A 112,428-nucleotide genomic window follows, 5' to 3' on the forward strand; every position below is an offset into this window, starting at 1 on the left:
CGCGACGGCTTCAGGCATCGCCTAAAACGGCACGTTCAGATCGAGGAGTTGAAGGAGATGGCGGACGTCTCGGGTGAGTCGATCTGTCCCGCGAGGTCCGAGAGAGGAACATTGTCGTTGTCAACCACAACGGTGGGCAGAGTGTAGTCGTTCATGCTCGCCAGCCCTAGCTAGTATCCGGATATGGAGATGGGCGCTGCCCAGGAAGCATAACGTCGAACTCCCAGGCTAACGCCAATTCTTTGCCATCCGGGCCGGTACTTTTACCAAGGTCAGGCCAGCGGCGCTCTCTTGGGTCGCCTTGGGCGCGGACAACGATCGCAACCTACCGAAGCAGGTCCCCCGGCGACAATACAGTCGGTGATGGTGACAAAAGACTGCACTAAAGTCCGTTTCTAGGCTTTTGTGATGGATGAGACCTGAACGCGAAGCACGCGAATCTCACCCTCACGCCACATCCGCGCTCTCCCGCTCCGGCGCCGCCGCCCCGGCCGTACGGCGTGAGCGCAGGCGCTGGCGGACGAAGACGTACACGTAGAGCAGCCAGCCCGCGGCGATCACCGCGATGGTGGCCAGGGGCGTGAGCGAGCCCGGGCTCGCCTGGTACTCCTCCCAGGCCCGGGCGCAGGCGGCGACGGTGATCGGGACCATGTAGCCCGCGAAGAAGGCCAGGCCGAGGACGCGGCCGACGACCAGGAACCGCGCGTAGGCGCGGACGCCCCGGGCGACGGGGGGACGGGGCCGGCGCGCCAGGACCGCGCGCAGGTACGCCTGGGCGTCGTCCATGAGGTTCTTCTCGCCCGTGAGGTTGGCGTACGCGTAGTAGACGTCCGTGCGCATGAAGAACAGGAACTGCCAGGCGATCTGCGACCAGCAGATGAGCACCGCCAGCCGCACGAGCCCGTCGGCGGGGGAGGGCCCCGCGAACGCCAGGTAACAGGTGCCCGCCGACGCGATCGCCAGATCCGTGCGCATCCCCGCGAGGTGCACCCGGTACCTCGCCCGCCGCGGCAGCCGCCACACGCCGGTGACGCGGGTCTGGGCGACGAGGAACTGGAGCCGGGTGCCCAGCGACAGCTCCGCGCGCACCCCGAGGGAGCGCGCCGCGGCGATGTGGCTCAGCTCGTGCACGAAGACGAGCAGCCACGACGCGGCCGCGAACGTCAGCGTGAACGCCAGGCTGTTGGTCCAGACGAGCCCGGTGTACGTCGGGGACACCTCCGGCCGGACGGCCATGGCGGCGACGGCGCCCGCGAACAGGACCGCCACCAGGAGATGGGCCGGGCGGGAGAACAGCCAGCGCACGTGGCCCGGCCTGACGCGGTCCCACAGGTTCGGCCTCACCTCCGGAGGGCGGAGCAGCCCGGCGCCTCCGAGGCCGGTGAGGAAGTCCTCCACGTCCACGTCCACGCCGTGCTCGCGCAGGACGCGCGAGCGCACCTCGGCCGGGGTGCGCGTGCCGTCCAGCAGGCGGACGACCTCCGCGCCGATCGCGGGCACGTTGATGAACGTCTCGCCGTTGCCCACCACGTAGTCGTCGGGCCCGTCCTCGACGACGCTCAGGAACGACAGGTCGGTCATGAGCACACCCGGCAGCCGTCCACCCGGCCGGCCCGCCGCGTGGTCACGCTCAGCTCGACCAGGTCCAGGTACACCGTGGCGTCCTCGATCGCGCACGGGCCGGTCCCGGTGAGGTACCTGACGACCTCCGAGGCGAGCAGCCCCGAGACCGCCGCGCACAGCGGGGCGAAGGCCGGCATCGTGCGGCCGAGGTTCTCCGGCAGGGGCAGCTCGGCCCGGTCGTAGCGGGCGGCGAACCTCGTCTCCTGGCAGGCCAGGCAGGCCGTCTCGCGCGGGACGACCAGCGGCCCGACCATCCCGACGTGCTGGGTGAAGCCGCCGCTCGCGAACGGCACGCCCGCGTCCACGCACGCCTGGTTGACCCAGCGGCGGATGTGCGGCTGCGGGGTGTCCACGGTGTTCACGACGAAGTCGGCGTCGCCCACCACCCCGGCCACGTCGTCCGCGCCCGCGAGACGGCGTTCCGCGGTCTCGACCGCGGCGTCCGGCCGGTGCTCCAGCAGGCGCCGCGCCGCGGCCTTCACCTTGGGGGTCCCGACGTCGGCGGGCGTGTAGAGGTGCTGGCGGTGCAGGTTCGACACCTCCACCCGGTCGTCGTCCACGAGCCGCAGGTTCCGGACGCCCGCGGTCACGAGCTGCAGGGCCACCGCCCCGCCGATCGCGCCCGCGCCCAGCACGGTGATCCGCGCCTCGCCCAGCTCCCGCAGCGCCGTCTCGACGCGGTCCGCCGGATGGAACATGGACAGGAACAGCGCCTGCCGCGACAGCCGCTCGTCGGCCGTCAGCCTGGCCACGTCCGCCTCGTCCACGAGCACGCGGGCGCCGAGCAGGGTCTCCACCGCCGCGTCGATCTCCCCGGGCGGCACCTCGGCGATCAGCCCGTGCAGCTCGGCCCGGGTCCGCGGGGTGTTCGCGCACAGCCGCAGCAGCCGCCGCAGCGGCTCCTCCGCGGGCTCCAGCACCCGCCCCGTCAGCGGGAAGTCCCCCAGTCTGGCCCGTTCCCGGTCGTCGTCCACGAAAAGCGGAAAGGCCGGATTCACCAGCACCCGCGACATCCACCACCACCGTTCGGAGAGGAAAAGGCGCGGGGCCCCCGGACGGGGACCCCGCGTGAACTCAGCAGCCGTTGCTGTTGCTGGTGGTCTCGACTTCCTCGACCTTCTTGATCTCGATCTTCATGCCGTCCTCCTCTCGCCACTGCGGACAGCGGTGAGAATAAAGTGACGGGAGTGAGAAAGTGAAGACCCAGTGACCTTTGGTGCGCGTCTCGACTCGCATTGTGACCAGAGTCAATAACGCCGGTTTCCGCAGCTCCGCGATACTCCCGTCATGCCATGCCATGCCATGCCATGCCGTGCCGTGTCATGCCGTGCCGTGCCGCGCTGTACGGCGGGGTGGGCGGGGCGCGGGCCGTGCGAGGGCGCGGGCCGTGCGGTCGTCAGAGCTCGCGCAGGAAGGTCAGGACCCGGTCCCACATCGCGCCGGCCTCCTCCGGCCGGTGGTCGGGCAGGTCGGGGTCGGCGAACAGGTGGGCGTCGCCGGGGTAGACGTGACGCTCGAACCGGGCGCCCGCCCCGGTCACGGCGCGCTCCAGGACGTCCACCTCGCGCGGGTCGACCCACGGGTCCCGCTCGGTGTAGTGCACCTGGACCGGCACCCCGCCGGGCCAGCCCGCCGCGGGTTCCTCGCCGAGCCCGCCCCCGTGCAGCAGGACCGCGCCCACCGCCTTCGGGTGCCACGCGGCCAGTCTCTGGGCGGCGTAGGCCCCCAGCGAGAACCCCGCGAAGACGACGGGCCCGCCGACGTCCGCCACGGCCCGCCGTACGCGCCGGTCTATCTCCGCGAGCCCCAGCGAATCCCGCTTCCGCAATCCCCCGTCCACATCATCGAACACCTCCCCGTCGTAGTAGTCGGGCGTCCGCACCGAATGCCCCGCACCCCGCAGAATCTCCGCCGCGACCCCCACCCCCCGCCGAAGCCCCTGCGCCGAGTGAAACAACACGATCTCAGCCATGCGCCCGTTTCTAACATTCGGGAGCCGGGTCGGCCAGGCCCGAAACACCGCCGGAATCGGGCCGGAACCGGAACCGGCGACCGGGTCCGACGCGCCGCCGGAAGTGGGAATCGCCGCGGCCGGGGAAACCGGAATCCGGTCGGCCCCGCCCGCCGGATTTCCGGGAGTCCCGCGATCGGCCGGGAAATCGCCGGAAACGCCCTCGCGCGCCGTACCGAATCGCACTCGGGAATGGTGGCGGCGGACAATCCGGGGGCTCCCCGCGCCGAGGGGGCGTGGTCCGGCAGCGAGGTCTGTCCGGAGGGCCATAGACAACAAGCAAGTTTCTTTACAATTATGTGTTCGCGCCACTCCCCGGCCCCGTGCCGTGCCCGTTCCCGACCGTCCCCGCCTGCTCCCGCTGGTCCCCGCCCGTTCCCGTTCGTCTCCGCACTGTCTCCGCCCGTTCCCGCTCGTCTCCGCTCGTGCATGCCGGTCCATGCCCGTCCGTGCCCGTCCCCCGCAAGGGGCGCAGAAGGGTTGTGCTCATGACGCGACGAAAGCCTCGGCTGCTCGTGCTGGCCGCAGCGTTCCTCCTGGCGATCGTGGGAGGCGTCTTCGCCGTCCACGCCTCGGCCCGCGCGGCCGAACTCCTCACCAATCCGGGGTTCGAGAGCGGGAGCCTCGATCCCTGGACCTGTTCCGGCGGGCTGGGCTCGGTCGTGGACACACCGGTCAGGTCCGGGACCAAGGCGCTGGCCGGGGCCGCGAGCGGGTCCGACACCGCGCGGTGCCAGCAGTCGGTGCCGGTCAGGGGATCGACCACCTACACGCTCAGCGCCTGGGTCCGGGGGAGCTACGTGCACCTCGGCGTGACCGGGGGCAACGCCACCTGGACCTCCTCGCCCTCGGCGTACCGGCAGCTCACGCTGTCGTTCACCACCTCGGCCGGGCAGACCTCGGCCGTGGTCTACCTGCACGGGTGGTACGGCCAGGGCGCCTACCACGCCGACGACGTCAGCCTGGACGGCCCCGGCGGCCCCTCGCCCTCGCCGACCCCCACCGTGACGCCGACCGTCTCGCCCACCCCCACGCCCACGCCCACGCCGACCGTCTCGCCCACCCCGTCGCCGTCGCCCACCGAGACCACGTGCCCGGTGAAGTCGCGGCCCGCCGGCAAGGTGCTCCAGGGGTACTGGGAGAACTGGGACGGCGCCGCGAACGGCGTGCACCCGCCGTTCGGGTGGACGCCGATCACCGACCCGCGCATCCGCCAGCACGGGTACAACGTGATCAACGCGGCCTTCCCGGTGATCCGGTCGGACGGCACGGTGCTGTGGGAGGACGGAATGGACGCCACGGTCAAGGTGGCGACCCCGGCTGAGATGTGCCAGGCCAAGGCCGCCGGGCTGACGATCCTGATGTCGATCGGCGGCGCCACCGCGGGCATCGACCTCAGTTCCAGCGCGGTCGCCGACCGGTTCGTCCAGACCATCGTGCCGATCCTGAAGCGGTACAACTTCGACGGGATCGACATCGACATCGAGACCGGCCTCACCGGCAGCGGCAACATCAACCAGCTCTCCACGTCGCAGGCCAACCTCATCCGGATCATCGACGGCGTGCTCGCCCAGATGCCCGCGAACTTCGGGCTGACCATGGCGCCCGAGACGGCCTACGTCACCGGCGGCAGCGTGACCTACGGCTCGATCTGGGGGGCCTACCTGCCGATCATCAAGAAGTACGCCGACAACGGCCGCCTGTGGTGGCTGAACATGCAGTACTACAACGGCAGCATGTACGGCTGCTCCGGCGACTCCTACTCCGCCGGGACCGTGCAGGGCTTCGTCGCCCAGACCACCTGCCTGAACAACGGGCTGGTCATCCAGGGCACCACCATCAGGCTCCCGTACGACAAGCAGGTGCCCGGCCTGCCCGCCCAGCCCGGCGCGGGCGGCGGGTACATGTCGCCCGCCCTGGTCTCCCAGAGCTGGAACAGCTTCAACGGCGCCCTCAAGGGCCTGATGACCTGGTCCCTCAACTGGGACGGCTCGAAGAACTGGACGTTCGGCGACAACGTCAAGTCCCTCCAGGGCCGCTAGCGCCCTCCGCCGCGGCGGGCCACCACCCGCCGCGGCGCTCCCGCCGTACGGCCACGCCGTCCCCGGGCTCCCGCCGTACGGCCACGCCGCCCCCGGGCTCCCGCCGTACGGCCACGCCGCCCCCGGGCTCCCGCCGTACGGCCGCGCGAACCCCCGCGCTCACGCCGTACGGCCGGGCGAACCCCGCGTCACGCCGTACGGCGCGGACCCCGGGCTCACGCCGTACGGGCACCAGGGGGAGGGCGGTGAAACCGGTGCGCAGCGGGTGAAACCCGGTGCGACGCGGTGAAACCGGGGTGAGGGCGGTGTGAAACCGGGGCGGGTCACAGTGGCGGCATGAGTATCACTGAACTCGCCCGTGCCGGGGGCGCGCGGGGACTCTCCTCCGGGGACGACCTCGCGGTCCGGGCCGACGGGCTGGTCAAGACGTTCGGCGACCACCGGGCCGTGGACGGGGTCGATCTGGCCGTGCGGCCGGGGGAGATCTTCGGCGTCCTCGGGCCCAACGGCGCCGGGAAGACGACGACGTTGCGGATGCTGGCCACGCTGCTCCGGATCGACGCGGGCCGCGCCGAGATCTTCGGGGTGGACGTGGCGGAGAACCCGCACGTCATCCGGCAGCTCGTGGGCGTCACCGGGCAGTACGCCTCGGTCGACGAGAACCTGACCGCCCGCGAGAACCTCTGGCTCTTCGGGCGGCTCCAGGGGATCGCCTCCCCGCGCGCCCGCCGGGTCGCCGCCGACCTGCTGGAGCGGTTCGGCCTGGAGGACGCCGCCAACAAGCCCATCTCGCAGTTCTCCGGCGGCATGCGGCGCCGTCTCGACCTGGCCGCGAGCCTGATCACCAAGCCGCCGCTGATCTTCCTGGACGAGCCGACGACCGGCCTCGACCCGCGCACCCGCGGGCAGATGTGGGACACGACCCGCGACCTGGTCGCCGACGGGTGCACCGTGCTGCTGACCACGCAGTACCTCGACGAGGCCGACCAGCTCGCCGACCGGATCGCCGTCATCGACCACGGCCGCAAGGTGGCCGAGGGGACCCCCGACGAGCTCAAGACCGCCGTCGGGAACTCCACCCTCCAGCTCCTGCTCGCCGACCCGGCCCAGGTGCCGGCCGCCGCCGAGATCGTACGGCGGGCCGTGGGCGCCGAGCCGGTGCTCAGCCCGGAGCGGGGCCGGCTCAACGTCGCCCTCGACCAGGCCGACCTGGCCGCCGACGTGCTGATCGCGCTGCGGAACGCCGGGCTGTCGATCGCGTCGGTGAGCGTGGCCAAGCCCAGCCTGGACGAAGTGTTCCTCGCGCTCACCGGTCACGGGACCGGCGAGGACGACGAGACCGTGACGGAGGAGAACCGATGAGCACCATGACCGCGTCCGCACGGGAGAACGCCCCGGAGAACGCGCGCGAGAGCACGCGGGAGACCGTGCGGGCGGCCGAGCGGGTGGCGAACGCCCGGCGGCACGTGTCCGTGGGCGAGACCGTCGGCCAGACGATGGCGATGGCCTGGCGCGCCGTCAAGAAGATGCGGCGCCAGCCGGAGCAGTTCTTCGACGTGACGTTCCAGCCCATCCTGTTCACCGCGATGTTCGCCTTCATCTTCGGCGGCGCGATCGCCGGCGACGTGCAGAGCTATCTGCCGCAGATGATCCCGGGCATCCTCGCGCAGACCGTCCTGACCACCTGCATGGCGACCGGGACGCAGCTCCGCGAGGACATGGAGAAGGGGGTGTTCGACCGCTTCAAGTCCCTGCCGATCGCGCGGATCGCGCCGCTCGCCGGGCCGATGGTGGCCGACCTGCTGCGCTACTCGATCGCGGCGGTCCTGACCTTCGGGATGGGCCTGCTGATCGGGTACCGCCCCGGCGGAGGCGCGGGCGGCGTGCTCGCCGCGATCCTCCTGGCGGTGTTCACCGGCTGGTCGCTGGCCTGGGCCTTCACCTGGATCGGCACGATCGCCCGGAGCGCCCAGGCGGTGATGGGCATGTCGATGCTGATCCTGTTCCCGCTGACGTTCCTGTCCAACGCGTTCGTCCCGGTCACGACGCTGCCGGACCCGCTCGCCGCGTTCGTGCGGATCAACCCGGTCTCGCACCTGGTCACCGCCACCCGCGACCTGGCCAACCACGCGGTCGTCAGCACCGAGGTGGCCTGGACGGTCCTGGCCTGCCTGGTCGTCATCGCGATCTTCGCGCCCCTGTCGGTGCGCGGCTACAAGCGCCACATGTGAGGGCCGCGCCGGCGGGCTCGCCCGCCCCGACCGTTCAGTCCCGTCCGCCCTGTCGTCCGCCGTGCTCCCGTTCCTCCCGGTGTTCCCGCCGCTCCGCGGGTTCCCGGTACTCGCGGGAAAGCCTCTCGGCGAGGTCGCGCGCCTCGCCGAGCAGGTCGGGGGGCCGGCGGTCGCCGTACTCGGCCCGCACGGCGGCGATCACCCCGGGCGCGGCCGCCTCGGCGTACGGCTCGATCCGCTCGAAGGCCATGACCGGCGTGCTGCGGTTGTAGGCGAACCTCTCCGCCAGCACCAGCAGCCGTACGGCGTCGCGCGGGTCCCACGCCCCCCGCAGCAGACTCCAGGATCCGACCGCGAAGAGCGCGGTGCCGCACACCGGGTAGTCGAGGTAGGGGTTCTCGACGGACAGCAGCGCCTTGAGGCGCGCGGTCACGGCCAGCCGGAACAGCTCCTCACCGGGCGCGAGGTCCCGCGGGCCCCCGTGGTGGGCGTGCGCCGTCAGCGCCACCGCCTCCGCCATGACCACCCACGGGTTGTAGTCCGTCGCCGGCACGCCGGGCAGCCGCAACTCCCGCGCCCGCCGCACGCCCTGGCGGAACTCCGCGAGCGCGGCGGCCGTGTCGCCGCGGGCGAGGGCGAGCTCGGCCGCGCACAGCGGGAGGATCGTCAGGCCGCTGAGCAGGGGGCTGTCGCTGAGCTTGATGATCTCGGCGAGCTCGGCCTCCGCGGCCTCCTGGTCCCCGGCGGCGAGCGCGGCGAACAGCAGCACCGAGCGGATCTGGGTCTCGTCGTCCGTGGCCCCGATCCGGCTCAGGGTCGGCAGGGCGGCGCGCGCGTGCCGGACCGCCCGCGCGTGGTCCCCGAGCCGTATGGCGAGCTGGGAGAGGATGGTGTGCAGCGTCGCGGACATCCACGGCCCGTCGTCCTCGCGGACGATCTCCAGGCCGCGTTCGGCCGCCGCGACGGCGGCGGCCATGTCCCCCGCGTTCTCCAGGACGCTGGCGCTGCTCAGCGTCGCCATCAGCGCCACGTCGCGGTCGGCGCTCCCGGCCAGCTCCTCCAGCCGCTCGTGCCCGCCGCCGCGCCCGGACGGGTCGATCGTGAGCACCACCTGGGCGAGGCCGGCGAGGCGGGGGTCGGTCGTCTCACGGATGGGCAGGTCACGGAGCAGGCCGCGCAGGAGATCATCGCTGTTGTCGCCGATCGTCACGTTGTTCATGATCACGATCAGCAGGGCGACCCGGGCCGCCTCCTCCAGCTCCGGCGGCGGACGCCACCCGGCGACCACCCGGGCGAACCCCTCCCGCAGCGCGAGGATCCGCGCGTGGTCCCCGCGGACCGACCACAGCCCGCCGAGGCCCGCCATGAGCCGCACCGCCGTCTCCGGGTCGGCCCCGGCGAGCGCCTGGCGGAGCAGGTCGGCCAGGTTGCCGTCCTCGGCCCGCAGCGCGTCGACCGCCGCGAACTGATCGGGCCCGAACAGGACGGCGGCGTTCTCCGCGGCGTACTCCGTCGCCCAGGCCCGCACCGCGGCCCGCGCCGCGTCCTCCTCCCCGGCCTCCCGCAGCCGCAGCCGGCCGAACTCCCGGACGGTCTCCAGCATCCGATAGCGCAGGCCGTACGGCGTCTCGCGGACGCTCAGCAGGGACTGCTCGGCCAGGGCGTGCACGGCGGGCAGGGCGTCGGGCCCGAGCACCCGCTCGGCGGCCTCCAGCGTGAAGCCGTCGCCGAACAGGGACAGCCACCGCAGGGCCCGCCGGGCGGGCTCCTCCAGCAGGTTCCAGGACCAGTCGATCACGGCGAGCAGCGTCCGGTGCCGGTCGGGGGCGGTGCGGTTGCCGCCGCGCAGCAGCGTGAACCGGTCGGCCAGGCGCCGGTTGATCTCCTCGGCCGACATCACCCGGACCTTGGCCGCGGCCAGCTCGATCGCGAGCGGCAGCCCGTCGAGCCGCGAGACGATCTCGGCGGCCACGCCCTCGTCGATCCGGGCGCCGGGGCGGGCGGCGGTGGCCCGCTGGCGGAACAGCTCCACCGCGTCGGCCGGGCTCAGCTCCCCGAGGGGGTACACCCGCTCGGCGGGGATCGACAGGGGAGCCCGCGAGGTGGTGAGCACCCGGGCGTCCCTGGTCGTCGCGGTCACGAAGGCGACCAGGTCGGCGACCGCGCCGATCACGTGCTCGCAGTTGTCCAGGATCAGCAGCGCCGGGACCTGGTCGAGCTGCCGCGCGATCCGGGACCGGATGTCGGCGCGCTGCTCGGGGGTGAGGGTACGGCGGGCGCTGACGGAGTCCCGCACGCCGAGCGCCGACCCCACCTCGCCGATCACCCCCTCGGGCGAGGAGACGCCGACGAGCTCGACGAAGTGGACGACGGGCTGCGGCGCGCGCCTGCCCACGACATGGGCCAGCCGCGTCTTCCCCAGCCCACCGGGCCCGACGATGGAGACCACCCGGGCGGACTGCATCAGGGCCCTCACCGCGCGGACGTCCTCGTCCCGGCCGAGCAGCGACGACCCGTCGTACAGGACGCCCTCCCGCACCGGCCGGTCGGCGACCAGCAACTCGGCGTGCACGCGCGCGAGTTCGGGGCCGGGATCGGCCCCGAGGTCCTCGGCCAGGCCGGCACGGTAGCGTTCGTACCGCTCCAGCGCGGCGGCGGCGCCCCGCACCGCGGCCTCGCTCCGCAGCAGGCGGACGACCGTCTCCTCGTCGCGCGGCCGCGCGGCCACGGCCTCCTCCAGCAGCGGCAGCGCCGCCTCGTGCTCGCCCTCGCTCCCGAGCGCGAGCCCCAGCACCCGCCGCGCCGCCGCGGCGTGCCCGGCGGCGTGCTCGGCGGCCACGGCGTGCGGCCCGTCCGGCGCTTCCGGGGCGTCCTCCGCCCCGGCGGGCACGAGCCGCAGCGCCTCCTCGGCCCGGCGGCGCGCCAGGCCGGAATCGCCCTCGCCCAGCGCGTCGCGCGCCTGCCGTACCAGCGCGCCGAGCAGCCACAGATCGACCTGGTCCTCGGCCAGTCCCAGCCGGTATCCCCGGGCCGTCCGCACCACGGCGTCGGCGCCGGTGGCCGCCCGGGTGCGCGAGACCACGACCTGGAGCGCCTTCGTGGGGTTGGCCGGCGGCTCGTCGTGCCACAGTTCCTCGACCAGCCGCTCGTCGCTCGCCCCGGCGGGCCCGTGCAGCGCGAGCACCGCCAGCAGGGTCCGCGCCCGCTCCCCGACCACGCGCCCACCCCGCCAGCGCACGCCATCGAGCAGAGTGAGCGCCAGATCCACCCGCCTAGCTTACGGACGATCCCGGACCGCCGGGGTCTCGCGCGGCCGTGGCGGCCCGGGTCAGGGCTCGACGATCCGGTGGGACGCGGTCCAGTCCCGGTAGACGGTGGTGAAGTCGGACCTGAAGATCCCCGCCTCGCCCGGCACCGGGACGTACCACGACACGCGGAACCTGGCCGGCCGGTCGCGGGAGTCGAGGGTCAGGCTGAACGTGAGGTACGACCGGTCGTCGGGCCCGCCGAGCTCGCCGGCCCAGGAGACGAGCAGCCGCCGCATGTTCCCGGCCGTGTCCTTGGGCGCGAGGGTCCCCGTGTAGGTGCGGCCCTCGCGCTTCACCCGGGTGGCCTTCGCCACGACGTCGCGGATCGTCGAGGGCCCGGCCATGCCGGCGACCATCAGCGCGAACCAGTCCTTGCTCGCGGGCTTCAGGGCGGTGATGTCGGCCGCCTTCGCGCCCGGCGTCTTCCGGTAGACGGAGTACCCCTTGAGGACCACGTACCGTTCCCGCTCGCCCTCGACGCTCGCGATCTGCATGTCGAGGTCGTCCTGGGTGTCGTGGTTCATGAGGCGGCCGGTCGCCTTGGCCCCGGCCGAGCTCTGCGTGAACCCGCCCTCGAAGCCGAACGTCGCCGCCGGCGCGGCCTCCAGCGCCAGGTCGATCGCGGCGGAGAGCTCGGTCGCCGTGACCGGGGGCCCGGGCTGGGCGGGCGACGGGCCGGTCGTAGCGGGCGACGGGCCGGTCGAGGCGGGCTCGGGCGGACGGGCCGCGGCGCCGTCGGAGGGCGATCCCGCCGAGGGGACCGGAGCGCCGGTCGCGAGGGACGACCGCCGGTCCGGGCCGTCGCGGAGGGCCACGGCGGCGACGACCCCGGCGAGGGCGAGCGCCGCGGCGGCCGCGGTGAGGAGCCCGCGGCGGAGACGGGGCGGCGGGGTCGCGGTGAGGAGCCCCCCGCGGAGACGGGACGGCGGGCTCGCGGGCCAGGGCGCGGGCTCCGCCGGGGCGGCCCAGGTGCGCTCGATACGGGTGGTCACGTCCTGGCCCGCCGTCGCGCCCCCGGCCGGGTCGCCGTGGGAGCGGCGCCACGCGTCGGCGACGGTCTCCAGGACCTCCCGTGAGGAGGGCCGGGCGAGAGGGTCCTTCGACAGCGCCCGGCCGACCAGGTCGCGGAGGGCATCCGGCACCGCCGAGGTGTCCACCGGCATGTTCATGACCCGGAGCGCCAGGACCTCCGGGCGCGCGACGCCGTACGGCGCGGCGCCCGCGGCGGCGTAGACCACGAGCAGGGCCCAGCCGTACACGTCGGCGGGCGGTCCCGCCGGGGCGTCGCCGTACTCCTCGGGACTGATCCACCCCGGCGAGCCCACGACCGCCCCGGTGCGGGTCATCACGCTCGCGTCCACCGCCCTGGCGATGCCGAAGTCCACGAGTCTGGGGCCGCCGGGGGAGAGGATCACGTTGGACGGCTTGACGTCCCGGTGCACCACCCCGGCGGCGTGCACGGCCACGAGCGCCTCGGCGAGCCCGCCCGCGAGCCCGAACAGCTCGTCCCCGCGAAGCGGGCCCTCCTCACGGACCCGCTCGTCCAGGGTCGGCCCGGGCACGTACTCGGTGGCGAGCCAGGGCCGTTCCGCGCCGGCGTCGGACCCGAGGACCCGCGCCGTGCAGTGCCCCTCGACCCGCGTGAGCACGGATATCTCCCGCGCGAACCGCGCCCGGAACTCCGGGTCGGCCGCGAAGTGCGCGTGCACCACCTTGACCGCCGCCCGCACTCCGCGATCGTCGACCCCGGCGAGCACCACCCCCATCCCGCCCGCCCCGAGCCGCCCCACCACCCGGTAGGGCCCGATCCGCCGCGGATCCTCCCCCGTCAGCGGCAGCAGCCCCCCGGCCCGCTGCGTCGAAGCGGCCACGACCCTCCGTCCCGGACGCCCAGCGCCCGCCACCCAGGCAACCCGATCGTGGCTTTCTATCCCACTTAGATCAACAATGTCGACCCACAAAATCCCCGGACGACAAGGTCAAGCCCCAGGAGACGAGGAGCCGATCACCGGGTCGGGAGGGAGAGAGTGATGAGACCCCGGACCGAGCCGCCGGGATGATCACAGGCGGTACGCCCGACGACGGCGGCTTCCTGACACGGCGGGGCCGGGCCCACGCGCCGGAAACCACCCGCAAACGCGACCAGCGCGCTCCCGAAGGGAACGCGCTGGTCGGTGTGCTGTGCGCCGCCAGGGACTCGAACCCCGGACCCGCTGATTAAGAGTCAGCTGCTCTAACCAACTGAGCTAGCGGCGCTTGCGACTCGTGAACTGTAGCAGGAGGTCCGGGGCGGAGGCGAATCGAGCGGCGGGTGGGCCACTTCGCGATGCAAGGTGCCGTTGGCGGGGGGTTTGCACGGTGGACGGCGAGCCGGGGCGGGGTCAGGTTTTGCAGCGTTTGGTTTTTTCGCCGAACTTGATGGCGGTCAGGGTGATCTGTTTGTCCTTGGCGGGGGTGGTGCCGGGTTTGGGGGATTGGGCGGTGACTATCCAGTTGCGGTCTATGACCTGCTGGCGGTCCTTGCCGGTGCCGTCCTTGGAGACGAGGTTGGTGTAGCCGGCCTCCTGGAGGCGGTTCTGGGCGGTTTGCAGGTCCAGGCAGGTGACCTTGGGGATCACACCCTTGACCACGGGGCGGTTCGTCGCGCCGTCGCTGGGCTTGCGGACGCGGAGCGTGATGGGCAGGTCGATCTTGCGGCGGGTGCCCGCGGCCGGTTCCTGCTCCGTGACGACCCAGTTGGTCTGGTTGACGATGATGCGGCTCTCACCGGCGGCGTCGCGGGGCTTGATGTCGCGGAAGCCGGCCGCCGTGAGGATCTCCATGGCCTCGGCCAGGCGCTTGCCGGTGACCTTGGGGACCCGCTTGGCGGGGGCCGTGGAGGTGGCCTCGGGGTCGCTGGAGCCGCAGGCCACGGCCAGGACGACGATGAGGGCCAGGACGCCCAGCGCCGCGAGGAAGGAGACCAGGCAGCCCTTCGCGCGCCTGGCGACCCGGGGCAGCCCGTCCGCCGCTCCGGCGGGGCCGGCCACCCTGTCTCCGGGGTGGATCGCCGTGCCGTACGGCCCCCGGCCGGGCCGCGCGGACGCCGTGGCGTGCGGCAGGCGGCGGGTGAGGCGGCGGAGGCGGTTCTCCAGGTCGGACATGCGGGGCACCCTCATGCCCCGTCAACGAACGGGACGGGCTCGGGACTCCCGGTGAGATGGGCGTGGAGCAAGGTCCGGTACGTCCTGTCGAAGTCGTCGTAGCGGGCGCGCAGGGCTTCGCCGGGCCAGCCGGGCGGGGCCAGCTCAGGGGGCAGGAGGGGGTCGGCCAGCAGGTGGCGGAGCACGGCGGCCGAGACCATGAAGCCCTCGGCCAGCCCGGACGCCCGGTCCAGGGCGGTGACCAGGGCGCGGGCGCGGCCGGCCCAGCCGCCGAGGTCCCACAGGTCCGCCGCCAGCCGCGCCGGGTCGCCCGAGGGGCGGGCGCCGAGCAGCAGGCATCGCGAGGTGATCGCCGCGGGGAGGGGGCGGTCGAGGTTGGCGGGGCGGAGCCAGACGCCCTCGCGCAGCTCGGCGAGGCGGTGGGCGGTCATGGCCTGGCGGAGCGCGGCGCGCTCGGGGGCGGGCCGGCGCTCGGCGGTGATCACGCACGTCTCCCAGGAGCCGTCCCAGGGGCGGGTGCGCGGGGCGCGGCTCTCGTCCTGGCGGGCCTGGCGGTCCAGGAGGCGCGCGGTGAGCTGGTAGCGGCCGCCGTCCTGGGCCAGGTCGCCGGCCGCGACCATGCGCGACAGCGCGACGCGGATCGTGCCCTCGGCCACGCCGAACAGCTCGCCCGCGCGGATCAGGGCGCGCACGGGCAGCCGCGCCGGGTGGGTGCCGAGCAGGGTGCTGAGCACGATCGACCGGGCGGTCAGCGGGCGCAACCCCAGGGTGTTACGGTCTTCCATCACGTGTAGATGAAGCGTAACATCCGGGCCATGGCGGGATATCTCATCGAGCCCACGGACAGGCTTCCCTTCTCGGACGCGGACAAGGCACGCCGCTACGCTACCGAGCGTTACCAGGGGGCGGTGGGCCTCAACTGGTATCGCTGCGACCCCTCCCTCCGGTTCATCCTCCGCAGCCGCCTCTCGCCGGAGGCGCTGAGCTGGGCGGAGCCGTACCTCGACCGGGCCGGGGCGCTCATGGGCGGGCCGATCGCCGAGCGCGCCGAGGAGACCGACCGCAACCCGCCGCGGCTGGAGAAGTACGACCGGTGGGGGCGCGACATCAGCCGCGTGGTCATGCCGGAGACGTTCGAGGCGTCCCGCCGGGACCTGATCCGGCACAGCCTGCTCGGGCCGGAGTTCGTCAAGGCGGCCCAGGACGCCGGGGCGGACCCGGCCGTGCTCGGAGGTACCTGGTTCTACCTGCTCAACCAGGCCGAGATCGGGATGACCTGCGCGCTCGGCACGGGCGGGGACATGGTCGTCGCCATGGTGGAGATGTTCGCGCCCGAGGACGTCAAGGAGCGGGTCCGGGAGATCTTCGCGAACGGCTTCTTCTCCGGCGAGGCCGCCCAGATGTTCACCGAGCGCACCGGCGGCTCGGACCTGGCGGCGATGGAGGCGACCGCGACGCCCGACGGGGACGCCTGGCGGCTGAACGGCTTCAAGTGGTTCGCCTCCAACGCCAACGGCTCGGCGTTCGTCGTGCTGGCCAAGGCCGAGGGCGCCCCGGACGGCGTGCGCGGCGTGGCGCCGTACCTCGTGCTCTGGGAGAAGCGCGACGGATCCCGCAACGGCGTGCGTATCCGCAGGCTCAAGGACAAGCTGGGCACCAAGGCGGTCGCGTCCGCGGAGATCGAGTTCACCGACGCGGAGGCGTTCCTGCTGGCCCCGCCGCCCCGGGACGGGGAGCGGCACGACGGCAGGGGCCTCGGCCGGATGATGGAGCTGACCAACGGGGCGCGGCTGGCGATCGCCTCGATGGGCCTCGGCTGCGCCCGGCGCGGGCTGGTCGAGTCGCTGCTGTACGCCGGGGCGCGCGAGGCGTTCGGCGCTCCGCTGATCGAGCAGCCGCTGATGCGCCGCAAGCTCGCCGAGATGATCGTCGAGGTCGAGGCGGCGCAGGCCATGGTCTTCGACGGGTACGGCGGGCCGAGGCTGCGGCTGAACGCGCCGCTGGCCAAGCTGCGGGCGGCGCGCCTGGGCGTGACCGCGGCGAGCGACGCGATCGAGGTGCACGGCGGCAACGGCTACATCGAGCAGTGGCCGGTCGCGCGGCTGCTGCGGGACGCGCAGGTCAACCCCATCTGGGAGGGCGGCGACAACATCCTCTGCCTGGACGTGCGCCGCGCCATGCTCAGGGAGGAGGCCCACGAGCCGTTCCTCGCCCGGCTCCGGGCCGCCGTGGACCAGGCCCCGCCCGGCGACGACGCCACGGCCGAGCTGGTCGCGGCGCGGATCGGGGACCTGGAGACGGCGATCGGGCGCTGGCGCGGGCTCGACCCGGTGACCGCCGAGGCGCGGCTGTTCCCGCTCGCGCAGGCGATGGCCGACGTGTACGGCGGGGCGCTGCTGCTGGAGCAGGCCGGCTGGGAGCGCCGCGAGCTGGGCGGCGACCGCAAGGCCCTGGTCGCGCGCCTGTACGCCGGGTCCCGCCTCGCCGCGCGCGACCCGCTCCAGGCGATCGGCGCCCCGGCCGAGGACCTGGAGAGGTTCAAGGACCTGTACGACGGCGCCCTGACCACGGAGTGACCGTACGACCCGCGGGCGGCCCCCTGCACGGCGCGCGGCCCCCTGTACGGCTCGCGCGGCGGCCCGCCGTACGGCTCATGGGAGGCCCGGCCGTACGGCGGGCCGCCCGCGAGCCGATCTTCTTCGGCCGCGCCCGTGACGGGGTGCGATGGAGAGTGCATGATCGGCGCGAGGGCGGGCGAGTGATGGGAGGAGACGCGTGAGCGTTCGCGTGGAGCGGGACGGGGCCGTGACGACGGTCGTGCTGGCGCGGCCGGAGGTGCGGAACGCGGTGGACGGCCCGGCGGCCGAGGCGCTGGCGGAGGCGTTCCGGGAGTTCGACGCGGACCCCGGGGCCTCGGTGGCGGTGCTGTGGGGCGAGGGCGGGACGTTCTGCTCGGGCGCCGACCTCAAGGCCATCGCGGACGGGCGCGGCAACCGGGTGGCGCCCGGCGGTGACGGGCCGATGGGGCCGACCCGGCTGCGGCTGGGCAAGCCGGTGATCGCGGCGGTCAGCGGGTACGCCGTGGCGGGCGGGCTGGAACTGGCGCTCTGGTGCGACCTGCGGGTGGCCGAGGAGGACGCGGTGTTCGGCGTCTTCTGCCGGCGCTGGGGCGTGCCGCTGGTCGACGGCGGGACGGTACGGCTGCCGCGCCTGGTCGGGACGGGCCGGGCGATGGACATGATCCTCACCGGGCGCCCGGTGGGCGCGCGCGAGGCGTATGAGATCGGGCTGGCGAACCGGGTCGTGCCGCCGGGGAAGGCGCGGGAGGAGGCGGAGCTGCTGGCGGCGGAGATCGCGCGGTTCCCGCAGGCGTGCCTGCGGGCCGACCGGCTGTCCGCGCTGGAGCAGGAGGGCCTGCCCGAGGAGGGGGCGATGGCGCGGGAACTGGAGCGCGCCCTCCCGGTGCTCGGCGAGGCGGTCGAGGGCGCCACCCGGTTCGCGGGCGGAGCGGGCCGCCACGGTTCCTTCTGAGCGCGCGGAACGCGGCTTCCCCCCGCGACGCCTGGATCGGGGGCGTCGCGGTCCCTAGGATCGGGGCTTCGACGATCTTGGAGTGCGTATGCCCCGAATCCGCCCCCTCACGCCCGAGGATCCGCCCTCGATCGGCGGCCACCGCCTGGTCGGGCGGATCGGCAGCGGCGGGCAGGGCGTGGTCTACCTGGGGGAGGACGCGCGGGGCGGCCGGGTGGCGATCAAGGTGCTGCACGAGGCGGCGGCGGCCGACCCGGGCCTGCGGGCGCGGTTCGCCAAGGAGGTGACGGCGGCCGCCAAGGTCCTGCCGTACTGCGCCGCCCGGGTCCTGCGCGCCGAGGTGGACGCCCGCAGGCCGTACATCGTCAGCGAGTACGTCGACGGGCCCAGCCTGCGGGAGGCCGTGGAGACCTCGGGGCCGTTCGGCGAGGACGCGCTGCTGCGGCTGGCCACCGGGACGGCCACGGCGCTGACGGCGATCCACGGGGCGGGCATCGTGCACCGCGACTTCAAGCCCGACAACGTGCTGCTGGGCCCCGACGGGCCGCGCCTGATCGACTTCGGGATCGCGCGGTCGGACGAGATGACGCTGACGCCGAGCGGGATGATGATCGGCACGCCGCAGTACATCGCGCCCGAGGTCTACGCGGGCGAGCGGGCGGGGCCGCCCGCGGACGTGTTCGCCTGGGGCGCGGTCATGGTGTTCGCCGCCACGGGCGGGCACGCGTTCGACGGGCAGGCGCTCCCGGCGGTCATGAACCGGGTGCTGACCGCCGAGCCCGACCTCGGCGGCCTGCCCGCGAGCCTGCGCCCGCTCGTCGCCGCCGCGCTCTCCAAGGACCCCGCCGCCCGGCCCCCGGCGCTCGGCCTGCTGCTCGGGCTCGTCGGCGGCGGCCTGGACGCGGTCGGGGCGATGCGGGCGGGCAGCCGCGCGGCCGGGGCCCCGCACGCCCCGCCGACCGGGCCGATCCCGGGGACGGGAGCCCCCGCCGCACCCGCGCCGCCGCCCCGCCGTACGGCCACGCCCGCGCCGCCCCGCCGTACGGCCGCGGCCTCGCGGCGGCGCGCGGTGCTGGGGGCGGTCGCGGCGGCGGCGGTGGTCGCCGGGGGAGCGGCGGCGGGGATCTGGTGGCCGGGCGGCGGGCGGCCCGGGGCCAGCGCGGCCGGCGTCACGAGCACCGCGCGCGCGGAGGTGACGACGCCGGGGGCCGGGCCGGGGACCCCCCACAGCGAGCCGGCGACGCCCGATCCCGGGCCCGCCGAGCGGGAGCCGGCGGGGAACGGCGTGCCCGCCGGGGCGATCGCGCCGGACCTCCGGATCGGGCCGGTGGAGGCGTACCACCTGGTGGACCGCGCGACCCACGCCGAGCGGGCGGAGCGCCTGCGGGCCCGGGGGATGCGGCCGATCTCGCTCAGTGTCTCCGCGGGCGAGCACTACACCGCGGTGTGGCACCGGAACGACACGGACACCGACTTCGTCATGTTCGAGGGGCTGGACTTCGCCGAGTTCGACGCCTTCCTCAAGCGGAAGTGGGACGAGGGGTACGGCCTGACGCTCATCTCCGCGACGGGACCGGCGGAGTCGGCGGTCTTCGCGGGAGTCATGGAGAAGGGGGGCGCCTCCAACTACGTGTACTCCGGCATGACGCGCGCCCAGTTCGAGCGCCGCAACGCCGAGCTGGGCGCGGACGGGCACATCCTCGTCCACGCCACGGCGTACGGCACGGCCGACGACCCCAGGTTCGCGGGGACGTGGCTCACGAACGAGCGCGGGCTGGACTGGACGTCGCGGATCCACCGCACCCAGGAGGAGCACGGCGAGGACTTCGCCCGGCTGACGAAGGAGGGCTTCCGGCCGCGCCAGGTCACGCGGTCGGCGTCGTCGCACTACACCTCGATCTGGTGGAAGGTCCCGCCGTCGGGCTGGTACGAGTACACGGGCATGGACGCCGGCGCCTACGAGGAGCGGGTCGAGGAGCTGAGGGCGAAGGACTTCTTCCCGGTGAGCGTGGAGGTCGGCGGGCCCGAGGAGGCCCCCCGCTACAACGCGATCTGGCTGAGGAGGCTGGACTGACCTCACCCGGCGAGGGGGAGGCGCGCGGCGACCTCGAAGCCGCCGTCCTCGCGCGGCCCGGTGCGCAGCGAGCCGCCCAGGGCCGAGACGCGCTCGCGCATGCCCGCCAGCCCGAAGCCCGCCCCGCCGGGCGCCTCCCCGGGCGCGCCGACCAGCGCGGGCGCGTCGTTGACGACCTCCACGGCCAGCTCGGCGGCGGTACGGCGGAGCCGCACGCGGGTCGTGGCCCCGGCGGCATGCCGTACGACGTTCGTGAGCGCTTCCTGCACGATCCGGAACGCGGCGCGGTCCACGTCGGGGGGAAGGCCGCCGAGATCCCCCTCGCGGGTGAGCGAGACCGGGACCCCGCCGCTCTCCAGCTCGGCGACCAGGGCGTCGAGCCGGGCGAGGCCGGGGCTGACCTCCCGCCAGCCCTTCAGCGTGGCCCGCAGGTCGCCGAGGGCGTCCTTGCTCGCCGCGCGGATCGCGCCCAGCGCCGCCCCGACCTCGTCGTTCCGGCCACCGGTCTCGTCGTCCCGGCCGCCGGCCTCGTCGTTCCGGCCGCCGGCCGCGCGCTCCAGGGCGTGCAGGGCGGCGCCCGCCTGGACGCTGATCATGGAGAGGCTGTGGGCGACCACGTCATGGACCTCACGGGCCATCATGAGGCGTTCCTCGGCCATGCGGCGCTGGGCCTCCTCGCGCCGGGCGCGCTCCTCCTGGACGGCCCGGTCGCGCGCCTCCGCGACGTACGCCACGCGCAGCCGCACGGTCCCGCCCGCCCAGACGGGCAGCAGCAGCGACGCGAGCAGGGTGAGGCCGTAGAACACGGAGTCGCGGGGATCGCCGAACCGCTCGATCAGCTCACGGCCCGCCATGAGCGCGGCCCACGCGGCCAGGGCCGCCCCCACCGCGTGCCGGGCCGGGCGCTCCACCGCGATGGTGTACAGCGGGATCACCGAGGCCAGCATGAACGGCCCGTAGGCGTACCCCAGCACGGTGTACGCCAGGGCGGCCGCGACCGTGAGGCCGAGCGCGGTGAACGGGCGGCGCTGCCGCAGCGGCATCCCGCCGAGGGCGACCAGCAGCAGGAGGCACGCCGGGGCGTCGAAGGGGCGCGCCGAAGGCTGCTGGGACTGCGCGCCGTGCGTGCCGAGGACGATCAGCGCGCCCATCGCGGCGATCAGCACGCCCTCGCGGATGACCCTCACACGGGGACGCTATTCCCGCCCGCCGGGCTTGTCATCGGCCGCCGGGAGTAATCCCGCGAGAGTAGGCGAGAGCCGGGCGACGACGCGGCTCATCGCGTCCGCGAGCACGTCCAGCTCCTCGGGCGTGAGCAGGTCGATGAAGTTCTCGCGCACGGCCTCGCGGTGGCCGGGCCGCACGCGCGCCAGCAGGGCGGCGCCGGCGTCGGTGAGCTGGGCCCACACGGCGCGGCCGTCGGTGGGGCAGGACGTGCGGACGACGAGCCCGGCGCGTTCGAGCTGGGTGACCTGGTAGGTCAGGCGGCTCTTGGAGATGGCGACGCGGGACGCCAGCTCGGCCATGCGCAGGCGGTGGTCCTGGGCCCAGTCGAGGTGGACCAGCACCTCGTACTCGGCGTGGGAGATGTCGCCGTCGCGTTTGATCTGCCGCTCCAGCTCGTGGTCGAGGAGGTGGCCGGCGCGCACGAAGCCGAGCCAGGCGCGCAGCTCCCGCGTGGTGAGCGGACGTGAGGACGACGACATGGGACCATGGTAGAGGTTGTTCAACTTTGAACTTTCACCGTATTGTGTGCCAGAGGTCGTTGAAATCTGAACAACAGGAGGAATCCCCCATGAACCGGCGTTTCCCCTACCTGCTAGACCTCGCTCTCCTCGTCACCCGGATCGCGGTCGGCGTCGTCTTCCTCGCCCACGGCTGGTCGAAGGTCAGCGGCGGCGGCACGGCGGCGGGCTTCGAGAAGATGGGCGTCCCGCTCCCGGCGGTCTCCGCCTTCTACGCCACCTGGGTCGAGGTCCTCGGCGGCATCGCGCTCATCGTCGGCCTCGCCGTCCCGATCGCGGGCGTCCTGCTCTTCCTGGACATGCTCGGCGCGTTCGTCCTCGTCCACGCGGGCAACGGGATCTTCGTCTCGGACGGCGGCTTCGAGCTGGTGCTCGTGCTCGGCGTCTCCGCGCTCCTGCTCGCGGCGGCCGGCAGCGGCAAGTTCGGCGTGGACGAGCTCTGGCGCTCCCGCCGCGCCGACCGCCAGTCCGTCTCCGCCTGACGCGCCCCGGCCCGGCCCGGCCTGACGCGCCTGCCCGGCCGCCCGGCCGGGCCCGCCGCGCCCGCCACCCCGCCCCGGTCACGCGGTCCCGCGACCTCATGGGATCGCGGCCGCGTGACCGGCGGCGCGCGGGTCAGGCGCCGGCCGCGACGGCCCTGGCCCAGGCGTAGTCGGGCTTGCCGTTCGGATGCCGGGCGACCCGGTCCACGCGCACGAACGCCTTGGGCAGCTTGTACCGCGCGAGGCGTCCCGCGCAGGCCGCCCGGAGGTCGTCGTCGCCGACGTACGGCTCCGCGAGCGCGACGACCGCGACCACCTCCGAGCCCCAGCGCTCACTGGCCCGGCCCACGACCAGGGCGTCCAGGACGCCGGGGATCTCCCGGAGCACGGTCTCGACCTCCTCGGCGAACACCTTCTCGCCGCCGGTGTTGATCACGGTGGCGTCGCGCCCGTGCAGCTCCACCGTGCCGTCGGCGAGCAGCCGGGCGCGGTCCCCGGGCACGGCGAACCGCTCGCCGCCCACCGTGACGAACGTGCGGGCGGTCTTCTCCGGGTCGCCCAGGTACCCCAGCGGGACCGCGCCCCCCTTGCCCAGCCAGCCCAGTTCCTCCTCCCCGGGGGACAGGCGGCGGGTGAGGTCGGCGCTGAGCACCGCCGTGCCGGGGGAGGGGGTGAACGGCGCGTCCCCGGCGCCCAGCCGTACCGCCTGCTGTCCGGTCTCGGACGAGCCGAGGGTGTCCACGATGCGCACGCCGGGGACCAGCTCGGCCAGGCGGTTCTTCAGGCCCGCGCCGAGCATCGTGCCGGAGCTGGTGATCGCGCGAAGGCGCAGGTCGCGGGGGTGCCGCGCCAGTTCCTCGACGAGGGGGCGGGCGAACGCGTCGCCCACGATGGCCAGGCCGGTGACGCGCTCGCGCTCCAGGTCGTCGAGCAGGCCCGGCACGTCCAGGCGGTCCACCGTGCCGGCGATCACCACGGTCGCACCCGCGCACCAGCCGCTCAGGGCGTACCACGTGCCGGTGCCGTGCATCAGCGGCGGGGCCGGCAGCAGCCGGTGCGGCGACGTGACGGCGCGGGCGACCGCCTCCTCCAGCGAGCCGTACCCGGACCCGTCGCGGCGGCGCAGCCCCAGCGGCCCGTCGATCAGGTCGCCGATGCGCCACAGCACGCCCTTGGGCATGCCGGTCGTGCCGCCGGTGTAGAGGATCTGCAGGTCGTCCGGGCCCGGCTCGGCCTGGACCGGGCCCGGGTCGGACGCCGCCAGCGCCTCCTCGTAGTCGAGCGCGCCCGGCGCCAGGGGGTTCCCAGACTCGTCGGCGACCTGGAGCAGCAGCGTCCCCTCGGGCGCGACCGGGGCGAGGACCGGCGCGAACCGCGCGTGGTAGACGATCACGCGCGGCCGGGCGTCGCGGAAGAGGTAGTCCAGTTCCTCGCCGGTGTACCGGTAGTTCACGTTGAACGGGGCGAGCCGGGCCTTGTGCGCCCCGAGCATCGCCTCCAGGTACTCCGGCCCGTTGTGCAGGTACAGCCCGAGGTGGTCGTGCCCGGACTCCCACGGCTCGCCCGCGTCCCCGCGGAACCCGAGTCCCCGGGCGCGCAGCAGGTTCCCCAGCCGCCGGGACCGTTCGGTCACCTCCCCCCAGGTGTACCGCCGCTCACGCCACACCAGGCATTCCCGCTCGGGCGCCGCGGCCGCGATCGCCTCGTGCAGGGTCGCCAGATCGAACCGGGGGGCTCCCATGATCCGCAGTATCCACCGCCCCTCCCCGCCGCCCGCGACCGGGCCCCCGGATCCCGTGTCGCCCCAGCTCACCGGCATGACATCCCGCCACGCGCCCTCGCCCCGCGGTCCTCGGCGAGGGGTACGGCGCCGCGCGCCGGCGGCTGATGCCGTACGCCGGGGGGAGGCGAGGCCCGTTCCGTACGGCCGGCGGACGGGGCTCACGCCGTACGGGAGCGGGGGCGGCCCAGGATGAGTAGGCCCCTACTCATGACAGGGCGGGCGCGGGCGCGGACCCTTTCGGCATGGGGATTCGGATTCTGCGCGGGGACGACGCGCGCAAGGTGGCGGAGGAAGCGGCGGAGAACCTGGAGGAGCCGGCCGAGGCCCCGCCCGAGGTGCTGGCCCTGCGGCGGGAGCGCCGTCTGAGCGGGCCGTACGAGCCCGGCGACATCGCGCCCCTGGACTTCGGCGGCGAGGCCCCGAGCCCGGGGGACCTGCACCTGAGGGAACCGGCGACGCAGATCATCGTGCCGCCGTACGGGCCCGAGTGGACGCGGGGACAGGCGAACCACTGGTTCACCGAGGCGGGGACCGGGCGGGTCTTCATCCGGTGCGTGGCCGGGCACATGGTCGGCAGCCCCGGCAACGACCAGGGCGGCGCGAACGGGCTCTCGCTGGTGATGACGACGGACCGGCCGGCGGTCGTCGAGGCGCGGCCGCTGGTGTCGTACCGGTACCTGTACCAGATCGGCAAGCTGGGCGGCATCGGCGGAGGCGGGAAGGCCGCGGGCGGGCTGGAGATCCAGGCGTACGCCACCGTGAGCTGGGGCGGCGGCGGGATCGGCGGGGGAGGCACGCACCACACGGGCGAGCCGTACCGCTCGACCTGGTTCGACCGCGGCCACGGCGACAGCCCGATCCAGGTGCAGGACGACGGCCAGGAGGTCGGGGCGCACGTCAAGACCCGCTTCCACGTCTCGCCCGGCGTGAAGTACACCGTCAAGGTCGGCCCCTGGCTCGCCGCCCACGCCTGGCACAGCCTCGGCGGCGCCACCGGCGTCGGCGCGGCGGGCGCCTGGATAGACCTGCGGATCCGCTGGATCGTGGTGGCCCACTGACCGGCCCCGGCCTGCGGCCTGGTCACGACCTCTCGCGCGTCTTGTGACCGGGCCCCGCGGGACGGACGCGAGGGGCGGGGGTCCTCCGGCGTCGCGGGGGTAGGGGGGTGGGGTCAGGGACGTGAGACTCGGGGAGGAACCGTGGGGAAGAAGCGGCGTGCGGATCGGCGGGGGAGCGCGGCCGGCGTTGGCGGGGTGGCGGCGAGCGCGCCCGGCGAGGTGACCGGGGCGGAGCGGTCGCCGCGCGAGGGGCGCGAGGACACGCCGCCGCTCGACGAGGGCACGCCCTGGGGGCGCGGGCGGCGGATCAGCCCCGACCAGCCCGACCTCGGGGGCTGCAGGGACATCCCCGAGCTGAAGCGGCAGGCCCGGCGGGCGGCCGAGATGGAGCTGCCCGACGACTCGTGACCCCGGACGCCGCCCTCTAGACTCCTGCCATAAAGCGATATAGGGGGATATAGAGGGCATGCGGGAGCGGGCCGAGGAGACCGACATCGCGCCCCGCACCGCGCGTGCCGTCACGATCGCGGTGCTGGCCGCGCTCTGCGCCGTCTACGCGCTGGCCGCCCTGCCCGAGGCGGGCCCGGTCGCGCTCGTCGCCGGGGTGTTCGCCGCGCAGCTCGTGTACGTCCTGCCCCGGCTGTCGCGCCTCCGGGGGCCCGCCCTGCTCGCCGTCCAGGCCGCGCTGGGCTACGCCCTCGTGCTCGGAACCGGCGCCTCGGTGTCCGTGCTCGGCTTCACCGCCGGGTCCCTGCTGCTGACCGGGGCCTGGCCGCTCGCGGCGCCCGTGCTCGTGAGCGCGGCCGCCCTCCAGGCCCTGCGCACGCACGACGCGCTGCTCACCCTGGACGTCACGATCACCGCGATCCTGGGCACGCTGGTCGTCTACGGCCTGACCCGGCTGACCGAGCGCGTGGACGACGTGCACGCCACCCGCATGGCCCTGGCCGTGGCCGCGGTCACCGAGGAACGCCTGCGCATCGCGGCCGAGCTCAACGACCGCGTGGGCCGGAGCCTGGACGCCGTCCACCGCGAGCTGGCCCCGGCGCGCGAGGGCGCGGGCGCGAGCCGTACCGGGGAGGAGCCCGACCCGGGCAGGACCGCCGAGGTGGTGCGGGAGGCGCTGGCCGGGGTGCGGGCGGCGGCGGCCGACTACCGGTCGCTGTCGCTCGCGCCGGACGCGGCCACGGCGCGGGCCCTGCTGGCGGCGGCCGGGATCGAGGCCGAGGTGCGCATCGGGCACGACGAACCGCTCGGAGCGGCCGGCGGCCTGCTCGCCCTGGTGCTCCGCGACGCCGTGGGGGCGATCGTCTCCGCGGGCGGGGCGCGGCACTGCCTCATCGAGACGTCCGAGCGGGCGGGCCTGGTACGGCTGCGCGTGGTCAGCGACGGGGTGCGCGCGGCCGGGGACGGGGCGGCGGGGCTCGACGACCTGCCCGGGCGGCTGGCCCGGGTGGGCGGGGAGTTCCGCGCCGGGCTCCGGCCGGACGGGCGGTTCGAGGTCGAGGCCGCCGTGCCCGCCCGCCCCGCGCCGCCGGAACCCGACCGCGACTCGGCCTACGCGCTCTCGCTGGGGCTGCTCGCGGCGGTCGTGGCGGGGTTCAGCGCCAAGGGCCTGATCTTCACCCCCGTCCCGCTGCTCCCGCTCGCCGCCGTCTGCCTGCTCGCGGTGGGCGCGCTGCAGATGGCGCAGGCCCGGGGCCGGCACCGGGGCGCGCTCGCCGTCCAGGCCGCGCTCACCTACCTGCCGCTGCCCGCGCTCGGGGCCGCCTGGGTGAGCGCGCCGAGCTTCCTGGCCGGGTCGCTGCTGCTGGCGCTCCCCGCCGTCCTGTCGTGGCCGCTGGTCGCCGCCGCCATGGCGGGCACCGGCGCGCTCTCCGTGGCGTACGGCCTGCCGCCCGACGTGGTGGCCAACCGCACCCTGAGCACGCTCGTGACCGGCCTGGTGATCTACGGCCTGGTACGGCTCGCGCAGCTCGTCAGGGAGCTGCGCGCCGCGCGGGACCGGCTGGCGCGCGCCGCCGTCGTCCAGGAGCGGCTGCGGACCGCCCGCGACCTGCACGACCTGCTCGGGCACAGCCTCGCCGCGATCCTGCTGAAGTGCGAGCTGGCCCGCCGCCTCGCCGGGCGGGACCCGGCCCGGGCGCGCGCGGAGCTGGCCGAGGTCGCCGAGATGGCCGAGCGCGCCCGCGCCGACATGCGCAGCGTCTACGGGGACCAGCGGGCGATGACGCTGGCCGGCGAGGCGGAGTCGGTGCGCTCGGTGCTGGCCGCCGCCGGCTGCCGGGCCGAGATCACGCTCGCCCACGGCCCGCTCCCCGAGCGTGCCGAGACCGTGCTGGCCACCGTCCTGCGCGAGGCCGTCACCAACATCCTGCGGCACAGCTCGGCGACCCGCTGCGCCGTCACCACCGCGTCCGGGGCGGGACGCGTCGTCCTGACCGTCGAGAACGACGGCGTCCGCGCCCCCGCGGCCCCTCCCGGCTCCGGCCTGGGCAACCTCACGACCCGGCTGGCCGCCCTCGACGGCCGCCTGGAGACGCGCGTGGCCGCGGGCGTGTTCCACCTCACCGCCGCCGTCCCCGTGCCGGTCACCGAGTCCGCCGTCCCCGCCGCCTCCTGACCCGCCGGGGCACCCGTCACCGGGGCGGCCCGCTCCGCCGTACGCCGGCGGGGTCAGATCCAGCCGGCCTCGTGGGCGATGCGGACCGCGTCGGTGCGGTTGCGGGCGTTGAGCTTGGCGACGATCGCCGTCAGGTAGTTGCGGACGGTGCCCGGGGACAGGTGGAGGCGGGCGGCGATCTCGTCGGCGTCGGCGCCCTCGGCGGCCAGGCGCAGCACGTCGGCGTCGCGCGGCGTCAGCGGGTTGCCGGCCAGGTCCCAGGCGGCGACGGCCAGGGACGGGTCGAGCACCCGGCCCCCGGCCGCGACCGTGCGGATGGCGCCGGTGAGGTCGTCGGGCGGAGCGGTCTTGAGCAGGAACCCGCCCACGTCGGCCGACAGCGCCCGGCGCAGGTGGCCGGGCTTGCCGTGGCCGGTGAGGATGAGCACCCGGCACCGCGGGAGACGTTCGCGCAGCTCGGCGGCGGCCGAGAGGCCGTCGAGGCCGGGCATGTCCACGTCGAGGACGGCGACGTCGGGCGTGTGCGCCAGCGCGGCCGGGACCACCTCGTCCCCGGACCCGACCTGCGCCACCACGGTCAGGTCGTCCTCCAGCTCCAGCAGCGCGGCGAGGGCGCTCCGCACCACGTGCTGGTCCTCGGCGAGCAGCAGCTTGATCACGGGTTATGTCTACCAGTGTCCGATATGTGATTTCATCACACGGCCGCCCCTGACCACGTCCCGCCCGGCGGCCTGACCGCGTCCCGGAACGCCCCGTGACGCATTCCCGGCGAACCGGTGATCACGTCTCTGGTCCGCGTCCGCCCTGGTCAGCAGACTTGCGGGCATGGATGACGCAGTTCGTTTGCAGGCCGTGAGCAAGGTGTACGGCAGGGGCCAGGGCGCCGTGGCCGCCCTGCGCGAGGTGACCGTGGGAATCCCGCGCGGCAGCTTCACCGCGGTGATGGGGCCTTCGGGGTCGGGCAAGAGCACGTTCCTGCACTGCGCCGCCGGGCTCGACAGCCCCAGCTCGGGTTCGGTGCGGCTCGGCGACACCGAGCTGACCGGGATGGACGAGACGCGGCTGACCGAACTGCGGCGCAAGCGCGTCGGCTTCGTGTTCCAGGCGTTCAACCTGGTCTCCTCGCTGACCGTGACGCAGAACATCACGCTGCCGCTGCGCCTCGGCGGCGTGCGCGCGGACCGGGCGTGGCTGGACGAGGTGGTCCACCGGGTGGGGCTGGCCGGCCGTACGGGACACCGGCCCGCGGAGCTGTCCGGCGGGCAGCAGCAGCGGGTGGCGATCGCGCGGGCGCTGATCACGCGGCCGGAGGTGGTGTTCGGCGACGAGCCCACCGGGGCGCTGGACACGATGACGGCGCGGGACGTCCTCACGCTGCTGCGCGAGGTCGTGGACACGATGGGCCAGACCGTGGTGATGGTCACCCACGACCCGGTCGCCGCCTCCTACGCCGACACCGTCCTCTACCTGGCCGACGGCCGCATCGTGGACGAGATGCGCGCGCCGACCGCCGACGCCGTCGCCGAGCGCATGACCCGGTTGGGGGCGTACGTCTGATGCTGGGATTCGCCCTGAACACGCTGCGTCACCGTAAGGCCGGGTTCGCCGGGGCCTTCCTGGCGCTGCTCTTCGCCGCCGCCCTCGTCTGCGCTTGCGGGGTGCTGCTCGACACCGGCCTGCGCGGCGCCGTCCAGCCGGAGCGGTACGCCGGGACGCCGCTGATCGTGGCCGGGGACCAGAACGTGCACCGTGTCGAGCGCGAGGTGGACGACGGCGAGGTCGAGGTCAAGGACAAGGCCAAGCCCGTCGCCGGGCGGGTGTGGATCCCCGCCTCGCTCGCCGCCCGGATCGGGACCGTGCCCGGGGTCCGCGAGGTCGTGCCCGAGGTGAGCTTCCCCGCCCACGTCGCGGGCGGGCCCTCCGCCGTCGGGCACGGGTGGGAGTCCGCGCGGCTGACCCCGTTCACGCTGCGCGCCGGCCGGGCGCCGACCACTGCCGGCGAGGTCGTCGTGGACGCCTCCGTGCGCGGCTCCCGCATCACCGTGCTCACCGCCGCCGGGCCCAAGGCGTACACCGTCGTGGGGGTGACCAGGGAGACGCTGCCGAACCAGGTCAGCCTGTTCTTCTCCACCGCCGAGGCGCGGCGGCTGGCGGGACGGCCGGGGCAGGTCACGGCGATCGGGGTGTTCCCCGCCGTGGACGTGTCGGCGGCGCTCGCGGGCTCGGGCGCGCTGCCGTACACCGGGGAGGACCGCGGCAAGGTGGAGTTCCTGGGCGCGGAGAACGCCCGGATCCGCCTGATCAGCCTGGGCGGCGCGCTCGGCGGGACGTCCCTGCTGGTCGCGGTGCTGGTGGTCGTGGGCACGTTCGCGCTGTCGATCCAGCAGCGGCAGCGGGAGATCGCGATGCTGCGCGCGATCGCGGCCACGCCCCGGCAGATCCGCCGGATGATCGGCGGGGAGGCGCTGCTGATCAGCCTGGTCGCCGGTGCGGCGGGCGCGGGGCTCGGGCTCGCGCTGGCGTCCCTGCTGCGGTCGATGTTCGTGTCGCTGGGCGCGATGCCCGGGAACCTGCCGCTGGTGGTCGGCCCCTTCCCGCCCGCCGCGGCCGTGCTCGCCGCCGTCGCCGGGTCGTTCGCGGCGGCGCGGGTGTCGGCCCGCCGCACCTCCCGGATCCGGCCCGTCGAGGCGCTCGGGGACGCGGCCCTGCCGTCCGCGCGGCTGGGGGTCGCGCGGCTGCTCGCGGGGCTCGCCGTGCTCGCCGGGGCGGTCACGCTGACGCTGGTGCTGTCGGGGCTGAGCACCGAGGCGGCCTCCAGCCCGGTCGTGATGCTGACCGCGATCGTGTGGACCATCGGGCTGACCCTGCTGGCCCCGGTCGTCGCCCGGGTCATGACGGCGCTGCTGGGCGCGCCGCTGCGGCTCTCCCGGGCCGGCGGGTACCTGGCGGCGGCCAACCTGCGGGCCGCGATCCGCCGTACCGCCTCGGTGATCGCGCCGCTGACCCTCATGGTGGCGATGAGCTGCACGATCTTCTTCGTCCAGGACACGATGGGCGACGCCGTCGGCGCCGAGTCCCGGGACGGGACGCGGGCCGGGCTGGTGCTCGGCCCCCGCGTCTCGCCGGCGGCCGCCGACGCCGTACGGCGGGTGCCGGGCGTGGAGGCGGTGACCGAGGTGCTGCGCACGACGGTCCGGATCGACCTGGAGAAGTACTCCGCGCAGGCGGTGACCCCGGGCGGGCTCGCCTCGACGATGGATCTGGGCGTGGTGTCGGGGTCGCTGGACCGGCTCGGGGAGTCCGGGGTCGCGGTCAGCGAGGTCGCGGCCGGGCGGCTCGGAGTGAAGGTGGGCTCGCCGCTCACGGTGGCCCTGGCCGACGCGACGCCCGTGTCGCTCACGGTGGTCGCGGTGTACTCCCGGGGCCTCGGGTTCGGCGACCTGACACTGCCGCACGCGCTCGCCGCGCCGCACGCGGACGACCGGCTCGCCCAGACCGCGCTGGTCAGCGCCCCCGGCGTGGCCGCGTCCGCGATCACGGCGGCCCTGCGCGCCCACCCCGGGACCGAGGTGGCCCCCGCGGTCGGCGGGGACGGCGGGAGCGGCGGGGACGGCGGATCGGTGAACACGGCGGTCAACTACGTGGCGATGGGGCTGGTCATCGCGTTCACCGCGATCTCGGTGGTGAACACGCTGGCCATGGCCACGGCGGACCGCGCGAGGGAGCTGACGCTGCTGCGCCGCGTCGGCGCCACCCGCCGCCAGCTCCTGTCCATGCTGCGCCTGGAGACCCTGACGGCCGTGCTCGTCGCGGTGATCCTCGGCACTGCGGTCTCCCTGGTCACCCTGACGGCCTTCGCCAACGGGATGACCGGCGTGCCCCGGCCGTACGTGTCGCCCTGGACGTATCTCGGGGTGGTCGCGGCCGCCGCCGTCCTGGCGCTCGCCGCCACCGGCGTCGCCGGCCGCCTCGCCCTCCGCGCCCGCGCCTGAGCCCTTCCTCCCGAGCCGATCACGCCGTTCCCGCCACCGTGGGGGCGGCGTGATCGGCGCGAGGCGGCGGGGACGGGTAGAAAGGGGAGAGCGCTCCCGACGGGTCCCCGGAGGCCGGTATGAGCAAGGCCAGACCGCTTTTCGCGCGCTACTACGCCCGGTTCAGCCCCTCGATGGACGAGGTGGGGTTCGCCGCGCACCGCCGCAGGCTGGTGGACGGGCTCGCCGGGCGCGTGATCGAGATCGGCGCGGGGAACGGGCTGAACTTCGCCCACTATCCGCCGGAGGTGACCGAGGTGCTGGCCGCCGAGCCCGAGCCGTATCTCCGCGAGGTGGCGGAGCGGAACGCCTCCCGCGCCCCGGTGCCGGTCAAGGTCGTGGACGGCACGGCCGACCGGCTGCCCGCGGGGGACGGGTCGTTCGACGCCGCGGTCGTCTCCCTCGTGCTCTGCTCGGTGCCCGACCAGGGCCGCGCCCTCCGCGAGGCGCACCGCGTCCTGCGGCCCGGCGGCGAGCTCCGGTTCGTCGAGCACGTCCGGGCCGCGACCCCGGGCCTGCGCCGGGTCCAGCGGGTCCTGGACGCCACCGTCTGGCCCCTCGTCAACGGCGGCTGCCACACCTCCCGCGACACCCTCGCCGCCATCACCGCCGCGGGCTTCCGGATCACCGATCTCAACCGCTACCGGTTCCCGGATACCCGCGTCCCCCTCCCGGCCTCCCCCTGCGTCGAGGGCGTCGCCATCCGGCCATGACGACCGGGGAGCACGTGACCGGGCCGCTGGGGTGCGCGCCGGCGCACGCGCCGTTGTCCTATCCGGGGCGGTGGCCGGAGGAGGCGGGGCTGCTGCGGGGCGAGGCGTTCACCCGGCTCGGGGTGCGCGCGGCGCGGCTGGGGGAGTGGACGGTGGGGGACTCCGGGCGGGCGCTGGACCGGGCGCTGGCCGGATGGGGGCTGGCGCGGACCGGGGAGCGGTATCCGCTGCTGGCGATCGGGTCCAACGGATGCCCGGCGCAGATGGCGTACAAGCTGGGGAAGGTGTCGCGGCCGGCGACGCTGCCGATGGTGCCGGTCGTGGTGCGCGGGATCGCCGTCGGGGTGTCCGCGCACGTCAGCCTCGCCGGATGCGTGTCGGCGTCGCCGTACCGGGATCCGGGGGCGGAGACCACGCTGATCGTGTCGTGGCCGGACGAGGCGCAGATGCGGGCGGTGGACGCGACCGAGCCGAACTACCACCGCGTGTTCCTGCCGGGCGGCGAGTTCCCGATGCGCATGCCGAGCGGCGAACGGCTCGGCGGCTGCCACGCGTACGTGAACCGGCACGGCGTCCTGACCGGCGGGGACGGCGTCCCGCTGCGCGCGATGCCGCAGCCCGGCCTCCTGGCGCGGCTGCTCGCCGACGTCCCCGGGCTGAGCGCGCTGTTCGGCGAGGGACCCGGCTCCTTCGTCGAACGCGCCCGCGCCGACGAGGCCCTGCGGCTGCGGGCCCGCGCCCTCTTCCGCGAGACGGGCCGCGTGCTCCAGGACGCCGGTTTCGCCTCCCTCGTCCGGGACACCCCGCCGAGGCCGTACGCCGGGATCCCGCCCCTGTCCTGGGACTGATCCCGCCTCCGCGGGTCAGCGGGTCAGCGGGAGGAGCCGAGGTGGCGGGAGACGCGGAGGGCGGACTGGGCCACCCGGGGGCCCAGGTCGCGGACCCGGGCCGCGGTGATGCGGGAGGTCAGGCCGGAGACGGACAGGGCCGCGGTGACCGTGTCGTCGTGGTTGAAGATGGGGGCGGCCACGCAGCGGACCTCGGGCTCGTTCTCCCGGTCGTCCACGGCGTAGCCGCGCTGGCGGGTCCGCAGGAGGTCGGCGCGGAGCCGGTCGCCGTCGGTGATCGTGAACTTGGTGATCGGGGGGAGCCCGGCGGCGACCACCTCGGCGACCGCCTCCTCCGGCTGCCAGGCGAGGATGGCCTTGCCCACCGCCGTGCAGTACACCGGGGCGCGGCTGCCGATGCGGGAGGCCATGCGCACCGTGGCCTGGTTCTCGACCTTGTCGATGTAGACGACGTGCGGGGGCTCGTAGATGACGAGGTGGACGGTCTCCCCGGCCTCGCGGGCCAGCCGGGCGGACTCCTCGGCGGCGACCGTGCGCAGGTCGAGCGTGCCCAGGTAGGCCTGGCTGAGCCGCAGGACGCCGACGCCCAGGCGGTACGCCCCGGTGCGGCGGTCGCGGGCGAGCAGGCCGGCGTCCACCAGGGGGGCCGTCAGGCGCAGGATCGTGCTCTTCGGCATGGCCAGGGACTCGGCGAGGCGGGACAGCGTGAGCCCCTGGCCGGGTCCGGCGTGGTCGCGGACCTCGGCGAGCACGGCGAGGGCCCGGCGCAGCGAGGAGGACTGGTTGCGCTCCGCGGCACGGGGGGCGGGGTCGGGCACGTGGTCACCGTAGAGCGGCGGCGGCCTTCCTGTCACCGTTATTCGGCACGGTGTTCTGCATTGCAGAACAAACAGATAGGTCTCTTGTCGGTTGTCGGGGATGCTCGTACGGTCGGCGGCCAAGTGAGGAGGTGGCTTTTGTGAAGATCGTCAATTGGGCCGCCGCAGGTGTCGCGCTCCTTGCGCTGGCCGCCTGCGCACCGTCCACGGCGCCGTCGTCCGCCGGCGGGGACGAGAAGACCGGGACGCTGCGGGTCTGGCTGTTCGACGAGCCGAACCGCGCCCCGAAGGAGAAGGTCGTCGGCGAGGCGATCGGTGAGTTCACCGCCGCGAACAAGGGCGTCAAGGTCGAGGTGACCTACATCCCGACCACGCCCGCCCGGCACGAGAAGTTCAAGGGCGCGTTCAACGACCCCGCGAGCGCCCCCGACGTGGCCGAGTACGGCAACACCGACCTGGCCGAGTACGCCGCCGCGGGCGGGTTCGCCGACCTGAGCGCGGACCTGCGGAACTGGTCCGAGGGCAAGGACGTCAACGCCGACCTGCTCAAGTCCGCCACGGTGGACGGCAAGGTGTACGGCATGCCGTGGTTCATCGGCATCCGCGCGCTCTACTACCGCACCGACGTGTTCGACGAGCTGAAGCTGAAGCCGCCGACCTCGATCGAGGAGCTGTCGAAGACCGCGCGCGAGATCCGGGCCAAGAAGAAGGACCTGTACGGCCTGGCCGTGGGCGGCGAGTACACCTTCGGCGCGCTGCCGTTCGTGTGGGCGACCGGCGGCGAGATCGAGAAGCTGAACTCGCCGGAGGCGCGCAAGGGCGTGAAGGCCTACACGGACCTGCTCAGCGACGACAACTGCCCGCCGCAGGCGTGCGCGGGCCTGACCGGCGGCAAGACGGTCGAGCTGTTCGCCAGCGGCAAGGCCGCGATGGGCATCCTCGGCAACTTCAGCCGCTCGGCGGTGGACGCGGGCGCGGCGGCCGGGAAGTACAAGGTCGTCCCGCTGCCCGGCGACAAGCCCGGCACGATCGCCCCGGCGTTCGCCGGCGGCAACAACCTCGGCGTCATGAAGAACAGCAAGCACCGCTCGCTGGCGGTGCAGTTCCTCCAGCTCCTGGGCGGCAAGAAGTACCAGCTCAAGATGTACGAGGCGATGGGCAACCTGCCCACGCTCACGTCCGCCCGCGAGGAGCTGGCGGCCAAGGACGAGTTCCTCAAGCCCTTCCTCGACACGGTCAGCGCGGGCACCAGGTTCGTGCCGATCCACCCGGGCTGGGTGAAGATCGACAACCAGAAGGTCATCCCGACCATGCTCCAGAAGATCTCCGGCAAGCAGGCCACGCTGGAGCAGGCCACCGACGAGGCCGCGTCGGCGGTGACCACGGCGCTGTCCGGCTCATGACCGCGATGACCACGGCGGACCCGGGCGCGGCCCGGGTCCGCCGCCGGCCGTCGCGCGCGGGCGCGCGGAGGGGCCGCGGGACACCGTGGCTCTACCTGCTGCCCGCGGCGGCGGTGCTCGTGCCGCTGTTCGGCTACCCGATCTACATGCTCGGCCTGCTGTCGTTCTTCGACTACCGGCAGGCGCAGGTCAGCGGCGGGGAGCCGACGCGGTTCATCGGATTCGGCAACTACGCCGCGCTCGTGGCCGACGAGCGCTTCTGGGCCGTCCTGGCGCAGACCGTGGTGTTCGCGGCGGCGCTCGTGGTGGCGACGCTCGCGGTCGGGGCGTTCCTCGCGGTCGTGCTCACGCGGGCCGGGCGGGTGCCGCGCCTGCTGCTGTCGCTGGCGGCGATGGCGGCCTGGGCGGCCCCGGCGATGACCGGGTCCACGGTGTGGATGTTCCTGTTCGACACCGACCTCGGGCTGGTCAACCAGGTGCTCGGCATCGAGGGCTTCAACTGGTTCTACGGCAAGTGGACGGCGTTCGCGCTGGTCGGGGCGACCGTCGTGTGGCACTCGTTCCCGTTCGTCATGGTCACCCTCTACGCCGGGATGCAGGCGATCCCCGCGTCCGTGCTGGAGGCGGCGGCGCTGGACGGCGCCTCGGCGTACCAGTCCTTCCGGCGGGTGGTCGTGCCGATCCTGCGGCCGCTGATCACGATCGTGGTCATCCAGTCGATCATCTGGGACTTCAAGATCTTCACGCAGATCTACGTCATGACCAACGGCGGCGGCATCGCCGGGCAGAACAGCGTGCTCAACGTGTACGCCTACCAGACCGCGTTCGGCTCCTCGGAGTACGGCCTGGGCTCGGCGATCGGCGTCGTCATGACGCTCATCCTGCTCGCGGTCACCCTGTTCTACATCCGCGCGCTCCGCCGTACGGGAGAAGAGCTGTGAAGAGGGCACGCCTGGCGGCGAACACGATCGCGATCCTGGCCGCGGTGGTCACGATCTTCCCGATCTACTGGATGGTCCTGTCGGCGCTCAAGCCGGCCGGGGAGATCACGTCCCTGTCGGTGCGGCCCTGGACGCTCTCCCCGACGCTGGAGCACTTCCGCCGCGTCCTGACCGGCGAGAACTTCGCGCGCTACTTCCTCAACTCGCTGGGCGTGGCGCTCACGGTGGTCGTGCTGTCGGCCCTGGTGGCGTTCCTGGCGGCGGTGGCGGTCACGCGGTTCCGGTTCCGTTTCCGCACCACCGTCCTGATCATGTTCCTGATCGCCCAGATGGTCCCGGTCGAGGCGCTGACGATCCCGCTCTTCTTCCTGGTCCGCGACCTGGGGACGGCGGTGCCCGCGGTCGGCCTCAACACCCTCGGCTCGCTGGTGCTGGTGCATCTGGCGTTCACGCTGCCGTTCGCGATCTGGATGATGCGCGGATTCGTCGCCGCGGTGCCCGACGCGCTGGAGGAGGCGGCGATGCTCGACGGCGCGACGAGGCCGGTGATCCTGTGGCGGATCATCTTCCCCCTGGTCGCCCCCGGCCTGGTCGCCACCAGCGTCTTCTCGTTCATCACGGCCTGGAACGACTTCGTCTTCGCCCGCACCTTCATCATCTCGGCCAAGGACAACCAGACCCTCCCGGCCGCCCTCCTGGTCTTCTTCAAACCGGACGAGAACGACTGGGGCGGGATCATGGCCGCCTCGACGCTGATGACCATCCCCGTCCTGATCTTCTTCCTCGTGGTCCAGCGCCGCCTGGTCGCCGGCCTCGCCGGAGCCGTGAAGGACTGACCCACCGGGTACGGCGCGCGCCGCCTCCCCGCCGCACGGCCCAGGCCCCCGCCGCCGGGCCGTACGGGCGGGGAGCCGGGGTCAGGACAGGTCCCGGGCGCGGCGGAGCGGGGAGAACGCGATCGGGGCCCAGGAGACCGCCAGGCACAGGGCGCCCGCCCACAGGGCCGCGCGGGGACCGGACACCTCGCCGAGCAGGCCGCCGAGGGCCGCGCCCAGCGCGACCGCCCCGGTGAACACGAACCGGAAGACGCCGTTCATCCGCCCGAGCATCTCGTCGGGCGTGACGCGCTGGCGGAGGCTGACCAGGGCGACGTTGTTCGCCCCGACCCGGAACGCCACGGCGGTCCAGCCGAGGGCGGCCGCCCACAGGCCGGGCCCGGCGCCGACCAGGGGGATCAGGAGCGCGAGGGGCGCCGACGCCACCGCCGGGTACAGCGCCGACCGGCCGTGGCCCAGGCGGCGCGACAGGGCGGGGGCGCAGCGGGCCCCGAGCAGCGCGCCCACCCCGCCGGCGGCGAGGAACAGCCCCAGCACCGTCTCGGGCAGGCGCAGCCCGCGCACGAAGAGCACCGGGAGCATGACGAGGCAGAGCTGCACCCCGGCGCTGGTCAGCGCGCCCTGGAGCGCGATCGCGCGGAGCGCGGCGTCCCCGCCCACGAAGCGCGCCGCCTCCCGCACGCCGGGCCACAGCCGGGTACGGCGGGCCGGGCGCGGCGGCTCCGGAGCGCGGATGGCGCGGAGACGGGCCGCCGACCAGAGGTAGGTGAGCGCGTCGGCCAGGATCGCGACCGGCGCGGTGAGGACCTGGACGAGCAGGCCCGCGGCCGACCTGCCCGAGATGTCGGTGACCGCCTGCAGGGAGACCAGGGCGGAGTTCGCCGCGAGGAGACGGGCCCGGCCGACGAGGTGCGGGACGTAGCTCTGCGAGGCGAGGTCGAAGAAGAGGGTGGCGGTGCCGCTGAGCAGGGCGACGGCGTGAAGCTGGGCCATCGTGAGCACGCCGGCCCACCAGGCGGCCGGGACCGAGGCGACCAGGACCACCCGGGCCAGGTCGGCGGCGATCATCACGGGCCTGCGGGGCAGGCGGTCCACCCAGACGCCCGCCGGGAGCCCGATCAGCAGGAAGGCGGCGGCGCCGAGGGCGGCGAGCAGGCCGACCTGGCCGGGCGTGGCGTTCAGGCCGGTGACGGCGAGCAGCGGCAGCGCCAGGTGGCCGAGCTGGCCGCCGAACTGGCTCAGCGCGGCCGCCCCGAACAGGCGGCGGAAGTCGGGGTCGGCGGACAGCCGGGGCGGGGCGGGACGGTCCTCGGTGGCGGTCATGGCGGCAGCCTGCGGCGCGGGCCGTACCGGGCTCAACGAATTTAGACTGGGCCGAATCCATCGGGAGGCGGCGGAATGCTGGAGCTGACGTTCACGGCGGCGGACCTGGCGCGCACGCGGTTCGCGGTGTCGCCGCTGTGGGAGGTCGTCGCCGGCGTCCGCGTGGTGAAGGACCCGGCGGCGCACCCGGTGCACCGGCGGTGGGCCGAGGAGGTGCGGCCCCGGCTCGCGCGGCTGGACTGGGCGCCGCTCGCCGACCTGGTGCCCGTGCCGACACGGGTCATCCCGGGGTTCGTGTGCCCGCCGCCCGCCACGTCGGTGCCCGACCTGTCGGTGGAGCTCGCGGCCGTGCGCGCGACCCCCGCCGAGCGGGTGCGGCGGGGCCTTTCGGTCGTGCCCCGCACGCCGGCCACCGACGCGCTGGCGGCCGATCCCGCGCGGGGGCTGGCCCGCCTGGCCGAGGCGATCGAGGCGTACTGGGAGGTGGCCCTGGCGCCGTACTGGCCGCGCGTCCTGCGGCTGCTGGAGGAGGACGTGCTGCGCCGGGCCCGCCGGTTCGCCGAGGGCGGGGTGCGGGAACTGCTGGGCGGGCTGGACCCCGCGGTCCGCTGGGACGACGAGACGCTGGTCGTGGCCCACCGGCACGTGCGGCGGTCGTCCCGGCTGCGGGGGCGCGGGCTGCTGCTGGTCCCCTCGGCGTTCGTCTGGCCGCGGGTCTTCTCGGTCGTGGACCCGCCGTACCAGCCGGCCCTGCGCTACCCGCCGGACGGCGTCGCGACGCTGTGGGAGGCCGCCGCCCCGGTCCCGGACGCGCTGGCCGCCGTGGTGGGCCGCAGCCGGGCGCGGCTGCTCGCCGAGCTGACCTCGCCCGCCTCCACCCAGGAGCTGACCCGCCGCACCGGCCTGTCCGCCGGGGCGGTCTCCCAGCACCTCACCACGCTGCGCGCCGCCGGGCTGGTCGCCTCGTTCCGCGCCGGCCGTTTCGTCCTCTACCGCCGCACGTCCGCCGCCGAGGCCCTGCTCACCGCCTCCGCGACGGCCTGACCGCCGCCCCCGGCCCCCCGCCGTACGGCTTCCGCCCGGCGCTCGCGCGGCCGTACGGCATGGGGCCCGGGGGAGCGGGGGATCAGGCGAACCAGTCGCCGGCGATCTCGTGGACGGCCTTGCCGCCCTTCCGGGTGGCCACGCCGACGGTGAGGACGTTCACGATGCCCTCGGGCTTGTTGAGCAGGCTGAAGAGGTAGAACGAGCCACCGTCGGCGGTGCGGAAGCCGTGCGGCGGCGAGTGGGACCTGTACGCGGCGTACAGCCCCTTGGTGACGGCCGGGTAGGAGCGGCGGCTGTAGTTGTCCTTGGCGAGGCGGTACCCCCCGGCGCCGCCCTCCCGGCTGGGGTACTCCCAGAAGTTCATGTAGGCCCGGGCGATCTGCAGGCCGTCCAGCGGGGGCGCGGCGGTGACGTACCCCTCCGCGTCCCGCACGGGCTCGGGCACCTTCTGCCCGTAGTGCAGCGGGGTCTTGGCGGCGAGCTTGAACGGCCGGCCGGGCTCGCGCCAGAACGCGAGCACGTGCGCCCGGTCCTGGCCCTTGTACGTGGCCCGGAGGATGAACCACTCGCCGTCGGGCGGCTGGTCCCTGGGCACGTAGTAGGTCCGCTCGCCGGTCAGCGTGATGGGCTTGCGCGGCTTGCCCCTGCCGTCCTCGAAGCTCCCCCGTTCGAGGACGATCTCGTGCCTCGTCCCGAAGGCGAAGAGCCGGTCCCTGGTGGCGTCGTCGTCCCACCAGTGGCGGTCCTTCACCGTCCTGTTGTGGTCGGCCAGCCAGGACTCCGCGGCCTTCCGCGCGTCGTCGAGCGTGAGCCTGGGGGCGGCCGGAGAGGGCGCGGCCCCTGAGGCCGGCGGCGCCGGGGGAGAGACGGCCTGCGGCGACGTCCCCGGCTGCGCGGCGAGCCGGCCGACGGCCTCCTGCCCGCATCCGGCGACCGCGGCCGTCAGCATCGCGGCCGCCAGCGTGGCGCGCACGCCGGGGCGCTTCACGAAATACGAAAAAGACATCAAAACCACCGTAGTGCACGCGAATCGCCCACCTGCTCCCGCCCGTCCGGCGGCGGCGGGGGCGGGCTCCCGCCGTACGGGCCGGGTGGGCTCAGGGGGTGGCGTCGCGCCTGCGGAGCAGGTCCGTCATCAGGGTGATCTCGCCCTGCTGGGTGTTGACCATGCCCTGGGCGAGGGCGCGGACCTCGGGGCGGTCGGTCAGGCGCAGGACGGCCTGCGCCATCTCCACGCCCCCCTTGTGGTGGCGGATCATGAGCTGGAGGTAGAAGACCTCGGCCTCGGCGCCCTTGAGGGACCGCAGCCGCCTCAGCTCCTCGGCCGTGGCCATGCCGGGCATCAGGCCCGTGCCGGGCCCGGGCTTGGCGGCTCCGTGGCCGTGGCCGCTCATCCAGGTCATCGGCGGCCGGCCGCTGCCCTGGGTCAGCCCCCACTGCTGGAGCCAGCCCATCATCATCCCGCGCTGGGCCGTCTGCGTGACGATGATGTCGTACGACAGCGTGCGGATGTCCTGGGCGGTGCTCGCGTCGCGCACCGCGAACGACATCTCCACGGCCTGCGCGTGGTGCACCGCCATGTCCCGGGAGAAGCCGGCCTCGGCGGAGGCGTCCGCGGGGAAGGACGGCCGCAGCAGGAACACCGCGAAGGCGGCGGCGGCCACGATCAGGACGACCAGCCCCGCGAGGGGGACGCGCCGCCGGGGCGCGGGCGCCTGGGAGTCCGCCGCCTCGGACTCCGGCGGCCCGGACTCGGGCAGCCCGGGCTCCGGCGGGGCGGACTCCGGCCGCCCGGGATCGGGCCGCTCGGGCTCCGTCCGCCCGGGCTCCGGGCGCCGGGGCGCGGCCTGCTGGGGCGAGGTCTCGTCGGGGGCTTCCACGTCTCGAAGGCTACCCAGCGGGGAAGGGCGTCCGGGAACCCGAGCATCTTGCGAAAGGCTTATTCTCGCTTTACGAATCGAGGCACTAATGTGATCGAACCCCCCTTCTAACGCCAGGTAGGCAGGATGTCGAAGAACAAGGCGCAGGCCCGGCGCGAGCACATCGAGCGGATGCGGGCCGACGCGAAGCGCAAGGAACGGCGCACCGCGCTCCTCACCTGGGGCGCCGGGGCGTTCGTCGTCGTGCTCCTGATCGGCCTGGTCGCGGGCTACATCATCTACGACCGCAAGGCCAGCGCCCTGACCGGCGTGCAGACGTTCAAGTACTCGGGGGGCGAGCACGTCCAGCCCGGCCAGAACGTGCAGTACAAGGAGACCCCTCCGGCGGGCGGCCCGCACGACCAGGAGTGGCAGAACTGCGGCATCTACGACAAGCCGATCCGCAACGAGCACGCCGTCCACAGCCTGGAGCACGGCGCCGTGTGGATCACCTACAAGCCGGACCTGCCCAAGGACCAGGTGGAGACGCTCCGCGAGACCGTCGGCAACGACGGCTACCTCCTGCTGAGCCCGTACGAGGGGCTGCCCGCCCCGGTCGTGGCCAGCTCGTGGGGCCGCCAGATCAAGCTGGACGGCGCGGACGACCCGCGCCTGAAGGAGTTCATCAAGAAGTACAAGCAGGCCCCGGACACCCCCGAGCTGGGCGCGTCCTGCTCCGGCACCACCCAGGGCACCCCGATCCAGCCCTGACCCCCGCGCCGCCCCGGCGGTCCCGGCCGCACAGGCCCCGGTTCCACCGGCCCGGTCTCTCGGGCCCCGCTCTCTCGGGCCCACGCGCTCCCAGGCTCCGCGTTTTCGGGCCCCGCGCTCTCGGGCCACGTCCGGTACGGCTCGCGCCAGGCGCGAGCCGTACCGGATCGGCGCGGCGGGCCGCGGCGGTCAGCCGAGCGCGTCGGAGATGCGGATCGAGTCCATGCCGTGGGCCTGGGCGACGGGTTCGTTGGTGAGGCGGCCCGCGTGCGTGTTGAGGCCGAGGGCGAGCGCCGGGTCCGCGGAGAGCGCGGCCCGCCAACCCTTGTTCGCGATCGCGAGCGCGTAGGGGAGGGTGACGTTGGTCAGCGCGTACGTCGAGGTGTGCGGCACCGCGCCGGGCATGTTCGCCACGCAGTAGAAGACCGACTCGTGCACCGTGTAGGTCGGGTTCGCGTGCGTCGTCGGGCGGGAGTCCTCGAAGCAGCCGCCCTGATCGATGGAGATGTCCACCAGCACCGAGCCGGGGCGCATCCGGCTCACCTGCTCGTTCGTGACCAGCTTGGGCGCCTTCGCCCCGGGCACCAGCACCGCCCCGATCACCAGGTCGGCATCCATGATCGCCCGTTCGATCTCGTAGGTGTTCGACGCCACGGTCTGGCAGTGCCCCTGGTAGATGCGGTCGGCCGCCCGCAGCGCGTCGATGTTGCGGTCCAGCAGCAGCACCTCGGCCTGCATGCCCAGCGCGATCGCCGCCGCGTTCATGCCGGACACCCCGGCCCCGATGACGACGACCTTGGCCGCGTACACGCCGGAGACGCCGCCCATCAGGATCCCGCGCCCGCCGCCCTGCCGCATCAGGTGGTACGCCCCGACCTGCGGCGCGAGCCGCCCGGCGACCTCTGACATGGGCGCGAGCAGCGGCAGCGCCCCGTTCGCGGTCTGCACGGTCTCGTACGCGATCCCGGTGATGCCCGAGTCGAGCATGGCCTCGGTGCACTCGCGGGAGGCGGCCAGGTGCAGGTACGTGAACAGCACCTGCTCCTTGCGCATCCGGTGGTACTCCTCGGCCACCGGCTCCTTGACCTTCAGCACGAGGTCGCTGTGGCCCCACACCTCGTCGGCGTCGGCCGCGATGAACGCTCCGGCCGCCTCGAAGTCCGCGTCGGGGATGGACGATCCGATCCCCGCGCCGCGTTCGATGACGACCCGGTGGCCGTGGCGTACCAGCTCGTGGACGCCGGCGGGGGTGATGGCCACCCGGTACTCGTGGTTCTTGACCTCTTTGGGCACTCCGACCTGCACAGCCGCCTCCTTGAAGCTGCGTGGTGCGAACCCTTCCTCTCCACTGTCGCTGCCCGCCCGGCCGTGTGCCATGCGCACGGCGCGAAGGAACGGCCGATGATCGCGACGAGGTGTAAACCCCGCGGCTACACGCGCGTGACTCACGATCAGTAGGCTCGCCGCGTGCGGAGGGACGAGGCGCCGGGCGGCGCCGACAGAGGGGTCACCGTCGCGCTCCTGCTCGGAGCGGTGGCCGCCCTCACGGTGGCGGTCGTGGTCGCCGTCGTCGCGTTCGTCCTGGCCCGCGACCCCTCCGTGCCCCTGGGAGCCGCGCGGAACACCACGCACGCGCTCCAGACCCCGCTGACGGTCGCCCCGGTCACCGGGTCGTACCCCGGCGCCTGCTCGGGCGGGGGAGCCCCGGACCTGACCGGCGCGACCTGCTACCAGCTCGGCCAGGGCATCACCATCAACGCGGTGGAGAAGATCGCGGTGGAGCCCGCCCAGGGCGGCCACCACAACGTGGTCATCCTCCTCCCGCCGGACGGCCGCGACCAGCTCGCCCGGCTCACCGGCCAGAACGTCAAGCGCAAGATCGCCATCGCCGCCGGGGGCCGCGTGGTCACCGCCGCCACCGTGGACGAGCAAATCGTGACCGGCAACCTCACGATCTCCGGCTCCTTCACCAGGCCCGAGGCCCAGGCCCTGCTCGCCCAGCTCCTCTCCGGCACCGCCTCCTGACCGCACGGCGCGCGCCCGCGGCCTCAGGCCGTACGGCTGCCGCGGGCTCAGGCCGTACGACGGGCGCGCGGCCCGGGGCGTACGGCCGGGGCGTCCCGGCGCCGGGTCAGGTGAAGAGGGCCTCGATGCCGGCGATGGCGAAGAAGGCGACGAAGACCGCGCTGATGGCCCAGAGGAGGACCGGGATCTCGTGGAAGCGGCCCCGGGCGGCCTTGATGAGGGTGTAGGTGAGGACGCCGGCGCCGACGCCGTTGGTGATCGAGTAGGTGTAGGGCATGATCACGATGGTCAGGAAGGCGGGGATCGCCAGGTCCAGCTCGGCCCAGGGGATGTTGCGGGCCTGGGCCATCATGAGGGCGCCCACCAGGACCAGGGCGGGGGCGGCCGCGGCGGCGGGGACTACGGCGGCCAGCGGGGTGAACAGGAGCGTGGCGGCCAGGAGGAGGCCGGTCACGACGCCGGCCAGGCCGGTCCTGGCGCCTTCGCCGACGCCCGCGGCGGACTCGACGAAGACGGTGCTCGCCGAGGCGCTGACCCCGCCCCCGATGACCCCGCCGAGGCCGTCGGCGACCAGGACCCGGCCCATGCGGGGGACCTGGCCGCGCTGGTCCACGAGGCCCGCCTCGTCGCTCACGCCGATGATCGTGCCCATCGCGTCGAAGAAGCCGGACAGCACCAGCGTGAACAGGACGACCACGGCGGTGATCACGCCCGCGCGGGCGAAGCCGCCGAACAGGTCCACCGCGCCCACCAGCCCGAAGTCCGGCGGCGACCAGAGGCTCTCGGGGAGCCGGGGGCGGACCGTGCCCCAGGACTCGTCGGGGACGGGGGCCGCGGCCTCCACGACGATCGCGAGGACCGTGGTGACGATGATGCTGATCAGGATCGCGCCCGGCACCCTCCGGGCGTAGAGGCAGATCATCAGGAGCAGGCCCAGGGCGAACACCACGACCGGCCACCCGGCGATGCGCCCGCCCGAGCCCAGGGCGAGCGGCGTGCCCGTGCCCTTGGTCACGAAGTTCGCGTCCACGAAGCCGATGAGCGCGATGAAGAGCCCGATGCCGACGCTGATGGCGTGCTTGAGGGCCAGCGGGATCGAGTTCATGATCACCGCGCGCAGGCCGCTCACCGCCAGCAGGACGATCACCACGCCCTCCAGCACGACCAGGCCCATCGCCTGCGGCCACGTCATCACCGGGGCGGCCTGGTAGGCCACGACCGCGTTCATGCCGAGCCCCGCCGCCATCGCCAGCGGCAGGTTGCCCGCCAGCGCCATGATCAGCGTGGAGACCGCGGCGGCCAGGGCGGTGACGGTGGTGAGCTGGCTGAGGTCGAGCTTGGCCCCGGTGACGTCGGTCGCTCCGGCCAGGATGATCGGGTTCAGCAGGATGATGTACGCCATCGCGACGAACGTGGTGATCCCGCCGCGCACCTCCCGGGCCACGGTCGTGCCGCGCGCGGACAGCGAGAAGTACCGGTCGAGCACGGGAAACCCCCCACGACGGACGCCGGGGGGCAGCTCCTGCGATTACTGACGGCCAGCCTACTGGAGGTAGTTCTCCACCTCGCCGACCGAACGCGCCGTGGCGTCGTCGGGGTCCTCTCCGGCGTTCTGCCGCGCGCGCCGCCGCCGCAGCAGGTCCCAGGCCTGGTCGAGGGCCATCTCAAGCTGTGTGACGCGGGCCTTCTCCTCCGGGCCGGACAGCTCGCCCCTGGCCCGCCGCTCGCGCAGCGCGTGCTCCTCGTCGACCAGCTCGCGGATCTGCGCGAGGATTTCCTCGTCCTTCATGACGCCCCCGGAACGCGATCGGTTCTCGTCCGCTTCCTATGCCCCCGGCCGCGCCCGCCATGCCTCCCGCCCCTCCGCCGATCCCTCCGCCCGCCGCGTTCCCGCCGTTCGCGCCGCGTTCCCGCCGTGCGCGCCCGCTCCCGCCCGCGACCGCCCGGACCCGGCCGCGCTCGCCGTACGCCCAGGTGGGGCGGCTCCGGTCCGGCCCGAGCGCGGTCAGGAGTTCGCCGGGAAAGCCCAAAGTCCGGTGCATCCCTTTTAAGGGGAGACGAGGTGGTTAGAGGGAGGGCAGGCCAGATCTCGGGAGGCATGACAATGGCACAGACCGTCGCCGACTTCATCCTGCACCGGCTCCGTCAGTGGGGTGTGGAGCACGTCTTCTGCTACCCCGGCGACGGCATCAACGCCCTGGTCTCCTCGCTCGGCGGATCGAAGGGCCCCGCGGTGATCCAGCCGCGGCACGAGGAGATGGGCGCGTTCGAGGCCGTGGGTTACGCCAAGTTCGGCGGCCGGGTCGGCGTCTGCATGGCCACCAGCGGCCCCGGCGCGATCCACCTGCTCAACGGGCTCTACGACGCCAAGCTCGACCGGGTCCCGGTCGTCGCGATCGTGGGCCAGGCCGCCCGCTCCACCATCGGCGGCAGCTACCAGCAGGAGGTGGACCTGCACGCGCTCTTCAAGGACGTGTGCTCGGAGTTCGTGCAGACCGCGATGGTCCCCGAGCAGTTCCCGAACCTGCTCGACCGCGCCATCCGCACGGCGCTGTCCAACCGCTGCCCGACCGCCGTCATCGTCCCCTCCGACCTGCAGGAGGAGGCGTACTCCCCGCCGCCCCACACCCAGAAGAGCGTGCCGTCGAGCGTGCCCGGCTACGTCCGCCCGATCACCACCGCGCCCAGCGCGGAGATCGCCCGCGCCGCCGCCCTGATCAACGCGGGGGACCGGGTCGCGATCCTCATCGGGCAGGGCGCCCGGGACGCCGCGCCCGAGGTGACCACGCTGGCCGAGGTCACCGCCGGCGGCGTCGCCAAGGCGCTGCTCGGCAAGGACGTGCTGCCCGACGACCTGCCGTACGTCACCGGCTCGATCGGCCTGCTGGGCACGCGCCCGTCCTGGGAGATGATGCGGGACTGCGACACCCTGGTCATCGTCGGCTCCAGCTTCCCCTACGCCGACCACTACCCCGAGTTCGGCAAGGCGCGGGCCGTGCAGATCGACGTGGACGCGCGCAACATCGGCATGCGCTACCCCACCGAGGTCAACCTGGTCGGGGACGCGGCGGCCACGCTCCAGGAGCTGATCCCGCAGCTCAAGCGCAAGAAGCACGGCAAGTGGCGCAAGACCATCGAGGCGGGCGTCGCCCGCTGGTGGGAGACGATGGAGATGCAGGCCAAGGTCAAGGCCGACCCCGTCAACCCGCTGCTGGTCTTCCACGAGCTGTCCAGGCGGCTGCCGCACAACGCGATCGTCACCGCCGACTCCGGGTCCGTCGCCGACTGGTACGCCCGCCAGCTCAGGTTCCGCCTGGGCATGCGCGGCTCGCTGTCCGGCACGCTGGCCAGCATGGGCGCGGGCGTGCCGTACGCCATCGGGGCCAAGATCGCCAACCCGGACCGCCCGGTCTTCTCGATGATGGGCGACGGCGCGATGCAGATGAACGGCCTGGCCGAGATGCTCACGGTCAAGCGGTACTGGAAGGACTGGGCCGACCCCCGGCTCATCGTGATGGTGCTGCACAACAACGACCTGAACCAGGTCACCTGGGAGTTGCGCGCCCTGGGCGGCTCGCCCCGCGTCCCGGCCACCCAGGACCTGCCGGAGGTGTCGTACGCGGCCTTCGCCGAGTCGATCGGGCTGGAGGGCATCGCCGTGGACCGGCCGGAGGACGTCGGCCCCGCCTGGGACCGCGCCCTCGCGGCCGGCCGCCCGGTCGTCCTGGACGTCCGCACGAACGCCGACGTCCCGCCGATCCCGCCGCACGCGGACTACAGCCAGATGAAGGACACCGCCGAGGCGCTGCTCAAGGGCGACCAGGACCTGTGGGGCGTCATCAAGGAGGGCGTCAGGACGAAGAGCCGGGAGTTCGTCCCGCACCGCCGCTGAGCCGCGCGGCCCCCAGGTGGTTGAACAGCAGGTTCAGCAGCACCACGGTGATCGACCCGGCCGAGATGCCGCTGTGCATGATGATCTGGAACCACGTGGGGAACCCGTCGTAGATCTCCGGCACGCCGACCGGGATCAGGCCGACGCCCAGGGACAGCGCCACGATCAGCAGGTTCTGGTTGTGGGTGAAGTCCACCTTGGACAGCGTCCTGATCCCGCTGGCGGCGACCGTGCCGAACATGGCCAGCCCGGCCCCGCCCAGCACCGGCTGGGGGACCGCCGCGACGACCGCGCCGAGCACGGGGAACAGGCCGAGCAGCACCAGGATCCCGCCCGCCGCCGCGACCACCCAGCGGCTGCGCACCCCGGTCAGCCCGACCAGGCCCACGTTCTGCGCGAAGGCCGTGTAGGGGAAGGTGTTGAAGACGCCGCCCAGCGCGGTGGACAGCCCGTCGGCGCGCAGCCCGTCGGCCAGCCTGCGGGGACTCACCTCCGACTCGGTGATCTCGGCGACGGCGACGATGTCCCCGGTGGTCTCGGTCATCGACACCAGCATCACGATGATCATCGAGATGATCGCGGCCACCTCGAACGTCGGCGTCCCGAAGTGGAACGGCGTGCTGATCCCGAACACCCCGGCCCCGGCCACCGCCGAGAAGTCGGTGAACCCGAACGGGATCGACACCAGCGTGCCGGCGACGATGCCGATCAGCACGGCGATCCGCGACAGGAACCCCGGCGCGAACCGGTACACGCAGATCACCAGCAGCAGCACGCCGCCCGCCAGCGCGAGGTTGCGCGGCTCCCCGAACGAGGGGGACCCCGCGCCGCCCCCGGCCCACCGCGCCGCGACCGGCATCAGCGACACCCCGATGATCGTGATGATCGTGCCGGTGACGAGGGGCGGGAAGAAGCGCAGCAGCCGGCTGAAGTACGGCGCGACCGCCACGACGAACAGGCCCGAGACGATGACGGCGCCGTAGATCGCGGGCAGCCCGCCGCCGGTCGTCGCGATGAGGGTCATCGGGGCGACGGCGGCGAACGTGCACCCCTGCATCAGCGGCAGCCGCACCCCGAACCTCCAGACCCCCACGCACTGGATCAGCGTGGCGACACCGGAGATCAGCAGGTCGGCGTTGATCAGGTACGCCATGTCGGCGGGCGGCAGCCGCATGGCCCCGCCCACGATCAGGGGCACGGCGACCGCCCCGGCGTACATCGCGAGCACGTGCTGGAGGCCGAGCGCGCCGAGCTGGGGCGCGGGCAGCCGCTGGTCGACGGGATGGACTGCGGGACGGATCTCGGTCATGCGTGTCTCCCGGTGCGCAGGACCCCCGAATCGTGGGACAAGTAGAGCAACGCCCCTGTGCTCTTCATACGGGACGATCTTCCGAACATCCTCCGGATCAGGTGAGCGAAATTTGTAGGTTCATCCAATTACGCTGGTCCCGTGCTGCTGCGTGATCTCATCGACGCCCCCGGGCTGGGCCTGCGCCTGCTGACCGGGGAGGAGCACCTCGACCGCCCGGTCGTCGGCGTGCTGACCACCGACCTGCCCGACCCCAGCCGCTACCTGACGCGGGACGAGCTCGTGCTCTCCGGGCTCATGTGGCGGCAGGACCCCGAGGACGCCGGCCGCTTCGTCGGACTGCTGGTGCGGGCGGGCGTGACGGCGCTGGGCGCGGGCCAGGCCTGGTTCGGCGGCGTCCCCGACGACGTGGTCGAGGCGTGCCGCGACCAGGGGCTGCCGCTGTTCGCGGTGCCCGTCGAGGTCTCGTTCGGCTCGGTCGCGAGCTGGGTCGGCGCCCGGCTGACCGGCGCCCTCGCCCTCGGCCGCCACCGCCGCCTGGTCTCCGCCGTCGCCGGGGGCGCCGGCCTCGCCGAACTGCTCACGCTCGTCTCCACCGAGCTGGGCGTCTCCGCCGCGGTCGTCGCCTCCGCCACCGGCGCCGTCGTCGCCGGCTCCCTGGACGAGGCCGAGGCCGTACGGCTGGCGCGCGAGTTCCGCGCGGCCGGGCGGATGCCGCACCTCTCGCGGGGGCCGTACACCCTCTTCGAGGTGGGGGCGCGCGGCGTGCACCGGGACCTGGGCTGGTTCGTGGCCTGCGCCGGCGACCTGACCCGGGAGCCCGCCGTGAGCACCGGATACGAGCTGGCCGACTGCGCCGCGCTCGAACGGGCCCGGCGCGAGGAGGGCCGCCGGGTCGAACGCCGCCTCGTCGAGCAGCTCCTGGTCGCGGCGGTCCGGGCGGAGCCCGGCGAGCTGGCCGCCCGGCTCCAGGCCTGCGGGCTCGACCCGGCGGAGCCGTACGTCGCGGTCTCGGCGGCGGTGGCCGGCGGGGAGGCCAGGCTGGCCGGGCAGGCGCTGGAGGAACTCCTCGACGTGCCCGCGGCGGTGGGGGCCGACGAGGCGGTGGCCGTGCTCGGCGGGCCGGGCGTCGCCGAACGCCTGCGCGAGGGGGCCGAGCGGCTGGCCCTGGCCGGGCTCTGCGTGGGCGTGAGCACCCGGGCGACCGGCGGCGCGGGGCTGCGCGGCTGCGTCGAGGAGGCCGGGCACGCCCGCCGGCTGGCCGAGTCGCGCGGCGGCGGGGTGGTCACCGGCGACGAGATCTACACGCACGCGCTGCTGCTGGCCACGGTGCCGCAGGACGTGCGCAGGTCGTTCGCCGCCCGGCTGCTGGAGCCGGTGATCCGGTACGACCGCGAACACCAGTCGGATCTCGTGCGCACCCTGGAGGCGTTCCTCGACTGCTCCGGTTCCTGGAACGTCTGCGCCGCGCGGCTGCATATTCACGTGAACACGCTGAGATACCGCGTGCACCGGATCGAGGAGCTGACAGGAAGGGACCTGGGCACGTTAGCGGATCGTGTCGACCTTTTTCTAGCTCTGCGCGCGATGTAGCGAAAAAACGTTATTTCCGCGTCATTCGAAACGGACCGCTCCGTCCCGTGGGGCCGGCCATTCCCTGGTCCCGGATCGGGGTCCCTCGTCACCGCCCCCGGGCGGCGCCGCCGGGGCGGGGCGGGCGCGCGTCCCGCCCGGTCGCGCGGCGGCCGCCGTGGTCCGGCTGGATCGCGGCCCGGATCGCGCCCCGGTTCGCGGACCCCGGCTCGCGGACCCCGGGGAACGGGGGCCGGGAGACCGGACGGAGCCCGCGGGGACCGGTCGCCGCGGGCGGCAGGGGGCTCGGAAGGGTGGACGTGCGAGCCGGATTCCGGAGTCCCTCGCCTTACTCCAGGTCGTGCTCGCGTTTCCCGGATGGTGTTCGCCCGCTCACCCGCTGGGGCCGATCGCCTGACGGGCCCCGTCAGGGCCGCGTGATTCTAGCAGCAGTCCTCGTAGCTGGTCACCGGGGCTCCACTGGCGGACACGGAAGCGCCCATGGCCGTAACATTGAGCCCGACGGCCAGAACAGCCGACACGAACACGGTCAGGGCGGCGAGCCTAAAGCGACGGCGCATCTTTACTCCTTTGCTGGTCGCTGGGTCAGCTCAATCATCAAGAGGCGAGAGTGTCCGGTCAAGATCTCGTAGGTCAGCGAATCAAAACGATGCGTCGCCAGCGTGGATTGTCGCAGGCAGGGCTGGCGCACCCCGAGCTTTCGGACAGCTATGTATCACTGATCGAAAGCGGTAAACGCACACCGACCCCGGCGGTTCTCGAACTGTTAGCCGAAAAACTGGATTGCTCTGTCAGTTATTTGGTGAACGGTGTCACGTCCGAACAGCTTTCCGATCTCCAGCTCGCTCTGCGTTACGCCTCGCTCACGCTGGAGAACGGCGAGGTCGAAGAGGCGCGGCGCCGTTTCGCCGAACTGCTGGACGACGACATGCTGGGCGGCCTGCCCGATCTCCTGGAGCAGGCCGAGTACGGCTACGCGCTCGCCCTGGAGGCGTGCGGCGACCTGCGCGGCGCGATCGAGCGGCTGCAGCGGCAGTTCGACGCCTACTACGGCCGGGCCGCGGCCGGGGACGAGCCCGCGCAGCCGCCGCAGCGCGTGGACGGCGCCGAGGCGGAGCGCCGCATGCGCATCGCGGTGGCGCTGTGCCGGTGCCGCCGCGAGGCCGGCGACCTGACCGAGGGCGTGCGCGCCGGCGAGCACGCCATGGCGGTCGAACTGGCCGGCGGCTGGAGCGACCCGCTCGTCGAGCTGGGCGCCACGCTGGCCAGCGTCTACCACAAGCGGGGCGACCAGCTCCGCACGATGCAGCTCGTCGGGCAGCTCCTGGAGGCCGCCGAGGAGCTGGGCACGCACCGGGCCCGCGTCGCCGCCTGCTGGAACGCCGCCACGCTGGACGAGGACCCGGCCGGCGGCGAGAGGATCATCGCGCTGGCCGAGCGCGCGCTGGCGCTCCAGGCCGAGACCGGCGAGGTGCGCAACCTGGCCCGGCTCCGGCAGGCGTACGGCAAGCTGCTGCTGCGGGTGCGTCCCGACGAGCCCGAGCGGGCCCGCGACGTGCTGGCGGGGGTGGAGCGCGAGCTCGCGGAGACCTCGGCGAGCGCCGCCACCCGGGCCCGCTGCTCCGTCGAACTGGCCAAGGCGGAGCTGGCCGTGGGCGAGCCCGAGCACGCGCTGCGGTCGGCGCAGAAGGCGGTCGAGCGCGCCGACGCGATCGCGCCGGTGATCCGGGCCGACGCCTACATCGTCATGGCCCGCGCGCTGCTGATGCTGGGCAAGGGCGAGCTGGCGGCCGAGGCCGCGGCCAACGCGGGCGGCGTGCTCCGGGACGTCCCGCCCTCCCGGCCGTGCGCCCAGGCCTGGCTGGACCTGGCCGAGACGCTCGACCTCATGCGCGACCACACCGCGAGCACCGAGTCGTACCAGCGGGCACTGGCCTGCGTCGGGCTGTGACCGCCCGCTGATCGCTGATCGTCTCCGCCCCTTGATGGCCAAGCGGTTGCTTGGTTTGCTGGGGGCATGGGGACGATCTCGGAGTTGCTGCTCGCCCGCGACGGCGACGACCGCACGGGGTTGTTGTTCGAGGACGAGCGGTACACCTGGGCCGAGGTGGTCGCCCAATGCCGCCGCCGGGCGCGTCTCGCGCGCGAGCTGCGCCCGGCCGGGCGGCCGTTCCACATCGGCGTGCTGCTCGACAACACACCGGAGTACCTGTTCTGGCTGGGCGCCGCCGCGCTGTCCGGGGCCGTCCTCGTCGGCGTCAACCCCACCCGGCGCGGGGAGGAGCTGGCCCGCGACATCCGCCACACCGACTGCGGCCTGATCGTCACCGACGTCGTCGGCGCGCGCCTGCTCGACGGCCTCGACATCGGCGTCCCCGCCTCGCGCGTCGTGACCGTCCCCGGCCTGGCGTCCCCGCCGCCGGACTCGCCCGGGGCGTACGGCCCGGCCGTGCGGGACCGGCCCGTCGCGGGGGACCCGGGCGGGCTCACGCCGTACGGCGCGGACGGGGAGGCGCCGGGGCCCGGGGACACGCTGATGCTGACCTTCACCTCGGGGTCCACGGGCGCGCCGAAGGCGGTGATCTGCACCCACGGGCGGCTGGCGGCGATCGCGGAGACCGCCGGGAACCTGTTCGGGATCACCCGGGACGACGTGGTCTACGTGTCGATGCCGCTGTTCCACGGCAACTCGGTGATGGTGTGCGTGGCCCCTGCGCTGCGGGCCGGGGCGGCGATCGCGCTGCGCCGCCGGTTCTCGGCCTCGGGGTTCCTGCCGGACGTGCGCCGCCACGGGGCCACGTTCTTCAGCTACGTGGGCCGGGCGCTGGCCTACGTGCTCGCGACGCCCGAGCTGCCCGACGACCGGGACAACCCGCTGGTCCGGGGGTTCGGCACCGAGGCGAGCGCGCGCGACATGGCCGAGTTCGAGCGGCGCTTCGGCTGCCGGATCATCGAGGGGTACGGCTCCAGCGAGGGGACCATCGCCATGAACAAGGCCCCCGGGACGCCGCCGCAGGCCCTCGGGCTGCCCCGCGCCGGGCAGGACGTGGCGATCATCGACCCCGAGACCGGCAAGGAGTGCCCGCGCGCCGTGTTCGACGCGAACGGCGCGCTGCTCAACCCGGGGGAGGCCATCGGCGAGATCGTCGGGCGCAACGTCGCCTCGGCGTTCGAGGGTTACTACAAGAACCCCGAGGCGGAGGCCGTACGGCTGCGCGACGGGTGGTACTGGAGCGGGGACCTGGGCTACCGGGACGAGGCCGGGTACTTCTACTTCGCCGGGCGCGACGCGGACCGGCTGCGGGTGGACGGCGAGAACTTCGCGGCCGCGCCGGTCGAGCGCATCCTGGCGCGGCACGCCCCGGTGGTGATGGCGGCGGTGTACGCGGTGCCGGACCCGCGCACCGGGGACCAGGTCATGGCCGCCCTGGAGCTGCGCGGAGGGGCGTTCGACCCGGCGGCGTTCGCCGCCTTCCTGGCCGAGCAGCCGGACCTGGGCACCAAGTGGGCGCCGAGGTTCGTGCGGATCGTGGACGCGATGCCGCTGACCGCGAGCAACAAGGTGGACAAGAGGCCCCTGCGCGAGGCGGGGCTCGCCGGCGCGATCTGGTGGCGGCCGGGCCGCGGCGAGGGTTACCGGCCGTTCACGGCGGAGGACCGGGCGGCCCTGTCCGCCGAGTTCGAGGCACACGACAGGGGCGCCCTCTGGCGTGGGTAGCCTTGGGGGTGCCCCGAATCCGCCGACTCCCATTGGACCCATGAGATCTCTGCGCGCCGGCGTCGTCGCCGTGTTCATCCTGCTCACCACCTTCGTCCTCGGCACCGGGACCGCTCTGGCGCACGACCGCCTCAAGAGCAGCAACCCCGCGAAGGACGCCTCCGTCGAGAAGGTCGAGAAGGTCGAGCTGGTCTTCAGCAACACCGTCCGGCTGCCGACTGTGATCGTCAGCGACGCCGACGGCAAGCGCTTCGAGAGCGGTCCGGCGGAGACGGACAAGGAGACGGTCACCCAGGCGCTCAACGGCGCGCTCCCGCCGGGCAAGTACAAGATCGCCTACCGGGTGGTCTCGTCGGACGGCCACCCCATCGAGGGCGTGATCCCGTTCACCGTGATGGGCATCGCCGGCGGGCCGCTGCCGGGGTCCTCGGACTCCGCGAGCCCGGCCGCCTCGCCCACCCCCGAGGACTCCCAGGCCCCCAGCGCCGCCCCCTCCGCCCCCGCCTCCACCCCCGCTCCCGCCCCGACGGCGACGGCGACGCCCGCCGCCGGGAAGTCCTCCGCGGGCAGCGGCCTGACCTGGTGGTGGGTCGGCGCGGGCCTGGTGGCCGGAGTCGGCCTCGGCCTGCTCTTCAGCTTCCGCAAGAAGAAGGATCCCCGTGCCTGACATGAAGGTCCCGAAGCTGGTCGCCGGCGGCGTGCTCGCCGCCACGGCCGGCTTCGTGATCGCCTTCTACGCCGGCGGTGAGGCCACCCCGACGCTGATCCCCGGGCTGCCCGACCCCGGGCCGCTCACCCACTGGGGCCTGCCCGTGACCCGGCTGGCCATGAACGCGCTGGCCGTGCTCACCGTGGGCCTGCTCCTCACGGCCGCGGCGCTCCTGCCGTCCGACAAGGGCCTGCTCGGCCGCTCCGCCCAGGCGTACACCATGGCGGCCTCCTGGAGCGCCGCCGCCTGGGCCGGGGCCGCGGCCCTCACCCTGGTCTTCACCACGTCCGAGATCCTCGGCGAGCCCGTCACGCAGTTGTCCGCCGAAGAGCTGCGCAACACGGCGACCACGGCCTCGCAGGGCGTCGGGCTCACCCTCGTCGTGCTGTTCGCGCTGGCCGTGGCCATGTTCGCGCGCGGCGCGATCACCGCGGGCATGGCCGGGGGGCTGCTCGTCGCCTCGCTCGTCACGCTGCTGCCCCCGCCCCTGACCGGGCACTCCTCCTCCTCGCCCAACCACGGCCTGGCCACGACCGGCGTCGCGCTGCACATGGTCACGCTGGCGCTGTGGGTCGGCGGCCTGCTGGTCGCCTGCTACCACGCCTGGCGGTCCGCGCCGCAGCTCGACGTCGTCGGCGAGCGGTTCTCGCGGATGGCGTTCTGGTGCTTCATCGGCGTCGGCGTCAGCGGCCTGTTCTCGATCATCGCCCGGCTCGAGTCGCCCGACGCGCTCGTGACCACCGACTACGGCCGGCTCGCGCTGGCCAAGATCGTGCTGTTCGGCGTGCTGGGCCTGGTCGGCCACTTCCACCGCGAGCGCACCCTGCCGCGCCTCGCGCAGGGCCGCCCCCGCGCCTTCGCCAGGCTGGCCGCGGGCGAGACGCTGCTGATGGCCGCCACGGTCGGCGTCGCCGTCGCCCTCGCGCGGACCGAGCCGCCGGACATCCCGCTGTCCCCGAGCGCCGCCTTCGAACTGCTCGGCTACGAGCTGCCGCCGGAGCTGACCGTCGGGCGGCTGATCACGCTGTGGTGGTTCGACCTGTTCTTCGCCACCGTCGCCGTCGTGCTCGGCGCGCTGTACGCCGTGGGCGTGGCCCGGCTGAGGCGCCGCGGCGACCGCTGGCCCTGGGGCCGTACGATCTCCTGGTTCATCGGGCTGCTGATCCTGGTCATCGCCACCCAGAGCGGCGTGGGGCGCTACGCCAAGGTGCTGTTCAGCGTGCACATGGCCGAGCACATGGTGCTGTCCATGCTCGTGCCGATCTTCCTGGTGCTCGGCGCGCCGGTCACCCTGGCCCTGCGCGCGATCAGGCCCGCCGCCCGGCGCGGCGACCGCGGCCCGCGCGAGTGGATCACCGCGATCCTGCACAGCCGGGCCGTGAAGGTGATCGCCCACCCGATCGTCGCCACCTCCGTGTTCGTCGTGAGCACCTACGCCCTCTACTTCACGCCCCTGTTCGAGGGGGCGATGGAGGAGCACGTGGGTCATCTGGTGATGTCGACGCACTTCCTGCTGAGCGGGTCGCTGTTCTTCTGGGTGCTGATCGGGGTGGACCCGAGCCCGCACCGGATCCCGTTCATCGCCAAGCTGCTCACGCTGTTCGTCACGATGCCGTTCCACGCCTTCTTCGGCATCGCCGTGATGAGCATGGGCGGGGTCATCGCCTCCCGGTGGTACGACCAGCTCGGCCGCGCCTGGGGCGCCTCCGGCCTGGACGACCAGAAGACGGGCGGGGCGATCGCCTGGGGGTTCGGCGAGATCCCGACCCTGCTGGTGATCGTCGCCCTGGTCTACCAGTGGGCCCGCGACGACCAGCGCCAGGCCCGCAACCGCGACCGGCGCGCCGAGAAGGCGCTGGCCGTCGCCGCGCCCGACGACGTCACCACCGGCGACTCCGAGCTCGACGACTACAACGAGTACCTCGCCAAGCTCAACAAGGAGGGCCGCCGCCCGGCCGAGCAGTAGCGCCGCGCGGCGGTCCCGCCGCGATCGCCTGAGGCGGGCCCGCGGTGATCGCCCGCGGCGGGCCGCCGTGCCGTACGGCGCCCGCCGGGACCGCTCACCGGCCTTTGGGATTCGGGTGGCGCTTCCGGGCGCAAACGCCGGGTGATCTCGTATAACGCCTGCTCACAGGGGTCGTGGCATGGTGTGATGACCGCATGAGGGATTTCCGGTTCGGGGTCGTCCTGGGCTCGCTGGAGTCGTCGGGGCAAGAGCTGGTACGGCGGGCGCGGGAGGCGGAGGAGGCCGGCTTCGACGTCGTCCTCGTCCCGGATCAGGTGGGGGAGCCCGCCCCGTTCTCCACGCTCGCCGCCATCGCGGGCGCGACCCGCCGCCTGCGCGTCGGCACGTACACGCTCAACGTGTCCTTCTGGAAGCCGGCGCTGCTGGCCCGCGAGGTGGCGACGCTGGACCGGCTCAGCGGCGGCCGGTTCGAACTGGGGCTGGGCATCGGGCGGGCCGAGCACGAGTTCGACGCGGCGGAGGTCGCCTGGGAGCCGGCGGCCGGCCGCGCGGCCCGGCTCGCCACCACCGTCGAACGCCTCGACCAGCACTTCGCGGACCGGCGCTTCTCACCGTCGCCCGCGCAGGAGCCCCGCCCGCCGCTGCTCATCCCCGGGGACGAGGACGAGCTGCTGCCCGTCGCGGCGGGGCACGCCGACGTGGTCGCCTTCACCGGCACCCGCCAGATCCCCGGCCGCGAGCCGGGCGTCGTCCGGCTGACCACCGCCGAGGAGGCCGACGAGCGGGTGCGCGCCGCCCGCGCCGCGGCGGGCGGGCGCGACTTCGAGACGAGCTGCCTGGTCCAGGCCGTCTTCCCCATCGACGACCGCCGCCTGGGCGCGACCACCCTGATGCGCGAGATGGGCCTGGAGTTCAGCGTCCCCGAGGTCCTGGAGACGCCGTACCTCCTCATCGGCACGATCAAGGAGATGGCCACCCAGCTCGTGGAGCGCCGCGAACGCTACGGCTTCTCCTACATCTGCGTGCACGAGCCCAACCTCGACTTCCTGGCCCAGGTCATCGCCGCCCTCCGCTGACCGCGCGGCCTCCGGGGGGTGCGGCCCCGCCGCGCCGTACGGCCCCGCCGCGGCGTACGGCCCCGCCGCGGCGTACGGGCGGCGGCCGGGTCAGGGGCGGGAGTCCTCGCCGGTGGCGATGAGGTAGCGCGGCTCGTCGCGCCAGGCGGTGCTGATCTGGCTCATCAGCCAGACCAGGGTGACCCCCGTGACGATCACGCGGGAGGCGAACAGCAGCCCGGTGTAGATGTGGGCCTGCGCGGCGGTGGCCGAGGGGAGCTGGCCCAGCCGGTGCATCGCCGGGGTGTACTGCAGGTCGGTGAGGACCAGCGCGAGCACGATCGCGACCGTGCGGGCGGCGTCCCACATGAAGTGCAGGGCCACCACGCCGAGGTAGGTCAGCACGACGCGGCCGTTGATCCGGATCCGGCCGCCCCGGCTCACCGCGAACAGCGCGCCGCCCAGGATCGCGGTCCACAGCCCCGGCCCGAGTGGGGTGAACAGGGCCCGCAGCAGCTCGGTCTCGGTCAGCTTGGCCACCGGCATGTCCCGGACGGTCAGCGCGGCGACCAGACTCCAGCCGACGGCCTTGGGGATCGCGAAGCCGAAGCCGACGGCCGCCCCCAGCAGCAGCCCCGACCGCACGTTCTTCTCGGTGAGGCGGCGCGCGGCGTAGACGAGCACGGCCGCCAGCACCAGCTCCTCGGCCAGCGCCATGGCCAGGAACAGGTAGCGGTTGGGCTCGCGGAAGTACAGCGGCAGCGCCAGCGTGTCCACGACGCCGACGAGCCCGCCCGCGAGCATGGCCCGGGGCACCAGCGAGGGCGGCACGTCCCCGGTCACGCCGGGCTCGCTCATCCAGATCAGGAACGTGACGGGGATCAGGAGCGCCCCGATCAGCACCACGGGCGGGGCGAACGCCGCGGACCCGCTCACGAAGGCCCCCGCCGCCGCCGCGACCCAGGCGACGAGCCCGGCGGCGAGGAACACCGCCCACGGCCGCCCGATCACCTTCATTCGCCCAGCGTAATCAGTCGATCGCGGTCCGCATCGCAACCCCCCGCCCCGTGTCGCCCCTTTCACCCGGTACGGCACGGCCGCCGGTTCGCTCCCGCCGTACCCCGGCCCGGCGAGGGGCGGGCCGGGCGCGCGAGCCGTACGGCACGGCGGCGGCGCGCGGGGGTCACTCCGGGAGGGTGAGGATCTCCCGGCCGGTGTCGGTGACGAGGACCGTGTGCTCGAACTGCGCGGTGCGCTTGCGGTCCTTGGTGACCACGGTCCAGCCGTCGGCCCAGATCTCGTAGTCGATCGTGCCCAGGGTCAGCATGGGCTCGATCGTGAACGTCATGCCCGGCTCCATGGTCACCGAGACCGACGGGTCGTCGTAGTGCGGCACGATCAGGCCGGAGTGGAACGTGGTGCCGATGCCGTGCCCGGTGAAGTCCCGCACGACGCCGTATCCGAAGCGCTTGGCGTACGACTCGATCACCCGGCCGATCACGTTGAGCCGCCGGCCCGGAGCCACGGCGCGGATGGCCCGCATGGTGGCCTCGTGGGTGCGCTCGACCAGCAGCCGCGACTCCTCGTCCACCTCGCCGACCAGGAACGTCGCGTCGGTGTCGCCGTGCACCCCGCCGATGTAGGCGGTGATGTCCACGTTGACGATGTCGCCGTCGCGCAGGACCGTGTCGTCGGGGATGCCGTGGCAGATCACCTCGTTGATCGAGGTGCACAGCGACTTGGGGAAGCCGCGGTAGCCGAGCGTCGAGGGGTAGGCGCCGTGGTCGAGCAGGAACTCGTGGCCGATGCGGTCCAGCTCGTCGGTCGTGATGCCGGGCCGGACGTGCCTGCCGACCTCCTGGAGGGCCTGACCGGCGATGCGCCCGGCGATCCGCATGCGCTCGATGATCTCCGGCGTCTTGACGTCGGGCTCCCCGGTGCGCGGCTGCTTCTTGCCGACGTACTCCGGTCGTTCTATGTCGGAGGGGACCTTGCGCATGGGCGAGATCCGCCCGGGCTGGAGCAACGTCGTCATGGTTCAGGAGTCTAACCAGGCCCGCGAGCGGGGAGGATGGGGATCATGGGTGATGTCGTCGGCGACTGGTGGTACTGCCTCAGGCACATGCGGGTCGAGCACGGCCCCGGGTGCCCGAACAAGGACCGCCTCGGCCCCTACGAGACCGAGGCGGAGGCCGCGAACGCGATGCGGACGGCGGCCGAGCGTAACGAGGCGTGGCGGGAGCAGGACAAAGAGTGGAATGAGGACTAACCTCGTGTAGCACCGGCTCCCGGAGCCGGTCCCAGCACGGGCCCGAGCGGGGAGGTTACGGTGAGCCGCACGGCGCAGCGCCGCGGTGAGATCGACGAGCGTCCGCGCGCCTTCTCGGCCGGCGAGCGCCGCATCGCCGAGCTTCTCGCCGCGGAGGGCCGCACCGTCGTCGCCGTGGCCGCCGACCCCGGCGCGCCCTCCCGCGCCGACGCCCTGGTGGACGGCGTCCCCACGGCCTTCGAGTCGCTGGTGCCCGGCGCGACCGCCGCCGTGGTGCGCACCGCCCTGAGCCGGGCCGCCCGCCACGCCGCGCACGCCGTCCTCGACGCCCGCCGCACCGGGCTCTCGGGCGCCGCGGCCCGGTCCGCGATCACCCGCTTCCGGGCCGCCCCGCACAGCGAGCGGCTGGTCTCGGCGCGCGTGGTCGGCGACAACTTCGACCTCGCCGGCTGATCGCCGCGCCGGGTCACACGGGCCGGTCGCGGGCCGCGCGGAGCCGGGCGAGCATGGCCAGGCCGATGACGACCCAGATCGCGTTCACGGCGGCGGACGGCCAGGCGGCCTGACGCGCGGCGTTCACGCCCAGCGCCAGGCTGCCCAGCAGGTTGAGGAGCTGGAACCCCGCCCCGTCGCCGTCCATGCGCCGCATCGACACCAGCGCGTACGCCAGCAGCAGCGCCCCGGCCCCCGCCCAGGCCAGGACGTCGATCACGCCGGGACCTCCGCGTACGCCCGCACCGGGAACGTGCCCAGGCCCTCGATCCGCGGCGGGGCGGCGTGGAACCGGTACCCCTCGTCGGGCAGGCCGCCCAGGCCCGTCATGTGCTCCACGATCACGACGCCCGCGCCGAGCAGCGTGGTGTGGACCGGCCGCTCCCCGGTGTCGGTGGCGTCGATGTTGAGCGTGTCCACGCCCACGAGCGCGACGCCGCGCTCCACGAGCCACCGCGCCGCCTCCCCGGTGACGTACGGGTGCCCGGACAGGTACTCCGGCGTGCCCCAGTGCCGGTCCCACCCCGTGTGGATCAGTACGGCGGCGCCCGAGAGGTCGGCGTCCTCCAGCGCCTTGAACCGCTCGACCCCGACGTGCGGCAGGCCCTCGGCGCGCACGGTGTGACCGGGCAGGCCGGCGAGCCGGTCCAGGGAGACGGCGGCGAGGTCGGCGCCGCCCTCGTACCGGTGGAACGGCGTGTCCAGGTACGTCCCGGTGTTCCCCACCAGGCTGATCCGGCCCAGGTGGAACTCGGTCCCGGCGGCGTACACCCCGCGGGAGTCCTCGCGGCTCAGGTGATCGGTGATCTCGGGGCCGGGGATGCCGGGATAGGTGGTCATGCCGTCGGTGATCGGGTGGCTCAGCTCGATGAACATGCGTCCAGAGTGGTGTGCAGCCGAGCTTCAACGCAATCTCGCTTTACTTCATCACGCCGTAAGCTCTGCTGAACATGGACATCGACCCCCGCCGTCTGCGCGTGCTGCACGAGGTCGCCCGCCGTGGCGGCGTGGTCCGGGCCGCCGCCGCGCTGCACCTCACGCCGTCCGCGGTCTCCCAGCAGCTCGCCCGGCTGGAACGCGAGGTGGGCCTGCGGCTGCTCGACCGCTCCGGCGGCCGGGCCGGGCTGACCCCGGCCGGTCGCGTGCTGGCCGCCCGCGCCGCCCGGGTCGAGGAGGAACTGGCCGAGGCCCGCCGCGAGCTGCAGCGCTTCACCGGCGTGCTGGAGGGGCCGGTCGTGGTCGGCGCGTTCATGACCGCGATTCGCCACCTGCTGGTGCCCGCGTTCCGCGCGCTGGCCGTACGGCATGAGCGCATCGCGCCCACGGTGCGCGAGGTGGAGGGGGAGGCCGCGCTGCGCGAGCTGCGGCTCGGCGGCCTCGACCTGCTGATCACCGAGCGGGACGCGAGCCCGCTGCCGCCCGCCGACCTGCTGGCGGTGCGCGTCCACGACGATGAGTACCGCGTCGTGGCCCCGCCCGGCCGTCCCGTCCCGCGCACGGTGGCCGAGCTGGCGGACCTGCCCTGGGTGGCGGGCTCGCCGGGGGAGGCGTCCGGGCAGGCCCTCGACCGGCTGGCCCGCGCCCACGGCTTCACCCCGCGCCGCGTGCACTACTGCACGGAGTTCCCGGCGGTGTTCGCGCTGGTGGCGGCGGGGCACGGGGTGGCCATCGCCCCTTCGCTCGCGCTGCTCGACGTCGCGGAGGGGGAGGTCGCCGTCTCCCCGATCCGGGGCATCGGGACCCGCAGGATCGAGGCCCTCACCCGGCCCTCGCGGACCCGGGGGTCCACGCCCGACCCCATCCCCGCCGCCGTGATCGCCGCGCTCCGCGACGCCGCCGGGGCCCTGCCCGCCGCCTGACTCCCGGCCCGCCCCGGCGACCCCTCGCGGGGCCGGGGGAGGAGGGTCAGTCGGTGAGGCGGGGGCCGCTGAGCGTGTCCAGGAGGCGGGCCAGGCGGTCGCGGAGGGTGGGGCGGCGGGCCTCCTCGCCGGCGGCGCGGCTGACCAGGTGCTGGGCGCCGTCGAAGGTGAGCAGGGACTCCCCGGGGGCGACGCGGAGGGCGTCGTGGGCGAGGTCCTCCAGCTCGGGGTCGCCGCCGTCGAGGGCGAGGATCGTGGCGCCGGTGCGGCGGGCGTCGTGGACGCGTTCGAGCAGCGGGTCGGGGGACTTGGTCTCGGCGACGACGAACAGGGTCTCGCCGCGGCGGGCCTCCTCCAGGCGGTCGAGGCCGACGCGCAGGTGCGGCGGGGCGCCCGGGGGCGGCGACCAGCGCACGAGGGTGGGCCGGAGCTGCGCCAGCCCGCTGAACCGGCTCTCGTCGTCGAGGTGGGCGGCCAGGTGCCAGGGCTCGTCGTCGGGCGTGCCGACGACGAGCAGGCCGCCGGGGGACCGGGTGGCCCGGATGGCCCGGCCCAGGTCACGGGTGCGCTCCACCCACTCGGTCGAGGCGAGCGCCTCCCTCAGGAAACTGACTGCGGCCGCGTCCATGCCTCCATCGTGCCCGTCATCGCCGCCGGGCGCGGGCAGGTCGGCGCAATCCGCGGGGCCTGCCGGCGGAGCGCGGGGAATGGGTCCCGAATTCGCTGAGAGCGTATATGCCCAAGGCGAAATCGGTTGCGGAACAAATCCGCCCGGACCTGAGTTCGTGCTTTCCGAATAACGTCTCCATGAATGCGCCGTCAGCGAAAGCGCGTCGCACTCCGCACGTCAGGGGGCTAACGTCACGAATACACGGAGGGCCGCTTTTCGCCGTAGGGCCCTCCGGACGAATGGCACATAAGAGAGTCAGGTGAGTGTTCATGCGTTCCCCGCACGGCTTCGACGTGTCCGCCTCGGCCCCCGCCGAGGTGTTCCCCGGGCAGCTCGCCGATTCGCTGAGCCAGCGGCTGCTGCGCGAGCACATCGTCTTCCTGGGCCAGGAGGTGGACGACAAGATCGCCAACCGGATCAGCTCCGAGCTGCTGCTGCTCGCCGCGGAGGACTCCAAGCGCGACATCTTCCTCTACATCAACTCGCCGGGCGGCTCGGTGTACTCCGGGATGGCGATCTACGACGTCATGCAGTACATCCCCAACGACGTGGCCACGGTCGCGATGGGATTCGCCGGATCCATGGCGCAGGTGCTGCTCACCGCCGGGGCCCCGGGCAAGCGCTACGCCCTGCCGCACTCGCGGATCATGATGCACCAGCCGTCTGGCGGACTCGGGGGCACCGCCTCCGACATCGCCATCCAGGCCGAGCAGATGTTGTACGCCAAGCAGATGCTCTCCGAGCGCATCGCCCACCACTCGGGCCAGGCGGTGGAGCAGATCAAGGCCGACTGGGACCGCGACCGCTGGTTCACCGCCGAGGAGGCGAGGGACTACGGTCTGATCGACCACGTCGTGCAGAGCGCGCGCTCCGTCCAGTCCGCGGGCCCGGTCTCCTGACGCCCCGCGAAACCGTCCGCAGCAGCCCCCCGACATCGAAGGCATGACCATGATGAACGAGATGAACCCGGCCCCCACCGGCCGTTACGTCGTCCCCTCCTTCGTCGAGCGCACGTCCTACGGCGTCAAGGAGATGAGCCCCTACAACAAGCTGTTCGAGGAGCGCATCATCTTCCTCGGCGCGCCGATCGACGACACGTCGGCCAATGACGTCATGGCCCAGCTCCTGACGCTGGAGTCGATCGACCCCGACCGCGACGTGCAGCTCTACATCAACTCGCCGGGCGGCTCGTTCACGGCGATGACCGCGATCTACGACACGATGAAGTTCATCCGGCCCGAGATCCAGACCGTGGTGCTCGGCCAGGCCGCCTCGGCCGCCGCGATCCTGCTCGCCGCCGGCACCCCCGGCAAGCGGTTCGCGCTCCCGCACTCGCGCGTGCTGATCCACCAGCCCGCGATGGAGAGCGCGTACGGCCAGTCCAGCGACATGGAGATCCAGGCCGCCGAGGTCCTGCGCATGCGCGACCTGCTGGAGGCCATGATCTCCGAGCACTCCGGCCAGTCCCGCGAGCAGGTCCGCCGCGACATCGAGCGCGACAAGATCCTCACCGCCGACGAGGCCAAGGCGTACGGCATCATCGACGAGGTCTTCGCCTCCCGCAAGCGCCACCCGGCCATCGCCGCCGCCTGAGACCCCGTCACGGCGCCGCCCGCGCGGGGGGCGGCGCCGTACGGCCGCCCGGGGGACTTGACCCTCCCCGGGGCGGGGGAGCGGAGGGGGGCCTGGCATGATCTGGGGCATGGCTGACCAGAGGGCTCCCCACGATCTCCCGGACGTCTCCGGGCTCACCATCGGCATCCTCGGCGGGACCGGCGACCAGGGCAAGGGCCTGGCGCGGCGTCTCGCGATGGCCGGGCACACCGTGCTGATCGGCTCCCGCGACGCCGCTCGCGCGGCGGCCGCCGCCGAGAGCCTGGGCGGGGACCTCCCCGTCAGCGGCGCCGACAACGCCGCCGTGGCCACGCGGGCCGACGTGGTGATCGTCGCGGTGCCGTGGGACGGCCACCGGGCGACGCTGGAGTCGCTGCGCGCCGAGCTCGCCGGCAAGATCGTCGTGGACTGCGTGAACCCGCTGGGCTTCGACAAGCAGGGGGCCTACGCCCTGCCCGTCGAGGAGGGCAGCGCCGCCCAGCAGGCCGCGGCCGTGCTCCCCGACAGCCGCGTGGTGGCCGCGTTCCACCACGTGTCCGCGGTGCTCCTGCTCGACCCCGACGTGGCCGAGATGGACCTGGACGTCCTCGTGCTGGGCGACGACCGCGAGGCCACCGACACCGTGCAGGCCCTCGCGTCCCGCATCCCGGGCATGCGCGGCGTGTACGGCGGGCGCCTGCGCAACGCCCACCAGATCGAGGCCCTCACCGCCAACCTGATCTCCGTGAACCGCCGCTACAAGGCGCACGCGGGCCTGCGGATCACCGACGTCTGAGCCGCGGGGCGTCTCGGCGCCCTCCTTCGCGCGCCCCGGCCGCGCGCGGGCCGTCGTGCCCGGGGCGCGGCGCCTGCCGTACCCCGGGACGGAAGGTCAGGGGCGGAAGCGGTCGGTGGCCTCGATGACCTTGGACAGGATGCCGGGCTCGGCGCCGCTGTGCCCCGCGTCCTCCACGATGTGGAAGTCGGCTTCCGGCCAGGCGCGGTGCAGTTCGAAGGCGGCGTCGATCGGGGTCTTCATGTCGTACCGCCCGTTGACGATGACCGCCGGGATGTGCCGGATCCGGTCCACGTCCCGCACGAGCTGGTCCTCTTCGAGGAAGCACCCCTGCGAGACGTAGTGCTGCTCGATGCGCGCGAACGCCAGCAGGTCGCGGTCGGTGAGCGGCGGCGGCTCGGCGGGCAGCAGCGTGTTCGCCGCCAGCTCCCACCCGGCCCACGCGCGCGCGGCCGGGACGTGCACGGCCGGGTCCGGGTCGGACAGGCGCCGGCCGTACGCCGCGAGCAGGTCGCCGCGCTCGTCCTCCGGGATGTGGTCGCGGAAGCGCGCCCACTCGGCGGGGAACAGCATCGCCGCGCCGCTCGCCGTGAACCCCCACGTGTCGTCGGCGGGCCGGGCCAGGTAGACCCCGCGCAGCACCAGCTCGGTCACCCGCTCCGGGTGCCGTTCGGCGTACGCCAGGGCCAGCGTGACGCCCCACGAGCCGCCGAACACCTGCCAGCGGTCCACGCCGAGGTGCTCGCGGAGCCGTTCGACGTCCGCCACCAGGTGCCAGGTGGTGTTGGCCGCGAGGGAGACCCCGGGATCGCCCGCGTTCGGCGTGCTGCGGCCGCAGTTGCGCTGGTCGAACAGGATGATCCGGTACGCCCGCGGATCGAACAGGCGGCGGTGGACGGGGAGCAGGCCGCCGCCGGGACCGCCGTGCAGGAACACCACGGGTTTGCCCGCCGGGTTCCCGCAGACCTCCCAATAGATCAGGTTTCCGCCCCCGACATCCAGCATTCCCGAGTCATAGGGGTCGATCGGAGGGTAGAACGTCTTGTGGTCCATACCTAACAGTCCTACGGGATGACCTCATCGCCCGCGCGCCCGATGCCCCGCCTCATATGGGGATGCAGAGCCAGGCATCGGACTCCCCGGGAATGTACGGCGAGTCGCGGCGCTTGGCGATGACCGCGGGCAGGCCGCGTTCGCGGGCGGCGGCGCGGACGGCCGCGCCCTCGCCGGGGAAGCTCGGCGCGGTCTGCCAGCGGGCGCCGCCGATCCCGAGCTCTTCCAGCAGGGATCGGCGGCGATCGAACGGCTCGGCCAGCAGCGCCCGCCCCTCGGCGTACAGCAGGTCGAAGACGACGTACACCTCGACGCCCTCCACCTCGGCGATCACGCCGTCCAGCAGCGCGGACCGGCTGCCCAGCTCCCCGCCGAGGGGGCGCAGCCACCGCTCGGTGATGTCCTCCCCGGCCGGGTCGCGCAGCGTCAGCCGCCCGCCCTCGACGGCCGCGAGTCCCCGCCGCCCCTCCCAGGCGAACTCGAAGGCGTACCTGCCGGGGTTCCGGGGCAGCCGCGCCCGCCGCACCGGCGTCATGGGGGACACCCCGGCCGGCATGGGCTCCCAGCCGGGCGCGGGGCCGTCCATCCGGTGGATCATCCAGTTCTTCCCGCGGGTCCGGAACAGCACGTAGCGTCCCTCGGAGCGCTCCCCGTGCAGCACGAACTTGACCTCGCGGTCGCTCCACTTCTCGGTCTCGTACGTCCCCCGGTCCCAGATGCGGACCTGGCCCCCGCCGTACTCCCCGGCCGGGATCTCCCCCTCGAACGAGGCGTACTCCATCGGGTGGTCCTCGGTGTGCACCGCCAGGTGGTTGACCTTGGGGTCCGGCGGCAACCCCTTGGGCACGGCCCACGACACGAGCACCCCGTCCCGTTCGAGCCGCAGGTCCCAGTGCAGCGCACGCGCGTGGTGCTCCTGGATCACGAAGGTGTCCCCGCGCCCCGGCCTACCCCGCTGCCGGGGGACCGGCTCGGGCGTCTTCTCCGGATCCCGCTTCCGCCGATAATCCACCAGTCTGTCCGCCACCCCCATCCCATACCCCCAAACCCCCCGCCTCTGCCCGGGCCCCGGCGGCCCCGGTCACGCGGGGACCCGTTCGTCCTCGGGGGCGGGGCGCGGAGACTCGTCGCGGAGGGGGACCTCCTTGATCAGGACGGCCGTGACGAGGCCCAGGGCGGCGGCGGGGAGCGACCAGAGGAAGACGTCGGACAGGGCGTCGGCGAAGGCGGGGACGTAGGCGCGGGAGCCGGGGGCGGCGCCGTCCAGGCCGGCGGCGAGGATGGCGCCGGAGATCGCCACGCCGAAGGAGCCGCCCATCGCCTGGGCGAAGCGGACGAGGCCGGTCGCCGCGCCGATCTCGCGGGCCTCGACGCTGTTCTGGCCGATCAGGGTGGGCAACTGCCAGACGAAGCCGAGGCCGACGCCGAAGACCAGCATGGCCGCGGTCGAGTAGACCTGGCCGGTGTCCGCGTCCAGCAGGGAGAACGCGGCCAGCCCGGCGCCGGTCAGCAGGGTCCCGGCGAGCGGGTACGCCTTGTAGCGCCCGGTGCGGGTGATCATCTTGCCGGAGACGATCGAGGTCGCCAGCATGCCGAGCATCATCGGCAGCAGCAGGAGGCCGCTGGAGGTCGCCGAGGCCCCCTGCACGACCTGCTGGTACATCGGCAGGAAGTTGACCGCCCCGAACATCCCGAACCCGGTCACCGCCGCGAGCGCGGCGCTGAGCATGAGCTCCCGGTTGGCGAACATGGCCGGCGGCAGCACGGGCTCGGCCGCCCGGCGCTCGACCGGGACGAGCAGCGCCGTGCCGATCGCGGCGACCGCGAACAGGCCCAGGATCTGCGGAGATCCCCAGGCGTACCGCTGCCCGCCCCACGACGCCGCCAGCACGAGCGCGGAGGCGACCGCCGCGACCAGCGCGGTGCCGAGGTAGTCGACGCGGTGCGGCCGGCGTTCGTACGGCAGGCGCACGGCCACGGCGAGCACGACCAGGGTGACGACCCCGATCGGCAGGTTGACGTAGAAGGCCCACCGCCAGGACAGCGAGTCGGTGATCACGCCGCCGACGAGCGGCCCGGCGATCATCGTCAGGGCCATCAGGCCGCCGCTGAGACCCTGGTACTTGCCGCGCTGGCGGGGCGGGACGAGCAGGCCGATCAGCGAGATGCCGCCCACGATCAGGCCGCCCGCGCCCAGGCCCTGCACGGCCCGGAAGGCGATGAGCTGCCCCATGTCCGCGGCCGCGCCGCACAGGGCCGACCCGGCCAGGAAGAGCGCCACGGCCGACAGGAAGACCCGTTTGTGGCCGTACATGTCGCCCAGCTTGCCGTACACCGGCGTGGCGACCGTGGAGGTCAGCAGGTAGGCGGTGACCACCCAGGACAGGTGGTCCACGCCGCCGAGCTCGGTCACGATGCGGGGCATCGCCGTGCCGACGACCATGCCGTCGAGCATCGCCAGCAGCATCGCGGACAGGATCCCGATGAAGGGTAAGAGCATCCGTCACTCCTCGGAGAAGGTTACTTACTTGCCGACCGGCAAGTAGACTTACCTGCCGCACGGTAAGCTGCGTGCTAGCCGGTCGTCAAGTAGGTTGGGGTCATGGACACCCGGGCGAAGATCCAGGCCGTCGCGCGGCGGCTGCTGGCCGAGAAGGGGTACGACGCGACGTCCCTGCGGGAGATCGCCGAGGAGGTCGGCGTGACCAAGGCGGCGCTCTACTACCACTTCAAGACGAAGGAGGAGATCGTCGCCAGCGTGTTCGAGGGGTTCCTCGCCCGTCTCGACGAGCTCCTGGACTGGGGCGAGAGCCGGCCGCCCGGCCGCGAGACCCGCCGGGAGATGCTCACGCGCTACTCACGGCTCGTGCGCGAGGAGGTGGACAGCTTCCGCTTCGTCCAGCAGGTCCCCGCCGCCCTCCAGCGCCTCGACACGACCGCGATCTTCGAGGAGCGCATGAGGCGCTTCAACGCGCTGCTCCGCGAGCCGGGCGACACCCTGGAGGACTCCCTCCGCAAGGGCCTGGCCGTCCACAGCATCCACTTCGCCTGGTCGATCGTCCACCCCATGGCCGCCGGCGGCACCCTCTCCGAGGACGAGTACGCCAAGGCCCTGCTCAACGTCACCCTCGGCATGGTCGACCCGTCCTGACCCCGGGTGCCCCTCCCGTCCGCACGGCCTGAGTCCCGCCGGGCGTCTCGCCGTACGGCGCGGGGCGTCTCGCCGTACGGCGCGGGGCGTCTCGCCGTACGGCGCGGGGCATCTCGCCGTACGGCGCGGGGCGCGGTGCCGTACGGCGTGAGCCCGGCGGAGATCCGCGGGCGGGGTCAGACGACGATGGCGTGGAGCGAGTCGCGTTCGCCGCGTCCGCCGGAGTAGGAGGACCAGGCGCGGGCGAGGCGGCGGACCGCGTCGCTGAGGTCGGCCTTCGGGTAGACGAAGGGGACGCGGAGCGCGTCCTGGCTGCCGCCGTTCGGGTCGAAGTGCACGCCCGGCAGGACGGCCACGCCGTGGCGCAGCGCGACCTGGGCGTAGGAGGTGGCGTCGCCGGACGGGAGGCGGACCCAGAGGGTCTGGCCCCCGCGCGCGGGCTCGAAGCGCCACGACGGCAGGTGCTCGCGCAGCTCGGCGCAGAGGTGGTCGTGCTGCTCGCGCAGGCGGGCCACGCGCTCGGCGCGGATCTCGTCCAGGTTCGGCAGCAGCTCCACGGCGGCGAGCTGGGCGATCGTGTCGCTGCCGAGGTCGTGGATGGCCTTGAGCCGGGCGAGCCGGTTGACCAGGGCGGGCGCGGCGCGGACCCAGCCGATGCGGAAGCCGCCCCAGACGACCTTGCTCAGCGACCCGACCTGGATGACGTTCTCCCCGCCGCCCGCGGCCAGCGGCGGCGGCTCGTCGTCGTGGAAGGACAGCTCGGCGGGCACGTCGTCCTCGATCACCACGAGGTCGAGCTCCTTGGCCGTGCGCACGATCGCGTTCCGCTCGAACCGCCCGAGCACGCTCCCCGTGGGATTGTGGAAGGTCGGGACGAGGTAGGTGATGGCGGGCCGGTACTCGTCCATCGCCTCGGTGTACGCCCCGACGTCGCCCGCGGGCACCGGCCGGAGGGCCGCGGCCCCGTCGCGGAACACGTCCAGCGCGCCGGAGTAGGTCGGCGCCTCCACCACCACCGAGTCGCCGGGCGCGACCAGGAGCCGCGCCAGCAGCGACAGCGCCTGCTGCGCCCCGGTGACCACGAGGATCTCCTCGGGCCGCGTGGGCAGGCCGCGCCGGGTGTACCGCTCGGCCACGGCCCGCCGTACGGACCAGATCCCCGCCGGGTGGTAGCCGATGTCGTCGGACAGCGCGGCCAGCCGGGGCAGGGCGTTCGCGTGCGCCTCGATGAGCTGCGGCGGCGGGGCCAGCGGCGCGGCGCAGGTGAGCAGGCGCACGTCGTCCGGCGGCTCCAGCAGGTGCAGGAACAGCGGGTTGCGCCCGCCGCCGTCCGGCGCCCGGCGCGTGCTCGACAGCGCGGCCGGGGCGACGCGCGTGCCGCTGCCCTGGCGGCGCACGATCCGGCCCTCCTGGCGCAGCACCTCGTAGGCCGCCACGACGGTCGTGCGGCCGATGGCCAGCTTCTTCGCCAGCACGCGGTCGGGCGGGATGGGCGCGCCCGGCGGCAGCAGGCCGTCGTCGATCAACTGGCGCAGCCGGGTGGCCAGCAGCAGGTGCAGCGGCCCGCGCCCGGAGGACCAGCGGCCGAGCAGGGTCTCCAATGGTCTCATCAGCAAACCAATTTGCCATTCATTGGCGCTTTTGTCACGGACCATTGCTGAGATGCTTGGAGGCATGAAGCACAGCACCGACACCCGGGCCGTCCGCATCGCCGCGCCTGCGCTGGAGGGGAGCCGCCCGGTCAGCGTCCCGATCTACCAGTCCTCGACGTACGTCTTCGACGACCCGGAGGTGCTCGCCGACTCGATGGCCGTGCCCGACCGGTCCTTCGTGTACGGACGGCTGTCCAACCCGACCGTCCGGGCGCTGGAGAACGCGGTGGCGGACCTGGAGGGCGGGGTCGGGGCGGTCGCGACGTCCTCCGGGATGGGCGCCATCAACATGGCGCTGCTCGGGCTGCTCGAGTCCGGCGACCACGTCATCGCCCAGCGCGCGCTGTACGGCGGGACGCATGCCTCGATCATGGACTTCCAGCGGCGCTTCGGCATCGAGGTGACGTTCGTCAGCGGTCACGACGCGGACGAGGTGCGCGCCGCCGTACGGCCGCGGACGCGCGTGCTCTACCTGGAGACGATCGCGAACCCGATGTGCCACGTCTCCGACCTGCCGGCGATGTTCGCCGTGGCGCGGGAGAAGGGTCTCGTCAGCGTGGTGGACAACACCTTCGCCTCGCCGATCCTGTGCCGGCCGATCGAGCTGGGGGCCGACATCGTGGTGCACTCCGCCACGAAGTACCTCGGCGGCCACTCCGACGTGCTCGGCGGCGTCGCGGTGTTCGCGGACCGGGACCTGTACCACAAGGTCTGGCACTTCGGCGTGGAACTCGGGTCCACGCCGGACCCGTTCGCCGCCTGGCTGACCATCAGGGGCATACGGACCCTGCCCCTGCGGATGCGCAGGCACTGCGAGAACACCGAGTACCTGGCCCGCCGCGTGGACGCCCACCCCGCCGTGACCCGCGCCCACTGGCCGGGCCTTCCCTCGCACGAGTCCTACGAGGTGGCCAAGGGCTTCCTCCCCGCCTTCGGCGGGCTGTTCGCCTTCGACCTCGCGGGCGGGCGCGCGGCGGGCACGGCGTTCCTCAAGGCCGTGCGGCTGGCCAACCTCTCGGTCTCCCTCGGCGGCGTGGAGACCCTCGTGATGCACCCCGCCACGTCGTCCCACCGGTCGCTGAGCGACGAGGAACTGGCGGCCACGGGCATCGGCCCGGGCACGATCCGCGTCGCCGTGGGCATCGAGGACCCGGAGGATTTGTGGGCTGATTTCTCCCAAGCCCTCGATTCTCTGTGAGTAATCCCGATAATTAGGGCTTATGCCTAATTTGGAGGGGTTCCGCCGGTTCGCGGAGGAGCACCAGAAGGTGTTCCTCCGTACGGCCTATCTCCTGACCGGCGACCCCGCCCGGGCGCGTGCCCTGGTCGAAGGGGCCCTCGAGGACGCGGGGGAGACGTGGGCGAAGGTGTCCGCCGATCCCGTCAATGGCCTTGAATTCCGTATTTATCGGGCATTCCTTGCGGCCCCGGGGACATATGGGATGCCCGGTGGCGGGCTCGCCCGGGGACTCGGCGCGCTGCCGCCGCTCCGCCGCGCGATCACGGTCGCCCATTTCGGCGACGGCCGGGCCCTGCCGCGGGCGGCGGCTCTCTGCGGCGTCCCCGTCCCCACCGCCGCCGCCGAGGCCGGCGCCGCGCTCGCCGCGCTCCTGCCCCTCCTCCCCGCCAAGCCCGGGGCGCGAGCCGTACCACCGGCCGGGGGAGCGCCACCCGGGAGTGAGAGCGAGACCGGGGGCGGGGCCGGCGAGGACGCCGCCGAGGCGGCCGGCGCCGCGAAGAGCGAGGCGGCCGGCAGCGAGGCGGCCGGCAGCGAGGCGGCCACGAGCGCGGGTGCCAAGGGTGAGGGTGCCAAGGGCGAGGCGGGCGGGGCGCGGCCCGGGGACACGCGGCCGGGGGCGGGCGCCGGGGTGCCGCTCTTCGACATCCACGCCCACTCGCCGGCGGCCCGGCCCGACCTCGGGGCGACGCGGCCGGATGACGGGACGGCCGCGGGAGAACCCGGGACCCCGGCCGGGCGGACCGGGACGGGCGGCCCCGCCGTACCCGCCGGCGACCCCGGCGACCCCGGCGACCCCGGCGACCCTGGCGACCCTGGCGATCCTGGCGACCCCGGCGACGCGGTACGGCGAGAGCCCGTCCCCCCGGACGGGCGGGAGAGCCCGGCCTCGGGCGTCGCGGACGCGGCGGCCGGCGCGGTGGTGGATCCGGGGCGACCGGGAGCGGCGGGACGGCCGGGGGCGCCCGGGGAGGCGGAGGCCGCGCGGTTGCGGGCGGCGCTGGCGGAGCTGGGGCGGCAGGCGCCCGAGGGCGGGGTCGTCGCGGGGGTCGTGCGGACGCTGCGGCGGCGGCGGGCGGTATTCGCGGGCGGCGTGGCCGCCATAGCCGTGGCCGCGGTCGCCGCGATGTCGCTCGGCGTGATCATGGACGCGGCGAGCCGCGCGCCGGAGGTTCCGGAGGAGCATCCGGCGACGGCCGGGGTGCCGCACGGGGAAGAGGAGGAGCCCCGGCCGGAGCCGTCTCCCGGCGGGAGGCCGGCGCCCGTCGGCGAGCCGGTGGTGTTCGCCTACCAGGAAGCCTGCGAGGGCGGCGCGGGCTGCGGCGGGTGGGCCCTGATGACCGAGTCGGGGGAGGAGGTGGAGGTCGCCGAGGCGGCCGGGGAGAACGGGTCCGAGGAGACGCTGCCCGCCTTCGTCACGGCTGACGGGCGGCGCTTCGTGTACTTCCACGCGGAACAGTCCCGGTTCGTGGTCCGGGACCTGCCCTCGGGGAAGGAGCTGCCGGCGTCCGCGAAGATCGCCGAGGAGCTCGCCTCCGAGGCGGTGCTCGACGCCTCGCCCGACGGCCGGTACATCGCGGTGTCCGACGTCGGGGACGCGTCCGCCGAGACCTCGCTGCTGGACTTCGAGACGGGCAGGCGGCGTGAGTACGGCGGCGCCGTGTGCCTCGGGCTGAGCGGTGGCGGGAAGGCGGTCGCGGCCCTGGTGACCCAGCGGAACCGCGACGACGTGCCCGGGTTCGGCACCACCGCCGAACTACGGCTGACCAGGCCCGGCGGGCGGGCGGGAAAGGGCGTCCCGCTGGACGGGCGGCTGGCCTACGGGGGCGGGCACCTCTCGCCGGACGGGCGGAGGCTCGCCTTCCTGACCAGTTCGACGCAGGAGTGGCCGCGGGGCGCGGACGCGCGCGAGGACGACCTGCTGCTCGTCCTGGACGCGGTCACGGGCAAGGTCGTGAGCCGGGCTCCGGTGGCGGACGCGGGCGAGGACACGCGGCGCTTCGAGCGCTGGCTCGGCGCCCGCGAGGTGCTGCTCCGGACCGAGCCCGAGGACGGGAGCGAGGACGACGTGTTCCACGTCCTGGACGTGCGCACCGGCAAGCTGCGGGAGTTCCCCTTCGAGGTGCCCGAGAGCGCCTGGGCGATCGCCGTGGGCAAGACCGGCTGACCCGCGTACGGCGACGCCGGGCGGCTGACCCCGGCGGCCAGGGCACGGGTACGGCGGGCACCGGGTCGTGGCACGGGTGCGGCGGCGCCGGGCGGCGCCGCCGTACGTCCGCACATCCGTCACGCGGCGTGCGCCGCCGCGGGCCGGGTCAGTGGTAGCTGTGCTCGGGGGCCGGGAAGACGCCCGTGGTGACCTCGTCGGCGAAGCGGCGCACGGCGCGGTCGAGCTCGCCGGCGACGTCGCCGTACTTCTTGACGAACTTGGCGGTGTGCGGGGTGAGGCCGGCGAGGTCCTGCCAGACGAGGACCTGGGCGTCGGTGGACGGGCCCGCGCCGATGCCGATCGTGGGGATCGACAGGGCGGCCGTCACCCGCTGGGCGAGTTCCTCGGGGACGCATTCGAGGACGATCGCGAACGCGCCGGCGGCCTCCAGGGCCTTCGCGTCGGCCATGAGCTCCTCGCCGGACTCGCCGCGGCCCTGGACGCGGTAGCCGCCGAAGACGTTGACCGACTGCGGGGTGAGGCCGAGGTGGCCCATCACCGGCACGCCCGAGGCGACGAGCGTCTCGGCCTGGGCGAGCACGCGGCGGCCGCCTTCGAGCTTGACGGCGTGCGCCCCGGCCTCCTTGAGGAATCGGGCCGCGGTCTCCAGCGCCTGCTGGGGCGAGCCCTGGTACGACGCGAACGGCAGGTCGGCGACGACCATCGCGCGGGACGAGCCGCGTACGACCGCCGCGGTGAGCGGGATCAGGTCGTCCACGGTCACCGGCAGCGTGGAGTCGTAGCCGTAGACGACCATCGCGGCCGAGTCGCCGACGAGCAGCACCGGGATCCCGGCCTCGTCGAAGATGCGCGCCGTCATGGCGTCGTAGGCGGTGACCATGGGCCACTTCTCGCCGCGCGACTTGGCCGCGGCGATGTCTCGGACGGTGATCCGGCGTCCCGTCCGGCCGCCGTACAGGGCGGTCGACCGGTCGGAAGGAGCGGATGCGGCGGCAGAGGACATGTGAATACCTCCAGGTCTCGTGGCGCCCCTGTGGCGTCCCCGGACTTACTCGATGATTTCACGCGACCGCCACGTATAACACCCCTCGTCCGGGTTCCCATCCATCGGCTCGATCGGCCGGTCCCGCGCCAGTATCGAAACGATCCGGTTGCGTATCGGAAGGAGGAGGCGTAGTGTCGATACGCAACCGTCTCGTATCGAATTTTGGTGGACCCCTGTGACCTCAGTACCTCCCGAAACCGGTCATCCACGGCGCTGGTACGTGCTGGGCGTGCTCGTGCTCAGCCTTCTGGCCGTGGTCCTCGACAACACCATCCTCAACGTCGCGCTGAAGACGATCGCCGATCCGCGCGCCGGCCTGGGGGCGACCCAGGCCGAGCTGGAGTGGTCGATCAACTCCTACACCCTGGTGTTCGCCGGGCTGCTGTTCACGTTCGGCGTGATCGGCGACCGGCTCGGCCGCCGGCGGCTGCTCATGGCGGGCATGGCGGTGTTCGGCCTGGCGTCGCTGCTGTCGGCGTACGCCCAGAGCCCCGACCAGCTCATCTGGGCCCGCGCCCTGATGGGCCTGGGCGGCGCGGCCGTCATGCCGCAGACCTTGTCGATCATCAGCAACGTGTTCGAGCCGCACGAGCGGGGCAAGGCCATCGGCATCTGGGCGGGCGCGGTGGGCCTGGCCATCGCCATCGGGCCGATCACCGGCGGCCTGCTGCTGGAGCACTTCTGGTGGGGCTCGGTGTTCCTCGTCAACGTGCCCGTCGTGCTGATCGGCCTGGTGCTGATCAGGACGATCGTGCCCGAGTCCCGCAGCCCCCTGCGCGGCGGCCTCGACCCGTTCGGCGTGCTCCTGTCGATCGTCGGGCTGGTCGCCCTGACGTACGGGATCATCGAGGGCGGCGACACCGGCGACTGGGCCTCGCCCCTGGTGCTCGGGCCGATCGTGCTCGGCCTCGCGGTGCTGGGACTGTTCGCCTGGTGGGAGTCGCGGATCACGCATCCGGCGTTCGACGTGCGGCTCTTCCGCGACCCGCGCCTGTCGGTGGCGGTGGCCGCGATCGCGCTGGTGTTCTTCGCGATGGCCGGGGTGGTCTTCTTCATCTCGTTCTACCTGCAGAGCGTGCGCGGGTTCAGCCCGCTGGAGTCGGGCGCGCTGGTGCTCCCGGTGGCGATCGCGCAGCTCCTGGTCTCGCCGCGCAGCGCCGGGCTGGTCAAGCGGTTCGGGCCGCGGGCGGTCGGCGTGACCGGCCTGCTGCTCCTCACCGCCGCGCTCTACAGCTACCGGACCATCGGCGTGGACAGCCCGATCTGGCTGCTGGAGGTCACGATGTTCTTCCAGGGCGCGGGGATGGCGCTGGTCATGCCGCCCGCCACCGAGTCGATCATGTCGGCGCTGCCGCGCGAGCGGGCCGGCGCGGGCTCGGCGGTCCAGAACGTCGCGCGCCAGGTCGCCGTCGCGCTCGGCGTCGCGGTGCTCGGCTCCGTCGTCGCGGCGACGTACCGCGATCGCATGGAGCCGCTGCTCGGCGGGCTCCCGGCGGCGCTGCGGGACGCGGCGGCCGGGTCGATCGAGGGCACCCACGCCGTCGCCTCGCGGCTCGGGCCCGGCGCCGGCCGTATCCTGGCCGAGGCGAACGCCGCGTTCGTGGACGGAGTGCACATCACCGCGCTCGTGTCCGGCACGATCGCTCTCCTCGGGATGCTGGTCGTGTGGCGGTGGATGCCCGGGCGGCCTACGGTTGACCGGACGACGCCCGGGCCGGTCCGGCGCGAAGAAGTGTCTGTTGGGGCATGAGTTAGGACGATGAACGACGTGAAGGGCGCGACGGTCCGGTCGCCGGGCCGCCCACGCAGCGAACGGGCCGAGCGGGCCATCATCGAGGCCACGCTCGACCTCTTCGCCGAGGTGGCGAGCGTGAGCCGGCTGTCGATCGAGGCCGTCGCGGCCCGGGCGGGCGTCGGCAAGACGACCATCTACCGGCGCTGGCCCAACAAGGAGGCCCTCCTCATCGACGCCCTGGCCACCATCAAGCCTCCGCCCCCCGAGGTGGCCGGCGAGTCCGTCCGCGAGGACCTGCTCACCCTCATGCGGGTCGTCGGAGTGCACCGCGGCGACGACCGCCTGGGCTGCATCATGCGCATCGTCCAGGCCGAGGCGGAGAAGCACCCCGAGTTCATGCGGGACTACCGCCACACCGTGATGGCCCCCCACCGCCAGGCCCTCATGAACGTCCTCCGGCGCGGCGTGGAGTCGGGCGAGCTCCGTGCCGACCTCGACCTGGACCTGGCCCACGCGGCGATCGTCGGCGCCCTCCTCTACCGCAACCGGGCCGCCTGGCACGACGCCCCCGCCCCGCCCGACTACCCCGAGGTCCTCCTCGACGCCCTTCTCCGCGGCTTCGCCCCGCCCGCCTGACCCCGCTTCGGGCCGTACGGCCTGATCGTGCGGGCCGTACGGCCTGAGCCGCGCGCCGGGCCGTACGGCCGGGGCGCGCGGCCGTACGGCCCGCGGGGCGTCCCCGCCGGAACGGCACGCGGGATCGCCGGAGGCGAGCCGCCGGCGGGGGCGGGCGGCGGGTGGTCAGCGGGACGCGGCGGCGGCGCGGACGGCGTCGGCGAAGGCCGCGGCGAGCGGGCGCCAGGTGTCGGTCACCTGCTTGACCTGGGCGAGGACCCGCTGGGGGTCGAGCCCGGCGGCGGTGACCTTGTGGGCGCCGCCCGCCATCCAGGACTCGTAGATGTCGTAGGTGGCCTCGGGGTGGAACTGGACGGCCCAGGCGCAGGAGCCGAGGCGGTAGGCCTGGGCGGGGTAGACGTCCCCGGTCGCCAGGGGGACGGCGCCCTCGGGGAGCCGGGTCATGGCGTCCTTGTGCCACTGGACGGCGAGGGCGGTGGCGGGGACGCCCCGCATGAGGGGGTCGGCGTCCGCCGCCGGGAGCCTCCGCACGGGGAGGAGCCCGGTCTCCAGCCCGTGCGAGCCCGGCCGCACCTCCCCGCCGCACGCCAGGGTGAGGAGCTGCGCCCCGAGGCAGATCCCGAGCGTCGGGACCTCCGCCTCCACGGCCCGCCTGAGCAACGCGCGCGTAGGCCGTAACCAGGGATAACGGTCGTCCTCGTCGGCCGAGGGCTCGCCCCCGAGCACGATCAGCCCGGCGCCCTCCGGCGCCGGCGGCACGGGATCGCCCAGATAGGGCCGCACGATGTCACAGGGGAGCCCGAGCCACTCCGCGAAGTACCCCAGATGGGCGTCCGCTTCGTGCTCGATGACCAGAATGCGGGGTTCCATGCGCAGAGCTTAGGAGTCCCCGGGGAACGGCGAACCCTTCGGGACGGCCGCGCGTCACAGGGGCATGGACCTGGCTCCCCTCACGGCGGCGGACCCCGAACGGCTGGGCGCGTACTGGCTCGCGGGCCGGCTCGGATCCGGCGGGCAGGGCGTGGTCTACGAGGCCTACGACGACGCCGGGGACCGTTTCGCGGTCAAGGTGCTGCACGGGGACTTCGCCGGAGACGCCGGGGCGCGGGACAGGTTCGCCAGGGAGGTCCTCGCCACCCGTCGCGTGGCCGCGTTCTGCACCGCCTCCGTGGTCGCGGTCGAGCTGGACGGCCCCCGGCCGTACGTCGTCAGCGAGTACGTCAGCGGGCCCACCCTGCGCGACGCGGTCGCCCGGGACGGGCCGTACTCCGGGGGCGACCTCGTCCGTCTGGCGACGGCGATCGCCACGGCCCTGGCGGCGATCCACCGCGCGGACGTCATCCACCGCGACCTCAAGCCCGACAACGTGCTCCTCGGCCCCGACGGGCCCCGCGTGATCGACTTCGGCGTGGCTCGCACCGGGGACATGTCGCTCACGACCACCGGCCGGGTGGCCGGGACCCCCGCCTACATGGCCCCGGAGGTCTTCGTCGGCCATCGCGCCACCCCCGCCGCCGACGTCTTCGCCTGGGGCGGCGTCGTCCTCTACGCCGCCACCGGCCGAGACCCCTTCGAGGGCGACACCCTCGGCGCGGTCATGTACCGGGTCCTCACCGACGTCCCCGCCCTGGACGCCCTCCCGGACCCGCTCCGCCCCCTGGTCGCCGCCGCCCTCGCCAAGGCCCCCGAATCCCGCCCGTCCGCCCGCGACCTCCTCCTCACCATCCTCGACCACACCGCCCACGTCCCCTCGCCGCCGGCGCCGCCCCCATCGCCCCCGGGCTCAGGCCGTACGGCCGCCGCCCCGGCGCGCGGCGCGGAGGACGCCGGGGAGGGGCGGGCCGCCCCGGCGATGAGCGGGGAGGACGCCCTGGCCGCGCCCGGGGAGGAGCCGGTGGCCGTGGCCCCGCCGCGCGCCCCGGCGGACGGCGCGACGGGCGGCAGGGGACCCGCGGCCCGCCCGAGCGGGGACGCGGACGGGGACGAGGCCGACGAGGCGCTGCTGGAACGGGGGGCGAGGGCGGCCGGGGGGACGTTCGCGGACGCGGGGGCGGATCCGGGCGTGGGGGACGTCGCGGAGCGGGTCTTCGCCGGCCTGGCCCCCGGCGAGCGGGAGGCCGCCCCGGAGGTGTTCCTGCGGCTGGTGAGCTCGACGGCGGACGGCGAGGACGCCCGGCGGGCGGCGAGCCCGGAGGAGCTGGCGGGCACCCGCCCGGAGGTGTGGGCGGTGGTGGAGCGGTACCGCGACGCCGGGCTGATCACCGACGTGGGGGACCGCGTGTCGCTGGCCCAGCCCGCGCTGCTGCGGGCGTGGCCGCGCATGCGCGAGTGGATCGAGGCCGAGCGGCCCGGCCTGCCGGTGTACCGGCGGCTCGCCGAGGACGCGCGGGGGTGGCGAGCGGGCGGGCGGCGGCCCGGCGACCTCTACCAGGGCGGGGCCCTGGAGGCCGCTCTCCGCTGGGCCGCGACCGGCCGGCGCCACCTCACCCTGACGCCGCTGGAACGCGAGTTCCTGGACGCCGGCACGGCGTACGCCCGCCGCCGCCAGCGCACGCGCCGCGCGGTCACGGCGACGCTGGCCGTGCTGCTGGTGGTGGCCCTCGCGGCCGTCACGTTCGCCGAGACCCAGCGCCGCGAGGCCGACGCCCAGCGTCGCGACGCCGCGGGCCAGCGTGACCGCGCCCTGGCCCGGCAGATCGCCGCCGAGGCCGACGCCCTACGCGCCACCCGGCCGGAGACGGCGATGCTGCTCAGCGTCGCGGCCTACCGGCTGGCCGCCATCCGCGATAGCCGGGGCGCGGTGCTCAGCTCCCTGGTCCAGCGTGAGAGCGCGTCCTTCCAGGAGCCGGGCGCGACCGAGGGGACCGCGTACGGCCTGGGCGCGAAGGGACGGCTCCTCGCCGCCGTGAGCGGGGGCGAGGCGCGCGTGTGGGACGTCGGGACGCACAAGCTGGTCCGGCGCTTCCCGGGGGTCGATCCGGCGCCCGCGTACACCGGTCTGTCCCCGGACGGCACGACGCTCGTGGCCGTGAACGAGCGGGGCGCCGCGCGGTTCTGGAGTGTCGCGACCGGGAAGCCCCTCGGCCCCCCGTTCGGGAAGGACCTCGGGGCCGCGCTGTTCGGCCGCGGCGGGCGCCGGGTCGTCTTCTTCGACGACGACGTCGGCTTCGACGTGCGCGAGGCACCCTCCGGAAGGCGGGTCATGATGATCAGGGACCCGGCCGTCAGCGGTGACACGAGCACACTGAGCCCGGACGAGCGGTACCTCGCGGCCGGCGCGGTCGACGAGCGGATCAGGGTGTGGGACCTGGAGCGGGGCGGCGAGCCGGTGCGCATCCCCGGGCACACGGCCGCCTTCACTCCCGGCGGCCTGCTGGCCGTGGGCGAGACGGACGGCGAGGTCCGCCTGTGGGACCACCGGACCCGCGAGCCCGGAGAGAAGCTGCTGAGCGCGAGCGTCGGGGCCTCCCTCCGGTTCAGTGAAGACGGCCGGTTCCTGGTGGAGACCACCACCGAGCAGGTCCGGCTGTGGGCGGTCTCCGGCGACGGCGCGGAACTGCTGCGGCACCGCCCTCGCGAGACCGTCTGGGAGGCGGCCGCGCTGTCTCCGGACAACGGGACGTTGCGGCTTCTGGGCGACCTGGGCCGGGTGATCACGCTGGACGTAGCCTCGATCACCAGGGCGTCCGCCTTCCCCACGTCCGCGTTCAACACGGTCTTCGACCCCCGGGGGCGGGTTCTCGTCCGGCAGGAGGGTGGCACGCAGGGCGAGCGGGCGCGGTTCTGGGACGTGCGCGCCAGGCGCCCGCTGGGCCCCTCCTTCGCCTTCGAGCCCGTCCAGCCCGCGACGGACATGATCCACCTGCCCCGGTTCGCGTTCTCGCCCGACGGGCGGGTGCTCGCTGTGGGCTCGTCGGAGTCGGCCCGCGTGACGTTCTGGGAGGTGCCCTCCGGGCGGCGGGTCGCCGAGGCCCGCGTGAGCGGGGCCGCCGAGGGCCAGGGCGTCAACGGTCTCGCCTACAGCCGTGACGGACGGAGGCTGGCCGTGTCCCTCCACGACGAGCCCGCGGCGGACGACAGCGTCCCGCCCCCGAGGACGACCCCCCTGGTCCGGCTGTGGGACACGGGGGAGCGCCGCTGGATCGACGGGCTCATCCCCCCGGCGTTCGACGGGCTCATGCAGATGGCGTTCAGCCCTGACGGCCGATACCTCCTCGCAGACGGCAAGGAGGGCGGCGGCGTGGTGGACCTGACGACGGGCCGGGCGCCGCCCAGGTCGCCGGGCCCGAGCCAGGCGTCGGGGGCGGCGCGCGTGTTCAGCCCCGACGGGCAGCTCCTCGTGACCGCCGCGGGCGACGTCGCCTTCTGGGACGCGCGCACCCTGCGGCCCGTGGGCCTCCCGGTGCGTTCCGACGCCACCGACGTGGTCTTCGCCCCGGACGGCGCGACGTTCGCCACGTCCGGAGGCAGGTCGATCCGCCTGTGGGACACCGCGTCCCGCAGGCAACTCGGCCTCACCATCACCCTCCCCGACGAGGTGAAGGCCATCGCGTTCGACGAGGACGGCACCCGCCTCTACTCGACGGGGACGGACGACGTCCTCCGCGAACACGTCGCCGACCCGGACGCGGCGCTCCCCCTGGTCTGCGCGCGGGCCGGGCGGGACCTCACGCGGGAGGAATGGCGCGCCCACGTCCCCGACCTGCCCTACCGCCCGGCCTGCCCCCGCTGAGCCGTACGGCTGAAGCGGGGCCGGGGCGAGGGGTCAGAGGATGGGGAGGTAGCGGCCGCGTTCGTAGGCGGTCACCTGGCGGCGGTACTCCTGCCACTCGGCGCGCTTGTTGCGCAGGAAGAAGTCGAAGACGTGCTCGCCCAGGGTCTCGGCGGCCAGTTCGCTGCGCTCCATGGCGTGGACGGCCTCGTCGAGGCTCTGGGGGAGGGGGTCGATGCCCATGGCGCGGCGCTCGGCGCTGGTGAGGGCCCACACGTCGTCCTCGGCGCCGGGCGGGAGCTCGTAGCCCTCCTCGATGCCTTTCAGTCCCGCCGACAGGATCATCGCGAACGCGAGGTAGGGGTTGCAGGCCGAGTCGAGGGAGCGGAACTCGATGCGCGAGGAGTTGCCCTTGGACGGCTTGTACATCGGCACCCGGACCAGGGCGGACCGGTTGTTGTGGCCCCAGCAGATGTAGGACGGCGCCTCGCCGCCCATGCCCGCGATGGCCTCGACGCCGCCCCACAGCCGCTTGTAGGAGTTGACCCACTGGTTGCAGACGGCGGTGATCTCGGCGGCGTGGCGCAGCAGGCCGCCGATGAAGGAGCGGCCCACCTTGGAGAGCTGGTACTCGGCGCCGGGCTCGTAGAAGGCGTTCCGGTCGCCCTCGAACAGCGACATGTGGGTGTGCATGCCGGAGCCGGGGTGCTGGGTGAACGGCTTGGGCATGAAGGACGCCCAGATGCCCTGCTCCAGCGCGACCTCCTTCATGACCAGGCGGAACGTCATGATGTTGTCGGCCGTGGTCAGCGCGTCGGCGTAGCGCAGGTCGATCTCCTGCTGGCCGGGGGCGCCCTCGTGGTGGCTGAACTCCACCGAGATGCCCATCGACTCCAGCATCATGATCGCGTTGCGCCGGAAGTCGTGCCCGGCGCTGTGCGGCGTGTGGTCGAAGTAGCCGCCCGCGTCCACCGGGGTCGGCTCGCCGCCGTCCTCGTCCGGGCGCTCCTTGAACAGGAAGAACTCCACCTCGGGGTGGGTGTAGAAGGTGAAGCCCATGTCGGCGGCCCGGGCCAGCGTGCGCTTGAGCACCCAGCGCGGGTCGGCGTGGCTCGGGGAGCCGTCCGGCATGAGGATGTCGCAGAACATGCGGGCCGCGCCCGGGTTCTCGCTGCGCCACGGCAGGATCTGGAACGTCGAGGGGTCCGGCTTGGCCAGCATGTCCGACTCGTAGACGCGCGCGAAGCCCTCGATGGCCGAGCCGTCGAAGCCGATGCCCTCGGAGAAGGCGCCTTCGAGCTCGGCGGGCGCGATCGCCACCGACTTGAGGAAACCGAGCACGTCGGTGAACCACAGCCGGATGAAGCGGATGTCGCGTTCCTCAAGCGTGCGGAGCACGAACTCCTGCTGGCGGTCCAAGGCAATCCCCATCCAGTGGTGAGACGGACATCGAGCCGGATCCCAGTGTGTCCTGCCCGTGTTTCCAGCAGGTTACCCGGATGATCCGCCCGGCCACGGCCCCGCGCCCCCGCCCCCCGCCCTCGGAAGGCGCGGCATGGAAGGGGCGACGTCTACGGGTCACCCCCTTCCGCCTGGGCGTCCCCTCCGGCCTTCACCTTCGCCTCGCGGATGTCGGCACGCCCGCTCTCGACGGCCTGTTCGAGCGCGTCCAGCGCCCGCGCGCCGCGCGTGTAAGCCCGCTCGACCCGGCTGATGAGGATCAGGAGATCGGGCACCGAACGATCCTTGATCCACACCTCGCCCAGGTGGCGGAACTTGAACCCGTGGACGACGAAGTTCGCCCCGTCCAGGCCGGTCCAGCCCTTGCAGTGAGAAGAGAGCAGGCCGTAGAAGTCGCCGAAGCCCTTCCCCTCCGCGGCCTCGATGATCCAGTCAGGCACCTCTTCCAGATAGCGGACCCACGAGGTGTCAGGCATCGGCGAGCACCTCCCCGGCCTCCCCCGCGACGGCTCCGGCCGGCTCCACTACCGCGGCCACGCCGGCCACGTCCCCGGCCGGCGTCCGCGCCCGGAGAGCCTCCTCGCCCGCCGGGCGCACCACGAAGGAGACCTCCGGGCCGTCCAGCACCTCCACACGTGCGACCTGCCGGCCGCGAACCTTCGCCGCGTACACGATCAGCTCGGGGCGGCCGTGACGCACCCAGCGCCACCCGGTCTCCTGTCCCATGCTCAGCCGTACCTTGCGGACCAGCAGCGTCCGCAGCCCGCACCCGCGAAGAACCTCCCCGAGCGCCTCCAGACGCCCGACGTGCTCCTGGACGGCTTCCTCGGCCATCTCCAGGAAATCATCACCCTCGCCGCCCGCCCCGCGGGCGTCCCGCGTCGTCTCCCTGACCATGCCGCGACGGTAGGAGCCCGGATGCAGCCGGGGCTAGAAGATTTCACGAGATTGCAGCAGCCGCCGAGCGGCGTCTATCTCCGCCCGCGCGGAGTCGCCGTAGACGGCCAGCGACTGCAACAGCTTGAAGATCCTCAGGTACGTCTCTATCTCGCTGGGGCGCTTGGTGCGATAGCCCCCGGTCCAGTGCTCGCTGCGAACAAGCGACTGGTCGTAGATGTAAAACCCTTCGCCCGGCCAGATCGTCCGGAGCCGGCCAAGGGGAATGATGCCAAGCGCCACATTTGCGAAGTCGGCCGCGCGTTCGATGTAGTCGAATTGATCCAGCATCACGGCGAGGCCGCCCCGTTGGGCGTAGAGCGCCCCGGCCTCGATGACGAAGGAGAACATGCAGGTGCCGGACTCAAGGACGCGCAAGCGGTTCAACCGCCCCTCGACGGCTTCGTCGATGTCGGTGGCGAGGCCGTGGAATCGAGTCACGTCCTCGATGACGGCGCGCGTGTACCCCGGCCTCTGGAGGAAGCCGGGAACGGTCTGCGGCTCATAGGCGCGTATCAGCCTGGTCTGCTCATAGAGCGGCTTGACCCGCTCGCTCTGCTGCGCGAGCCCGGCGCGCAGCGCTTGCCGGTGGTCCTCCCACATCTCGTCGATCTGCCGGTGCGCGGCGATCAGTTCGGGGATCTGGTCCTCGGCCCGGCACGCGCGGCACCAGACCCTGATGTCCTCTTCCGTGGGATTCTGCCGTCCCAGCTCGATCCGGGAGATCTTGGAGGTGTGCATCCCGGATCGTGCGGAGAGCTGACGGCCGTTGAGGCGGGCGTCCAGGCGCAGGCCGCGTAGCCTCTGCCCGAACGCCTTGCGGACGGCTTCTACCTGGTCTCGTTGCGACAAGGCGGGGGCTGTCAGAGGGGCCGGTAATCGCGGTGCGGAACGGCCAGCTCCCACAGGGCCGAGAACGCGTCCGCGCAATACTTCACGATAGCGGGGTCTCGGCAAAGCTGAATCTCGGCGCGCTTGTCCTCGCCGTCGAAGACGTTGAACACAACCGTTTCGCCGTCCAGTAACCAGAAGTCGTTCCCCGGCAGCCTCAACGTCGAGGTGAGTCGTCGCGGCACCCAGCGCAGGTCTTCCCCCGCCTCGACCTTGAGCCCGTTCGTCGCTTCGAAGCACCATCGCTGATAGGCGGACAAAGGCTCCGACACCACACAGATGCGACGGTAGGTCTTCCCGGCTGAAACTCCGGCCCGGACCCGGTCGCACCACGGCTTGAGGACGCGTGGCACCTCCTCCCGGTCGCCCGCCTGCCAGTTGGCGAACAGCTCGGCGTCTATGCCGTAGTTGTCCCGCATCTCGACGTGGAGGGCCTCACGGCTGACGCCGTTGACCAGATCAGCCCGTTCCTTCGGGGAGATCAACTCCATACCGCTCCCTCACGTACTTCCGGACGAATGCGTTCACGGTGCGCTCTGACAGTTCCCCGAACGTCTCATCCTCCCCGAGACCGACGAGCTGCGCTTGCACCCTGGGACCGCGCTTCTTCACCTGTACGAGCCAGGAGCCCCGGTCCGTCCGGTAGAAGGTCTCGCACTCGTTGTCCTGGTTGGAGCCAGGATCTTTGCAGTAGAAGCTCAGAGAGAGATCGTCTCCGTCGCCGTGAGATTGCATGAGATTGCGACCTCCTGCCTACTCCGTGAGCCCAAGGCTCACGCGATGGACAGGCAGAGTCAAGGGCTGGAGGCCGGTCACGCCCCCGGCGTGGACCTCCGGCCGCCGGAAACCACCGTCACCCAGGGTTCGGGCCCCACTCCGGGACTGCGGGAGCAGGGGCCTGAGCGAGCCCTTGGGGCATGCGGCGGGGCGGGTCAGGTGGTCTCGCGCCAGCGGTTGGTTATGGGGAGGCGGCGGTCGCGGCCGAAGTTCTTGGGGGTGATCTTGGGGCCCGGGGGGTACTGGCGGCGTTTGTACTCGGCCTGGTCGACCAGGCGGATCACGCGTTCCACCAGGGCGGGGTCGTGGCCCGCGGCGATGAGGGAGTCGCGGCCCAGGTCCTTCTCCACGTAGTCGTCCAGGAGGCGGTCCAGGACCTCGTAGGGCGGGAGGGAGTCCACGTCGCGCTGGCCGGGGCGGAGCTCGGCGCTGGGCTCCTTGGTGATCGAGTTCTCGGGGATGGGCGGGGCGGGGAAGGGGTGCAGGAAGCCCTCCGGCAGGCCCGACGGCTTCCCGGCCTGGGCGTTGCGCCAGCGGGCCAGCTCCCACACCATCGTCTTCGGCACGTCCTTGATCGGCGCGAAACCGCCCGCGGAGTCGCCGTACAGGGTGGAGTAGCCGGTGGCCAGCTCGCTCTTGTTGCCGGTGGTGAGCACCAGGTGGCCGTGCTCGTTGGACAGGCCCATGAGGATCATGCCGCGCACGCGCGCCTGGAGGTTCTCCGCCGCCAGCCCGGTCAGCTCGATCTCGCGCTCGAACGCGTCCACGATCCCGCCGATAGGCACGGTCCGCGAGTGCACGCCCTGCCGCTTGACCAGCTCCTCCGCGTCGGACACCGAGTGCTCGGAGGAGTAGCGCGACGGCATCAGCGCCACGTGCACCCGGTCGGGCCCGACCGCGTCGGAGGCGATGGTCGCCGTGAGCGCCGAGTCGATCCCGCCGGACAGCCCCAGGACCACCGACCGGAACCCGTTCTTGCGCACGTAGTCGCGCACGCCCAGCACCAGCGCGGCGTACACCTCGCCGAGCGGGTCCAGCCGGGCGGCGATCCCCGGATCGGCCGGAGGGTACGGCTCCGCGGGCTCCCCGGGCAGCGCGAACCGCTCCACCACGATCGACGTGCCGTCCTGCGCGTCCACGCCGAACTCGCCGTAGGGCGCCTCGGGGTCGGCGGCGGGCACGTCCACGTCCACCACGAGCAGCTCCTCGGCGAACTGCGGCGCCCGCGCCAGCAGCTCCCCGGTCCCCGACACGACCAGCGAGTCCCCGTCGAAGACCAGCTCGTCCTGCCCGCCCACGGCGTTCACGTAGGCCAGCGCGCAGCCCGCCTCCCGCGCCCGCCGCCGGCACAGCGCCAGCCGTACGTCGTCCTTGTCCCGTTCGTACGGCGAGGCGTTCGGCACCACGAGCAGCCCGGCCCCGGCCTCGGCGACGACGGACACCGGCCCGCCGTTCTGCCACAGGTCCTCGCAGATGGCGACCGCGACGTCGGCCCCGCGCAGCCGGAAGATCGGCAGCCGGTCGCCGCGCACGAAGTAGCGGTACTCGTCGAAGACGCCGTAGTTGGGCAGGTGGTGCTTGGCGGTGCTGGCCACGACCTCGCCGCGGTGGATGATCGCGGCGGCGTTGAGCGGGGCGCCCGCGGGCTGCCCGAGGCGCGGCTCCAGGTCCGCGCGGTTGAGGTAGCCCAGCACGATCGGGACCTCGCCCAGCCCCTCGTCGGCGAGGCGGCGGGCGAGCTGCGCGGTCATCTCGATCGAGGCGTCCACGAACGACGTGCGGAGCGCGAGGTCCTCCACCGGGTACCCGGTGAGGAACAGCTCCGGGAAGACGACCAGGTGGGCGCCGCGCTCGGCGGCGGCGCGGGTCGCCTCCAGGACACGGGAGGAGTTGCCCGCCAGATCCCCCACGGTGGAGTCGATCTGGGCAAGGGCGATGCGCAGTCGGACCACACGACCACCCTACTCGGCTCCCCACCCAAGATCCGGGGCGGTTCGCACGGGCGGTCCCTGTCCTCGTCTTCCCAGTTCAGGACGGGTGGGACGACATCAGTCCCGACTCGTAGGCGAGGACCACGGCCTGGGTGCGGTCGCGCAGCCGGAGGGCGCCGAGGATGCCCTCCACCCGGGCGGCGACCTCGTCCTCGGTCACGTGCAGGATCCCGGCGATCTCGGCGTTGGACAGCCCGCGCGCGAGCAGCCGCAGCAGGTCCAGCTCCCGCTCGGCCAGGCCCGCCAGCCGGCCCGGCACGCCCGAGGCGGGCCGTTCGGCGAAGGACGCGATGAGGCGGGTCGTGACGGCGGGGTCGATCAGCGCGTTCCCGGCCGCCGCCACCCTGATCGCCTCCAGCAGTTGCTCGGGGGCCGAGGTCTTGAGCAGGAAGCCGCTCACCCCGGCGCGCAGCGCGGCGTACAGGTTCTCGTCGCTGCCGAACGTGGTCAGCATGATCACCCGGGGCGGCGCGGCCTCCGCGAGCAGCCGCCGGGCCGCCGCCAGCCCGTCCAGCCGCGGCATGCCGATGTCCATGAGCACGACGTCCGGACGGGCGCGCATGGCGACGGCGATGGCCTGCTCGCCGTCCTCGGCCTCCCCGACCACCTCAAGGCCCGGCTCCGACTCGATCACCAGCCGCAGCCCCTTGCGCACGAGCGCCTGGTCGTCGGCGATGACCAGCCGCGTCACCGGGCCGAGATCCACCGGCCTGGACCGTTCCTCCCCGGACTCCCTGGACTCCCGGAAGTCCCGGGGATCCCGCGGGCTCAGGTGCTCGGCCTGGCCGAGGATGTCGGCCTCCAGCCGCTGGAGCGTCGGGTTCAGGTCCAGGCCCAGTTCGTCCCGGAGCACGGCTCGCGCCCGCCGCAGCGCCGCGAGCGCGTCGGCCTGCCGCCCGCTGCGGTACAGCGCGAGGGCGAGCAGCCGCCACGCCTCCTCCCTGTGGGGGTGGCCGGCGGCGTGCGCCTCCAGGTCCGGCACGGTCTGCGCGGCCCGCCCCAGGCGCAGCGCCGCGTCCGCCCGGCGCTCGAAGGCGGCCAGCCGGAGCTGGTCCAGCCGCTCGGCCTCGCTCGCCGCCCACGGGAGGTCGGCGAACTCCGCGAGCGCCTGCCCGCGCCACAGGTCCAGCGCCCGGCCGAGCAGTTCCCACTCCTCGCCGGGGTCGCCCGTGGCGGAGTTCTTCACGATCGTCTCGAACAGCCAGGAGTCCACCTGGTCGGTCGCCGCCCGCAGGGCGTATCCCGGGGGCGCGGTCACCAGCACCCGCGCGGGGGCCCGCGGCGCCCGGCCCGGCTCGATCGCGCCGCGCAGCCGGGAGATGTACCCCTGGACGGTCGCGAGCGCCTGCGCCGGCGGCTCCCCGGGCCACAGGTCCTCGATGAGCCGGTCCGCGGTGACGGCCCGCCCCTGCGCCGTGAGCAGCCGCGCGATGACGCTGCGCTGCCGCCGCCCGCCGAGGTCGAGCACGCGGTCGCCGTCAAGCGCCTCGAACGGCCCCAGGACCCGAAATTTCAACATCGCGCAGAGTGTATGGCGCGGGACCCCCGCACCGTGAGAGCCGGTTCCCGATGGGCCTGACGACCTTCCGGAACCGGCTCTCCCCGCGGCCACTCCCCGGCCGCCTCCCGCCGCCCTCCCGCGCGGCCGGGCCGTCCACGACAGCCGTACGGCTCAGCCGGTGCCGTACGGCTCGGGCGTCGCCGTACGGCTCGGGCGTTGCCGTACGGCTCAGGCGGCCGCCTCGGCGGTCACGAGGGCGCGGCGGCGGACGGCGGGGGCGATGAGGAGCTGGCCCGCGCCGCCGAGCGCCGCCAGGACGCCGCAGGTGACCCAGAGGGTGGGGACGTTCGCGTGCTGCAGGATCTGGGTTCCGAGCAGCGGCGCCAGGAGCCCGCCGAGCGACCAGGTGAGGCCGAACAGGCCCATGTACCGTCCGCGCAGGTGGGCGGGGGCGAGACCGGCGACGATCGCCGCCGCGATGCCCGCGGTCAGGACCTCGCCGAGGGTCCAGACGGCGACCGCCACGCCGTACCCGACGACGGTGGTCATCAGGGCCTTGACCGCGAAGCCGACGCCGACCAGGGCCATGCCGAGCGCGAGCACCCGGCTCTGGTCGAACCGGCCGAGCCACTTGGCCACGAGCGGCTGGAGGACGACGATCACGATGCCGTTGACCGCCATGACCAGGCCGTACCCTTCCACGGGCAGGCCCTGCCGGGTCATCGCGATCGACATGGTGGTGAAGGACTGGAGGTAGACGAAGGTGTAGGCCAGCAGGATCAGGCAGAACCCGAGCATGACCCGGTCGCGGAGCACGTCCAGGTAGCTCCCGCTCGCCTTCTCGGCCTCGCCGCGCGTCTCCGGCACCGCGAACCACACCATCAGGCCGAAGGCGGAGCAGGCGATGGCGTCCACCCAGAACATCCAGGCGAAGTCCTTCTGCGCGGCGAGCCACCCGCCGATCAGCATGGCGGCGGTGAAGCCCATGTTGACCGCCCAGAACAGGAAGGCGTACGCCTTGGGCCGGTCCTGCGGCGAGACCAGGTCGGCGACCAGCGCGGAGGAGGCGGGCCGGTAGGCGTCCAGGACCAGGCCGAGCACCAGCATGAGGACGCCGATGCCGACGATGGAGTCCATCATCGACAGCGCGACCAGGCACGCGCCGGTGGCGAGCATGCCGCCCGTCAGGACCGCCTTGCGGCCGATGCGGTCGGCGAGGAAGCCCGCGATCGGCTGGGAGAGCAGCGAGCCGGCCCCGAACAGCGTCATGACGAACCCGGCGGTCACCAGGGAGAAGCCGCGCATGCTGACCAGGTAGACGCCGATGAACGGCTCGACCATCGTGCCGACGCGGTTGATCAGGGTGCCGCCCCAGAGGACCCAGAAGGGGCGAGGGAGCTTTGAACGTACTTGCGAGGCTTCGGGGGAAATGGTGGCTGCTGTCACGTTCCCAAGTGTTCCGACCGCCGGGAGAATCTGCGATTCTTTTAGCGGAGACTAAAACAAAGGTGCCGGCGGGCTGAGGGGGCGTTCACTGTGGCGGTGTTCAAGTTCGGCCCGGAGGACGTGGCGCGCGTGCGCTTCGCCTTCTCCCCGCTGTGGGAACTGGTCATCAGCCTCCGCACGCTGCGCGCCCCCGGCGCCCACGCCCTGCACCTGCCGTGGGTGCGCGCCGTGCGTCCCCGGCTGACCGCGCTCGACCTGTCGGAGCTGCTCGCGCTGGTGCCCCAGCACGGCTACATCCCCGACTTCCTCACGCCGCCGCCGACCACGCCGCTGCCCGACTTCGCCTCCGAGCTGGCCGCCGTACGGCTGACGCCGCCCGCGCTCGCCGCCCAGGAGGTGCGCGAGGTCGGGGAGGACGGGGCCGATCCCGAGGTGGTCGCGCGGTTCCTCGCGGACCCGGCGGCGGGTGTGCGGCGGCTCGCGGACACGCTGGAGCGGTTCTGGGAGCTGGCGCTGGCGGAGTACTGGCCGCGCATCCAGGGGCTGCTGGAGACCGACGTGCTCCGCCGCACGCGCAAGCTGGCGATGGGCGGGGCCGCGGAGCTGTTCGCCGACCTCCACCCGCAGGTGCGCTGGCACGGCGACCGGCTGGAGATGGTGGCCAAGCACTGCGACGTCGACGACATGGGCGGCAGCGGCCTGCTGCTGGTGCCCAGCGTGTTCGCGTGGCCGACGATCTACACGCTGGTCCCGCCGTACCACCCGATGCTCGCCTACCCGCCCGACGGGGTGGGGACGCTGTGGGAGGCCTCGCCGCCGCCCGCGCCGGACGCGCTCGCGCAGCTCATCGGCCGCACCCGCGCCGAACTGCTGCTCAGCCTGGGCGAGCCGGCCTCCACCAGCGCGCTCGCGCGGCGGATCGGGGTGACCGTGGGCGCGGTCAGCCAGCACCTCGGCGTGCTGCACGCGACGGGCATGGTGGACCGCCACCGGGTGGGCCGCCAGGTCCTCTACCGCCGCACCCGCTCCGGCGACACCCTCGTCGCCGCCCCCTGACGCCCCCCGCCCCGCCCCCGCCTGTCACGAGCATCACCTTCCGCAGGTGGGCGGGCGCTTCCGGAGGTGGTGTGCGGGTGGTCCGCTGAGGGGGGGGGGAGGGCTTCGGCGGGGTGGGCGGGCGGTTCGGGGGGTGGGGTGGGGGGCTGGGTTATGTTGAGGGCGTGATGGCGGAGCCGCGGATTCAGACGGCGTCCGGGCGGCTGGCGCGGCTCGGGTTCGGGGACGCGGCCAGGGCCGCGGGGGTCGTGGAGTCGCTGGGGCTGGACGAGGGGCTCGTGGGGGCGCTGGCCGCGACCGCCGATCCCGATCTGGCGCTGGGGTCGCTGGCGCGGCTGGCGGAGCGCGACCCCCGGGTCGTCGCGGCGGTGGCCGCCGACACCGGGCTGCGGGACCGGCTGTTCGCGGTGCTGGGGGTCAGCGCCGCGCTGGGGGATCACCTGGTGCGGCACCCCGAGCAGTGGCGGGCGCTCCAGGGCGACGACGCCGTACGCCGCCCGTCCGCGGCGGAGGCGCGCGCGGAGCTGCTCGAAGCGGTGGGGGCCGACCCGGCGGAGGCCGAGCCGCGGGCGAGCGGGGACGGGGCGCTGGAGGCGCTGCGGGTCGCCTACCGGGGGCGGCTGGCGCACCTGGCGGGACGGGACCTGACCGGGGCGGCGACGCAGGCCGAGGTGGGCGCCGAGCTGGCGGACCTGGCCGCCGCCGCGCTGGAGGCGGGGCTGGCGATCGCGCGGGCCGGCGAGGGCGGCTCGGGCCTGGCCCGGCTGGCCGTGATCGGGATGGGCAAGTGCGGCGCGCGCGAGCTGAACTACATCAGCGACGTGGACGTGATCTTCGTGGCGGAGCCGAAGCCCGGCGCGGACGAGGCCAAGGCGCTCCAGGAGGCGACCCGGCTGGCGCAGGGCCTGATGCGGGCCTGCTCGGCCACCACGCCAGAGGGGTCGCTGTGGGAGGTGGACGCCGCGCTGCGGCCCGAGGGGCGGTCCGGGCCGCTCGTGCGCACGCTCCAGAGCCACCTGGCCTACTACCGGCGCTGGGCCAAGACGTGGGAGTTCCAGGCCCTGCTCAAGGCCCGCCCGGTCGCCGGGGACCCGGAGCTGGGCGAGCGCTACGCCGCGGCCGTGGACGAACTGGTCTGGACGGCCGCCGAGCGCGAGAACTTCGTCGAGGACGTGCGCGCCATGCGCCGCAGGGTCGAGGCGCACGTGCCCCGCGACGAGGCCGAACGCCAGATCAAGCTGGGCCCGGGCGGCATCCGCGACATCGAGTTCGCCGTGCAGCTCCTCCAGCTCGTGCACGGCCGCACCGACCCCATGCTGCGCCGCCGCGCCACCCTGCCCGCGCTCGCCGCGCTCTCCCGGGGCGGCTACGTCGGCCGCGACGACGCCAGGGCGCTGGCCGAGGCGTACGACTTCCTGCGCCAGGTCGAGCACCTGCTCCAGTTGCAGCGGCTCCGCCGTACTCACATCGTGCCCCCGGGGGAGGCGGAGCTGCGGCGGCTCGGGCGGGCGCTGGGCTACCGCGCGGACCCGGTGGGGGAGTTCACCGCGCGGTGGCGGCGGCACGCGCTGGAGGCGCGGCGGCTGCACGAGAAGCTGTTCTACCGGCCGCTGCTCCAGGCCGTGGCCCGGCTGCCCGGCGACGAGGCCCGGCTCTCCCCGCAGGCGGCCAAGGCCCGGCTGGAGGCCCTGGGATACCTCGACCCCGAGGGCGCGCTGCGCCACATCGCCGCGCTGACCTCGGGCGTCTCCCGCCGCGCCGCGATCCAGCGCACGCTGCTGCCGGTGCTGCTCGGCTGGTTCGCCGACGGGCCCGACCCCGACGCCGGCCTGCTGGGGTTCCGGCAGGTCAGCGACGCGCTCGGCACCACCCCCTGGTACCTCCGGCTGCTGCGCGACGAGGCCGCCGCCGCCGAGCGCATGTCCCGCGTGCTCGCCTCCTCCCGCTACGCCGCCGAGCTGCTGCTGCGCGCCCCCGAGGCCGTGGCCATGCTCGCCGACGACGCCGAGCTGGCCGTACGGCCGCGCGAATCCCTCGCGGCCGAGGCCCGCGCCGCCGTGCAGCGGCACACCGCCTCGCCCAACCAGGACGCCGAGAACGCGGTCGCCGCCGTGCGCGCCCTGCGCCGCCGGGAGCTGTTCCGCACGGCGGTCGCCGACGTGCTCGGCCTGCTCGACGTCGAGGAGACGGGCGACGCGATCACGTCGGTGACGTCGGTGGCGATCCAGGCGGCGGTGGACACCGCGATCGCCAAGGTGGAGGTGGAGCGCCGCGGGCCGCTGCCGACCCGGTTCGCGGTGATCGCGATGGGCCGGCTGGGCGGCGGCGAGGCGGGATACGGCAGCGACGCCGACGTGATGTTCGTGCACGAGCCGCTGGCCGGCGCGGACGAGCGCGACGCGGCGGGGGCGGCGCACGCGGTGGCCGAGGAGACGCGGCGGCTGCTGGCCAGGCCCGCGCCCGACCCGCCGCTGACCCTGGACGCCGGGCTGCGGCCCGAGGGCCGCCAGGGGCCGCTGGTGCGCTCACTGGCCTCCTACGCCGCCTACTACGCCCGCTGGTCCTCGCCCTGGGAGAGCCAGGCCCTGCTGCGCGCCTGCTTCACGGCGGGCGACGCGGCGCTCGGGCGGAGGTTCATCGAGCTCATCGACCCGATCCGGTACCCTCCCGGCGGCATCGACGACGCGGCCGTGCGCGAGATCCGCCGCCTCAAGGCCCGGATGGAGGCCGAGCGCCTGCCGCGCGGCGCCGACCCCGCCCTCCACACGAAGCTGGGGCGCGGCGGCCTGTCCGACGTGGAGTGGGTCGCCCAGTTGCTCCAGCTCCGCCACGCCGGGGCCGAGCCCGCCCTGCGCACGACCCGCACCCTCCCCGTCCTGCGCGCCTCCGTGGCGCTGGGCCTGCTCGCGGAGGAGGACGCGAAGGTCCTGGCCGAGGCGTGGCGCGTGGCCTCGCGCATCCGCAACGCGGTCATGCTCGTCCGCAACCGCCCCTCCGACCTGGTCCCCACGGACGCGCGCGACCTGTCCCGCGTCGCCCGCCTCCTCGGGCACCCCCCGGGCTCCGCGGGCGACCTCCTCGACGACTACCGCCGGGCCACCCGCCGCGCCCGCGCCGTCGTCGAGCGCGTCTTCTACGGCTGACGCCCGTGGCCGCCCGCCCGCCGTACGGCCTGAGCCGCGCCCGCGCCGGCCGTACGGCACGAGCCGGGCGCGCGGCCGGCCGTACGGCGCGAGCGGCCGCGCGGTCGCCGGGAGCCCCGCGGGCGGCGCGGGGGTCAGCCGGCGTGGCGGTCCACGAGGGAGAGCAGGTCGAGGAGCTGGGCGCGCTGGGACTCCGTGAGCGGGGCGAAGAGGTCCTCGGAGGCCCGGCGGCGGGCGGCGCGGACGTTCTGCTGCATCTCGCGGCCCCGGTCGGTCAGCAGGAGGAGGGTGGAGCGGCGGTGGGCCGGGTCGATCTCCCTCCGGACCAGGCCGTGGGCCTCCAGGGCGTCGACCACGCTGGTCACCGAGCGGGGGACGACGCCGAGGCGGTCGGCCAGGTCCACCATGCGCGGCGGGGTCTCGGCGTGGGCGATCACGCGGAGGGCGCGCTCCTGGGACGGCGTGATGCCGAGGGGTTCCAGGCGCGCCACGTACGCGCGCCGCATCCGCTTGGTGAGCCGGAGGAACACTTCGGCCAGGTCAGCTTCGTCCGCCATGGCAGGAGTTTATTGCCGGAATAATTGTGAGCTAGGCTCCGTTTGAGTCAGCATCATCTAAAGGAGGCCCATGGAAGACTCCCCGCCCGCCGAACTGCGGCGGATCATCCGGCTGTTCCGGCCCTACCGCGCGCGCCTGGCCCTGGTCGGGCTGCTGATCATCGGGTCCACGCTGATCTCGCTGGCCTCGCCGTTCCTGCTGCGCGAGGTGATCGACGTCGCGCTCCCGCAGGGCCGCGTCGGGCTGCTCGGCGCGCTGGCCCTCGGCATGATCGTCGTCGCGGTCACCACGAGCGTGCTCGACGTCTGGCAGACGATGATCGCCTCGACCGTCGGCCAGCGCGTCATGCACGACCTGCGCACGTCGGTGTACGCCCACCTGCAGCGCATGTCCCTGGCGTTCTTCACCCGCACCAGGACCGGCGAGGTGCAGTCGCGCATCGCCGGCGACATCGGCGGCATGCAGGCCGTCATCACCTCCACCGTCACCGCCATCGTCTCCAACAGCACGATGGTGATCGCCTCGCTCGTCGCGATGCTGCTGCTGGACTGGCGGCTCACGCTGGTCTCGCTGCTCCTGCTGCCGGTGTTCGCCTGGATCAGCCGGAAGGTCGGCGCGGAGCGGCGCCGCATCACCACCGAGCGCCAGCGCAAGATGGCCGCCCTGTCGGCGATGGTCCAGGAGTCCCTCTCGGTGAGCGGCATCCTGCTCGGCCGCACGATGGGCCGTTCCGACGCCCTCACCGAGCGCTTCGCGCGCGGCTCGGACCAGCTCGCGGAGCTGGAGGTCCGCTCGGAGATGGCCGGCCGCTGGCGTCAGTCCACGATCCAGATCATCATGGCCGCGCTGCCCGCGCTGATCTACTGGGCCGCCGGGTTCACCGTCGCCGCCGGGACGCCGCTGGTCTCCATCGGCACGCTGGTCGCGTTCACCGCGCTCCAGCAGGGCATGTTCCGGCCCACGGTCTCGCTGCTGCGGGTCGGCGTGCAGGTGCAGAGCTCGCTGGCGCTGTTCGCCCGCATCTTCGAGTACCTCGACCTGCCCGTGGACATCCGCGAGCGCCCCGGCGCGGTCGCGCTGTCCGGAGTGCGCGGCGAGGTGCGGTTCGAGAACGTCTCCTTCGCGTACGGCGACGACGCCCGCACGCTGACCGGTGTGGACCTGACCGTCCCCGCGGGCACGAAGCTCGCGGTCGTGGGCGCGACCGGGGCCGGGAAGACCTCGCTGAGCTACCTGCCGTCGCGGTTGTACGACGTGACCGAGGGCCGCGTCACCATCGACGGCGTGGACGTGCGCGACCTGACGTTCGACAGCCTGGCCGAGACGGTCGGCGTCGTGGCGCAGGAGACGTACCTCTTCCACGCCTCCGTCGCCGAGAACCTGCGCTTCGCCAAGCCTGACGCGACCGACGAGGAACTGGTGGAGGCGGCGAAGGCGGCGCGCATCCACGACCACATCGCCTCCCTGCCCGACGGGTACGACACGGTCGTCGGGGAGCGCGGGCACCGGTTCTCCGGAGGAGAGAAGCAGCGCATCGCGATCGCGCGCACGCTGCTGCGGGACCCGCCGGTGCTGATCCTGGACGAGGCGACGAGCGCCCTGGACACCCGCACCGAGAAGCTGGTGCAGCGGGCCCTCGACCGGCTGTCGGCGGGACGCACCACGATCATCGTGGCCCACCGGCTGTCCACGATCCGCGACGCCGACCAGATCGTCGTGCTGGACCGCGGCCGGGTCGTCGAGCGCGGCACGCACGAGGAGCTCCTGGCCCGCGACGGCCACTACGCCACGCTGGTCGCCCGCGACGACCCCGCCGTCCCCGCCCGCGTCCCGCTCCCCGCCGCCGCCACCGCCACCGCCACCGCCACCGCCACCGCTTGAACCTGGCCGTACGGCGTGCCCATGCGCCGGCCGTACGGCGGGGCCTTCGCGCGGGCCGTACGGAACGCCCGGGTGAGGGGCGCGGCGCACGGCCGGGGGTGGCCGGCGCGCGTGCGGCGCGGGCGGCCGGGTCAGGAGGGGAAGTCGTCCGGTTCGGCCTCGCTGGTCTCGGCCTTGCCGTCGGAAACCGCGTGGAGCGTGATGCTCCAGGTGTCGTACGCCGTCGCGGTCGTCTTGAAGGGGAAGGGCTCGTCGAACTTCTCGAAAGAGCAGTCGCGGGTGAATCCGCGGTACTTGGGATCCCAGTCGCCACCAGAGGTGAAGAAGAGGCGGTAATTCCCGTCCGGAATCCCGGTCAGCTTGAATTTCCGCTTCTTGTGCACGTAGAACGTGAACGCCGTTTTCTTGCCGCGCGTCAGCGTGACGACGGCGTCCTTGGCGTTGCCGTTGTCCACGGTGAGCTCGCCGAGCCCGCGGTTCCCCGGCCTGCGCAGCGCCTGGCCGTGCGCCAGCCGCCGGTTCTTCTCCTTGGCCGCGGCCGGGACGCGCAGCGGGAGCTCCCGTCCCGCCTTGGCGCCCAGGGCCGCGGCCGCCTTCCGCAGGCCCGCCGCGGCCTCGGTGCCGCCCAGGCGGCCCAGCGCGGAGGAGGGGGCGCACACCTCCCTGCCGTCGGCGGCCTCGCGCACCGAGGCGATCTCCGTGTGGTACCGCTGGAGCTCGTCTACCAGGCCGTCGTGCTCGGCCTTGAACTCCTGCGGCGGCGTCACCCCCCGCAGCCGGTCCAGCGCCTGCCCCGCCGCCTTGTGGGCCTCGCCGAGGCGCCTGGCCACGTTCTTGACCGACCTGGCCCGGGCCACCTCGCCCATCGCGCTCCCGACCGGCTCCCCGGCCGCCGTCAGCGCCTCCCGGTAGGCCTCCGGCGACAGGGCCGCCTGCCCCGCCTTGCTCGCCTTCTGCCCGCCGCCCTGGCCCCCGCTCCCGGACTTCTCCCCCGGGGTGCAGGCCCCCAGAAGGGCGACTACCGTGATGGAGGAGACGGAGAGCCTGACAAACCCCGTATTTCGCTTCATCCGGCAATGATTAGAGATTGAACTAGGCGGGTCAAGATGCCACTTAAGGCCAAGGTCCGAGAGCGGGTCCGCCCCTTTCTCCCGCCCGGCGAAGAACTGCACTACCTGTTCCCGGCCACGGCCATGGTGAGCCACGGCGGCGGCATGTTCCACACGCTCGTGGCGGTCACGGAAACACGCGTCGTCGTGATCGCCTGCAAATGGCTGACCCGTGACAAACCCGACTCCATCTGGGCCGCCTATCCGCGCGCGATCCAGCTCGGGCCCGTCGAGATGGGCTCCCTGGGGCCCGCCATCCACATCGGGGACCTCACCCTGGAGGTGGACGAGGAATACGTCCCGGTCGTCCGCGCCGCCGACGCCGAGATCTCCCCGGCCGACCACCTGCCCCCCGACCCCCTCCCCGACCTCTGATCTCTCCCCGGCCGGTGCCCGTTCCCGGCGGCCGACCCCTTCCCGTTCCGCCCCCGCCCGCCGTACGGCTCGCGGGGGCCGTACGGCGGGCGGCCTGGCGCTCGGGGCCGGCCGGGCGCTCCGCGGCGACGCCGGCCGAGCGGCGACCGGGAGGCGCGTCAGAGGCGTTCGAGGACGACGACCGGGATCTCGCGGCGGCTGCGGGCCTCGTAGGTGCGGTAGACGGGGGCGAGCTCGACCATCTTGCGCCACAGCCGGGCGCGTTCAGGGCCCTCGGCCGTGCGCGCGCGGGCGCTGAAGCGCTCGCCGAGGATCTGCACGCGGACCTCGGGGTTCTCCATCACGTTGAGGTACCACGAGGGGTGTGTGCTGGTGATCGCCGAGCCGGAGGCGACCAGGATGTAGCGCCCGGCGTCCTCCCCGAAGAACAGGCCCGTGCGCAGCAGCCTGCCGCTCGTGCGGCCCCGGACGGTCAGCACGAGGTTGGTCATGCCCCCTTCCAGGTAGCCGTCGCCGCCGTCGGTGGTGATGTACCGCCGCACGTGCTCGGCGACGGACCTGTCGGGACTGTCCCACACGTCCTCGTCGTCCCAGTCGTCCACGCACCCCTCCTTGATCGTTCCGTACTCCCGGAACAAGCCGCCCGGCGCCGCGGTGATTCCCGGCGCCGGGCGTTCTCACTCCCGATCGGGCGGCGATACCCCCGGCCGGGCGTTTCCGGGGCGCCCGCCGTACCCGCAGGTCCTGGCGGCGGGGACGGGCCGAGAGACGCGCGGGACGCGCGGGGTTCGGGATATGTAGCCCTGAGGTGAGGTGTCCGGAGCGGGGAGTGGGGCGTCCCTCTTATGGATTGGCGGTCACGGCCCACCCGGGGGGCAGGCAGCCGCCGGGAGGTGGGCACGCATGAGAGTGAGCACGACCGACGCCCGAGAATCGACCCGCGCCCGCGGTGCACCCGGCGCGCCCCCCGCGGCGATCTGCGGGCGCGCCTTCCGCGGGCGACTGGAGCAGGTGGCCGAGGCCCGGCGCTTCGTCGCGGTGCTGCTGGCCGGGACCCGCGTCGCGAGCGCGGCCACCGCGGTGGTCAGCGAGCTCGTCGCCAACGCGATCCGGCACACCCGCAGCGGCGAACCCGGCGGGCTCCTCGTCCTCCAGGTGACCCGCCATCGCGCCGGGGTCCGCATCGCCGTCGTGGACGAGGGCGGCCCCAAGGCCCCCGCCCTGCGCGAGCCGTACCCCGACGACCTGGCCGAATCCGGCCGGGGCCTGCTCACCGTCGAGGCGTACGCCACCCGGTGGGACTGGTACGGCGACGCCGACGGCCGCACGGTCTGGGCCGACCTCACCGCCTGAGCGCGTCCCCCGGGCGGCGGTCCTCGCCGCCCGGGGGACGGTCACGGGCCCGCCGCGCGTGCGGGCCCGGCGGGGCCGGATCAGGCGTACTGGAGGTCGGCGCGCGCGACGCGGCCTCCGGCGTAGGTGAAGTCGTAGTGGGCGCGCCAGCCGGAGGAGCCCGCGGGAGCCCAGTGGACCAGCAGCTTCTGGCCGTCGGGGCGGTTCTCCACGACGGAGAGCACGCGGAGCGTCCCGCCGATCACCTCCGCCGAGGCCCAGCGGCGGATCGCGTCCGCGCCGCTGATCGTGCGCGAGACGTCCAGGATCTCGGCGTCCTCGGCGAACGCGCCCACCAGCGCGTCCAGGTCGCCCTTGTTGACGGCGTCCACGTACGCCAGGGCCTCGCGCCGGGCCCCGCCGCCCTCAGCGGGGGCGGACGCGCCGGTCGCCTCCGGGGACGGGGCCGGCCGGGACGGGGCCGGCCGGGATGGCGCTGAGTGGGATGGCGCTGAGTGGGACGGGGCCGATCGGGGCTGGTTTGACGGGGGCTGGTTTGACGGGGACTGGGCTGACGGGGACTGGACGCCCGCCCGCGGGCCGGGCTGGACCGGCCCCGAGCCGCCGCAGGCGGTGAGGGGCCAGACGGCCGCGGCGAGGGCGAGCGCGAGGAGGCCGGCCGGGCGCGGCGGGGTGCGACGGGTCACAGCAGGGTCCCACCGGCGGGCCGGAAACCGGCCAGGGCCTTGTCGAGCAGCGCGAGGGTGTCGGGGTGGAGGTCGAGCGCCCCGGCCTCGACGTTCTCCGTGATGTGGGCGGGCGTGCGGCTGCCCGGGATGGGGACGACGCGGTCGTGCTGGTGGAGCAGCCAGGCCAGGGCGAGCTGGGCCGGGGTGACGCCGAGCCGGCCGGCCAGGCGGCGGATCGGGGCGTACCGGTCGTTGTTGGCGGTCAGGTTGCCCGCCGCGAAGCGGGGCGCGTTGTGGCGGAAGTCGCCGTCGCGCAGCTCGGTCACGGTCCCGGTCAGGAACCCGGCGCCCAGCGGGCTCCAGGCGACCACGCCCGCGCCGGCCTCGTCCGCCGCGGCCAGCAGGTCGGGGTCGATCGGCCGCCACATGGACCACTCGGTCTGCACGGCGGCGACCGGGTGCACGGCGTGCGCGCGCCGGAGCTGCTCCGCGGTCGCGTTGGACAGGCCGATGTGGCGGACCAGCCCGTCGGCGACCAGGTCGGCCATCGCGCCCACCGTGTCCTCGATGGGCACGGCCGGGTCGGGGAAGTGCGGGTAGTACAGGTCGATCGCGTCCACGCCCAGGTTGCGCAGGCTGCGCTCGGCGTACCGCCGTACCAGCCGGGGTTCGGCGTTGACCGCGAGCTTCCCGAACTCGAAGCCCACGGGGATCTCGCGGGCGCTCTCGCCTTCCGGCACCGCCAGCCCGAACTTGGTGGCCACCACGACGTCGCGGCCCTTGACCGCCGCGCCGACCAGCCGCTCGTTGTGGGCGCCGTCGCCGTACGCGTCGCTCGTGTCCACGAAGGCCGCGCCCTCGTCGATCGCGTGCCGCAGCGCGGTCAGCGCCCGGTCCTCGTCGATCTCGCCGTACATGCCGGGGGAGAGCACCATCGCGCCGAAGCCGATGGGCGGGACGTTCAGACCGCCGAGACTCCTCATGGCCGAGATACTGGGTCCCGGGGGTTCCGCCGTCCAAGACCTGTCGCTATAACCGTCGGTTATGGACGTGCACCTGCGGGACCTGCGGTACTTCGCCGAGGTCGCGGCGGAGCTGAGCTTCACCCGGGCCGCCGAGCGGCTGTTCGTGTCCCAGCCCGCCCTGTCCAAGCAGATCCGGGCCCTGGAGCGGCACCTGGGGTTCGCGCTGTTCGACCGCGCGCCGTCCGGGGTGGAGCTGACCGCCGCCGGTGCGGCGCTGCTGGCCTCGGCCCGTGACCTGCTGGAACGGTGGGACCAGGGGGTCGCGGCGGCGCGTGCGGCGCTCCCGGCGGGCACGCTGGTGATCGGCATGCAGACGGCGGTCGGGCGGGACCTGCAGGCGGCGGCGCTGCGCGGGTTCCGGCGCCGCATGCCGGGGTGGAGGATCTCGCTGCGCCTCGTCGGGTGGGAGGACCCGAGCTGCGGGCTGGCCGACGGCGGAGCGGACGTGGCCTTCGTCTGGCTGCCCGCGCCCGCTGGCACGGCCACGCGCGTGCTCGCGGTGGAGCGCGTGGTCGTGGCGCTGCCCGAGGACCACCCGCTGTGCGCGCGGGACGAGGTCGGGTACGCCGAGCTGCTGGGCGAGCCGTTCGTCGCCCTGCCCCGGGCGGCCGGGCCGCTGCGGGACTTCTGGCTGGGCGGCGGGGACGTGCGCGTCGGGGTGGAGGCGGCGACGGCGGACGAGGTGTTCGAGGCCGTGCTCGGCGGGCTCGGGGTGGCGCTGCTGGCCGAGGGGAACGCGGCCCTCTACTCGCGCCCGGGGATCGTCTGCCGGCCCGTCTCCGGGCTGCCGCCCGCGGAACTGGCCGTGGCCTGGCGCGCGGGGGACCGGCGCCCTGCGGTCATGGCCTATCTCGACGCGCTGGGACAGGCCGGGCGGGAGGCGCGGGATCCCGGCCCGGGGGAGAGCGCCGCCGGCTGAGGGAGTTTTCCACAGGCGTCCGGGCCGTCCACAGAACCGGGTTCGGGCACGTGGGAGGGGGCGGGCGGGTGACAGCGTGGGCGAGTCCCCGTTCGTCACCCCTCGCCCGGAGGCCCCCATGATCGTTCTTCCCGTGGTACGGCCGGCGGCGGCCGGCCTGGTCGTCGCGGCGCCGCGGATCGTCTCCGACGACCCGTTCGAGCTGATCCGGGACCGCTGGGAGCCCCCGCCGTGGCCCGGGGAGGTGGAGGTGCGGATCGACCGGGCCGCGGCGGACGACCCCGAGATCACCGGGGCACTGGAGACGCTCGCCTGCCCCGCCTGCCACCGCCGGGCCGACCACCTGGAGCTCGACCGCATCGCGCGGGCCCGCGTCCACTACGCCGTCACCTGCGCCGCGCCGCCGGGCTGGCCGCCCCTGCACCTGTGGGCCCTGTGGCAGGCGGTGTCCCTGCTGGCCGAGCGCACCGGCGGGCTGCGCCTCGACCCGCACACGCCCCGCCTCATCCCGGCGGGCTGGCGGCCGCGCCCGCCGACCCGGCCCGAGCGGTTCGCCGTCGGCGACTGGGCGCGGGTCCTCGGTTTCCAGGACGACGACGGCGGGACCCGCCTCCACACGGCAGGCATGCACGTCTTCGGGCTGCCCGATCTGGAGGTCCGCGACGTCCGCCCCGACCTGTGCCGCGCCTGGGCGCGCCTCCTGCTCGGCCTGGCCCGCGCCCTGGTCCACCGGCAGTGGGCCGACCTGGCCGCCGAGCCCGCCCGCGTGTCGCGCGTCCTGCCCGGGCGGCTGGAGATCACGGCGTCCGACGTGGCGGCCGCCCTGGCCGAGCCCCTTCCGGCCCACCCCGCGCGCCGCGTCGCCGTCTCCCTCCGCCACGCCACGCCCGTCGCCGGGTCCCGGCCGCGGCTGGCCGTGGGGCCGCCGCCCGAGCGCCGGGGGCCCGTCAGGACCTGGCACGTGGACGCCGCCCAGGCCATGGGCCCCTAGCCGGGCCCTCGGCGCTCCACGCCCCGCCCCCGGTTCCCATCGCCGACGCGGGCCGGGGGAGGGCGTGGGCGCCCGGTTCCCGCTCAGGAGGCGGTGAGGGTGTCGAGGCGGGCGAACTGCTCGCTCGTCAGGGAGAGCGACAGGGCCGCCGCGTTCTCCTCCAGGTGCGAGACGGAGCGGGTGCCGGGGATGGGGATGATCGTGGGGGAGCGGTGGAGGAGCCAGGCCAGGGCGGTCTGGGAGGCCGTCGCGCCCAGTTCGCGGGCCACCTCGGCGATGGGGCCCTCCGTGGCGGAGTGCGCGCCCATGGCGATCGGGAAGTACGGCAGGAAGGCGATGCCGTGCTCCGCCGCGTAGTCGACCACGTCGTCGTGGTGGCGGTCGGCGAGGTTGTAGACGTTCTGCACGCTCGCGATCGGCACGATCTCCTGGGCCTCGCGCAGTTCGTCCACCGTGACCTCGGACAGGCCGATGTGGCGCACCTTGCCCTCGTCGCGCAGCCGCTTCAGCGCGCCGAGCTGGTCGGCCAGCGGCACCGTGGGGTCGATGCGGTGCAACTGGAGCAGGTCCAGCCGCTCCACGCGCAGCCGCCGCAGGGCCAGCTCGGCCTGCTGGCGGAGATACTCCGGCCGGCCCAGCGGCACCCACTCGTCCGGCGCGGGCCGGGCGACGCCGACCTTGGCCGCGATCAGCAGGCCGTCATACGGGTGGAGGGCCTTGGCGATCAGCTCCTCGTTCTCGCCGAGCGCGTAGGCGTCGGCGGTGTCGAAGAGCTGGATCCCCAGGTCCGCGGCCCGCCGCAGCAGCGCGATCGCGCCCGCCTCGTCGTCCGGCGCGGTCCAGATCGGCGCCTGGGCCGGCGGCAGGGTGTCGGCACCCGGCCCGCCGGACAGCCGCATCGCGCCGTAGCCGATCCTGCTCACGGTCAGGTCCCCGCCCACCGCGAAGACGTCGTTCTTCTTGTTCAGCGTCGTGTTCGTCATGACTGAAACGGTAGGAATTCACATCGATGTGAGGTTCAAGGGAATGTGGCACAGATCACAGTCGGCCGTGCGGCGGATGGGCCGGGATGGCGCGAGCCTGGACCGATCGGTATGTTCCCCCCTATGCCTGGGCCTGAGGGGCCGCTGCTCGCGGGGCGTTACCGGCTGGTGGGGCGGCTCGGACGCGGCGGGATGGGCGTCGTGTGGCGCGCCCGCGACGAGATGCTGCGCCGGGACGTCGCGGTCAAGGAGGTCCTGCTCGCGGAGGGGCAGGGCGGCGAGGAGCGCGAGGAACGCCTGCGGCGCACGCTGCGCGAGGCGCGGGCCGCCGCCGGGCTCAACCATCCGGGGATCGTCACCGTCCACGACGTGGTCGAGGAGGACGGGCGGCCGTGGATCGTGATGGAGCTGATCGAGGGCCCCTCGCTCGACGGCCTCATCGCCGAGCGCGGGCCGCTGCCGGAGCGCCGCGCCGCCGCGATCCTGCTCCAGGTGCTGGAGGCGCTGCGGGCGGCCCACGCCGCGGGCGTCCTGCACCGGGACGTCAAACCGGCCAACGTCCTGCTGTCCGACCCGCGCCGGGCCAGGGCCGCCGGGCTCCACCCGGGCCATCGGCCGCCCGGCACCCGGCCGGCGGGGCCCCAGGCGTACGGCCCGGCGACGGGTCTCCGCGAGTCCCCCACCGGCTCCCCTCACACCGCTCACGCGAGCACCGCCGCCGCCGGGATGACCGGGATGGCCGGGGGAGCCGGCCCGGATCACGGGGCGGAGGGGCGGGAACGCGTCGTCCTGACGGACTTCGGCATCGCGCTGGCGGAGTACGACTCCACGCTGACCGGGCCCGGGTCGGCGGTCGGGTCCCTGGAGTACATGGCGCCCGAGCAGTTCTCCGGCGGGCGCGAGTCCCCGGCCTCGGACCTGTGGGCGCTCGGGGTGACGCTCTACAAGGCGGTCGAGGGCGTCGGCCCGTTCCACCGCGCGAACCCGACCGCCACGGTCGGCGCGATCCTCTCCCAGCCGCCGCGCCCGCCGCTGCGCGCCGCCCTCCTGTGGCCGGTCATCGACGGCCTCCTGCGCAAGAACCCCGCCGAGCGCCTGCCCGCCGACGCGGTGACCCGCCTCCTCGCCCAGGTGGCGTACGGCGAGCCGCCCGCCCCGGCCCGCCGCGCCCGGTCGCGCCGCGGCCTCGTGATCGCCGCCGGGGCGCTCGCCGTCGCCGTGGCCGCCTCCGCCGCCGTCCTCTTGGCCCGGGGCGTGATCCCGTGGCCCGGCGCCGCCCGGAGCCCGTCCCCGGGCCCCACCGCCGCCGGCGGCCACAGCCCCGCCCAGGGGACCCCCGCCCCGGGCACCTCCGGCCAGGGGACCTCCGCCCCGAGTTCGGCCGCCGCCCGCCCGTCCGGCGCGTCCGACTCGGGCCCGGCCCCGCCCGGGGCCGTACCCCCGGGGTTCACCCGCTTCGAGAAGCCCGGCCGCTTCTCCCTGGCGGTCCCGGCCGGGTGGCGGAAGAAGGACGCCTCCACGAACCAGGAGACGTCCGTGGAGTGGCGCGGCCCCGAGGGCTCCGACCAGCGCCTCTGGACCGTCCAGGTGATCGCCCAGCCCCTCGGCCTGCTCGAATCCGCCGACCCGCGCCAGATCCTGGGCAGCACCCGCGAGGGGTTCGAGCGGAAGGGCGCCATCGAGACGCTGAGGTTCCGCGAGATCGGCGGCGAGATCCCCGGCGCCGAATGGGAGGCGGTCATCTCCCAGTCGGGCACCGGCAAGAAGGCGCACGTCTACTCCCGCCTCCTGGTCATCGACCGCCGCGCCGCCGTCCTCCTCTTCACCGCCCCCCACGAGGACTGGCCCCGGGCCGCGTCCCACCTGGCCGCCTTCACCGGCACCTTCACGCTGTGAGCCCGGTCTGGGCCGGCCGGCGGGAGGCCGGTCAGGCCATCAGTCCGCGTCAGGCCCGTCAGTCCTCGTCGAACGCCAGCACCGTGACGACGACCCCGCCGCCGGCGCCGACGACCACGGCGTCCATGACATGCCGCGTCACCGGATCCCAGCCGCACAGGTCGGTGTTGGTCCACCAGCGGGCGCCGTACCCCAGCAGGCGGGCCAGCGCGCGGAAGACCTCGCCCGCCTTCGCCTCGTCATAGCGGCCCGGAGTCCGGTAGGCCAGCGTGACCGACGCGATGCGCACCAGCCTGCGCAGGGCGCCGGCCTCGTCGATCTCGGTGAGGCGGCCGGCCAGGTCGTCCGGGGACTCCGGCGGCTCGAAGGGCTCGTCGAGGCCCCCGCCGGCGTCGAGGCCGCGGACCAGCCGGAACACCTCAAGCGGCACGCCCTCGGCGGTGCCGGGATTCGCCCAGGCGCGCAGTTCCCCGTTCCCGTGCGGCCCGCTCAGCCCGGACAGCAGGGCACGGATCCGGGCGAGCCGGTCCGGCACGCTCAGCGCGCCGCTCTTCACGGCGCCCGCCCCGCCCCGCGCCGTCTCCCCGGCGTCCGCCCGGTCACGTGCCGTCTTCCGGCGTCCGGCCGGTCACGTGCCGTCTTCCGGCGTCCGGCTCGCCGCGTCCCGTCTTCCCGGGGGCGCGGCGTCGCGACCGGGAAGACGGCGTGGGGCCGGGCTCTCAGCGGGTGAGGAGGGCGGGCAGGAGGTCCGCGAGAAGGGCCTGGTCATCGGGGTGCTCCGGGGTGTACTCCGTGACGCCGAGGCCGGCGAGGGGGAAGCGGTCGGTCAGGGCGCGCACGGCGGCGCGGAGGGCGGCGGGGGTCAGGCCGCCGGGCTCGGGATAGTTGAGGGAGCCGAAGGTTCCGGGGTCGAGGACGTCCAGGTCGATGTGGACGTAGACGGACGTCGCCCCGGTGGCGGCGACGGCCTCGACGAGCCGGTCGGGAGAGGCGAGCAGGTCGGGGACGCCGACGTGGCGGAGCCCGGTCCGGGCGAGGTAGGACCGCTCCCCGGGGTCCAGCGCGCGGACGCCCGCCAGCACGACCTGACCGGGGTGGAGCGGCTGCCCGGGCAGCAGGGCGGGCGGGCCCTCACCCAGCAGCGTGCGCAGGACCATCCCGTGGAAGGAGTGCGACCCCGAGGACTCCGGCGTGTTCAGATCGCCGTGCGCGTCGAACCAGACCACCGCCAGGGCGTCGCCGTGGCGCGCCCGCGCCGCCGCCACCGGTTCCAGCTCCACCCCGCAGTCGCCCCCGGCCGTGACGACGACGCCGTCACCCGCCGAGGCCAGCGCGGCGCGGGCCGCGGCGGCGACCTCGGCCAGCACGTCCAGCCCGAGCACGTCGCCGTCCTGGGCGCCCGGCCCGTCCGGCACCGGCACCCGCACGACCCGCGCCCCCGGCAGGGCCTCGGCGAGCCGGTCGGCGCCCAGCGGGAGCAGGTGCCGCCGCGCCGTGGCGGCCCCCTGCCACTGCGGCACCGTGAGAACTGTCACACCAGCCAGATCAGTCACGGCGTCAATGATCCCAGTCCGCTCCGCCGATGTCAGCGCGGACTCCCGCCGAATCGGGATATGCCGGGAGAGAAGCCGGTCCCAGCGTCAAGAAGGAGACGCGCCAGGGCCTCCCGGAGCCTGCCGTACGGCGGGCGCGCGCCGGCCGTACGGCATGGCCAGGGTCAGGGGAGGGGAAGGGGGAGGAGCCGGTCGTCCCGGTACACCGCGGGGGTGCCGTCGGGGCGGGTGACCATGAGACCTTCGGTCGCGGCGTCCCCGGCCAGGGTGGGCAGGCCCGGGTGCGCCAGGGCGGAGAAGGCGATCGTGCGTCCCGGGTCCCACAGGCCGGTCTCCAGCAGGCGGGGGGCGATCGCGCTCCAGCCCGGCGCGTCGTCCGCGATCACCCACAGGTCGGGGACCGGCGTGGTGAGGCGCCGGGCCTGCCGCAGCCAGGAGGCCGCCGTCGCGGGCCACGACACCACCGCGCCGACCGCCCCGCCGTACGCCTGCCATGACTCGGCGAACGCCCGGGCGGCGGCGATCGCGCCGGGGGAGCGGCCGTGGCCGATGTTGACCAGGCTCGCTCCCCGCGCCCGCGCCAGCCGTACGAGGCCCGCCACCTCCGCCGCGAGGCCCGCCACCTCCGCCGCGAGGCCCGCCACCTCCGCCGCGAGGCCCGCCACCTCCGCCGCGAGGCCCGTCACCTCCGCTCCCAGGTCCGCACCTTCCGCACCGAGGTCCGCACCCTCCGCGAGGTCCGCACCCTCCGCCGCGTGGTCCCGGCCCGGCGCGGAGAGGGCCCCGGGCCCCGTGGCGAGGTCAGGGCCCGCCGGGGCGGGACCGGTGCCGGGGCGGCCGGTCACGCGGCCAGGTCGGGGTGGCAGGACCGGCAGGGGCGGAAGCCGGCGGCGGCGGCCTGGGCCAGGGTGCGGAAGCCGTGCCGGTGCCGCGGGGTGATGCGGCGCGCGTTGTGGCAGGTGGGGAAGCACACCACCCCGGTCGTGTCGCTCGCGACGTAGAAGACGCCCCGGGCGGCCAGCGTCCGCATCTCGTCCACGTTCACCGACTCGGTGCGCAGCAGGGTCTCCTTGGCCTCGCGGCCGAACACGTAGTCGCCGGTCTGGCCGTCGGAGCGGGTGACGCGATGGCACGGGATCAGCAGCGGCACCGGGTTGTTCCCCAGGGCCGTGCCGACCGCGCGCACCGCCTTGGGCCGCCCGATCCGGTGGGCGATCCAGGAGTACGGCCGGACCTCGCCGCGCGGGATCGTGCGCGCGGCCAGCAGCACGTCGCGCTGGAAGTCGGTCAGCCCGCGCAGGTCGAAGCGCAGTCCCGACGTGCGCCCGGTGCGGAGCGCGGGCAGCAGCCCGGCGGGCGGCCGGTCGGCGGGGAGCAGCGGGCGGCCGAAGCGCGCGCGGAACGAGGCGGTGAAGTCCCCCGGGTCCGTGCGGACGTACGCGATGCCGTGGTCGGTGAAGGCGACCGACATCTCGCCGAGCGGGCCGTCCACGCGGACCCACCGCGCGGCGATCCGGTCCAGCAGGCCCGCGGGCGCGTCGGTGGTCAGGTCCGCGAGCCGGTCCAGCAGGCGGTCCTCTGGAGAGTTCATCGTGCACCCCCTTCGGTGAGCGCGCGGAGCCGCTTGAGCCCGCGCGAGACGTGAGACTTGACGGTGCCCTGGGGAAGGCCGAGGACGTCGGCGATCTCCGATACGGCGAACCCCGAGACGTGCCGCAGGACGACACAGGCGCGCTGGTCGTCCGGCAGCCGGCGCAGCATCGCGGCGAGCTCGTCGCCGGTCTCGCGCCGCTCGGCGGCCGCCTCGACGCTCTCGCCGGGGTCGACCTCCTCCACGTCCTCTCCGGTCAGGTCGAGGAGCGGCCGGCGCTGACCGTCCCGGTGCTGGTTGCGCCACAGGTTCATGAGGATCGTCATCACCCAGGCCCGGGGCCGCAGCGACCCGATGCGATCGGCGTCGTATCCGCTCAGCGCCCGGAACGCCCGCAGGAACGCCTCGGCGGTCAGATCCTCGGCGTCCGCCCACCGTCCCGACAGCCGCAGCGCCGTCGAGAACACCAGGCCCCGGTAGGCCTCGAACAACATCACGAACCCCTGGTCGAGGTCCTCCCGGAGCGCCTTGAGCAGCGGCGCGTCCTGTTCGTCCGTATCCCTCACGGTCACTTCAACCCCGCCGGGACCGGAACGGTTGCACCCCGGCCGGAATTCGTCCCACCCGTTTCCGGCGCACGTCCCGGACCTCCGTGAACCCCCACGTCACACGCCCTGCCGTACGGCCTGAGCCCGCGGAAGGCGTAGCGCGGCGGAGGTCAGGCGCGCACGATGACGGTGCCGG

101 protein-coding genes and 1 tRNA gene (2 of these 102 cut by a window edge) are annotated in these 112,428 nt (G+C 74.1%); 47 read left to right on the forward strand and 55 right to left on the reverse strand.

Annotated elements, in window-relative coordinates; all coding sequences use genetic code 11:
* The 5 genes from D5H75_RS13315 to D5H75_RS41505 form a co-directional block, all read right to left on the reverse strand.
* Positions 1-18: the beginning of an FxsB family cyclophane-forming radical SAM/SPASM peptide maturase gene (locus D5H75_RS13315; protein WP_119926749.1), read on the reverse strand. 2,163 nt of this gene lie to the left of the window's left edge; the window shows 18 of its 2,181 coding nt (coding positions 1-18); it begins with the start codon at positions 16-18; its stop codon lies beyond the left edge, outside the window.
* A 429-nt stretch (positions 19-447) separates the two neighbouring features.
* Positions 448-1,581: a PqqD family peptide modification chaperone gene (locus D5H75_RS13320; protein WP_147425137.1), complete on the reverse strand. Its 1,134-nt coding sequence runs from the start codon at positions 1,579-1,581 to the stop codon at positions 448-450.
* A complete protein-coding gene (locus D5H75_RS13325) occupies positions 1,578-2,636 on the reverse strand; it encodes a TOMM precursor leader peptide-binding protein (RefSeq protein ID WP_147425138.1) in 1,059 nt (352 codons plus the stop codon). Before D5H75_RS13325 ends, D5H75_RS13320 begins: the two co-directional genes overlap by 4 nt.
* A 61-nt stretch (positions 2,637-2,697) precedes the next feature.
* Positions 2,698-2,859 carry a hypothetical protein gene (locus D5H75_RS41500; protein WP_202638113.1) on the reverse strand — a complete coding sequence of 54 codons (162 nt, stop codon included), beginning with the start codon at positions 2,857-2,859 and terminating at the stop codon, positions 2,698-2,700.
* Between the two features lie 160 nt (positions 2,860-3,019).
* Positions 3,020-3,595 carry a dienelactone hydrolase family protein gene (locus D5H75_RS41505; protein WP_202638114.1) on the reverse strand — a complete coding sequence of 192 codons (576 nt, stop codon included), beginning with the start codon at positions 3,593-3,595 and terminating at the stop codon, positions 3,020-3,022.
* A gap of 527 nt (positions 3,596-4,122) precedes the next feature.
* Here D5H75_RS41505 and D5H75_RS13335 point away from each other — a divergent pair.
* Positions 4,123-5,676 (forward strand): glycosyl hydrolase family 18 protein, encoded by a 1,554-nt coding sequence (locus D5H75_RS13335; protein ID WP_147425139.1) that lies wholly within the window; start codon positions 4,123-4,125, stop codon positions 5,674-5,676.
* Here D5H75_RS13335 and D5H75_RS40870 read toward each other — a convergent pair.
* Complete coding sequence (locus D5H75_RS40870) at positions 5,654-5,908, reverse strand: hypothetical protein (protein ID WP_147425140.1); 255 nt, start codon at positions 5,906-5,908, stop codon at positions 5,654-5,656. The two genes, D5H75_RS13335 and D5H75_RS40870, sit on opposite strands and share 23 nt — an antisense overlap.
* Before the next feature lie 104 nt (positions 5,909-6,012).
* Between D5H75_RS40870 and D5H75_RS13340 the strand changes: the two genes are divergently transcribed.
* Together D5H75_RS13340 and D5H75_RS13345 are read left to right on the forward strand one after the other, a co-directional pair.
* Positions 6,013-7,038 carry an ATP-binding cassette domain-containing protein gene (locus D5H75_RS13340; protein ID WP_119926754.1) on the forward strand — a complete coding sequence of 342 codons (1,026 nt, stop codon included), beginning with the start codon at positions 6,013-6,015 and terminating at the stop codon, positions 7,036-7,038.
* Positions 7,035-7,907 carry an ABC transporter permease gene (locus D5H75_RS13345; RefSeq protein ID WP_202638115.1) on the forward strand — a complete coding sequence of 291 codons (873 nt, stop codon included), beginning with the start codon at positions 7,035-7,037 and terminating at the stop codon, positions 7,905-7,907. Before D5H75_RS13340 ends, D5H75_RS13345 begins: the two co-directional genes overlap by 4 nt.
* A gap of 34 nt (positions 7,908-7,941) precedes the next feature.
* Here the strand turns inward: D5H75_RS13345 and D5H75_RS13350 are convergent, their stop codons facing one another.
* The 5 genes from D5H75_RS13350 to D5H75_RS44070 all read right to left on the reverse strand — a co-directional run bounded on the left by D5H75_RS13350 (position 7,942) and on the right by D5H75_RS44070 (position 15,143).
* Positions 7,942-11,175 carry an ATP-binding protein gene (locus tag D5H75_RS13350; protein ID WP_119926755.1) on the reverse strand — a complete coding sequence of 1,078 codons (3,234 nt, stop codon included), beginning with the start codon at positions 11,173-11,175 and terminating at the stop codon, positions 7,942-7,944.
* A 60-nt stretch (positions 11,176-11,235) separates the two neighbouring features.
* Complete coding sequence (locus D5H75_RS13355; RefSeq protein WP_119926756.1) at positions 11,236-13,086, reverse strand: serine/threonine-protein kinase; 1,851 nt, start codon at positions 13,084-13,086, stop codon at positions 11,236-11,238.
* Between the two features lie 311 nt (positions 13,087-13,397).
* Positions 13,398-13,471, reverse strand: a tRNA-Lys gene (locus D5H75_RS13360).
* Between the two features lie 125 nt (positions 13,472-13,596).
* A complete protein-coding gene (locus tag D5H75_RS13365; RefSeq protein WP_202638116.1) occupies positions 13,597-14,358 on the reverse strand; it encodes a PASTA domain-containing protein in 762 nt (253 codons plus the stop codon).
* Positions 14,359-14,369: 11 nt separating this feature from the next.
* Entirely contained in the window at positions 14,370-15,143 is a 774-nt protein-coding gene (locus D5H75_RS44070; protein ID WP_119926758.1) for a PaaX family transcriptional regulator C-terminal domain-containing protein, read from the reverse strand.
* A gap of 30 nt (positions 15,144-15,173) precedes the next feature.
* Between D5H75_RS44070 and D5H75_RS13375 the strand changes: the two genes are divergently transcribed.
* The 3 genes from D5H75_RS13375 (at position 15,174) to D5H75_RS13385 (ending at position 19,963) form a co-directional block, all read left to right on the forward strand.
* Complete coding sequence (locus D5H75_RS13375; protein WP_119926759.1) at positions 15,174-16,934, forward strand: acyl-CoA dehydrogenase family protein; 1,761 nt, start codon at positions 15,174-15,176, stop codon at positions 16,932-16,934.
* A 199-nt stretch (positions 16,935-17,133) separates the two neighbouring features.
* Positions 17,134-17,889 carry a crotonase/enoyl-CoA hydratase family protein gene (locus D5H75_RS13380; RefSeq protein ID WP_119926760.1) on the forward strand — a complete coding sequence of 252 codons (756 nt, stop codon included), beginning with the start codon at positions 17,134-17,136 and terminating at the stop codon, positions 17,887-17,889.
* Positions 17,890-17,977: 88 nt separating this feature from the next.
* A complete protein-coding gene (locus D5H75_RS13385) occupies positions 17,978-19,963 on the forward strand; it encodes a protein kinase domain-containing protein (RefSeq protein ID WP_119926761.1) in 1,986 nt (661 codons plus the stop codon).
* A 2-nt stretch (positions 19,964-19,965) separates the two neighbouring features.
* Here D5H75_RS13385 and D5H75_RS13390 read toward each other — a convergent pair whose 3' ends face one another.
* Both D5H75_RS13390 and D5H75_RS13395 read right to left on the reverse strand, forming a co-directional pair.
* Positions 19,966-21,150 (reverse strand): sensor histidine kinase, encoded by a 1,185-nt coding sequence (locus D5H75_RS13390; protein WP_119926762.1) that lies wholly within the window; start codon positions 21,148-21,150, stop codon positions 19,966-19,968.
* 9 nt (positions 21,151-21,159) lie between these two features.
* Positions 21,160-21,669, reverse strand: a complete 510-nt coding sequence (locus D5H75_RS13395) for a MarR family winged helix-turn-helix transcriptional regulator (RefSeq protein ID WP_119926763.1) — start codon at positions 21,667-21,669, stop codon at positions 21,160-21,162.
* An 89-nt stretch (positions 21,670-21,758) separates the two neighbouring features.
* On the opposite strand from D5H75_RS13395, the gene D5H75_RS13400 reads away from it, so the two are divergent.
* Positions 21,759-22,190, forward strand: coding sequence for a DoxX family protein (locus D5H75_RS13400; RefSeq protein WP_119926764.1), 432 nt, complete (start codon positions 21,759-21,761; stop codon positions 22,188-22,190).
* 133 nt (positions 22,191-22,323) lie between these two features.
* Here D5H75_RS13400 and D5H75_RS13405 read toward each other — a convergent pair whose 3' ends face one another.
* On the reverse strand, positions 22,324-23,931 hold the full coding sequence (locus D5H75_RS13405; protein ID WP_119927107.1) for an AMP-binding protein: 1,608 nt from the start codon (positions 23,929-23,931) through the stop codon (positions 22,324-22,326).
* Positions 23,932-24,215: 284 nt separating this feature from the next.
* Here D5H75_RS13405 and D5H75_RS13410 point away from each other — a divergent pair, with 284 nt between their 5' ends.
* The 3 genes from D5H75_RS13410 to D5H75_RS13420 all read left to right on the forward strand — a co-directional run bounded on the left by D5H75_RS13410 (position 24,216) and on the right by D5H75_RS13420 (position 27,654).
* Complete coding sequence (locus D5H75_RS13410; protein WP_119926765.1) at positions 24,216-25,031, forward strand: hypothetical protein; 816 nt, start codon at positions 24,216-24,218, stop codon at positions 25,029-25,031.
* Positions 25,032-25,172: 141 nt separating this feature from the next.
* Complete coding sequence (locus D5H75_RS13415) at positions 25,173-25,439, forward strand: hypothetical protein (RefSeq protein WP_147425141.1); 267 nt, start codon at positions 25,173-25,175, stop codon at positions 25,437-25,439.
* A 58-nt stretch (positions 25,440-25,497) separates the two neighbouring features.
* Positions 25,498-27,654 (forward strand): sensor histidine kinase, encoded by a 2,157-nt coding sequence (locus D5H75_RS13420; RefSeq protein ID WP_119926767.1) that lies wholly within the window; start codon positions 25,498-25,500, stop codon positions 27,652-27,654.
* A gap of 53 nt (positions 27,655-27,707) precedes the next feature.
* Here D5H75_RS13420 and D5H75_RS13425 read toward each other — a convergent pair whose 3' ends face one another.
* Positions 27,708-28,313 carry a response regulator transcription factor gene (locus D5H75_RS13425; RefSeq protein WP_119926768.1) on the reverse strand — a complete coding sequence of 202 codons (606 nt, stop codon included), beginning with the start codon at positions 28,311-28,313 and terminating at the stop codon, positions 27,708-27,710.
* A gap of 166 nt (positions 28,314-28,479) precedes the next feature.
* Between D5H75_RS13425 and D5H75_RS13430 the strand changes: the two genes are divergently transcribed.
* From D5H75_RS13430 to D5H75_RS13445, 4 genes are all read left to right on the forward strand, one after another.
* Complete coding sequence (locus tag D5H75_RS13430) at positions 28,480-29,211, forward strand: ABC transporter ATP-binding protein (protein WP_202638118.1); 732 nt, start codon at positions 28,480-28,482, stop codon at positions 29,209-29,211.
* Positions 29,211-31,646, forward strand: coding sequence for an ABC transporter permease (locus D5H75_RS13435; protein WP_119926770.1), 2,436 nt, complete (start codon positions 29,211-29,213; stop codon positions 31,644-31,646). Before D5H75_RS13430 ends, D5H75_RS13435 begins: the two co-directional genes overlap by 1 nt.
* A 119-nt stretch (positions 31,647-31,765) precedes the next feature.
* Complete coding sequence (locus tag D5H75_RS13440; protein ID WP_119926771.1) at positions 31,766-32,398, forward strand: class I SAM-dependent methyltransferase; 633 nt, start codon at positions 31,766-31,768, stop codon at positions 32,396-32,398.
* Positions 32,395-33,246, forward strand: coding sequence for a hypothetical protein (locus tag D5H75_RS13445; protein WP_202638119.1), 852 nt, complete (start codon positions 32,395-32,397; stop codon positions 33,244-33,246). The genes D5H75_RS13440 and D5H75_RS13445 overlap by 4 nt, the downstream gene beginning before the upstream one ends.
* A 23-nt stretch (positions 33,247-33,269) precedes the next feature.
* On the opposite strand, the gene D5H75_RS13450 is transcribed toward D5H75_RS13445, so the two are convergent.
* Complete coding sequence (locus tag D5H75_RS13450) at positions 33,270-34,064, reverse strand: IclR family transcriptional regulator (protein ID WP_119926772.1); 795 nt, start codon at positions 34,062-34,064, stop codon at positions 33,270-33,272.
* Positions 34,065-34,204: 140 nt separating this feature from the next.
* Between D5H75_RS13450 and D5H75_RS13455 the strand changes: the two genes are divergently transcribed.
* Genes D5H75_RS13455 through D5H75_RS13465 form a run of 3 tightly spaced genes read left to right on the forward strand, consistent with a single transcriptional unit; the run spans position 34,205 to position 37,244 of the window.
* Positions 34,205-35,467 (forward strand): extracellular solute-binding protein, encoded by a 1,263-nt coding sequence (locus tag D5H75_RS13455; protein WP_119926773.1) that lies wholly within the window; start codon positions 34,205-34,207, stop codon positions 35,465-35,467.
* A complete protein-coding gene (locus D5H75_RS13460; protein ID WP_119926774.1) occupies positions 35,464-36,408 on the forward strand; it encodes a carbohydrate ABC transporter permease in 945 nt (314 codons plus the stop codon). The genes D5H75_RS13455 and D5H75_RS13460 overlap by 4 nt, the downstream gene beginning before the upstream one ends.
* Entirely contained in the window at positions 36,405-37,244 is an 840-nt protein-coding gene (locus D5H75_RS13465; protein ID WP_119926775.1) for a carbohydrate ABC transporter permease, read from the forward strand. Before D5H75_RS13460 ends, D5H75_RS13465 begins: the two co-directional genes overlap by 4 nt.
* Positions 37,245-37,325: 81 nt before the next feature.
* Here D5H75_RS13465 and D5H75_RS13470 read toward each other — a convergent pair whose 3' ends face one another.
* The gene (locus tag D5H75_RS13470) at positions 37,326-38,567 is read right to left on the reverse strand and encodes an MFS transporter (RefSeq protein ID WP_119926776.1); all 1,242 of its coding nucleotides are present in this window, start codon (positions 38,565-38,567) and stop codon (positions 37,326-37,328) included.
* 75 nt (positions 38,568-38,642) lie between these two features.
* On the opposite strand from D5H75_RS13470, the gene D5H75_RS13475 reads away from it, so the two are divergent.
* Positions 38,643-39,611, forward strand: a complete 969-nt coding sequence (locus tag D5H75_RS13475) for an ArsR/SmtB family transcription factor (RefSeq protein ID WP_119926777.1) — start codon at positions 38,643-38,645, stop codon at positions 39,609-39,611.
* Between the two features lie 82 nt (positions 39,612-39,693).
* Here D5H75_RS13475 and D5H75_RS13480 read toward each other — a convergent pair whose 3' ends face one another.
* Together D5H75_RS13480 and D5H75_RS13485 are read right to left on the reverse strand one after the other, a co-directional pair.
* Complete coding sequence (locus D5H75_RS13480; protein ID WP_147425142.1) at positions 39,694-40,620, reverse strand: DUF8094 domain-containing protein; 927 nt, start codon at positions 40,618-40,620, stop codon at positions 39,694-39,696.
* A 91-nt stretch (positions 40,621-40,711) separates the two neighbouring features.
* Positions 40,712-41,494, reverse strand: coding sequence for a DUF305 domain-containing protein (locus D5H75_RS13485; protein WP_242454216.1), 783 nt, complete (start codon positions 41,492-41,494; stop codon positions 40,712-40,714).
* Between the two features lie 126 nt (positions 41,495-41,620).
* On the opposite strand from D5H75_RS13485, the gene D5H75_RS13490 reads away from it, so the two are divergent.
* Positions 41,621-42,244 (forward strand): DUF3105 domain-containing protein, encoded by a 624-nt coding sequence (locus D5H75_RS13490; protein ID WP_119926779.1) that lies wholly within the window; start codon positions 41,621-41,623, stop codon positions 42,242-42,244.
* Between the two features lie 189 nt (positions 42,245-42,433).
* On the opposite strand, the gene ald is transcribed toward D5H75_RS13490, so the two are convergent.
* A complete protein-coding gene (gene ald, locus D5H75_RS13495) occupies positions 42,434-43,549 on the reverse strand; it encodes an alanine dehydrogenase (RefSeq protein WP_119926780.1) in 1,116 nt (371 codons plus the stop codon).
* A 162-nt stretch (positions 43,550-43,711) separates the two neighbouring features.
* On the opposite strand from ald, the gene D5H75_RS13500 reads away from it, so the two are divergent.
* The gene (locus D5H75_RS13500; protein WP_119926781.1) at positions 43,712-44,269 is read left to right on the forward strand and encodes a SecDF P1 head subdomain-containing protein; all 558 of its coding nucleotides are present in this window, start codon (positions 43,712-43,714) and stop codon (positions 44,267-44,269) included.
* Positions 44,270-44,375: 106 nt separating this feature from the next.
* Here D5H75_RS13500 and D5H75_RS13505 read toward each other — a convergent pair whose 3' ends face one another.
* Positions 44,376-45,755, reverse strand: coding sequence for an NCS2 family permease (locus D5H75_RS13505; RefSeq protein ID WP_119926782.1), 1,380 nt, complete (start codon positions 45,753-45,755; stop codon positions 44,376-44,378).
* A 57-nt stretch (positions 45,756-45,812) separates the two neighbouring features.
* On the reverse strand, positions 45,813-46,058 hold the full coding sequence (locus tag D5H75_RS13510) for a DUF2630 family protein (RefSeq protein ID WP_119926783.1): 246 nt from the start codon (positions 46,056-46,058) through the stop codon (positions 45,813-45,815).
* 315 nt (positions 46,059-46,373) lie between these two features.
* On the opposite strand from D5H75_RS13510, the gene D5H75_RS13520 reads away from it, so the two are divergent.
* The gene (locus D5H75_RS13520) at positions 46,374-48,161 is read left to right on the forward strand and encodes a thiamine pyrophosphate-requiring protein (RefSeq protein ID WP_119926785.1); all 1,788 of its coding nucleotides are present in this window, start codon (positions 46,374-46,376) and stop codon (positions 48,159-48,161) included.
* Here the strand turns inward: D5H75_RS13520 and D5H75_RS13525 are convergent.
* Entirely contained in the window at positions 48,121-49,470 is a 1,350-nt protein-coding gene (locus D5H75_RS13525; protein WP_119926786.1) for a nucleobase:cation symporter-2 family protein, read from the reverse strand. The two genes, D5H75_RS13520 and D5H75_RS13525, sit on opposite strands and share 41 nt — an antisense overlap.
* Before the next feature lie 141 nt (positions 49,471-49,611).
* Here D5H75_RS13525 and D5H75_RS13530 point away from each other — a divergent pair, with 141 nt between their 5' ends.
* The 6 genes from D5H75_RS13530 to D5H75_RS13555 all read left to right on the forward strand — a co-directional run bounded on the left by D5H75_RS13530 (position 49,612) and on the right by D5H75_RS13555 (position 58,532).
* A complete protein-coding gene (locus D5H75_RS13530; protein WP_119926787.1) occupies positions 49,612-51,063 on the forward strand; it encodes a PucR family transcriptional regulator in 1,452 nt (483 codons plus the stop codon).
* 610 nt (positions 51,064-51,673) lie between these two features.
* Positions 51,674-53,014, forward strand: a complete 1,341-nt coding sequence (locus D5H75_RS13535) for a helix-turn-helix domain-containing protein (RefSeq protein ID WP_119926788.1) — start codon at positions 51,674-51,676, stop codon at positions 53,012-53,014.
* Between the two features lie 66 nt (positions 53,015-53,080).
* On the forward strand, positions 53,081-54,781 hold the full coding sequence (locus D5H75_RS13540; RefSeq protein ID WP_119926789.1) for an AMP-binding protein: 1,701 nt from the start codon (positions 53,081-53,083) through the stop codon (positions 54,779-54,781).
* Positions 54,782-54,821: 40 nt separating this feature from the next.
* Positions 54,822-55,448 carry a copper resistance CopC family protein gene (locus D5H75_RS13545; RefSeq protein ID WP_119926790.1) on the forward strand — a complete coding sequence of 209 codons (627 nt, stop codon included), beginning with the start codon at positions 54,822-54,824 and terminating at the stop codon, positions 55,446-55,448.
* Between the two features lies 1 nt (position 55,449).
* Complete coding sequence (locus D5H75_RS13550; protein ID WP_119926791.1) at positions 55,450-57,456, forward strand: bifunctional copper resistance protein CopD/cytochrome c oxidase assembly protein; 2,007 nt, start codon at positions 55,450-55,452, stop codon at positions 57,454-57,456.
* Between the two features lie 194 nt (positions 57,457-57,650).
* Positions 57,651-58,532 (forward strand): TIGR03621 family F420-dependent LLM class oxidoreductase, encoded by an 882-nt coding sequence (locus tag D5H75_RS13555; protein ID WP_119926792.1) that lies wholly within the window; start codon positions 57,651-57,653, stop codon positions 58,530-58,532.
* Between the two features lie 90 nt (positions 58,533-58,622).
* Here the strand turns inward: D5H75_RS13555 and D5H75_RS13560 are convergent, their stop codons facing one another.
* Both D5H75_RS13560 and map read right to left on the reverse strand, forming a co-directional pair.
* The gene (locus tag D5H75_RS13560; RefSeq protein WP_119926793.1) at positions 58,623-59,528 is read right to left on the reverse strand and encodes a PrsW family glutamic-type intramembrane protease; all 906 of its coding nucleotides are present in this window, start codon (positions 59,526-59,528) and stop codon (positions 58,623-58,625) included.
* A 166-nt stretch (positions 59,529-59,694) separates the two neighbouring features.
* Positions 59,695-60,546, reverse strand: a complete 852-nt coding sequence (map, locus tag D5H75_RS13565; protein ID WP_119926794.1) for a type I methionyl aminopeptidase — start codon at positions 60,544-60,546, stop codon at positions 59,695-59,697.
* A gap of 45 nt (positions 60,547-60,591) precedes the next feature.
* On the opposite strand from map, the gene D5H75_RS13570 reads away from it, so the two are divergent.
* Complete coding sequence (locus D5H75_RS13570) at positions 60,592-60,780, forward strand: hypothetical protein (protein WP_119927109.1); 189 nt, start codon at positions 60,592-60,594, stop codon at positions 60,778-60,780.
* Between the two features lie 60 nt (positions 60,781-60,840).
* Positions 60,841-61,233 carry a CdiA C-terminal domain-containing protein gene (locus D5H75_RS13575; RefSeq protein WP_119926795.1) on the forward strand — a complete coding sequence of 131 codons (393 nt, stop codon included), beginning with the start codon at positions 60,841-60,843 and terminating at the stop codon, positions 61,231-61,233.
* 13 nt (positions 61,234-61,246) lie between these two features.
* On the opposite strand, the gene D5H75_RS13580 is transcribed toward D5H75_RS13575, so the two are convergent.
* Both D5H75_RS13580 and D5H75_RS13585 read right to left on the reverse strand, forming a co-directional pair.
* A complete protein-coding gene (locus D5H75_RS13580; RefSeq protein WP_119926796.1) occupies positions 61,247-61,492 on the reverse strand; it encodes a CBU_0592 family membrane protein in 246 nt (81 codons plus the stop codon).
* Positions 61,489-62,148, reverse strand: a complete 660-nt coding sequence (locus tag D5H75_RS13585) for a cyclase family protein (protein ID WP_119926797.1) — start codon at positions 62,146-62,148, stop codon at positions 61,489-61,491. Before D5H75_RS13585 ends, D5H75_RS13580 begins: the two co-directional genes overlap by 4 nt.
* A 74-nt stretch (positions 62,149-62,222) precedes the next feature.
* On the opposite strand from D5H75_RS13585, the gene D5H75_RS13590 reads away from it, so the two are divergent.
* Positions 62,223-63,131, forward strand: coding sequence for a LysR family transcriptional regulator (locus tag D5H75_RS13590; protein ID WP_119926798.1), 909 nt, complete (start codon positions 62,223-62,225; stop codon positions 63,129-63,131).
* Between the two features lie 46 nt (positions 63,132-63,177).
* On the opposite strand, the gene D5H75_RS13595 is transcribed toward D5H75_RS13590, so the two are convergent.
* Complete coding sequence (locus tag D5H75_RS13595) at positions 63,178-63,759, reverse strand: hypothetical protein (protein WP_119926799.1); 582 nt, start codon at positions 63,757-63,759, stop codon at positions 63,178-63,180.
* A gap of 311 nt (positions 63,760-64,070) precedes the next feature.
* Between D5H75_RS13595 and D5H75_RS13600 the strand changes: the two genes are divergently transcribed.
* From D5H75_RS13600 to npdG, 3 genes are all read left to right on the forward strand, one after another.
* Positions 64,071-64,700 (forward strand): ClpP family protease, encoded by a 630-nt coding sequence (locus D5H75_RS13600; RefSeq protein WP_119926800.1) that lies wholly within the window; start codon positions 64,071-64,073, stop codon positions 64,698-64,700.
* Between the two features lie 52 nt (positions 64,701-64,752).
* Complete coding sequence (locus D5H75_RS13605; RefSeq protein WP_422673842.1) at positions 64,753-65,394, forward strand: ATP-dependent Clp protease proteolytic subunit; 642 nt, start codon at positions 64,753-64,755, stop codon at positions 65,392-65,394.
* Positions 65,395-65,503: 109 nt separating this feature from the next.
* Entirely contained in the window at positions 65,504-66,190 is a 687-nt protein-coding gene (npdG, locus tag D5H75_RS13610) for an NADPH-dependent F420 reductase (RefSeq protein ID WP_119927111.1), read from the forward strand.
* A 96-nt stretch (positions 66,191-66,286) separates the two neighbouring features.
* Here npdG and pip read toward each other — a convergent pair whose 3' ends face one another.
* The 3 genes from pip to D5H75_RS13625 are packed head-to-tail and all read right to left on the reverse strand — an operon-like array spanning position 66,287 to position 69,743.
* Positions 66,287-67,243, reverse strand: coding sequence for a prolyl aminopeptidase (gene pip, locus D5H75_RS13615; protein WP_119926801.1), 957 nt, complete (start codon positions 67,241-67,243; stop codon positions 66,287-66,289).
* A 52-nt stretch (positions 67,244-67,295) separates the two neighbouring features.
* Positions 67,296-68,270 carry a DNA polymerase ligase N-terminal domain-containing protein gene (locus D5H75_RS13620; protein WP_119926802.1) on the reverse strand — a complete coding sequence of 325 codons (975 nt, stop codon included), beginning with the start codon at positions 68,268-68,270 and terminating at the stop codon, positions 67,296-67,298.
* A 54-nt stretch (positions 68,271-68,324) separates the two neighbouring features.
* Positions 68,325-69,743, reverse strand: coding sequence for an MDR family MFS transporter (locus tag D5H75_RS13625; protein WP_119926803.1), 1,419 nt, complete (start codon positions 69,741-69,743; stop codon positions 68,325-68,327).
* Between the two features lie 102 nt (positions 69,744-69,845).
* Between D5H75_RS13625 and D5H75_RS13630 the strand changes: the two genes are divergently transcribed.
* On the forward strand, positions 69,846-70,394 hold the full coding sequence (locus tag D5H75_RS13630) for a TetR/AcrR family transcriptional regulator (RefSeq protein WP_119926804.1): 549 nt from the start codon (positions 69,846-69,848) through the stop codon (positions 70,392-70,394).
* A 176-nt stretch (positions 70,395-70,570) separates the two neighbouring features.
* Here D5H75_RS13630 and D5H75_RS13635 read toward each other — a convergent pair whose 3' ends face one another.
* Positions 70,571-72,004 carry an aminotransferase-like domain-containing protein gene (locus tag D5H75_RS13635; RefSeq protein WP_119927112.1) on the reverse strand — a complete coding sequence of 478 codons (1,434 nt, stop codon included), beginning with the start codon at positions 72,002-72,004 and terminating at the stop codon, positions 70,571-70,573.
* Positions 72,005-72,068: 64 nt separating this feature from the next.
* Between D5H75_RS13635 and D5H75_RS13640 the strand changes: the two genes are divergently transcribed.
* A complete protein-coding gene (locus D5H75_RS13640) occupies positions 72,069-73,244 on the forward strand; it encodes a trans-sulfuration enzyme family protein (protein ID WP_119926805.1) in 1,176 nt (391 codons plus the stop codon).
* Positions 73,245-73,266: 22 nt separating this feature from the next.
* Positions 73,267-75,450, forward strand: a complete 2,184-nt coding sequence (locus D5H75_RS41510; protein WP_202638190.1) for a SigE family RNA polymerase sigma factor — start codon at positions 73,267-73,269, stop codon at positions 75,448-75,450.
* Between the two features lie 148 nt (positions 75,451-75,598).
* Here the strand turns inward: D5H75_RS41510 and panB are convergent, their stop codons facing one another.
* The gene (gene panB / locus D5H75_RS13645; protein ID WP_119926806.1) at positions 75,599-76,456 is read right to left on the reverse strand and encodes a 3-methyl-2-oxobutanoate hydroxymethyltransferase; all 858 of its coding nucleotides are present in this window, start codon (positions 76,454-76,456) and stop codon (positions 75,599-75,601) included.
* Positions 76,457-76,673: 217 nt separating this feature from the next.
* Between panB and D5H75_RS13650 the strand changes: the two genes are divergently transcribed.
* Both D5H75_RS13650 and D5H75_RS13655 read left to right on the forward strand, forming a co-directional pair.
* On the forward strand, positions 76,674-78,248 hold the full coding sequence (locus tag D5H75_RS13650) for an MFS transporter (RefSeq protein WP_119926807.1): 1,575 nt from the start codon (positions 76,674-76,676) through the stop codon (positions 78,246-78,248).
* 9 nt (positions 78,249-78,257) lie between these two features.
* Positions 78,258-78,869: a TetR/AcrR family transcriptional regulator gene (locus tag D5H75_RS13655; protein WP_119926808.1), complete on the forward strand. Its 612-nt coding sequence runs from the start codon at positions 78,258-78,260 to the stop codon at positions 78,867-78,869.
* A gap of 165 nt (positions 78,870-79,034) precedes the next feature.
* On the opposite strand, the gene D5H75_RS13660 is transcribed toward D5H75_RS13655, so the two are convergent.
* Positions 79,035-79,739 carry a type 1 glutamine amidotransferase gene (locus D5H75_RS13660; protein ID WP_119926809.1) on the reverse strand — a complete coding sequence of 235 codons (705 nt, stop codon included), beginning with the start codon at positions 79,737-79,739 and terminating at the stop codon, positions 79,035-79,037.
* A gap of 64 nt (positions 79,740-79,803) precedes the next feature.
* Between D5H75_RS13660 and D5H75_RS13665 the strand changes: the two genes are divergently transcribed.
* Positions 79,804-83,601, forward strand: coding sequence for a protein kinase domain-containing protein (locus D5H75_RS13665; RefSeq protein ID WP_119926810.1), 3,798 nt, complete (start codon positions 79,804-79,806; stop codon positions 83,599-83,601).
* 33 nt (positions 83,602-83,634) lie between these two features.
* Here the strand turns inward: D5H75_RS13665 and glnA are convergent, their stop codons facing one another.
* The 9 genes from glnA to D5H75_RS13710 form a co-directional block, all read right to left on the reverse strand.
* Positions 83,635-84,999, reverse strand: coding sequence for a type I glutamate--ammonia ligase (gene glnA, locus D5H75_RS13670; protein WP_119926811.1), 1,365 nt, complete (start codon positions 84,997-84,999; stop codon positions 83,635-83,637).
* Positions 85,000-85,151: 152 nt separating this feature from the next.
* Complete coding sequence (locus tag D5H75_RS13675; protein ID WP_119926812.1) at positions 85,152-85,517, reverse strand: hypothetical protein; 366 nt, start codon at positions 85,515-85,517, stop codon at positions 85,152-85,154.
* On the reverse strand, positions 85,510-85,938 hold the full coding sequence (locus tag D5H75_RS13680) for a hypothetical protein (protein ID WP_119926813.1): 429 nt from the start codon (positions 85,936-85,938) through the stop codon (positions 85,510-85,512). The genes D5H75_RS13675 and D5H75_RS13680 overlap by 8 nt, the downstream gene beginning before the upstream one ends.
* A 33-nt stretch (positions 85,939-85,971) precedes the next feature.
* Positions 85,972-86,829, reverse strand: a complete 858-nt coding sequence (locus tag D5H75_RS13685; protein ID WP_202638121.1) for a helix-turn-helix domain-containing protein — start codon at positions 86,827-86,829, stop codon at positions 85,972-85,974.
* A gap of 11 nt (positions 86,830-86,840) precedes the next feature.
* Complete coding sequence (locus D5H75_RS13690; RefSeq protein ID WP_119926815.1) at positions 86,841-87,359, reverse strand: DUF6879 family protein; 519 nt, start codon at positions 87,357-87,359, stop codon at positions 86,841-86,843.
* Entirely contained in the window at positions 87,328-87,603 is a 276-nt protein-coding gene (locus D5H75_RS13695) for a hypothetical protein (protein WP_119926816.1), read from the reverse strand. The genes D5H75_RS13690 and D5H75_RS13695 overlap by 32 nt, the downstream gene beginning before the upstream one ends.
* Positions 87,604-87,800: 197 nt before the next feature.
* Positions 87,801-89,597, reverse strand: a complete 1,797-nt coding sequence (locus D5H75_RS13700; protein ID WP_119926817.1) for an NAD+ synthase — start codon at positions 89,595-89,597, stop codon at positions 87,801-87,803.
* A 76-nt stretch (positions 89,598-89,673) separates the two neighbouring features.
* Complete coding sequence (locus D5H75_RS44510) at positions 89,674-91,155, reverse strand: BTAD domain-containing putative transcriptional regulator (RefSeq protein WP_119926818.1); 1,482 nt, start codon at positions 91,153-91,155, stop codon at positions 89,674-89,676.
* Between the two features lie 210 nt (positions 91,156-91,365).
* Complete coding sequence (locus D5H75_RS13710; protein WP_242454218.1) at positions 91,366-92,583, reverse strand: MFS transporter; 1,218 nt, start codon at positions 92,581-92,583, stop codon at positions 91,366-91,368.
* A 96-nt stretch (positions 92,584-92,679) separates the two neighbouring features.
* On the opposite strand from D5H75_RS13710, the gene D5H75_RS13715 reads away from it, so the two are divergent.
* A complete protein-coding gene (locus D5H75_RS13715) occupies positions 92,680-93,639 on the forward strand; it encodes an ArsR/SmtB family transcription factor (RefSeq protein WP_242454219.1) in 960 nt (319 codons plus the stop codon).
* Positions 93,640-93,806: 167 nt separating this feature from the next.
* Entirely contained in the window at positions 93,807-96,782 is a 2,976-nt protein-coding gene (locus tag D5H75_RS13720; RefSeq protein ID WP_119926821.1) for a bifunctional [glutamine synthetase] adenylyltransferase/[glutamine synthetase]-adenylyl-L-tyrosine phosphorylase, read from the forward strand.
* Between the two features lie 134 nt (positions 96,783-96,916).
* On the opposite strand, the gene D5H75_RS13725 is transcribed toward D5H75_RS13720, so the two are convergent.
* On the reverse strand, positions 96,917-97,339 hold the full coding sequence (locus tag D5H75_RS13725) for a MarR family winged helix-turn-helix transcriptional regulator (protein ID WP_119926822.1): 423 nt from the start codon (positions 97,337-97,339) through the stop codon (positions 96,917-96,919).
* Between the two features lie 70 nt (positions 97,340-97,409).
* Between D5H75_RS13725 and D5H75_RS13730 the strand changes: the two genes are divergently transcribed.
* Positions 97,410-99,221, forward strand: a complete 1,812-nt coding sequence (locus D5H75_RS13730) for an ABC transporter ATP-binding protein (RefSeq protein WP_119926823.1) — start codon at positions 97,410-97,412, stop codon at positions 99,219-99,221.
* Between the two features lie 131 nt (positions 99,222-99,352).
* On the opposite strand, the gene D5H75_RS13735 is transcribed toward D5H75_RS13730, so the two are convergent.
* Complete coding sequence (locus D5H75_RS13735; RefSeq protein WP_119926824.1) at positions 99,353-100,291, reverse strand: hypothetical protein; 939 nt, start codon at positions 100,289-100,291, stop codon at positions 99,353-99,355.
* Positions 100,292-100,327: 36 nt separating this feature from the next.
* Here D5H75_RS13735 and D5H75_RS13740 point away from each other — a divergent pair, with 36 nt between their 5' ends.
* Positions 100,328-100,705 carry a hypothetical protein gene (locus D5H75_RS13740; protein WP_119926825.1) on the forward strand — a complete coding sequence of 126 codons (378 nt, stop codon included), beginning with the start codon at positions 100,328-100,330 and terminating at the stop codon, positions 100,703-100,705.
* A 158-nt stretch (positions 100,706-100,863) separates the two neighbouring features.
* On the opposite strand, the gene D5H75_RS13745 is transcribed toward D5H75_RS13740, so the two are convergent.
* Positions 100,864-101,307: a nitroreductase/quinone reductase family protein gene (locus tag D5H75_RS13745; protein WP_119927113.1), complete on the reverse strand. Its 444-nt coding sequence runs from the start codon at positions 101,305-101,307 to the stop codon at positions 100,864-100,866.
* A 301-nt stretch (positions 101,308-101,608) separates the two neighbouring features.
* On the opposite strand from D5H75_RS13745, the gene D5H75_RS13750 reads away from it, so the two are divergent.
* Complete coding sequence (locus D5H75_RS13750; protein WP_119926826.1) at positions 101,609-102,058, forward strand: ATP-binding protein; 450 nt, start codon at positions 101,609-101,611, stop codon at positions 102,056-102,058.
* A gap of 80 nt (positions 102,059-102,138) precedes the next feature.
* On the opposite strand, the gene D5H75_RS41515 is transcribed toward D5H75_RS13750, so the two are convergent.
* Positions 102,139-102,429 (reverse strand): nuclear transport factor 2 family protein, encoded by a 291-nt coding sequence (locus tag D5H75_RS41515; protein ID WP_202638122.1) that lies wholly within the window; start codon positions 102,427-102,429, stop codon positions 102,139-102,141.
* Positions 102,430-102,740: 311 nt separating this feature from the next.
* Positions 102,741-103,709 carry an aldo/keto reductase gene (locus D5H75_RS13760; protein WP_119926828.1) on the reverse strand — a complete coding sequence of 323 codons (969 nt, stop codon included), beginning with the start codon at positions 103,707-103,709 and terminating at the stop codon, positions 102,741-102,743.
* 61 nt (positions 103,710-103,770) lie between these two features.
* On the opposite strand from D5H75_RS13760, the gene D5H75_RS13765 reads away from it, so the two are divergent.
* A complete protein-coding gene (locus D5H75_RS13765) occupies positions 103,771-104,670 on the forward strand; it encodes a LysR family transcriptional regulator (protein WP_119926829.1) in 900 nt (299 codons plus the stop codon).
* A 118-nt stretch (positions 104,671-104,788) separates the two neighbouring features.
* On the forward strand, positions 104,789-105,661 hold the full coding sequence (locus tag D5H75_RS13770) for a hypothetical protein (RefSeq protein WP_147425143.1): 873 nt from the start codon (positions 104,789-104,791) through the stop codon (positions 105,659-105,661).
* Positions 105,662-105,744: 83 nt separating this feature from the next.
* On the opposite strand, the gene D5H75_RS13775 is transcribed toward D5H75_RS13770, so the two are convergent.
* A complete protein-coding gene (locus D5H75_RS13775; RefSeq protein ID WP_119926831.1) occupies positions 105,745-106,644 on the reverse strand; it encodes an aldo/keto reductase in 900 nt (299 codons plus the stop codon).
* A 123-nt stretch (positions 106,645-106,767) separates the two neighbouring features.
* Here D5H75_RS13775 and D5H75_RS13780 point away from each other — a divergent pair, with 123 nt between their 5' ends.
* Positions 106,768-108,540, forward strand: a complete 1,773-nt coding sequence (locus D5H75_RS13780) for a serine/threonine-protein kinase (RefSeq protein ID WP_119926832.1) — start codon at positions 106,768-106,770, stop codon at positions 108,538-108,540.
* Between the two features lie 58 nt (positions 108,541-108,598).
* On the opposite strand, the gene D5H75_RS13785 is transcribed toward D5H75_RS13780, so the two are convergent.
* From D5H75_RS13785 to D5H75_RS13815, 6 genes are all read right to left on the reverse strand, one after another.
* Positions 108,599-109,096 (reverse strand): hypothetical protein, encoded by a 498-nt coding sequence (locus D5H75_RS13785; protein WP_119926833.1) that lies wholly within the window; start codon positions 109,094-109,096, stop codon positions 108,599-108,601.
* Between the two features lie 163 nt (positions 109,097-109,259).
* The gene (locus D5H75_RS13790; protein ID WP_202638123.1) at positions 109,260-110,093 is read right to left on the reverse strand and encodes an arginase family protein; all 834 of its coding nucleotides are present in this window, start codon (positions 110,091-110,093) and stop codon (positions 109,260-109,262) included.
* 164 nt (positions 110,094-110,257) lie between these two features.
* On the reverse strand, positions 110,258-110,779 hold the full coding sequence (locus tag D5H75_RS13795) for a hypothetical protein (RefSeq protein WP_202638124.1): 522 nt from the start codon (positions 110,777-110,779) through the stop codon (positions 110,258-110,260).
* Positions 110,780-110,934: 155 nt separating this feature from the next.
* Positions 110,935-111,684, reverse strand: coding sequence for a methylated-DNA--[protein]-cysteine S-methyltransferase (locus tag D5H75_RS13805; protein WP_119926835.1), 750 nt, complete (start codon positions 111,682-111,684; stop codon positions 110,935-110,937).
* A complete protein-coding gene (locus D5H75_RS13810) occupies positions 111,681-112,250 on the reverse strand; it encodes an RNA polymerase sigma factor (RefSeq protein WP_242454220.1) in 570 nt (189 codons plus the stop codon). Before D5H75_RS13810 ends, D5H75_RS13805 begins: the two co-directional genes overlap by 4 nt.
* 152 nt (positions 112,251-112,402) lie before the next feature.
* On the reverse strand, positions 112,403-112,428 hold the final stretch of the coding sequence (locus D5H75_RS13815) for an RDD family protein (protein ID WP_242454221.1). 328 nt of this gene lie beyond the right edge of the window; only the last 26 of its 354 coding nucleotides appear in the window; its start codon lies off the right edge, out of view — the gene reads right to left on this strand; it ends in the stop codon at positions 112,403-112,405.

Source organism: Bailinhaonella thermotolerans (assembly GCF_003594875.1).
In the GTDB taxonomy this organism is placed as follows: Bacteria; Actinomycetota; Actinomycetes; order Streptosporangiales; family Streptosporangiaceae; genus Bailinhaonella; species Bailinhaonella thermotolerans.

What these genes read in the sequence shown, in the direction of transcription:
- D5H75_RS13320 (WP_147425137.1), bottom strand. Translation starts at nt 1,581, where the DNA reads ATGACCGACCTGTCGTTCCTGAGCGTCGTCGAGGACGGGCCCGACGAC.
- D5H75_RS13325 (WP_147425138.1), bottom strand. Translation starts at nt 2,636, where the DNA reads ATGTCGCGGGTGCTGGTGAATCCGGCCTTTCCGCTTTTCGTGGACGAC.
- D5H75_RS41500 (WP_202638113.1), bottom strand. Translation starts at nt 2,859, where the DNA reads ATGCGAGTCGAGACGCGCACCAAAGGTCACTGGGTCTTCACTTTCTCA.
- D5H75_RS41505 (WP_202638114.1), bottom strand. Translation starts at nt 3,595, where the DNA reads ATGGCTGAGATCGTGTTGTTTCACTCGGCGCAGGGGCTTCGGCGGGGG.
- D5H75_RS13335 (WP_147425139.1), top strand. Translation starts at nt 4,123, where the DNA reads ATGACGCGACGAAAGCCTCGGCTGCTCGTGCTGGCCGCAGCGTTCCTC.
- D5H75_RS13340 (WP_119926754.1), top strand. Translation starts at nt 6,013, where the DNA reads ATGAGTATCACTGAACTCGCCCGTGCCGGGGGCGCGCGGGGACTCTCC.
- D5H75_RS13345 (WP_202638115.1), top strand. Translation starts at nt 7,035, where the DNA reads ATGAGCACCATGACCGCGTCCGCACGGGAGAACGCCCCGGAGAACGCG.
- D5H75_RS13365 (WP_202638116.1), bottom strand. Translation starts at nt 14,358, where the DNA reads ATGTCCGACCTGGAGAACCGCCTCCGCCGCCTCACCCGCCGCCTGCCG.
- D5H75_RS44070 (WP_119926758.1), bottom strand. Translation starts at nt 15,143, where the DNA reads ATGGAAGACCGTAACACCCTGGGGTTGCGCCCGCTGACCGCCCGGTCG.
- D5H75_RS13375 (WP_119926759.1), top strand. Translation starts at nt 15,174, where the DNA reads ATGGCGGGATATCTCATCGAGCCCACGGACAGGCTTCCCTTCTCGGAC.
- D5H75_RS13385 (WP_119926761.1), top strand. Translation starts at nt 17,978, where the DNA reads ATGCCCCGAATCCGCCCCCTCACGCCCGAGGATCCGCCCTCGATCGGC.
- D5H75_RS13395 (WP_119926763.1), bottom strand. Translation starts at nt 21,669, where the DNA reads ATGTCGTCGTCCTCACGTCCGCTCACCACGCGGGAGCTGCGCGCCTGG.
- D5H75_RS13400 (WP_119926764.1), top strand. Translation starts at nt 21,759, where the DNA reads ATGAACCGGCGTTTCCCCTACCTGCTAGACCTCGCTCTCCTCGTCACC.
- D5H75_RS13405 (WP_119927107.1), bottom strand. Translation starts at nt 23,931, where the DNA reads ATGGGAGCCCCCCGGTTCGATCTGGCGACCCTGCACGAGGCGATCGCG.
- D5H75_RS13410 (WP_119926765.1), top strand. Translation starts at nt 24,216, where the DNA reads ATGGGGATTCGGATTCTGCGCGGGGACGACGCGCGCAAGGTGGCGGAG.
- D5H75_RS13420 (WP_119926767.1), top strand. Translation starts at nt 25,498, where the DNA reads ATGCGGGAGCGGGCCGAGGAGACCGACATCGCGCCCCGCACCGCGCGT.
- D5H75_RS13430 (WP_202638118.1), top strand. Translation starts at nt 28,480, where the DNA reads ATGGATGACGCAGTTCGTTTGCAGGCCGTGAGCAAGGTGTACGGCAGG.
- D5H75_RS13435 (WP_119926770.1), top strand. Translation starts at nt 29,211, where the DNA reads ATGCTGGGATTCGCCCTGAACACGCTGCGTCACCGTAAGGCCGGGTTC.
- D5H75_RS13440 (WP_119926771.1), top strand. Translation starts at nt 31,766, where the DNA reads ATGAGCAAGGCCAGACCGCTTTTCGCGCGCTACTACGCCCGGTTCAGC.
- D5H75_RS13445 (WP_202638119.1), top strand. Translation starts at nt 32,395, where the DNA reads ATGACGACCGGGGAGCACGTGACCGGGCCGCTGGGGTGCGCGCCGGCG.
- D5H75_RS13460 (WP_119926774.1), top strand. Translation starts at nt 35,464, where the DNA reads ATGACCGCGATGACCACGGCGGACCCGGGCGCGGCCCGGGTCCGCCGC.
- D5H75_RS13470 (WP_119926776.1), bottom strand. Translation starts at nt 38,567, where the DNA reads ATGACCGCCACCGAGGACCGTCCCGCCCCGCCCCGGCTGTCCGCCGAC.
- D5H75_RS13475 (WP_119926777.1), top strand. Translation starts at nt 38,643, where the DNA reads ATGCTGGAGCTGACGTTCACGGCGGCGGACCTGGCGCGCACGCGGTTC.
- D5H75_RS13480 (WP_147425142.1), bottom strand. Translation starts at nt 40,620, where the DNA reads ATGTCTTTTTCGTATTTCGTGAAGCGCCCCGGCGTGCGCGCCACGCTG.
- D5H75_RS13490 (WP_119926779.1), top strand. Translation starts at nt 41,621, where the DNA reads ATGTCGAAGAACAAGGCGCAGGCCCGGCGCGAGCACATCGAGCGGATG.
- D5H75_RS13510 (WP_119926783.1), bottom strand. Translation starts at nt 46,058, where the DNA reads ATGAAGGACGAGGAAATCCTCGCGCAGATCCGCGAGCTGGTCGACGAG.
- D5H75_RS13520 (WP_119926785.1), top strand. Translation starts at nt 46,374, where the DNA reads ATGGCACAGACCGTCGCCGACTTCATCCTGCACCGGCTCCGTCAGTGG.
- D5H75_RS13525 (WP_119926786.1), bottom strand. Translation starts at nt 49,470, where the DNA reads ATGACCGAGATCCGTCCCGCAGTCCATCCCGTCGACCAGCGGCTGCCC.
- D5H75_RS13540 (WP_119926789.1), top strand. Translation starts at nt 53,081, where the DNA reads ATGGGGACGATCTCGGAGTTGCTGCTCGCCCGCGACGGCGACGACCGC.
- D5H75_RS13545 (WP_119926790.1), top strand. Translation starts at nt 54,822, where the DNA reads ATGAGATCTCTGCGCGCCGGCGTCGTCGCCGTGTTCATCCTGCTCACC.
- D5H75_RS13550 (WP_119926791.1), top strand. Translation starts at nt 55,450, where the DNA reads ATGAAGGTCCCGAAGCTGGTCGCCGGCGGCGTGCTCGCCGCCACGGCC.
- D5H75_RS13555 (WP_119926792.1), top strand. Translation starts at nt 57,651, where the DNA reads ATGAGGGATTTCCGGTTCGGGGTCGTCCTGGGCTCGCTGGAGTCGTCG.
- D5H75_RS13560 (WP_119926793.1), bottom strand. Translation starts at nt 59,528, where the DNA reads ATGAAGGTGATCGGGCGGCCGTGGGCGGTGTTCCTCGCCGCCGGGCTC.
- map (WP_119926794.1), bottom strand. Translation starts at nt 60,546, where the DNA reads ATGACGACGTTGCTCCAGCCCGGGCGGATCTCGCCCATGCGCAAGGTC.
- D5H75_RS13570 (WP_119927109.1), top strand. Translation starts at nt 60,592, where the DNA reads ATGGGTGATGTCGTCGGCGACTGGTGGTACTGCCTCAGGCACATGCGG.
- D5H75_RS13585 (WP_119926797.1), bottom strand. Translation starts at nt 62,148, where the DNA reads ATGTTCATCGAGCTGAGCCACCCGATCACCGACGGCATGACCACCTAT.
- D5H75_RS13590 (WP_119926798.1), top strand. Translation starts at nt 62,223, where the DNA reads ATGGACATCGACCCCCGCCGTCTGCGCGTGCTGCACGAGGTCGCCCGC.
- D5H75_RS13595 (WP_119926799.1), bottom strand. Translation starts at nt 63,759, where the DNA reads ATGGACGCGGCCGCAGTCAGTTTCCTGAGGGAGGCGCTCGCCTCGACC.
- D5H75_RS13600 (WP_119926800.1), top strand. Translation starts at nt 64,071, where the DNA reads ATGCGTTCCCCGCACGGCTTCGACGTGTCCGCCTCGGCCCCCGCCGAG.
- D5H75_RS13605 (WP_422673842.1), top strand. Translation starts at nt 64,753, where the DNA reads ATGAACGAGATGAACCCGGCCCCCACCGGCCGTTACGTCGTCCCCTCC.
- npdG (WP_119927111.1), top strand. Translation starts at nt 65,504, where the DNA reads ATGGCTGACCAGAGGGCTCCCCACGATCTCCCGGACGTCTCCGGGCTC.
- pip (WP_119926801.1), bottom strand. Translation starts at nt 67,243, where the DNA reads ATGGACCACAAGACGTTCTACCCTCCGATCGACCCCTATGACTCGGGA.
- D5H75_RS13625 (WP_119926803.1), bottom strand. Translation starts at nt 69,743, where the DNA reads ATGCTCTTACCCTTCATCGGGATCCTGTCCGCGATGCTGCTGGCGATG.
- D5H75_RS13630 (WP_119926804.1), top strand. Translation starts at nt 69,846, where the DNA reads ATGGACACCCGGGCGAAGATCCAGGCCGTCGCGCGGCGGCTGCTGGCC.
- D5H75_RS13635 (WP_119927112.1), bottom strand. Translation starts at nt 72,004, where the DNA reads ATGAGACCATTGGAGACCCTGCTCGGCCGCTGGTCCTCCGGGCGCGGG.
- D5H75_RS13640 (WP_119926805.1), top strand. Translation starts at nt 72,069, where the DNA reads ATGAAGCACAGCACCGACACCCGGGCCGTCCGCATCGCCGCGCCTGCG.
- D5H75_RS41510 (WP_202638190.1), top strand. Translation starts at nt 73,267, where the DNA reads ATGCCTAATTTGGAGGGGTTCCGCCGGTTCGCGGAGGAGCACCAGAAG.
- panB (WP_119926806.1), bottom strand. Translation starts at nt 76,456, where the DNA reads ATGTCCTCTGCCGCCGCATCCGCTCCTTCCGACCGGTCGACCGCCCTG.
- D5H75_RS13655 (WP_119926808.1), top strand. Translation starts at nt 78,258, where the DNA reads ATGAACGACGTGAAGGGCGCGACGGTCCGGTCGCCGGGCCGCCCACGC.
- D5H75_RS13660 (WP_119926809.1), bottom strand. Translation starts at nt 79,739, where the DNA reads ATGGAACCCCGCATTCTGGTCATCGAGCACGAAGCGGACGCCCATCTG.
- D5H75_RS13665 (WP_119926810.1), top strand. Translation starts at nt 79,804, where the DNA reads ATGGACCTGGCTCCCCTCACGGCGGCGGACCCCGAACGGCTGGGCGCG.
- D5H75_RS13675 (WP_119926812.1), bottom strand. Translation starts at nt 85,517, where the DNA reads ATGCCTGACACCTCGTGGGTCCGCTATCTGGAAGAGGTGCCTGACTGG.
- D5H75_RS13680 (WP_119926813.1), bottom strand. Translation starts at nt 85,938, where the DNA reads ATGGTCAGGGAGACGACGCGGGACGCCCGCGGGGCGGGCGGCGAGGGT.
- D5H75_RS13690 (WP_119926815.1), bottom strand. Translation starts at nt 87,359, where the DNA reads ATGGAGTTGATCTCCCCGAAGGAACGGGCTGATCTGGTCAACGGCGTC.
- D5H75_RS13695 (WP_119926816.1), bottom strand. Translation starts at nt 87,603, where the DNA reads ATGCAATCTCACGGCGACGGAGACGATCTCTCTCTGAGCTTCTACTGC.
- D5H75_RS44510 (WP_119926818.1), bottom strand. Translation starts at nt 91,155, where the DNA reads ATGTTGAAATTTCGGGTCCTGGGGCCGTTCGAGGCGCTTGACGGCGAC.
- D5H75_RS13720 (WP_119926821.1), top strand. Translation starts at nt 93,807, where the DNA reads ATGGCGGAGCCGCGGATTCAGACGGCGTCCGGGCGGCTGGCGCGGCTC.
- D5H75_RS13725 (WP_119926822.1), bottom strand. Translation starts at nt 97,339, where the DNA reads ATGGCGGACGAAGCTGACCTGGCCGAAGTGTTCCTCCGGCTCACCAAG.
- D5H75_RS13730 (WP_119926823.1), top strand. Translation starts at nt 97,410, where the DNA reads ATGGAAGACTCCCCGCCCGCCGAACTGCGGCGGATCATCCGGCTGTTC.
- D5H75_RS13735 (WP_119926824.1), bottom strand. Translation starts at nt 100,291, where the DNA reads ATGAAGCGAAATACGGGGTTTGTCAGGCTCTCCGTCTCCTCCATCACG.
- D5H75_RS13740 (WP_119926825.1), top strand. Translation starts at nt 100,328, where the DNA reads ATGCCACTTAAGGCCAAGGTCCGAGAGCGGGTCCGCCCCTTTCTCCCG.
- D5H75_RS13750 (WP_119926826.1), top strand. Translation starts at nt 101,609, where the DNA reads ATGAGAGTGAGCACGACCGACGCCCGAGAATCGACCCGCGCCCGCGGT.
- D5H75_RS13760 (WP_119926828.1), bottom strand. Translation starts at nt 103,709, where the DNA reads ATGAGGAGTCTCGGCGGTCTGAACGTCCCGCCCATCGGCTTCGGCGCG.
- D5H75_RS13765 (WP_119926829.1), top strand. Translation starts at nt 103,771, where the DNA reads ATGGACGTGCACCTGCGGGACCTGCGGTACTTCGCCGAGGTCGCGGCG.
- D5H75_RS13770 (WP_147425143.1), top strand. Translation starts at nt 104,789, where the DNA reads ATGATCGTTCTTCCCGTGGTACGGCCGGCGGCGGCCGGCCTGGTCGTC.
- D5H75_RS13775 (WP_119926831.1), bottom strand. Translation starts at nt 106,644, where the DNA reads ATGACGAACACGACGCTGAACAAGAAGAACGACGTCTTCGCGGTGGGC.
- D5H75_RS13780 (WP_119926832.1), top strand. Translation starts at nt 106,768, where the DNA reads ATGCCTGGGCCTGAGGGGCCGCTGCTCGCGGGGCGTTACCGGCTGGTG.
- D5H75_RS13805 (WP_119926835.1), bottom strand. Translation starts at nt 111,684, where the DNA reads ATGAACTCTCCAGAGGACCGCCTGCTGGACCGGCTCGCGGACCTGACC.